General features: G+C 74.8%; 97 protein-coding genes and 3 pseudogenes (2 of these 100 cut by a window edge). 47 read left to right on the top strand and 53 right to left on the bottom strand.

Translation table 11 applies throughout. The annotated features are described in order from the left end of the window. Positions 1 to 407 carry the 3' portion of a TVP38/TMEM64 family protein gene (locus tag ACFFHU_RS18995; RefSeq protein ID WP_377340726.1) on the top strand. 343 nt of this gene lie to the left of the window's left edge, so the window shows 407 of its 750 coding nt (coding positions 344-750); the start codon falls outside the window, past its left edge; its stop codon occupies positions 405 to 407. A 72-nt stretch (positions 408 to 479) separates the two neighbouring features. Here ACFFHU_RS18995 and leuS read toward each other — a convergent pair whose 3' ends face one another. Next, positions 480 to 3320, bottom strand: a complete 2841-nt coding sequence (gene leuS, locus ACFFHU_RS19000) for a leucine--tRNA ligase (RefSeq protein ID WP_377340728.1) — start codon at positions 3318 to 3320, stop codon at positions 480 to 482. A gap of 431 nt (positions 3321 to 3751) precedes the next feature. Between leuS and ACFFHU_RS19005 the strand changes: the two genes are divergently transcribed. The 3 genes from ACFFHU_RS19005 to ACFFHU_RS19015 are packed head-to-tail and all read left to right on the top strand — an operon-like array spanning position 3752 to position 8561. Continuing rightward, positions 3752 to 4810, top strand: a complete 1059-nt coding sequence (locus ACFFHU_RS19005) for an AAA family ATPase (RefSeq protein ID WP_377340730.1) — start codon at positions 3752 to 3754, stop codon at positions 4808 to 4810. 2 nt (positions 4811 to 4812) lie between these two features. Further along, complete coding sequence (locus ACFFHU_RS19010) at positions 4813 to 6111, top strand: DUF58 domain-containing protein (protein ID WP_377341218.1); 1299 nt, start codon at positions 4813 to 4815, stop codon at positions 6109 to 6111. Further along, on the top strand, positions 6108 to 8561 hold the full coding sequence (locus ACFFHU_RS19015; protein ID WP_377340731.1) for a transglutaminase TgpA family protein: 2454 nt from the start codon (positions 6108 to 6110) through the stop codon (positions 8559 to 8561). Before ACFFHU_RS19010 ends, ACFFHU_RS19015 begins: the two co-directional genes overlap by 4 nt. Positions 8562 to 8771: 210 nt before the next feature. Here ACFFHU_RS19015 and ACFFHU_RS19020 read toward each other — a convergent pair whose 3' ends face one another. The 4 genes and pseudogenes from ACFFHU_RS19020 to ACFFHU_RS19035 form a co-directional block, all read right to left on the bottom strand. Then, positions 8772 to 9155: an SCO2097 family morphological protein gene (locus ACFFHU_RS19020; protein WP_377340732.1), complete on the bottom strand. Its 384-nt coding sequence runs from the start codon at positions 9153 to 9155 to the stop codon at positions 8772 to 8774. Between the two features lie 79 nt (positions 9156 to 9234). Beyond that, positions 9235 to 10537: pseudogene (locus ACFFHU_RS19025) on the bottom strand (DNA polymerase IV). Positions 10538 to 10751: 214 nt separating this feature from the next. Further along, a complete protein-coding gene (locus ACFFHU_RS19030) occupies positions 10752 to 11900 on the bottom strand; it encodes an alkaline phosphatase family protein (protein ID WP_377340733.1) in 1149 nt (382 codons plus the stop codon). Continuing rightward, complete coding sequence (locus ACFFHU_RS19035; protein WP_377340736.1) at positions 11897 to 12658, bottom strand: methyltransferase domain-containing protein; 762 nt, start codon at positions 12656 to 12658, stop codon at positions 11897 to 11899. Before ACFFHU_RS19035 ends, ACFFHU_RS19030 begins: the two co-directional genes overlap by 4 nt. A gap of 312 nt (positions 12659 to 12970) precedes the next feature. Here ACFFHU_RS19035 and ACFFHU_RS19040 point away from each other — a divergent pair, with 312 nt between their 5' ends. Next, complete coding sequence (locus ACFFHU_RS19040; protein WP_377340739.1) at positions 12971 to 13696, top strand: sulfite exporter TauE/SafE family protein; 726 nt, start codon at positions 12971 to 12973, stop codon at positions 13694 to 13696. A gap of 34 nt (positions 13697 to 13730) precedes the next feature. On the opposite strand, the gene ACFFHU_RS19045 is transcribed toward ACFFHU_RS19040, so the two are convergent. From ACFFHU_RS19045 to ACFFHU_RS19065, 5 genes are all read right to left on the bottom strand, one after another. Next, positions 13731 to 17312, bottom strand: a complete 3582-nt coding sequence (locus tag ACFFHU_RS19045; protein ID WP_377340741.1) for an error-prone DNA polymerase — start codon at positions 17310 to 17312, stop codon at positions 13731 to 13733. Positions 17313 to 17489: 177 nt separating this feature from the next. Continuing rightward, positions 17490 to 19055 carry a DNA polymerase Y family protein gene (locus ACFFHU_RS19050; RefSeq protein WP_377340744.1) on the bottom strand — a complete coding sequence of 522 codons (1566 nt, stop codon included), beginning with the start codon at positions 19053 to 19055 and terminating at the stop codon, positions 17490 to 17492. Further along, positions 19052 to 19252 (bottom strand): hypothetical protein, encoded by a 201-nt coding sequence (locus ACFFHU_RS19055; protein ID WP_377340746.1) that lies wholly within the window; start codon positions 19250 to 19252, stop codon positions 19052 to 19054. Before ACFFHU_RS19055 ends, ACFFHU_RS19050 begins: the two co-directional genes overlap by 4 nt. Next, positions 19249 to 20115 (bottom strand): DnaE2-dependent mutagenesis accessory factor ImuA', encoded by an 867-nt coding sequence (gene imuA' / locus ACFFHU_RS19060; protein WP_377340748.1) that lies wholly within the window; start codon positions 20113 to 20115, stop codon positions 19249 to 19251. Before imuA' ends, ACFFHU_RS19055 begins: the two co-directional genes overlap by 4 nt. Positions 20116 to 20311: 196 nt before the next feature. Further along, positions 20312 to 20758: an SAV_6107 family HEPN domain-containing protein gene (locus tag ACFFHU_RS19065; protein ID WP_377340750.1), complete on the bottom strand. Its 447-nt coding sequence runs from the start codon at positions 20756 to 20758 to the stop codon at positions 20312 to 20314. A 513-nt stretch (positions 20759 to 21271) separates the two neighbouring features. Between ACFFHU_RS19065 and ACFFHU_RS19070 the strand changes: the two genes are divergently transcribed. From ACFFHU_RS19070 to ACFFHU_RS19110, 9 genes and pseudogenes are all read left to right on the top strand, one after another. Beyond that, a complete protein-coding gene (locus tag ACFFHU_RS19070) occupies positions 21272 to 22669 on the top strand; it encodes a ferredoxin reductase family protein (RefSeq protein ID WP_377340751.1) in 1398 nt (465 codons plus the stop codon). Between the two features lie 124 nt (positions 22670 to 22793). Beyond that, positions 22794 to 23354, top strand: coding sequence for an FMN-binding protein (locus ACFFHU_RS19075; RefSeq protein WP_377340754.1), 561 nt, complete (start codon positions 22794 to 22796; stop codon positions 23352 to 23354). Positions 23355 to 23477: 123 nt separating this feature from the next. Then, on the top strand, positions 23478 to 23966 hold the full coding sequence (locus tag ACFFHU_RS19080) for a YbaK/EbsC family protein (RefSeq protein ID WP_377340755.1): 489 nt from the start codon (positions 23478 to 23480) through the stop codon (positions 23964 to 23966). A gap of 67 nt (positions 23967 to 24033) precedes the next feature. Beyond that, the gene (locus ACFFHU_RS19085; RefSeq protein ID WP_377340756.1) at positions 24034 to 24756 is read left to right on the top strand and encodes a monooxygenase; all 723 of its coding nucleotides are present in this window, start codon (positions 24034 to 24036) and stop codon (positions 24754 to 24756) included. Between the two features lie 37 nt (positions 24757 to 24793). Then, on the top strand, positions 24794 to 25345 hold the full coding sequence (locus tag ACFFHU_RS19090; RefSeq protein ID WP_377340758.1) for a GNAT family N-acetyltransferase: 552 nt from the start codon (positions 24794 to 24796) through the stop codon (positions 25343 to 25345). 80 nt (positions 25346 to 25425) lie between these two features. After that, positions 25426 to 25848: pseudogene (locus ACFFHU_RS19095) on the top strand (carotenoid biosynthesis protein); the annotation flags it as partial. Between the two features lie 126 nt (positions 25849 to 25974). Beyond that, positions 25975 to 26277: pseudogene (locus ACFFHU_RS31760) on the top strand (carotenoid biosynthesis protein); the annotation flags it as partial. 374 nt (positions 26278 to 26651) lie between these two features. Then, positions 26652 to 27779, top strand: a complete 1128-nt coding sequence (locus tag ACFFHU_RS19105) for a glycosyltransferase family 2 protein (RefSeq protein WP_377341220.1) — start codon at positions 26652 to 26654, stop codon at positions 27777 to 27779. A gap of 81 nt (positions 27780 to 27860) precedes the next feature. Continuing rightward, complete coding sequence (locus ACFFHU_RS19110) at positions 27861 to 29342, top strand: phytoene desaturase family protein (protein ID WP_377340761.1); 1482 nt, start codon at positions 27861 to 27863, stop codon at positions 29340 to 29342. 172 nt (positions 29343 to 29514) lie between these two features. Here ACFFHU_RS19110 and ACFFHU_RS19115 read toward each other — a convergent pair whose 3' ends face one another. The 3 genes from ACFFHU_RS19115 to ACFFHU_RS19125 all read right to left on the bottom strand — a co-directional run bounded on the left by ACFFHU_RS19115 (position 29515) and on the right by ACFFHU_RS19125 (position 31630). Next, entirely contained in the window at positions 29515 to 30195 is a 681-nt protein-coding gene (locus tag ACFFHU_RS19115; protein ID WP_377340764.1) for a CDP-alcohol phosphatidyltransferase family protein, read from the bottom strand. 43 nt (positions 30196 to 30238) lie between these two features. Next, complete coding sequence (metF, locus tag ACFFHU_RS19120) at positions 30239 to 31141, bottom strand: methylenetetrahydrofolate reductase [NAD(P)H] (protein ID WP_377340765.1); 903 nt, start codon at positions 31139 to 31141, stop codon at positions 30239 to 30241. A gap of 300 nt (positions 31142 to 31441) precedes the next feature. Beyond that, positions 31442 to 31630 carry a helix-turn-helix transcriptional regulator gene (locus ACFFHU_RS19125; protein ID WP_377340767.1) on the bottom strand — a complete coding sequence of 63 codons (189 nt, stop codon included), beginning with the start codon at positions 31628 to 31630 and terminating at the stop codon, positions 31442 to 31444. A gap of 215 nt (positions 31631 to 31845) precedes the next feature. Here ACFFHU_RS19125 and ACFFHU_RS19130 point away from each other — a divergent pair, with 215 nt between their 5' ends. From ACFFHU_RS19130 to mptB, 3 genes are read left to right on the top strand one after another with little or no spacing between them, the layout of a single operon-like run. Further along, the gene (locus tag ACFFHU_RS19130; protein ID WP_377340769.1) at positions 31846 to 33372 is read left to right on the top strand and encodes an NsdA family TPR-like regulatory protein; all 1527 of its coding nucleotides are present in this window, start codon (positions 31846 to 31848) and stop codon (positions 33370 to 33372) included. Then, the gene (locus ACFFHU_RS19135; protein WP_377340772.1) at positions 33369 to 34451 is read left to right on the top strand and encodes a polyprenyl synthetase family protein; all 1083 of its coding nucleotides are present in this window, start codon (positions 33369 to 33371) and stop codon (positions 34449 to 34451) included. The genes ACFFHU_RS19130 and ACFFHU_RS19135 overlap by 4 nt, the downstream gene beginning before the upstream one ends. 59 nt (positions 34452 to 34510) lie before the next feature. Then, a complete protein-coding gene (mptB, locus tag ACFFHU_RS19140; protein ID WP_377340774.1) occupies positions 34511 to 36787 on the top strand; it encodes a polyprenol phosphomannose-dependent alpha 1,6 mannosyltransferase MptB in 2277 nt (758 codons plus the stop codon). A gap of 571 nt (positions 36788 to 37358) precedes the next feature. Here mptB and ACFFHU_RS19145 read toward each other — a convergent pair. The 4 genes from ACFFHU_RS19145 to ACFFHU_RS19160 form a co-directional block, all read right to left on the bottom strand. Then, positions 37359 to 38591, bottom strand: a complete 1233-nt coding sequence (locus ACFFHU_RS19145) for a GNAT family N-acetyltransferase (RefSeq protein ID WP_377340776.1) — start codon at positions 38589 to 38591, stop codon at positions 37359 to 37361. A gap of 116 nt (positions 38592 to 38707) precedes the next feature. Then, positions 38708 to 39070, bottom strand: a complete 363-nt coding sequence (locus tag ACFFHU_RS19150) for a lycopene cyclase domain-containing protein (protein WP_377340778.1) — start codon at positions 39068 to 39070, stop codon at positions 38708 to 38710. A 7-nt stretch (positions 39071 to 39077) separates the two neighbouring features. Beyond that, complete coding sequence (locus ACFFHU_RS19155; protein WP_377340780.1) at positions 39078 to 39566, bottom strand: lycopene cyclase domain-containing protein; 489 nt, start codon at positions 39564 to 39566, stop codon at positions 39078 to 39080. Positions 39567 to 39579: 13 nt separating this feature from the next. Next, positions 39580 to 39954, bottom strand: a complete 375-nt coding sequence (locus tag ACFFHU_RS19160; RefSeq protein ID WP_377340782.1) for an Rv2175c family DNA-binding protein — start codon at positions 39952 to 39954, stop codon at positions 39580 to 39582. A 171-nt stretch (positions 39955 to 40125) separates the two neighbouring features. Here ACFFHU_RS19160 and pknB point away from each other — a divergent pair, with 171 nt between their 5' ends. The 3 genes from pknB (at position 40126) to ACFFHU_RS19175 (ending at position 44211) form a co-directional block, all read left to right on the top strand. Further along, positions 40126 to 42093: a Stk1 family PASTA domain-containing Ser/Thr kinase gene (gene pknB / locus ACFFHU_RS19165; RefSeq protein WP_377340784.1), complete on the top strand. Its 1968-nt coding sequence runs from the start codon at positions 40126 to 40128 to the stop codon at positions 42091 to 42093. Between the two features lie 122 nt (positions 42094 to 42215). Then, positions 42216 to 43058, top strand: a complete 843-nt coding sequence (locus ACFFHU_RS19170) for a deoxyribonuclease IV (RefSeq protein ID WP_377341221.1) — start codon at positions 42216 to 42218, stop codon at positions 43056 to 43058. Between the two features lie 370 nt (positions 43059 to 43428). Next, a complete protein-coding gene (locus tag ACFFHU_RS19175; RefSeq protein ID WP_377340786.1) occupies positions 43429 to 44211 on the top strand; it encodes a TrmH family RNA methyltransferase in 783 nt (260 codons plus the stop codon). Positions 44212 to 44251: 40 nt separating this feature from the next. Here ACFFHU_RS19175 and ACFFHU_RS19180 read toward each other — a convergent pair whose 3' ends face one another. Next, a complete protein-coding gene (locus tag ACFFHU_RS19180) occupies positions 44252 to 44866 on the bottom strand; it encodes a TetR/AcrR family transcriptional regulator (RefSeq protein WP_377340787.1) in 615 nt (204 codons plus the stop codon). A 59-nt stretch (positions 44867 to 44925) separates the two neighbouring features. Between ACFFHU_RS19180 and ACFFHU_RS19185 the strand changes: the two genes are divergently transcribed. The 3 genes from ACFFHU_RS19185 (at position 44926) to ACFFHU_RS19195 (ending at position 47000) form a co-directional block, all read left to right on the top strand. Continuing rightward, positions 44926 to 45666: an SDR family oxidoreductase gene (locus ACFFHU_RS19185; protein ID WP_377340789.1), complete on the top strand. Its 741-nt coding sequence runs from the start codon at positions 44926 to 44928 to the stop codon at positions 45664 to 45666. A 126-nt stretch (positions 45667 to 45792) separates the two neighbouring features. Then, a complete protein-coding gene (locus ACFFHU_RS19190; RefSeq protein WP_377340791.1) occupies positions 45793 to 46179 on the top strand; it encodes a ClpX C4-type zinc finger protein in 387 nt (128 codons plus the stop codon). 113 nt (positions 46180 to 46292) lie between these two features. Continuing rightward, on the top strand, positions 46293 to 47000 hold the full coding sequence (locus tag ACFFHU_RS19195) for a transporter substrate-binding domain-containing protein (protein WP_377340793.1): 708 nt from the start codon (positions 46293 to 46295) through the stop codon (positions 46998 to 47000). A gap of 185 nt (positions 47001 to 47185) precedes the next feature. Here the strand turns inward: ACFFHU_RS19195 and ACFFHU_RS19200 are convergent, their stop codons facing one another. The 5 genes from ACFFHU_RS19200 to ACFFHU_RS19220 all read right to left on the bottom strand — a co-directional run bounded on the left by ACFFHU_RS19200 (position 47186) and on the right by ACFFHU_RS19220 (position 52703). Continuing rightward, positions 47186 to 48205, bottom strand: a complete 1020-nt coding sequence (locus ACFFHU_RS19200; protein ID WP_377340796.1) for a threonine aldolase family protein — start codon at positions 48203 to 48205, stop codon at positions 47186 to 47188. A 46-nt stretch (positions 48206 to 48251) separates the two neighbouring features. Further along, a complete protein-coding gene (locus tag ACFFHU_RS19205; protein ID WP_377340798.1) occupies positions 48252 to 49658 on the bottom strand; it encodes a class II 3-deoxy-7-phosphoheptulonate synthase in 1407 nt (468 codons plus the stop codon). A 105-nt stretch (positions 49659 to 49763) separates the two neighbouring features. Next, a complete protein-coding gene (locus ACFFHU_RS19210; RefSeq protein ID WP_377340800.1) occupies positions 49764 to 50273 on the bottom strand; it encodes a hypothetical protein in 510 nt (169 codons plus the stop codon). 162 nt (positions 50274 to 50435) lie between these two features. Continuing rightward, a complete protein-coding gene (locus ACFFHU_RS19215) occupies positions 50436 to 52070 on the bottom strand; it encodes a glycosyl hydrolase family 18 protein (RefSeq protein ID WP_377340802.1) in 1635 nt (544 codons plus the stop codon). Between the two features lie 87 nt (positions 52071 to 52157). Continuing rightward, a complete protein-coding gene (locus ACFFHU_RS19220; protein ID WP_377340804.1) occupies positions 52158 to 52703 on the bottom strand; it encodes a flavoprotein in 546 nt (181 codons plus the stop codon). A 155-nt stretch (positions 52704 to 52858) separates the two neighbouring features. Between ACFFHU_RS19220 and ACFFHU_RS19225 the strand changes: the two genes are divergently transcribed. Both ACFFHU_RS19225 and ACFFHU_RS19230 read left to right on the top strand, forming a co-directional pair. Next, positions 52859 to 53752, top strand: a complete 894-nt coding sequence (locus ACFFHU_RS19225) for a DUF4397 domain-containing protein (protein ID WP_377340807.1) — start codon at positions 52859 to 52861, stop codon at positions 53750 to 53752. 452 nt (positions 53753 to 54204) lie between these two features. Further along, positions 54205 to 54834 carry a class F sortase gene (locus ACFFHU_RS19230; RefSeq protein WP_377340808.1) on the top strand — a complete coding sequence of 210 codons (630 nt, stop codon included), beginning with the start codon at positions 54205 to 54207 and terminating at the stop codon, positions 54832 to 54834. Between the two features lie 286 nt (positions 54835 to 55120). Here ACFFHU_RS19230 and proC read toward each other — a convergent pair whose 3' ends face one another. From proC to ACFFHU_RS19250, 4 genes are all read right to left on the bottom strand, one after another. Next, positions 55121 to 55939, bottom strand: a complete 819-nt coding sequence (gene proC, locus ACFFHU_RS19235) for a pyrroline-5-carboxylate reductase (protein ID WP_377340809.1) — start codon at positions 55937 to 55939, stop codon at positions 55121 to 55123. A 306-nt stretch (positions 55940 to 56245) separates the two neighbouring features. Next, positions 56246 to 57274, bottom strand: a complete 1029-nt coding sequence (locus tag ACFFHU_RS19240; protein ID WP_377340812.1) for a 6-phosphofructokinase — start codon at positions 57272 to 57274, stop codon at positions 56246 to 56248. Between the two features lie 313 nt (positions 57275 to 57587). Next, positions 57588 to 58103, bottom strand: a complete 516-nt coding sequence (locus ACFFHU_RS19245) for a pyridoxamine 5'-phosphate oxidase family protein (protein ID WP_377340814.1) — start codon at positions 58101 to 58103, stop codon at positions 57588 to 57590. 63 nt (positions 58104 to 58166) lie between these two features. Beyond that, positions 58167 to 58661, bottom strand: a complete 495-nt coding sequence (locus ACFFHU_RS19250) for a polyadenylate-specific 3'-exoribonuclease AS (protein WP_377341223.1) — start codon at positions 58659 to 58661, stop codon at positions 58167 to 58169. Positions 58662 to 59114: 453 nt separating this feature from the next. Here ACFFHU_RS19250 and ACFFHU_RS19255 point away from each other — a divergent pair, with 453 nt between their 5' ends. Next, positions 59115 to 59807 carry a Crp/Fnr family transcriptional regulator gene (locus tag ACFFHU_RS19255; protein WP_377341224.1) on the top strand — a complete coding sequence of 231 codons (693 nt, stop codon included), beginning with the start codon at positions 59115 to 59117 and terminating at the stop codon, positions 59805 to 59807. 86 nt (positions 59808 to 59893) lie between these two features. Here the strand turns inward: ACFFHU_RS19255 and ACFFHU_RS19260 are convergent, their stop codons facing one another. After that, positions 59894 to 60265: a hypothetical protein gene (locus tag ACFFHU_RS19260; protein WP_377340816.1), complete on the bottom strand. Its 372-nt coding sequence runs from the start codon at positions 60263 to 60265 to the stop codon at positions 59894 to 59896. A gap of 135 nt (positions 60266 to 60400) precedes the next feature. Between ACFFHU_RS19260 and ACFFHU_RS19265 the strand changes: the two genes are divergently transcribed. Continuing rightward, positions 60401 to 64006: an ATP-binding protein gene (locus tag ACFFHU_RS19265; RefSeq protein ID WP_377340818.1), complete on the top strand. Its 3606-nt coding sequence runs from the start codon at positions 60401 to 60403 to the stop codon at positions 64004 to 64006. Positions 64007 to 64184: 178 nt separating this feature from the next. Here ACFFHU_RS19265 and ACFFHU_RS19270 read toward each other — a convergent pair whose 3' ends face one another. Next, positions 64185 to 64937, bottom strand: a complete 753-nt coding sequence (locus ACFFHU_RS19270; RefSeq protein WP_377340820.1) for a lysophospholipid acyltransferase family protein — start codon at positions 64935 to 64937, stop codon at positions 64185 to 64187. Positions 64938 to 65149: 212 nt separating this feature from the next. Here ACFFHU_RS19270 and ACFFHU_RS19275 point away from each other — a divergent pair, with 212 nt between their 5' ends. Together ACFFHU_RS19275 and ACFFHU_RS19280 are read left to right on the top strand one after the other, a co-directional pair. Next, positions 65150 to 65968: a DUF308 domain-containing protein gene (locus ACFFHU_RS19275; protein WP_377340823.1), complete on the top strand. Its 819-nt coding sequence runs from the start codon at positions 65150 to 65152 to the stop codon at positions 65966 to 65968. 136 nt (positions 65969 to 66104) lie between these two features. Beyond that, positions 66105 to 67517, top strand: a complete 1413-nt coding sequence (locus tag ACFFHU_RS19280; protein ID WP_377340825.1) for an alpha,alpha-trehalose-phosphate synthase (UDP-forming) — start codon at positions 66105 to 66107, stop codon at positions 67515 to 67517. A 98-nt stretch (positions 67518 to 67615) separates the two neighbouring features. Here the strand turns inward: ACFFHU_RS19280 and ACFFHU_RS19285 are convergent, their stop codons facing one another. From ACFFHU_RS19285 to ACFFHU_RS19310, 6 genes are all read right to left on the bottom strand, one after another. Beyond that, entirely contained in the window at positions 67616 to 68428 is an 813-nt protein-coding gene (locus ACFFHU_RS19285; protein WP_377340827.1) for an alpha/beta hydrolase, read from the bottom strand. 58 nt (positions 68429 to 68486) lie between these two features. Continuing rightward, positions 68487 to 69872 (bottom strand): flavin-containing monooxygenase, encoded by a 1386-nt coding sequence (locus ACFFHU_RS19290; RefSeq protein WP_377340829.1) that lies wholly within the window; start codon positions 69870 to 69872, stop codon positions 68487 to 68489. Between the two features lie 145 nt (positions 69873 to 70017). Beyond that, on the bottom strand, positions 70018 to 70713 hold the full coding sequence (locus ACFFHU_RS19295) for an endonuclease/exonuclease/phosphatase family protein (RefSeq protein WP_377341225.1): 696 nt from the start codon (positions 70711 to 70713) through the stop codon (positions 70018 to 70020). Between the two features lie 182 nt (positions 70714 to 70895). After that, a complete protein-coding gene (locus ACFFHU_RS19300) occupies positions 70896 to 71852 on the bottom strand; it encodes an ROK family glucokinase (RefSeq protein WP_377340831.1) in 957 nt (318 codons plus the stop codon). Between the two features lie 61 nt (positions 71853 to 71913). Further along, positions 71914 to 72675 (bottom strand): hypothetical protein, encoded by a 762-nt coding sequence (locus ACFFHU_RS19305; protein ID WP_377340833.1) that lies wholly within the window; start codon positions 72673 to 72675, stop codon positions 71914 to 71916. Positions 72676 to 72716: 41 nt separating this feature from the next. Beyond that, positions 72717 to 73172, bottom strand: a complete 456-nt coding sequence (locus ACFFHU_RS19310; protein WP_377340835.1) for an SRPBCC family protein — start codon at positions 73170 to 73172, stop codon at positions 72717 to 72719. Positions 73173 to 73416: 244 nt separating this feature from the next. Here ACFFHU_RS19310 and ACFFHU_RS19315 point away from each other — a divergent pair, with 244 nt between their 5' ends. From ACFFHU_RS19315 to ACFFHU_RS19325, 3 genes are all read left to right on the top strand, one after another. Beyond that, positions 73417 to 75219, top strand: a complete 1803-nt coding sequence (locus ACFFHU_RS19315; RefSeq protein WP_377340836.1) for an AMP-dependent synthetase/ligase — start codon at positions 73417 to 73419, stop codon at positions 75217 to 75219. 77 nt (positions 75220 to 75296) lie between these two features. Then, positions 75297 to 76916, top strand: coding sequence for a GAF domain-containing sensor histidine kinase (locus ACFFHU_RS19320; RefSeq protein ID WP_377341226.1), 1620 nt, complete (start codon positions 75297 to 75299; stop codon positions 76914 to 76916). Positions 76917 to 76924: 8 nt separating this feature from the next. Further along, complete coding sequence (locus ACFFHU_RS19325) at positions 76925 to 77593, top strand: response regulator transcription factor (protein ID WP_091557164.1); 669 nt, start codon at positions 76925 to 76927, stop codon at positions 77591 to 77593. A 113-nt stretch (positions 77594 to 77706) separates the two neighbouring features. Here ACFFHU_RS19325 and ACFFHU_RS19330 read toward each other — a convergent pair whose 3' ends face one another. From ACFFHU_RS19330 to ACFFHU_RS19345, 4 genes are all read right to left on the bottom strand, one after another. Further along, positions 77707 to 78831 carry a glycosyltransferase family 4 protein gene (locus ACFFHU_RS19330; protein WP_377340838.1) on the bottom strand — a complete coding sequence of 375 codons (1125 nt, stop codon included), beginning with the start codon at positions 78829 to 78831 and terminating at the stop codon, positions 77707 to 77709. Beyond that, positions 78828 to 80087 (bottom strand): M48 family metalloprotease, encoded by a 1260-nt coding sequence (locus tag ACFFHU_RS19335; RefSeq protein WP_377340840.1) that lies wholly within the window; start codon positions 80085 to 80087, stop codon positions 78828 to 78830. The genes ACFFHU_RS19330 and ACFFHU_RS19335 overlap by 4 nt, the downstream gene beginning before the upstream one ends. Before the next feature lie 241 nt (positions 80088 to 80328). Continuing rightward, positions 80329 to 80550 (bottom strand): hypothetical protein, encoded by a 222-nt coding sequence (locus ACFFHU_RS19340; protein ID WP_377340842.1) that lies wholly within the window; start codon positions 80548 to 80550, stop codon positions 80329 to 80331. A gap of 299 nt (positions 80551 to 80849) precedes the next feature. After that, positions 80850 to 82412 carry an NYN domain-containing protein gene (locus tag ACFFHU_RS19345; RefSeq protein WP_377340844.1) on the bottom strand — a complete coding sequence of 521 codons (1563 nt, stop codon included), beginning with the start codon at positions 82410 to 82412 and terminating at the stop codon, positions 80850 to 80852. Between the two features lie 147 nt (positions 82413 to 82559). Here ACFFHU_RS19345 and ACFFHU_RS19350 point away from each other — a divergent pair, with 147 nt between their 5' ends. From ACFFHU_RS19350 to ACFFHU_RS19370, 5 genes are all read left to right on the top strand, one after another. Further along, a complete protein-coding gene (locus ACFFHU_RS19350) occupies positions 82560 to 84293 on the top strand; it encodes a DEDD exonuclease domain-containing protein (RefSeq protein ID WP_377341227.1) in 1734 nt (577 codons plus the stop codon). Between the two features lie 129 nt (positions 84294 to 84422). Further along, positions 84423 to 86207 carry a RelA/SpoT family protein gene (locus tag ACFFHU_RS19355; RefSeq protein ID WP_377340846.1) on the top strand — a complete coding sequence of 595 codons (1785 nt, stop codon included), beginning with the start codon at positions 84423 to 84425 and terminating at the stop codon, positions 86205 to 86207. A gap of 43 nt (positions 86208 to 86250) precedes the next feature. Next, positions 86251 to 86781 (top strand): NUDIX hydrolase, encoded by a 531-nt coding sequence (locus ACFFHU_RS19360; RefSeq protein WP_377340848.1) that lies wholly within the window; start codon positions 86251 to 86253, stop codon positions 86779 to 86781. Then, the gene (locus ACFFHU_RS19365) at positions 86778 to 87656 is read left to right on the top strand and encodes a nucleotidyltransferase family protein (protein ID WP_377340850.1); all 879 of its coding nucleotides are present in this window, start codon (positions 86778 to 86780) and stop codon (positions 87654 to 87656) included. Before ACFFHU_RS19360 ends, ACFFHU_RS19365 begins: the two co-directional genes overlap by 4 nt. Before the next feature lie 60 nt (positions 87657 to 87716). Beyond that, a complete protein-coding gene (locus tag ACFFHU_RS19370) occupies positions 87717 to 88004 on the top strand; it encodes an Lrp/AsnC family transcriptional regulator (protein WP_377340851.1) in 288 nt (95 codons plus the stop codon). A gap of 161 nt (positions 88005 to 88165) precedes the next feature. Here ACFFHU_RS19370 and ACFFHU_RS19375 read toward each other — a convergent pair whose 3' ends face one another. The 5 genes from ACFFHU_RS19375 to ctaE form a co-directional block, all read right to left on the bottom strand. Further along, positions 88166 to 88882, bottom strand: coding sequence for a DUF4142 domain-containing protein (locus ACFFHU_RS19375; RefSeq protein WP_377340852.1), 717 nt, complete (start codon positions 88880 to 88882; stop codon positions 88166 to 88168). 311 nt (positions 88883 to 89193) lie between these two features. Next, positions 89194 to 90834 (bottom strand): cytochrome bc1 complex cytochrome b subunit, encoded by a 1641-nt coding sequence (gene qcrB, locus ACFFHU_RS19380; RefSeq protein WP_377340854.1) that lies wholly within the window; start codon positions 90832 to 90834, stop codon positions 89194 to 89196. Next, positions 90831 to 91910, bottom strand: a complete 1080-nt coding sequence (gene qcrA, locus ACFFHU_RS19385; RefSeq protein ID WP_377340856.1) for a cytochrome bc1 complex Rieske iron-sulfur subunit — start codon at positions 91908 to 91910, stop codon at positions 90831 to 90833. Before qcrA ends, qcrB begins: the two co-directional genes overlap by 4 nt. Beyond that, positions 91907 to 92902, bottom strand: coding sequence for a cytochrome bc1 complex diheme cytochrome c subunit (gene qcrC, locus ACFFHU_RS19390; RefSeq protein ID WP_377340857.1), 996 nt, complete (start codon positions 92900 to 92902; stop codon positions 91907 to 91909). Before qcrC ends, qcrA begins: the two co-directional genes overlap by 4 nt. Before the next feature lie 73 nt (positions 92903 to 92975). Continuing rightward, positions 92976 to 93575 carry an aa3-type cytochrome oxidase subunit III gene (gene ctaE / locus ACFFHU_RS19395; RefSeq protein ID WP_377340858.1) on the bottom strand — a complete coding sequence of 200 codons (600 nt, stop codon included), beginning with the start codon at positions 93573 to 93575 and terminating at the stop codon, positions 92976 to 92978. 144 nt (positions 93576 to 93719) lie between these two features. Here ctaE and ACFFHU_RS19400 point away from each other — a divergent pair, with 144 nt between their 5' ends. Beyond that, entirely contained in the window at positions 93720 to 94130 is a 411-nt protein-coding gene (locus ACFFHU_RS19400) for a response regulator (protein ID WP_377340859.1), read from the top strand. Positions 94131 to 94197: 67 nt separating this feature from the next. Continuing rightward, a complete protein-coding gene (gene trpD, locus ACFFHU_RS19405) occupies positions 94198 to 95256 on the top strand; it encodes an anthranilate phosphoribosyltransferase (protein ID WP_377340861.1) in 1059 nt (352 codons plus the stop codon). A 103-nt stretch (positions 95257 to 95359) separates the two neighbouring features. On the opposite strand, the gene ACFFHU_RS19410 is transcribed toward trpD, so the two are convergent. From ACFFHU_RS19410 to ctaC, 3 genes are all read right to left on the bottom strand, one after another. After that, on the bottom strand, positions 95360 to 95626 hold the full coding sequence (locus ACFFHU_RS19410) for a hypothetical protein (protein WP_377340863.1): 267 nt from the start codon (positions 95624 to 95626) through the stop codon (positions 95360 to 95362). Positions 95627 to 95864: 238 nt separating this feature from the next. Then, positions 95865 to 96293 (bottom strand): cytochrome c oxidase subunit 4, encoded by a 429-nt coding sequence (locus ACFFHU_RS19415; RefSeq protein WP_377340866.1) that lies wholly within the window; start codon positions 96291 to 96293, stop codon positions 95865 to 95867. Positions 96294 to 96303: 10 nt separating this feature from the next. Continuing rightward, the gene (gene ctaC / locus ACFFHU_RS19420) at positions 96304 to 97248 is read right to left on the bottom strand and encodes an aa3-type cytochrome oxidase subunit II (protein WP_377340868.1); all 945 of its coding nucleotides are present in this window, start codon (positions 97246 to 97248) and stop codon (positions 96304 to 96306) included. Between the two features lie 188 nt (positions 97249 to 97436). Here ctaC and ACFFHU_RS19425 point away from each other — a divergent pair, with 188 nt between their 5' ends. From ACFFHU_RS19425 to ACFFHU_RS19440, 4 genes are all read left to right on the top strand, one after another. Beyond that, positions 97437 to 98588 (top strand): cysteine desulfurase family protein, encoded by a 1152-nt coding sequence (locus ACFFHU_RS19425; protein WP_377340869.1) that lies wholly within the window; start codon positions 97437 to 97439, stop codon positions 98586 to 98588. Between the two features lie 76 nt (positions 98589 to 98664). Next, positions 98665 to 100239 carry a DHA2 family efflux MFS transporter permease subunit gene (locus ACFFHU_RS19430; protein ID WP_377340870.1) on the top strand — a complete coding sequence of 525 codons (1575 nt, stop codon included), beginning with the start codon at positions 98665 to 98667 and terminating at the stop codon, positions 100237 to 100239. Positions 100240 to 100247: 8 nt separating this feature from the next. After that, positions 100248 to 100844, top strand: coding sequence for an acyl-CoA-like ligand-binding transcription factor (locus tag ACFFHU_RS19435; RefSeq protein ID WP_377340872.1), 597 nt, complete (start codon positions 100248 to 100250; stop codon positions 100842 to 100844). Positions 100845 to 101014: 170 nt separating this feature from the next. Beyond that, entirely contained in the window at positions 101015 to 101227 is a 213-nt protein-coding gene (locus ACFFHU_RS19440; protein ID WP_377341228.1) for a sulfurtransferase TusA family protein, read from the top strand. 105 nt (positions 101228 to 101332) lie between these two features. Here ACFFHU_RS19440 and ACFFHU_RS19445 read toward each other — a convergent pair whose 3' ends face one another. The 3 genes from ACFFHU_RS19445 to ACFFHU_RS19455 form a co-directional block, all read right to left on the bottom strand. Beyond that, a complete protein-coding gene (locus ACFFHU_RS19445; protein ID WP_377340873.1) occupies positions 101333 to 102310 on the bottom strand; it encodes a carbohydrate kinase family protein in 978 nt (325 codons plus the stop codon). Positions 102311 to 102486: 176 nt separating this feature from the next. After that, a complete protein-coding gene (erpA, locus tag ACFFHU_RS19450) occupies positions 102487 to 102855 on the bottom strand; it encodes an iron-sulfur cluster insertion protein ErpA (protein ID WP_377340875.1) in 369 nt (122 codons plus the stop codon). A 263-nt stretch (positions 102856 to 103118) separates the two neighbouring features. Beyond that, positions 103119 to 104267 carry a glycerate kinase family protein gene (locus tag ACFFHU_RS19455; protein ID WP_377340877.1) on the bottom strand — a complete coding sequence of 383 codons (1149 nt, stop codon included), beginning with the start codon at positions 104265 to 104267 and terminating at the stop codon, positions 103119 to 103121. Between the two features lie 68 nt (positions 104268 to 104335). Between ACFFHU_RS19455 and nadA the strand changes: the two genes are divergently transcribed. From nadA to ACFFHU_RS19470, 3 genes are all read left to right on the top strand, one after another. Then, the gene (nadA, locus tag ACFFHU_RS19460) at positions 104336 to 105547 is read left to right on the top strand and encodes a quinolinate synthase NadA (protein ID WP_377340879.1); all 1212 of its coding nucleotides are present in this window, start codon (positions 104336 to 104338) and stop codon (positions 105545 to 105547) included. A gap of 215 nt (positions 105548 to 105762) precedes the next feature. After that, entirely contained in the window at positions 105763 to 107118 is a 1356-nt protein-coding gene (gene murA, locus ACFFHU_RS19465) for a UDP-N-acetylglucosamine 1-carboxyvinyltransferase (protein WP_377340880.1), read from the top strand. 124 nt (positions 107119 to 107242) lie between these two features. After that, entirely contained in the window at positions 107243 to 107836 is a 594-nt protein-coding gene (locus tag ACFFHU_RS19470; protein WP_377340882.1) for a DUF3043 domain-containing protein, read from the top strand. Positions 107837 to 107955: 119 nt separating this feature from the next. Here the strand turns inward: ACFFHU_RS19470 and ACFFHU_RS19475 are convergent, their stop codons facing one another. The 3 genes from ACFFHU_RS19475 to ACFFHU_RS19485 form a co-directional block, all read right to left on the bottom strand. Then, the gene (locus tag ACFFHU_RS19475) at positions 107956 to 108939 is read right to left on the bottom strand and encodes an ABC transporter ATP-binding protein (RefSeq protein ID WP_377340884.1); all 984 of its coding nucleotides are present in this window, start codon (positions 108937 to 108939) and stop codon (positions 107956 to 107958) included. 84 nt (positions 108940 to 109023) lie between these two features. Beyond that, positions 109024 to 109872, bottom strand: a complete 849-nt coding sequence (locus tag ACFFHU_RS19480; RefSeq protein WP_377340886.1) for an ABC transporter permease — start codon at positions 109870 to 109872, stop codon at positions 109024 to 109026. After that, a complete protein-coding gene (locus ACFFHU_RS19485) occupies positions 109865 to 110599 on the bottom strand; it encodes an ABC transporter permease (protein ID WP_377340888.1) in 735 nt (244 codons plus the stop codon). Before ACFFHU_RS19485 ends, ACFFHU_RS19480 begins: the two co-directional genes overlap by 8 nt. Positions 110600 to 110981: 382 nt before the next feature. Here ACFFHU_RS19485 and ACFFHU_RS19490 point away from each other — a divergent pair, with 382 nt between their 5' ends. Next, positions 110982 to 114387: the 5' portion of a WG repeat-containing protein gene (locus tag ACFFHU_RS19490; protein WP_377340890.1), read on the top strand. Its footprint extends 1712 nt past the window's final position; the window shows 3406 of its 5118 coding nt (coding positions 1-3406); it begins with the start codon at positions 110982 to 110984; its stop codon lies beyond the right edge, outside the window.

A 114387-nucleotide genomic window follows, 5' to 3' on the forward strand; every position in this document is an offset into this window, starting at 1 on the left:
TGCTCGCGGCGGCCATCGGCTTCGGGGTCGGCCGCACGCTGGGCCGGGACTTCATCGCCGAGCGGCTGCGCGGCCGGCTGGGCCGGCTGGACGACTGGTTCAGCCGGCAGAGCGTGCTCGGGGTGATCACCGTACGGCTGCTGCCGGTGGGCGGCTTCGGCCTGGTCAGCTACGGCTACGGCACCACCGGGGTGCGGCTCGGGCCGTACCTGGTGGGCAGCGTGCTGGCCTGCGCGCCGTCGGCCTTCGGGTACGCCGCCCTCGGCGCGGCCGTGACCAACCCGGGCCACTTCAACTGGCTGGCCGTGGCCCCGGCCAGCCTCGGGCTGTTCGCCAGCCTCGCCCTCGCCCGCGGCTGGTGGCGGGCCGAACGCCCGAACCGCCCCCAGCGCCCCACCACCCCCTGACGACGGCCCGTCGGCACATCCCCCGCCCACCCCGCCCCGGGGCGGGGCTGGGTGGGTGGGCCGGCGGGCCGGTCAGGCGACGACCGAGACCATCCGGCCCGGCACCACGATGACCTTGCGTGGCTCCTTGCCGGCCAGCGAGCCGCCGACCGCCGCCAGCGCGGCCGACCGGACCTCGTCCTCGGGCGCGTCGGCGGGCACCTCGACCCGGCCACGGACCTTGCCGTTGACCTGCACCGGGTACGTCACCGTGGCCACCGTCAGCAGCGCCGGATCGGCCACCGGGTAGTCCGCGTAGGTCAGCGACCCGGGGTGCCCCAGCCGCTGCCACAGTTCCTCCGCGATGTGCGGGGCGAACGGGGCCAGCATCAGCACCAGCGGCTCGGCCACCTCGCGCGGCGTGGCCGGCAACCGGGTGATCCCGTTGGTCAGCTCGATCAGCTTGGCGATCGCCGTGTTGAACCGGATCCCGGCCATGTCGCCGCGCACCCCGTCGATCGTGCGGTGCAGCAGCCGCCGGGTCTCGTCGTCGGCCGGGTCGTCCGTCACCCGCAGCGCGCCGGTTTGCTCGTCGACCAGGGCCCGCCAGACCCGCTGCAGGAACCGGTGCGAGCCGACCACGGCCCGGGTCTCCCACGGGCGGGCCAGCTCCAGCGGGCCCATCGACATCTCGTACACCCGGAACGTGTCGGCGCCGTACGCCGCGCACATCTCGTCGGGGGTCACCACGTTCTTCAGCGACTTGCCCATCTTGCCGTACTCGCGACGCACCGGGGCGTCGCCCAGGAAGTAGCCGCCGTCCCGCTCGGCCACCTCGGCCGCCTCGACGTAGGAGCCGCGCTCGTCGGTGTACGCGTACGCCTGCACCATGCCCTGGTTGAACAGCCGCCGGAACGGCTCGTACGAGGAGACCTCGCCCAGGTCGTACAGCACCTTGTGCCAGAACCGGGCGTACAGCAGGTGCAGCACGGCGTGCTCGGCGCCGCCGACGTACAGGTCGGTGCCGCCACAGTCGTCGGCGTCCCGCGGGCCCATCCAGTACCGCTCGTTGACCGGGTCGACGAACCGCTGCGCGTTGTGGGGGTCCAGGTAGCGCAGCTCGTACCAGCAGGAGCCGGCCCACTGCGGCATCACGTTGGTCTCCCGGATGTAGGACCGCGGCCCGTCGCCCAGGTCCAGCTCCACCTCCACCCAGTCCTTGCGCCGGGACAGCGGGGTCTCCGGCTCGGAGTCGGCGTCGGCGGGGTCGAAGGTGCGCGGGGCGAAGTCGTCCACCTCCGGCAGCTCGACCGGCAGCATCGACTCGGGCAGCGCGATCGGCAGGCCCGTCTCGTCGTACACGATCGGGAACGGCTCGCCCCAGTACCGCTGCCGGCTGAACAGCCAGTCCCGCAGCCGGTAGGTGACGGCCCGCTCGCCGTGCCCGTTGGCCTCCAGCCAGTCGATGATCCGGGCCTTGGCCTCGGTGACACCCAGGCCGTCCAGCACCAGGCCGCGGTCGGGCGCGGCGCTGTTGATGGCCGGGCCCTCCCCGGTGTACGCCTTGCCCGCGAAGCCGTCGGCCGGCTGCACGGTACGCACGATCGGCAGGTCGAACACCTCGGCGAAGTCCCAGTCCCGCTCGTCCTGCCCGGGCACCGCCATGATGGCCCCGGTGCCATAGCCGGCCAGCACGTAGTCGGCCACGAAGATCGGCATACGGTCGCCGGTGACCGGGTTCGTGGCGTACGCGCCGGTGAAGACCCCGGTCTTCTCCCGGTTCTCCACCTGCCGCTCGACGTCGGTCTTGGCGGCCGCCTCCGCGCGGTACGCCGCCACGGCCTCGGCCGGCGAGTCGTGCCCGCCGGTCCAGGCCGGCCGGGTGCCCGCCGGCCACGCCGAGCGCACCAGCCGGTCCACCAGCCGGTGCTCCGGGGCCAGCACCAGATAGGTGGCGCCGAAGATGGTGTCCGGCCGGGTGGTGAAGACCCGCACCGGCTCCAGCTCGGTCGGGAAGTCGATGTGCGCGCCCACCGAGCGGCCGATCCAGTTCCGCTGCATCAGCTTGATCGGCTCGGGCCAGTCCAGCTTGTCCAGGTCCGCCAGCAGCCGGTCGCCGTACGCGGTGATCCGCATCATCCACTGCTTCAGGTTGCGCTTGAAGACCGGGAAGTTGCCGCGCTCGGACCGCCCGTCGGCGGTCACCTCCTCGTTGGCCAGCACGGTGCCCAGGCCCGGGCACCAGTTCACCGGCGCCTGCGAGACGTACGCCAGCCGGTGGTCGTCGATGATCCGGCGCCGCTCGGCCGACGACAGCTCGCCCCACGGCCGGCCGTCCGGGGTCGGCCGGGCGCCGGCGGCGAACTCGGCGACCAGCTCGTCGATCGGGCGGGCCCGGTCGGCGGACCGGTCGTACCAGGAGTTGAAGATGCGCAGGAAGATCCACTGGGTCCAGCGGTAGAAGTCGGTGTCGATGGTGGCCACCGAGCGCCGCTGGTCGTACCCCATGCCCAGCCGGGCCAGCTGGGCCCGGTACCGGTCGATGTTCGCCTCGGTGGTGGTCCGCGGGTGGGTGCCGGTCTGCACCGCGTACTGCTCGGCCGGCAGGCCGAACGCGTCGAAGCCCATGGTGTGCAGGACGTTCCGGCCGGTCATCCGCTGGTACCGGGCGAAGCAGTCGGTGCCGATGTAGCCCAGCGGGTGGCCCACGTGCAGGCCCGCGCCCGACGGGTACGGGAACATGTCCAGCACGTACAGCTTCTCGGCGCCGGCCCGCGGATGGTCGGGATCGGCCAGCGGGCCGGTCGGGTTGGGCGCGGCGAAGGTCTGCTCCCGCCGCCACCGGTCCTGCCAGCGCAGCTCCAGCTCACCGGCCAGCTGCGCGGTGTACCGGAACGGCGGGATGTCGGCGGTCGGCTCGGCTGCGGACGTCATCGCTCACCTCGGGTCGAACTCGGCGGGGCCGGACGGGTGGGGTCGCGGCGGCGGACCGTCGCGCGGGCACAAAAAAGCCCCTCACAAGGAGGGGTTGCCGTGCTGTCGCTGTCTGACGCGTCAGCACGGCTCGCTAAGGAGCAGGTCGGCCCCGGGCATGGACGCAGTGTAGCGCCTGCGCCGGCCGCGGCGCAGCGGGAGCCGCCGGACCCCACACTGTCGCGGAAAGTCACCGATCGCGTCGGCGAATGCACGGTGGGGTCACCCGAGCGGTCGATCGTTCCCGGGAGGTCGGCGCGGAGCGCGGATAGCGCTAGCCTGAAGCGTGCGGGTAACCGGACATCGGGACCGGAAATCAATCTCCCGCCAACCTTGCCGCCGGTCTCGGCAGTCTTTGTAGCACCGCGGCACAGCGACGAGGAGGAACCCCGGTGAGACAGCAGACCTGGGACGAGTTGGGGGGCGCCCTGCCCGGCGACGAGTTCCGCGCCGCGAGCGATGCCATCGTGGCCAACATCGAGCAGGTCATCGAGGGCAAGACGGCGATCGTCCGGCTGGCGCTGGCCGTGCTGCTCGCCGAGGGACACCTCTTGATCGAGGACGTGCCCGGGGTGGGAAAGACCAAGCTGGCCAAGGCGTTGGCCCGGTCCATCGACTGCTCGGTGCGCCGGATCCAGTTCACCCCGGACCTGCTGCCCAGCGACGTCACCGGGGTCAGCGTCTTCAACCAGGAGACGCACGACTTCGAGTTCAAGCCGGGCGCCGTGTTCGCCAACCTGGTCGTCGGCGACGAGATCAACCGGGCCTCCCCGAAGACCCAGTCGGCGCTGCTGGAGTGCATGGAGGAGCGGCAGGTCACCGTCGACGGCGTGACGTACGAGCTGCAGACGCCGTTCATGGTGATCGCCACCCAGAACCCGATCGAGATGGAGGGGACGTACCCGCTCCCCGAGGCCCAGCGCGACCGGTTCACCGCCCGGATCGCCATGGGCTATCCCGACCCGGGCGCCGAGCTGGCCATGCTGGCCGTGCACGGCGGCGCCGACCCGATGGGCGCGCTGCGGCCGGTGTCCGACGCCGCCGTCGTGCGCCAGCTGATCGCCACGGTCCGGCAGGTGCACGTGGCCGACTCGGTGCAGCAGTACGCCATCGACCTGGTGACCGCCACCCGGGAGTCCCCCGACCTGCGGCTCGGCGCCTCACCCCGGGCGACGCTGCAGCTGCTGCGCACGGCCCGCGCGGTGGCCGCCCTCGACGGCCGCGACTACGTGCTGCCGGACGACCTGCAGGCGCTGGCCGTGCCGGTGCTGGCCCACCGGGTCATCCCGAACGCGGACGCCCAGCTGGCCCGGCGGACCACCGACGCGGTGGTGGCCGACCTGGTCCGGCGGCTCCCGGTGCCGGCCGAGCGCCGGCGCGCGCCCTACGACGGCCAGCCGGGCGGCACGCCCGACGGGCCGGGCCGGTCGCCGTACAGCCGGGGGCGGTGAGGATGCGCGAGGCGCTGCGCGGGCTGACCACGCGGGGCCGGTCGTTCCTCGCGGCGGCCGTCGCCGCGGCGCTGTCCGCGCTCGTCCTCGGCGAGAAGGACCTGCTCCGGGTGGCCGTGCTGCTGGCCGTGCTGCCGCTGCTGGCGGTCTTCTATGTCGGGCGCAGCCGGTACCGGCTGGCCTGCACCCGCTCGCTGGAGCCGCACCGGGTGCAGGCCGGCGCCACCTCCCGGGTGGTGCTGCACCTGCAGAACCTGTCCCGGCTGCCCACCGGGACGCTGCTGCTGGAGGATCGGCTGCCGTACGCGCTCGGCAGCCGGCCGCGGGTGGTGCTGGAACGGCTGGGCGCCCACCAGGGCAGCTCGGTGGCGTACACGGTGCGGGCCGACGTGCGCGGCCGGTACGAGGTGGGCCCGCTGGCGGTGCGGCTCACCGACCCGTTCGGGCTGTGCGAGCTGAGCCGCGCCTTCCCGAGCACCGACCGGCTCACCGTGATCCCGCGGGTGGTGCCCCTGCCGAACGTGCGGGTGGCCGGCGAGTACGCCGGCACCGGCGACAGCCGGGCCCGATCGGTGGCCGTGCACGGCGAGGACGACGCGGCCACCCGGGAATACCGGTACGGCGACGACCTGCGCCGGGTGCACTGGAAATCCACGGCCCGCACCGGCGAGCTGATGGTGCGCCGCGAGGAGCAGCCGTGGGAGAGCCGCGCCACCGTCGTCCTGGACACCCGGGCCGCCGCGCACCGCGGCGAGGGACCCACGGCGAGCTTCGAGTGGGCCGTCTCGGCCGTGGCCAGCATCGCGGTGCACCTGCGCCGGGCCGGCTACAAGATCCGGCTGGTGACCGGCCCGGAGGTCGACCTCGACGCCGCGGACGGGGGCGGCGAGGGCCTGCTGCTCGACCACCTGGCCGAGGTCCGCGTCACGCAGCGGGTCGACCTGGGCCTGCTGGCCGAGCGGGTCCGCCAGCGGACCCGCGGCGGCCTGGTGATCGCGGTGCTGGGCACCTCCACTGCCGCCGAGGCGCAGCTGCTGCGCGGGCTGCGGGACGGCGGCGCCGCCTGCATCGGCTTCCTGGTCGACAGCACCAGCTGGGTCAACCTGGGTGAGCCCGCCCGGGCCGAGGCCGACCAGGCGCACGAGGCGACGGCGCTGAAGCTGCTGGAGGGCGGCTGGAAGGTGATCGGAGTGGAGCACGGCGCGGCCCTGCCGGCGCTGTGGCCGCAGGTGGCCCGGCGCACCCAGGGCTTCGCGCGGCGGGCGGCGATGGCCGAGACGGTGGCCGGAGGAATGCGATGAGGAGTACGCGGTACCTCGGCTTCGTGGCGGCCGCCGCCACGGTGCTGGCGGCGGCGCCGCTGTCCACCATCTTCGACCAGTGGACCTGGCTGATCCAGGTGATCCTCGCGGTGGCCGCCGGGTACGGCGCGGCGACCCTGGCCCGGCACCTGCGGGCGCCGCTGTGGGGTCAGGTGGGCGCCATGCTGCTGGCCCTGCTGCTCGTGCTCACCTGGATGTTCCCCAGCGGCCGGGAATGGCTGGCCGTCATCCCCACCCTCGGCACCTTCGACTACTTCGGTCACCTGATCGTGTCCTCCGGCGCCGACATGCGCGGGTACGGCATCCCGGTGCCGGACACCACCCCCCTGCTGTTCATCACCGTGCTCGGCGTGGCCGGCGTGGCCGTGGTGGTCGACGTGCTCAGCGTCGGCCTGCGCCGGCCGGCCCTGGCCGGCCTGCCGATGCTGGCCATCTACTCGGTGCCGGTCGCCGTCTCGCCGGACAGCGTGCCGGCGCTGCCGTTCGTGGTCGGCACGATCGGCTTCCTGTGGCTGCTGGTGGCCGACAACGTGGACCGGGTACGCCGGTTCGGCCGGCGGTTCACCGGCGACGGCCGGACCGTCGACCTGTGGGAGCCGTCGCCGCTCTCGGCCGCCGGCCGGCGGCTGGCCACGGTGGGGGTGGTGCTGGCCGTGCTCCTGCCGCTCGCCGTGCCGGGCATGACCACCGGCCTGCTCAGCTCGATCCAGACCGACCCGACCGGTGAGGGCAACGGCTCCGGCAACGGCGGGCCGGCCGGCCGGGTGAACCTGTTCGCCGCCCTCAGCGGCCAGCTCAACCAGAGCGAGAGCCGCGAGATGGCCCGGGTCACCACCAGCGAGCAGCGGCCGTTCTACCTGCGCTTCGCGGTGGCCGACGAGGTACGCACCGACGGGTTCCGGGTCCGCTCGCCGCGGGGCAACCCGGTCGGCCGGGGGCTGGCGCAGGTCGACCAGGACAGCACGGCCGGGGTGACCCGGCAGACCGAAGAGGCGACCGTGGAGATCAGCTCCGATTTCCCGATGCCGCCGCTGCTGCCCACGTACACCGATCCGACCCGGGTCAGCGGGCTCGACTCGTCCTGGCTGTACGACCCGGGCCTGCAGGTCATCTATTCCAACCGCAGCCAGGCGCGCGGCAAGAAGTACACCTTCCAGTACGTCCGCTCGACGTACAGCCGGGGGGTGCTCACGGGCGCGCCCAGCCTGGCCAGCGACGACCAGATGCGCCGGTTTACCACCGTGCCCCGGGAGGAGCGGGTGGACTCGCTGGTCCGCCGGCTCACCGCGGGCAAGGGGTCGGACTACGCCAAGGTACGCGCCCTCTACGACTACTTCTCCGCCGAGAACGGGTTCCGCTACACCCTGTCCACCAAGGGCGGCACCAGCGGCAGCGACATCGTGGACTTCCTGACCAACAAGCAGGGCTTCTGCCAGCAGTACGCCGCCGCGCTGGCCTGGATGGTGCGCTCGGCCGGCGTCCCGGCCCGGGTGGCGTTCGGCTTCACCAACGGCACCAGCACGGGCGGCAACTCGTACGTGCTGACCAACAAAAACCTGCACGCCTGGACCGAGGTCTACTTCACCGGCATCGGTTGGGTGCCGTTCGACGCCACCCCGGCCGCCTCGGTGCCCGGATCGGTCCGGTCGGCCTGGGCCCCGGACACCGACACCCCGGACGCGCCCGCGCCGTCGGCCGGCACCGACTCGGCCGACCGGCCCGGCGCGGCCACCGGACCGGGTTCGAACCGGCCGGACACCGACCCGGCCGACGCGCTGCCCGGGGCGGTGCCGGAGACCCAGGCCGCGCAGCCGGGCCAGCCGTGGTGGATCCTGCCGGCCGTGGCGCTGCTGGTGCTGCTGATCGCGCTGCCCGCTGTACGCCGGTTGATGCTGCGGCGGCGCCGGACCCACCGGCTCGCCACCGGGCCGGTGGTGCCCGCCCCGCGGGTCGAGGAGCCCGGCGTCATCCAGGTTGTCACCGACGGCGGCTCCGGGCGGGCCCGCGCGGACGCGCACGCCGTCTGGGACGAGCTGCTGGACACCATGGTCGACTTCCGGGTGCCGGTGAACCCCGCCGAGACCCCCCGGCTGACGGCCGAACGCCTGGCCAGCGACGACCTGTCCGGGCCGGCGGCCGACGCGGCCCGGCTGCTGGGTCGGGCCGAGGAGCTGGCCCGGTACGCCCCCGACCCCAGCCGGGAGGGGCCGCTCGGCCCGGCGCTGCGTTCGGTACGCCGCGGGCTGGCCGCCGGGGCGTCCCGGCGGACCCGGATGACCGCGGTGCTCCTGCCGCCGTCGGTGCTGCTGCGCTGGCGGACGGCCACGATCGAGGGTTACGCCCGGATGGTGAACTCGGCGGACCGCGCCAACGCCGGCCTCCGGCGCTGGAGTCCGCGCCGGCTCATCGGCCAACGCGTGGCCCGCTGACCCGGACCCGGACCCACCCCCCCACCCGGCCGCCCCCACCCGCGCGTGGGCCACCGCCGCGATCTTGCACTTTGGGCCCTCGGATTGCGAAGCCTGTCCGCTTTTGTCGGGGCCAAAAGTGCAAGATCGCGAGGCCGGGCGGGGGTGGGGTGAGGGCGAAAGGGCCGCGACCGGCCGTGCGGTCACGGACGGTCGATCACAGGCGGGTCGTCAGCGATGACCCTCGGGCCGCTGCCGCCACCTGTCCTCCAGCCGGTCGAGCATGGACATCCGCCGGCCGCGGGTCCGCCGGGTCGTGGTGCCGCCAACCACGTGCAGATCGGGCGACTGGGCGCGGCGATGGGACTGCAGCGCGTACGCCGCGGCGGCGAGCATCACCACGAAGCCCGCGACGGCCAGCGGCGTCACCTTGATCACGGCGCCGTAGACCACCACCGCGAGGCCGGCGAGCACCAGGAAGGCGGCGACGAGCAGCCGGCGCCGCCCGCGGAAACGTGGATCGCTGGCACGCACGGCCGAGGCGAATTTGGGGTCCTCGGCAAGCGACCGCTCGATCTGCTCGAACAGCCGCTGCTCGTGCTCCGAGAGCGGCACGGCACTCCTCCCCGGTCACACAGGTCGGCCTGGTCTCAACCGACAGACCGTGACAGCCAGCCGGCTGCTACCCGCCAGTCTACGAGGGGGCTCGCGGGTCGGAAAGCGGGACGAGGCATGGTCCGCGTTGATTTTCAGCGCGGACGCGGATCAACCGGGTCCAACAGGCTGGCCGGACGTACCACGGATCGCCCGAATCGGGCGGCCGCCGCGTCTGCGGCGGCCTCCGCCTCCCGCCAGCCGTGCTCGGGAGCGCCCAGGACCGGCTGCCGCGACGCGGTGGCGGCCGAGGCCAGCCCCTCGATCCGGATCCCGATCAGCCGGATCCGGTCACCGGGACCCAACGCGGTGAACAGGGCCCACGCGGTCTCGAACACCTCCCGGGCCACGTCGGTCGGCACGGGGTGGGTGCGGGACCGGTTGAGCGTGCGGAAGTCGGCGAGCCGTACCTTGATCGACACGGTGCGGCCGACCTGGCCGGCCCGGCGCAGCCGCACGCCGACCTTGTCGGCCAGGGCCAGCAGCGATCTGCGGATCTCGGCCGGATCGGCCACGTCGGTGTCGAAGGTGACCTCGGCGCCGATCGACTTTTCCACCTGCTCGGGGCTCACCCGGCGCGGGTCCCGGCCCCATGCCAGTTCGTGCAGATGGTGCGCGGCGGCCTCGCCGACGGCCGAGCGCAGCAGCCCCGGCCGGGCCTGCGCCAGGTCGCCCACCCGGGCCAATCCGGCCCGGCGCAGCGCCTCGGCGGCCCGTTCCCCCACCCCCCACAGCGCGTCGACGGGCAACGGGTGCAGGAACTCCAGCACCCGGTCGGCGGGCACCACGAGCAGACCGTCCGGCTTGGCCCAGGTGGAACCGAGCTTGGCCACGAACTTCGTCGGGGCCACCCCCACCGAGCAGGTCAGGCCCTCCCGCTCGACGACCCGGGCCCGGATGGCCGCGGCGATCGCCGCGGGCCGGCCCAGCAGCCGCCGGGCGCCCGCCACGTCGAGGAACGCCTCGTCCAGGGAGAGCGGCTCGACCAGCGGCGTGACGTCGCGGAAGATCTCCATGACCGCCCGGGAGGCCGCCGAGTAGGCGTCGAAGTCCGGCGGCAGGAACACCGCCCCGGGGCAGAGCGCCCGGGCCCGCAGCATCGGCATGGCGCTGCGTACGCCGTACGTCCGGGCCTCGTAGCTGGCGGAGCTCACCACGCCGCGCGGCCCGAGACCGCCCACCACCACGGGCCGGCCGCGCAGCTCCGGGCGCCGGCGGACCTCGACCGAGGCGAAGAAGGCGTCCATGTCCACGTGCAGGATCGGGCAGCCCGCGTCGTCGTCTGGGCCGAAGCGCGGGTCGGCGCCGCCGGCGCCCGGCCGGACGGACTGGCTGCGACCCATGAGCGCAGGCTAGCCCCCCGGTCCGACACCCCCGCCGGGCCGGGCCGCCGCGCGGCGGGCGACGGCCCCGGGCCGCGCGGCGACGCCGGTAGGGCGGCGGGCCGCGCGGCGACGGGCCGGGCCGCGGCGACGAGGCCGAGCCGCGGCGACGAGGCCGAGCCGCGCGGCGACAGGGCCACGCGGCGCGGCGACGGGCCGGGCCGCGGCTCGGCTTTCAGCCGCGGGCGGTGAGGAGGGGGATGGCCATCTCGGCCGCGGTGATCGAGCCGTGGTACGCCACCAGGCGGGCCTCGACCGGGTTGACGCTGCGGGTGGCCACCACCGCGTAGGTGTCCCGGCAGACCGCCACCACGTCGCCGATCCGGTCCAGGTGAGCGGCGGGGACCGGCCCGAACCAGCCGGTCGCCACCGCCTCGGCCCGGTCGAGCACCCACGCCGCGTCGCCGAGCAGCTCGGCCCAGGTGGCGCGCACGTCGGGCGCCGCGCCCGGCCGGGCGTACAGATAGCGCACCCGCGGCTCGCCGGCGATGGCCCGCAGGCCGGACCGGAGCCGGTCGTCGGCGTCCAGGTCGATCCGGTGCCCGGTCGGCACGTTGAGCTGCCCGTGGTCGGCCGTGACCAGCAGCGCCGCGTCGGCCGGCAGGCCGGCCACCAGCCGGGCCAGCGCCGCGTCCAGGTCGGCGGCCGCCGCCCGCCAGCTCGCCGAGTCGACGCCGTCCAGGTGTCCGGCGCGGTCCAGGTCCGGGTGGTAGCCGTACACCAGCGCCGGCCCGGGCCCGGCCCGCAGCGCCGCCAGCATCTCGCCGGCCAGCGCGGCCGGGTCGCCGACCCCGACGTACCGGCCGCCGTCGTTGGCCGCCCGGGTCAGCCCGGAGCCGGCGTACTCGGGCCGGCTCACCACGGTCACCGCTACCCCGGCCGCCGCCGCCCGCTGCCAGCAGGTCGACAACGGCTGCCAGGCGTCGGGATCCGGATCGTCCCACCAGTCGACGTGGGTGAGCACCCGGTCCGAGCCCGGTACGGCCACCCGGAACCCCAGCACGCCGTGCGCGCCGGGCGGGGCGCCGGTGCCCAGGCTCACCAGGCTGGTCGGGGTGGTGGAGGGGAAACCGCAGGTCAGCTCCCGCCCGTCCCGGGCCAGCTCGCCCAGGGTGGGCGCGTGCGGCGTCGCCAGCGGAAGCTGGTGCCAGCCGAGCCCGTCCACCAGCAGCACCGCGAGCCGGCGGACGCCGGCGAGCCGCCCGGCCAGGCCCAGCGGGTCGGCCACCCCGGGCACGCCGAGCGTGGCCAGCGCGCCGGGCAGCACGTCGGCCAGGCTCTCGGCGCCGTACCGGGGCGGGAGGACCGCCAGCGGTCCGGTCACGGGGTACGGCGGGCGAAGAGGTGCAGCTGCGCGGCGATGTCCCGGTACGGCGGGAGCGCGGCCACCGCCAGCTCCAGCTCGAGCACCGCCCGCTGGTCCCCGTCGGCCACCGCGGATGGCAGCAGATCGGTGAGCGCGCGCACCCCGTGTACCTCCTCCACCAGCAGACCGGCGGAGTGCAGCAGCGCGGTGGCGCCGTCCGGGTCGTACCGGCGGCGCAGGGTGTCCCGGGGGCCGGCGCGACCCTCCGGATCGGACAGGATCGCCGCGGCGGCGGCCAGCTGCCCGCCGGTGGCCCGGGCCAGCACGGCGGCCGCCCGGCCGGCCACCAGCACGCTGGCCGCGCCGCCCGGCCGCAGGGCCGTGGCCAGCGCCGCAGCCACCGGCGCGGGATCGTCCACCACCTCGAGTACGGCGTGGCAGAGCACCAGGTCGACGCTGGCCGGCTCGACCAGCCCGCCCAGCGCGTCACCGTCGCCCTGCACCGCACGTACCCGGTCGGCCACGCCGGCCTCGGCGGCCCGGCGGGTCAGCGCGGCCAGCGCGTCGGGGCTGGCGTCGACCACGGTCACCCGGTGCCCGGCCTCGGCCAGCGGCACGGCGAACCCGCCCGTGCCGCCGCCCACGTCGAGCACCGCGAGGGCGCGATCGCCCTGCCGGTCGAGTTCCCGGCGCAGCACCGCCCAGATCACGGCCGTCCGGGCGCCGGTGCCGGGTCGGGCCGCGGGCGGACCGGGCCGCGGGTGTGTTCGCTCCACCCGGCCGAGCCTAGGGCACACCGCCCGGTGCCGGGACGGCCCGGCCCGGCGGCCGCCGCCGCCGCTCGATCGGGCGGCGGGCCGCCCCGGCCCCGACTCCCGGGGCCACCCCTCAACCCCACGGCCGCCGCCGCTCCCGACCACGCGGCAGGCGCCTCCCGACCACGCAGCGGGCGGCTCCCGACCACGCAGCGGGCGGCCCCGACCACGCAGCGGGCGGTTCCCGACCACGCGGCGAGCGGTCCGGCTGTGGCCAGCCTCTCGTGGCGGTGGTTTGCCCTGGCCGGCCGTCGTGGGCCAGGCTCGACCGTGATGGCCCTCCTGCTCCCCGTCGCGTTCGGCATCGTGCTGCTCGCCGCGCTGGCCCAGGCGGTCAGCGGGTTCGGCTTCGCGCTGGTCGCCGTGCCGCTGCTCACGATGGCCACCGATCCGCGCACGGCGGTCGTGGTGACCTCGCTGACCGGCATCGGGCTCACCCTCACCGCGGCCACCCGGGAACGCGCGCACGCCCGCTGGTCCACCGCGCTCCCGCTCAGCGCCGCCGCCGTGCTCGGGATGCCGGCCGGGCTGCTGGTGCTGACGGTCGCCCCGGAGCGGCTGCTGACCCTGCTCATCGCGCTGGTCGTGCTGGGCTGCACGGTCCTGGTCTGGCTGCGGGTACGGTTCCGCACCGGCCCGGTCGTGATCGGCGCGGTGGGGATGGTCTCCGGCGTCCTGGCCACCTCGACCGGCGTCAACGGTCCGCCGCTGGTCGCGGCGTTCCAGGCCCTGGGGTACGACCCGCGGACCTTCCGGGCGACGCTGGCCGCCACCTTCGCCGCCAGCGGGGTGATCGGGCTGGCCGGCTTCGTCGTGGCCGGGCAGGTCGACGCGGCCACGCTTCGGCTGTCCGCGGCCGGGCTGCCGGCCGTGGCGCTCGGCTGGTGGCTGGGCAACCGGATCTTCGCTCGGGTGGACCCGGCCGCGTTCCGCCGGATCATCCTGGCCGGCCTGGTGGCCACCTCCGCCGCCACCCTGCTGCGCGCCGCGACCGGCTGACCCGCCGCGGCCGGCGGCGTGAAGCCGACGAGGGTCAGCGGAAGTCGCGGGACGGCGGGCTGACCGGCGCGGTGATCGGGTCGAGCCGGTCGGCGATCAGCGACGTGACCCCCTCGGCCCGCTGCAACCGGCCGCGCACCACGAGCGCCGCGCTGGTCCGGGCGACCCGGCGGTAGTGCTGCCACAGTCCCGGCGAGCAGGTGACATTGAGCATCCCGGTCTCGTCCTCCAGGTTGAGGAAGGTGACTCCGCCGGCCGTGGCCGGCCGTTGCCGGTGGGTCACGATGCCGCCCACCCGGACCCGCCGGCCGGGCTCGATCCGGCCCAGCCGGGCGATCGGCACCGCGCCGAGCTCGTCGAGCCGCCCCCGGACGAACTGGGCCGGGTGGCTCTCCGGGGAGAGCCCGGTGGCCCACACGTCGGCCCGCAGCCGGTCCACCTCGTCCATGCCGGGCAGCGCCGGCGCCCGGGTGCCGCCGGCCGTGCCGGGCAGCGCCGGCGTCCGGATGCCGTCGGCGCCGCCCGACAGCCGGCCCGCGCGGTCCCGGCCCGCTCCCTCCCGGGCGGCCGCGCCGGCCGCCCACAGCGCCTCCCGGCGGGTGAGCCCGAACCCGGCGAACGCGTCGGCGGTGGCCAGCGCCTCCAGCTGGGCCGCCGTCGCGCCCACCCGGCGGGCCAGGTCCGGCAGGTCACGGTACGGGCCGTGCGCCGTCCGCTCCGCGGCGATCCGTCCGGCCAGGTCCTCGCCGAGGGTACGCACGGCGGACAGCCCGAGCCGGACGGCCGGGCCGCCCAGCCCCCACCGGTGCGGCGGGTCGACCGGGACGCCGCCCCACCGGGTGTCCGGGGTGGACTCCAGCACCGCGCCCGCGGCGCTGGCGTTGATGTCCGGTCGGCGCACCTCCACCCCGTGCCGGCGGGCGTCGTCGACCAGGCTCTGCGGCGAGTAGAAGCCCATCGGCTGGGCGTTGAGCAGCGCGGCCAGGAAGGCGGCCGGGTGGTACCGCTTCAGCCAGGCGCTCGCGTAGACGAGGTAGGCGAAGCTCATCGCGTGGCTCTCCGGGAAGCCGTAGCTGGCGAACGCGGACAGCTTGACGTAGACGTCGTCGGCCACCTCGCCGGTGATGCCCCGCTCGGCCATCCCGGCGTACAGGCGGTCGCGGATCCGGGCCATCCGCTCGGTCGAGCGCTTCGCGCCCATGGCCCGGCGCAGCTGGTCGGCCTCGGCCGCGTCGAAGCCGGCCAGGTCGATGGCCAGCTGCATGAGCTGCTCCTGGAACAGCGGCACGCCGAGCGTCTTCTCCAGCGCGTTGCGCATCAGCGGGTGCGGGTACGCCACCGGCTCCTGACCGTTCTTGCGCCGGATGTACGGGTGCACCGAACCGCCCTGGATCGGGCCGGGGCGGATCAGCGCCACCTCCACCACCAGGTCGTAGAACTCCCGGGGCTTCAACCGGGGCAGCGTGGCCATCTGGGCCCGGCTCTCCACCTGGAACACCCCCACCGAGTCCGCCCGGCAGAGCATGTCGTAGACCTCGGGGTCGTCCAGGGTCATGTCGCCCAGGTCGAGGGTGTCACCGATCATGTCGTACGCGTAGTGCAGCGCGGAGAGCATGCCGAGGCCGAGCAGGTCGAATTTGACCAGCCCGGCGCTGGCGCAGTCGTCCTTGTCCCACTGCAGCACCGAGCGGCCGGGCATCCGGCCCCACTCCACCGGGCACACCTCGATCACCGGCCGGTCGCAGATGACCATCCCGCCGGAGTGGATGCCCAGGTGCCGGGGAAAACCGGCGCCGCCCGCCGTGCCGCCGGCCAGCTCGTTCGCGTACGCCACCACCTGCTCGGGGATCTCCTCGACATCGACGGTCGCCACCGAGCCCCAGCGGTCGATCTGCTTGCTCCAGGCGTCCTGCTGGCCGGGCGAGAAGCCGAACGCCTTGGCGATGTCCCGGACCGCGGACCGGGGCCGGTAGGAGATCACGTTCGCCACCTGGGCCGTGTGCTCCCGGCCGTACCGGGCATAGAGGTGCTGGATGACCTCCTCCCGGCGGTCGGACTCGATGTCGACGTCGATGTCCGGCGGCCCGTCCCGCTCCGGCGCGAGGAACCGTTCGAACAGCAGACCGTGCCGGACGGCGTCCACATTGGTGATCCGGAGCGCGTAGCAGACCGCCGAGTTGGCCGCCGAGCCCCGGCCCTGGCAGTAGATGTCGCTGCGCCGGCAGAACGTGACGATGTCGTAGACCACCAGGAAGTAGCCGGGGAAGCCCAGCTCCTCGATCATCCGCAGCTCGTGCTCGAGCTGCTCGTACGCCCTCGGGTGCGCCGCCGGCGGGCCGTACCGTTCCAGCGCGCCGTCCATGGTCAGCCGGCGCAGCCAGCTCATCTCGGTGTGCCCCGGCGGCACGTCGTACGCGGGCAGCTGCGGGGCGACGAGCTGGAGGTCGAAGGCGAGCTCGGCGCCGAACTCGGCGGCCCGGGCCACCGCGCCGGGATATGCGGCGAACCGCTCGGCCATCTCGGCGCCGCCGCGCAGGTGCGCGGTGGCCGCGGCCGGCAGCCAGCCGTCCATCTCGTCGAGGCTGCGCCGGGCCCGGACCGCCGCGAGCGCGCTGGCCAGCCGGCGCCGGGCCGGGTTGGCGTAGTGCGCGTTGGTGGTGGCCACCGTGGGCAGCCCGGCGGCCGCGGCCAGCGCGGCCAACGCGTCGTTGCGGTCGCCGTCGGCCGGGTCGCCGTGATCGGTCAGCTCCACCGCCACCGTCTCGGCGCCGAACAGCGCGGTGAGCCGGTCCAGCTCCCAGGCGGCGGCCTCGACGCCCTCGGTGAGCAGCGCGGCCGGCACGTGCCCCTTGCGGCAGCCGGTGAGCACCAGCACGTGGTCGCGCAGCTCGGCGGCCACCTCCTCCAGGTCGCCGTAGATCGGCCGGCCCTTCTCCCCGCCGCGCAGCTGGGCCCGGGCGATGGTCCGGGCCAGCCGGGCGTACCCGTCCGGGCCGTGGGCCAGCACCAGCAGGTGCTGGCCGAGCGGATCGGGTTCGCCGTTCTGCGGCCCGGGCAGCCCCAACGACAGCTCGGCGCCGAAGATGGTGGGCAGGCGCAGCGCCCGGGCCGCCTCGGCGAACCGGACCACGCCGTAGAACCCGTCGTGGTCGGTGACCGCGAGCGCCGTCAACCCGAGGGCCGCGGCCTCCTCGGCCAGCTCCTCGGGATGGCTGGCGCCGTCCAGGAAGCTGAAGTTGCTGTGCGCGTGCAGCTCCGCGTACGGCACCGCGTCATCCGGCGTGGCCAGCCCGCCGGGGGCGGCGTACGCGTCCCGCTTCCGGCTCCAGGCCGGCGAGTCGCCGCCGTCGCCGTCCACCGCCAGCGGGTCCACCACCCGCAGGTGGCGCCGGCCCCGGTTGCTCCCGAACCAGGCGCCCGTCGGCCCGTCGGGGCCGACCGCGCCGGATCCCGCCGTGTCGGCGCCGGCCGTGCCGGATCCCGCCGTGTCAGGGCCGGCCGCGCCGGATCCCGCCGTTTCAGGGCCGGCCGCGCCGGATCCCGCCGCGCCGGTGCCGCGGCCGGAAAGCAGTCGTTCCAGCTCCGACCAGGGCATGTCCGGGTTGTGGAAGCCCATCAGCCACGGTCCCTAGGGCGCGTGTCAAAGTCCTCGGTCGAGCCGAGGCGGAGTCCAGGCGGCGTCCGGCAAGGCGGAGGTTCGTCCGGATACCGGTGTTGTATCCGGACGGACCGACAACGCCGCCGGGCGTCGTCTGGGCCCGCCGCAGGCCGGCCAGGGGCTTTGACACGCGCCCTAGTCATAGATGGCCTCCACCAGCCACCGGCCGCCGGCCAGCGAGAGCAGCAGCGCGGTCCCGTCGGCCAGGCTGACCTGGAAGCGGGCCCGGCGGCTGGCCTCGGCCGGGGCCCACCACCGCTCGTCGACCGGCCACGGCCCGGCCCACCCGGTGATCGACACGGGCGCGGCCGTGCCCACGACGAGCCGGTCCGGCGCGGCGGTCAGCCGTAGCCGGGCACTCACCCCCACCGGCTCGCCCGTCCCGTCCAGCACGGCGGCGTCCAGCGGGGCGGGCAGCACCACGGCCGGCGCGGGTGGCGGCAGCCGGCCCGGCCACGGCTGCCCGGCGGGCCGGGCCGGCACCCGCTCGTCGCCCCAGGGCACCAGGTTGGCCCGGTCCGCCGGGGACCGGCCGCCGCCGAGTACGGCGGTGACCACCGCCTCGGGGCCGAGGATGCCCTGCACCCGGTGCAGCGCCCGGTGCGCCCGATCGCGCTCCTCACCCGCCTCGCCCCACAGTCCCGGCTGCTGGCCGAGGTGCGCCAGCACCCCGTCCGGGATCAGCCGCAGCCGGATGATCCCCGAGGTGGGGCGCGCGGCCGGGAGCGGGCCGCCGGCGCCGGGCCGCCGGTTGGTGCCGGACAGCCAGCCGTCGAGCTGCCAGCGGACCCGGTCGGCGATCGCCCCGGCGGTCAGTAGGCCGTCGTGCCGCCAGGTCCGGTGCAGTTCCTGGCCGTGCTCGGTGACCGCCTCGATGCCCAGCCGGGTGCAGGCCAGGCCGTACCGGGTGAGCATCTCGTGCAGCCGCTCGGCGAGCGACCGGGCGGCGAAGGCAGCCGCGTCGACCCGGTCCAACGGTTCGTCGTACGTCTCGGTCACCACCAGGTCCGGCGGTGGGCGGCGGACGGCGAGGGGGCGATGGTCCTGCCCCGCGGACAGCCGGTGCGCCAGCGCCGCGTCGAACCCGAACCGGGCCAGCACGTCCCCCGGCGGCAGCGCCGCGAAGTCGCCGAGGGTACGGATGCCGAGCCGGCGCAGCAGGTCGGTGAGGGCCGGCCGGTTGATCGCCTCGACGGGCAGGCCGGCCAGGAACCGCGCCGTCCCGCCGGGCGGGACGACCCGGCCGGACCGGGCGGCCAGCCCGGCCGCGAAGACCCCGTCGGCGATGCCGATCTGGCTCTCCACGGCGCAGGTCTGGGCCACGTGTTCGACGATCCGCTCGGCCGCCGGCTCCTCGCCGCCGAAATATCGGGCCGGGCCGCGGGCGGCCACCGCGCAGGCGCCGGGCCGGATCGCCTCCACCCCGGCCACCACCTCCTCGACGGCGGCGATCACCGGTTCGAACGCCCGGGTGTCCCGGCCGGGGTCGTAGTCGGCCGTCACCAGCGCCGCGCACCGGCTCTGCGCCTCGCGCTTGCGCAGCCCCCGACGGATCCCCTCGGCCCGGGCCGCCGGGGAGCAGGCGATCACGCGGTTGGCGTGCAGCACGGCCACCGGGCCGGCGGCCGGGGTCCCCTCGACGATCTCCAGGGCGATGACCGGCCAGTCGGGGCACCAGAGCAGCAGCGTCCGGACGGTCATGCCGGATCCCCGGGCGCCGCTTCATGGTCGGGCGGACCCGCCCCGTCCGGGGCATCGGCGTCGGCCGGCGCCGGCCGACACGCCCAGGACCAGACCGGCCAGCGACCGCCCGGCTCCGCGCAGGCGGCCATCGTGACCCAGTCGGCGGCCGTGGGAAAGCCCGGCCGGGACGCGTCCCGCTCGTCGGGTGCGGTCACGACGCCGCGCTCACCAGCGTGACCGGGGCCGGCCGCCGGGACCGAGCCGGCGGCGCGTCCGCCGGACCCGGCGTCGGGGGCGGCGTCGGAGTCACGGCCGGATCGGGCGGCGCGGTGCCCGGCCTGGCCGGCGGCGCGCCCGCCGGCCGCCGGATGGTGGCGGTCGACCCGTCGCCGGGCATCCAGACGGTGATCTCCTTGGGCCGGGCGGCGGCCCCCCGCCCGCGGGCCCGGATCGTCACCTCGCGCCGGCGCAGCCGGCCGCGTCCCTGGCCCAGGCCCTCCCAGGCGCCGCGCAGCACCTGGAGGGTGAGATCGGCGCCGTCCCACCGGCCGAACGGAACCAGCACGCTGCCGCGCTGCCGGGCCCGGGCGGCCAGCCGCCCGGTGACCGACGCGCTGACCGACGCCGGCACCGCGGCCACCACCACGTCCACCCCGTCGATCAGGGCGGCCACCACGGTGGCCCACTCCGGACCGGGGTCGGGCACCAGCGCGAGCCGGTCGAGCGCGATGCCGAGGTCGGCGGCCGCCACCACGCCGAGCGTGGGCAGCCCCACCACGGCACACCAGGAGCCGTTCCGGGATGCCTGGGCCAGCAGCGAGAGCAGCAGCGACATCCCGCCGCCGGCCGGCAGCGCGGACTCCACACCACCCCCGGCCGGCCGCCCGAGCGGGGCGCCGCCGGGGACCGGCCGGCCGGTCACGGCCACCGTGCTGCCCCGGCGCAGCCCGCGGCCCGGCAGCAGCCCGGTCAGCTCCGGCAGCACCGGCAACACCCGGTGCCCGCCCGGCGCCGGTTCGCTCGCCGGCCGGACCAACCCGGCCAGTGCGGCGGAACCGACCACCATCCGGCCCGCCATGGCTTCGCTCCCCCCGTTTTGTGTTCCCATCGCGCCCTGGTCGTCCGCCGCCCTGGTCGTCCGGCGTCCTGTCCCGGCGTCCTGTCCCGGCGTCCTGTCCCGGCGTCCTGTCCCGGCGCCGCGACGGCCGCGGCGCCGGCGCCGCGGTGTGGCCCGTGCCGCCGCGGGCGGCTCAGGCCACGGGCCGCCGGGCGGCTCAGGCCACGGCCAACCCGTCGAACGCGGGCTGGTGCGGAACGCCGAGCGCGTCCTCGACGACCGTCACGAACTGCTCCGCCGAACGCAGCAGGTCGTCCGCCTCCCGGGCGGTCACCACCCGAGGGATGCCGGCCTCGGCGGCGGCCCGCTTGCTCGCGCCGGCGGCGAAGTAGGAGGCCCACTCCCCCAGATCGGGGGCCACCACCACGAGCAACGCCCAGGCGCTGGTGACCCGCTGCCGGCGGACCGGCGCCGGCCGGGCACGGGCGGCGAGCACCGCGGCGGCGGCCCGCAGCGCGGCGAGGTGGGCAGCGGCGTACCGCAGGCCGTCGGGTCGGGTCTGGGCGGCCTCGACCAGCCCGCGCCGGGCGATCGCGAGCAACTGGGCCGGGGTGCGATGCGGCAGCATGTGCGCCGGCACGGTCGGCACCGGACTGGTCGGCATGGCCTGGTCTCCTCCGCGTCACCTGATCGTCGCCGCCGGCCGGTCGTCGGTCGGCACGGCGCGCCGCATGGTCGTGAAGCCAGCCGGCGCGCGAGGAAGACGCACCGGTCGATGCTCGCCGGCCGGATGTGGACGCTTCCCCACACCACACCCGGCCGGCCGAGCCGGCGGGCCCGTCGCCCGCCGCCCGGGGGTCGGAGGGCGGCGGACGACGGTCCTGCCTGGTGGGCCGGGCTCGCGACTGCCCGGACCCGTGCGGTCCGCGAAAACCGCACCGGAGAAGACCGTGCCGCGAACACCGCCTCCTCCGTTAGCACGAGCGTACGAGCTGATCGAACACTCGTTCTAACTACTGCTGACAGTACACCGTGCCTCCGACAAAAACGCAACGTCGGCGGAGCGGGTCTGGATGAATCGCTCTCACAGTCGGGTCACAGCTTCGGGCAAGATTCCGCCAACCCCGGCGCAGCACCATCGAGTCATGAGCGATTCGACGACGTACCGGTCGGCCCGATGAGCACCGCCACCCTGGCCCCGCCGCGCGCCGGCCGCCGGCTCCCGGTCACCCCGCGCTGGTGGGCGGACCTGGCCGGCAGCGCCGGGCTGCTGAGCCTGGTCATCGTGACCGCCCTGTGGGTGGCGAACCGAGGACTGCAGGAGCTGACCGGCGGCGCCGGGCCGGGCCTCACCTCGGCGGGCCGGCTCGCCGGACTGCTCGCGGCCGACCTGATGCTGATCCAGGTGGTGCTGATGGCCCGGGTTCCCTGGATCGAGCGCAGCTACGGCCAGGACCGGATCGCCCGCTGGCACCGGCTGGCCGGGTTCACCTCGTTCAACCTGCTGCTCGGGCACGTGCTGCTGATCACCGTGGGGTACGCGACCACCACCCGCACCGGGCTGCTCGCGCAGATCTGGCTGCTGGTCGCGTCGTACCCGGGGATGCTGCTGGCCACGGCGGCGCTGGCGCTGCTGGTCATGGTGGTGGTCACCTCGCTGCGCGCGGCCCGCCGCCGGTTGCGGTACGAGTCCTGGCACCTGCTGCACCTGTACGCGTACCTCGGCACCGCCCTGGCGCTGCCGCACCAGCTCTGGACCGGCGCCGACTTCGTCTCCTCGCCGGCCGCCCGCGCCTACTGGTGGGCCCTCTACATCGGCGCCGCCGGCAGCGTGCTGGTGTTCCGGCTCGGCGTGCCGGCCTGGCGCAGCGCCCGGCACCGGCTGGAGGTCACCGCCGTGGTCGGGGAGGGGCGCGGGGTGACGTCGGTGTACCTGCGCGGCCGGCGCCTGGACCGGCTGCCGGTGCGGGCCGGACAGTTCTTCTGCTGGCGCTTTCTGGACGGCCCCGGCTGGTCCCGGGCGCACCCGTACTCGCTGTCCGCGCCGCCGCACGGCGACCGGCTGCGGATCACGGTCAAGGACCTCGGCGACGGCAGCTCCCGGGTGGCCGGGCTGCGGCCCGGCACGAGGGTGCTGATCGAGGGGCCGTACGGGCGGCTCACCGGCGAGACCTGGCGAGGCGGGCCGGTGACCATGCTGGCCTGCGGGGTGGGGATCACCCCGCTGCTGGCGCTGCTGCACGAGCTGCCGTACGCCCCCGGCGAGGCGGTGCTGGTCTACCGGGCCCGGACCGCGGCCGACCTGGCGTTCCGGGAGGAGATCGAGCGGCTCGCGGCGTACCGCGGGGTGCGGGTGCACTACCTGCTCGGACCCCGCGCCCGCCGGCGGTCCTGGCTGCCCCGCGACGCCGCGCACGTCTCCGACGTCGACGCGCTGCGCTGGATCGCCCCGGACCTCGACCGGCACGACGTCTACGTCTGCGGCCCCGAGGAGTGGACCGCGGCGGCCCGCGACGCGGCGACCGCGGCCGGGGTGCCGGCGCCGCACGTACACCTCGAACGCTTCGCCTGGTAAGACCCGCCGGATCCGACGGACCCGGCGGCACGGTGACACCCGCCGGGCCCGGTGGACCCCGCACGGTAAGACCCGCCGGGTCCGACGGACCCGGCGGCACGACGAACGAGCAGGGAGACTCAGGATGCGACGGATCACCCTCTGGCTGGTCTCGACGGTGGCCGCGCTGGTGCTGCTGTTCAGCTACCGCACCAGCACCATGGGCGTGGGCGGCGGCAGCTCCGCGGTGGCCGCGGCCACCGGCGACACCGCCGGCTCCGCGTCGGGCGACGGATCCGGCGGTACGGGCGACCCGGGCAGCACCGGAAGCGGCACCGGCTCCGGGACCGGTTCCGACGACGGCACGAGCGGATCGTCCGGATCGTCCGGCACGTCTCCGGGCTCGTCCTCGGGCGGCGCCGCGAAGAACGGCAGCTTCGACGGCTCGGTGGCGCAGACCCGGTGGGGGCCGGTGCAGGTGAGCATCACCGTCTCCGGCGGAAAGATCACCGACGTCCGGGCCCTCCAGGTGCCCGACGGCAACTTCCGGGACCAGCAGATCAACGACTACGCCGTGCCGGCGCTGCGCCAGGAGGCGCTGGCCGCGCAGAGCGCGCGGATCCAGGCCATCTCGGGCGCCACGGTCACCAGCGACGGGTACGTCGAGTCGCTGCAGGCCGCCCTCGACGCCGCCCACCGGGGGTAGCCGCCGAAGCAGCCACAGATCTTGGAATTCCGGTGCCCGCGCGAGGCACCGGAATTCCAAGATCTACATCCGTCCGCCCGGCCCGGCGTCCGGGCGGACGGGTGGGACGGGAAAGATGGAGGGATGGAGTCGCATCCGAACGTGCTGGCCGTGCAGGACGCGTTGGCCACGGCGGGCGCCCGGGACGGCGCCGGCCACCCGACCAAGGTCCGTCTGCTGCCCGAGGCGGTGCACACCGCCCAGGCCGCGGCCGATGCGCTGGGCGTCACCGTCGGGCAGATCGCCAACTCGCTGATCTTCGACGCGGACGGGGCGCCGCTGCTGGTGCTCACCAGCGGCGCGCACCGGGTGGACACCGCGGGCCTGGCCGCGCGGATCGGCGTGACCAGCCTCAAGCGGGCCACCCCGGAGTTCGTCCGGGAACACACCGGCCAGCCGATCGGCGGGGTCGCCCCACTCGGCCATCCTGCCCCGGTGCGCACCCTGGTCGACGCCGACCTGGCGCGGTACGACGAGATCTGGGCGGCCGGCGGTGTGCCCCGGGCCGTCTTCCCCACCACGTACGCCGAGCTCGTCCGGATCACCTCGGGCACCCCGGCCGACGTGGCGTGAGCGAGCGCATCGTCCGCCCCGGCGCGGTTGGGCCGCATGGCGGCGCTGCGCGCAGCGAGCAGCCGTCATGACCGGACCGGGCGTACCGGAGCTGGTCACGCTGCACGTGTGGCGGACCCCGCCCGGCGCGCTGCCCCGGGCGCTGCTGCGGATGGCGCTGGACCCGCGCCGGTTGCGGGCCACCCCGGGCGTACGGTTCGGCAAGCTGCTCGGCACCGGGACCGGCACCGGCTTCGGCCCGTCCGACGCCGACCTCACCCGGTGGGCCGCGCTGGCCGTGTGGGACGACCCCGACCGGGCGGCCGGCTTCGACGACACCCCGGTGGGCCGGGCGTGGGCGGCGATCGCCACCGGCGCGGCCCGGCTCGACCTGCGACCGTTGACCAGCCGCGGCCGGTGGTCCGGGGTCGAGCCGTTCGGCGAACCGCCCGGCGGGCGTACCGATGGTCCGGTGCTGGCGTTGACCAGGGCCCGGCTGCGACCGGCCCGCGCCGCCGTCTTCTGGCGGGCCGTGCCGCCGGTGGCGGCGGCGCTGGCCGGCGCGCCCGGCCTGCTGGCCCGGTTCGGCGTCGGCGAGGCGCCGCTCGGCTGGCAGGGCACGGTCAGCGTGTGGCGCAGCTCGGCTGACCTGGTCAACTTCGCGTACCGTCGGCCGGAGCACCGGGCCGCGGTCGATCGTACGCCGGTGGCGCGCTGGTACGCCGAGGAGCTGTTCGCGCGGTTCGCCGTACGGGCGGTCCACGGTGACCGGGCGGTGCTCGGCTGGACGGCGGACGGAGGACAAGGGTGACCCACACCGGGCGGCCAGGGACAAGGAGCGGACGAGGATGAGGCTGGTGCCGTGGCGGCCGGACGATCTGTCCCGGCGGCTGGACGACGTGGTGGCGGTCTACGGCGAGGCGATGGGTTACCGCGCCGAGCTGTTGGAGGCCCGCCGCGGTTACATCGCCACCCACCTGCGGCGCCCCGGATTCCGCGCAGTGGCCACGCTCGGCACGGACGGCCGGCTGGCCGGCTTCGGGTACGGGTACCTCTCCGCGCCCGGCCAGTGGTGGCACGACCAGGTGTTCGGCGCGCTGACCGACGAGCAACGCAAGCTGTGGTTCCCGGACTGCTTCGAGGTGGTGGAGCTGCACGTCCGGCCGGCCGCCCAGGGGCACGGGTTGGGCGCCCGGCAGCTGTCGGGGCTGCTCGGGATGGCCGACGGCGCCACCACCCTGCTGTCCACGCCCGAGGCCGACGAGCGGACCTCCCGGGCCTGGCGGCTGTACCGCCGGTTCGGCTTCGTGGACGTGCTGCGCGACTTCTACTTCCCCGGCGACGACCGCGCCTTCGCGGTGCTCGGCCGGGAGCTCCCGCTGGACCGGCCAGCACGATGACCGGCGGCGCGGTCGACCCGGCGCGGCCGCAAACGCCTCGGCCGGCTGGTTGGTGGCGGGCCGGCAGCCGGCAGCCGGCGGTGGCCCGCCGGTCGGGGGCGGGCCGGCGGCCCGCGGCGGGCCGGCCCGGGCTGCCCTGGTTGCTGCTCGGCGTGCTGATCCTCACCCAGATCTGCTACCCGCTCACCGCCGGCCCGGCCCGGGCCCGGCTGACCGTGGCCACGGTGCTGCTCGGCTACCTGCTGTCCGTGTCGCACGCCCTGCTCAGCCGGGGTCCGCGGGTGGCCGCGGCGCTGGTGCTGGTGACCACCGGAGGCGGGTTCGCCGTCGAGGCGCTCGGCGTGGCCACCGGGGTCCCGTTCGGCCGGTACGACTATCCGGGCGCGCTCGGACCGGAGCTGGCCGGGGTTCCGCTGGTGATCCCACTGGCGTGGACCTGGATGGCCTGGCCCGCCTGGCTGGCCGCCGTCCGGCTGACCCGACCGGCCACGACCACCGCGACAACCACCACCGCCGCGACAACCACCGCCGCGACCGTCGCCGGCAACGCGGACGCCGCCGACCGCCACCGCCACCGCGACCGCGACCGCGACCGCGACCGCGACCGCGACCGCGACCGCGACGAGATCTTGGACCGAAACCGTTCGCAGCCGACGGTTTCGGTCCAAGATTCACGGCAGCGGCCGGCCCGGGCCGCCGCGCGGGTGCTGCTGGCCGGCCTGGGCCTGGCGGCCTGGGACGTCTTCCTCGATCCGCAGATGGTCGCCGAGGGCTACTGGACCTGGTACGACCGCACGCCAGCGCTGCCTGGCGTGCCGGACATCCCGGTCAGCAACTACCTCGGCTGGCTGCTCTTCGCCGTCGCGCTGATGGCCCTGCTCCGCCCCGCCGCCGGCCCGGCGGCGGGCAGCGACCCGGCGGGCAACCACCCGGCCGGCGGCGGTCCGGCGGCCCGGATCGGCCTCGCGGGCGCCGGCGACGCGCCGATGTACGCGCTGTACCTGTGGACCTACTGCTCCAGCGTGCTGGCGCACGCGGTGTTCCTGCGACTGCCCGCCTCGGCGCTGTGGGGAGCGCTGGCCATGGGCGCCGTCGCGGTCCCGCTGGCCGTGCGGCTGCGCCGGGCCCGTCCCGCCGGGGACGCGGCCGCCCGGAACGCGGCCGCCCGGAACGCCGCCGCCGGGAACGCCGCCGCCGGGAACATGGCCGCCCCGAACGCCGCCCCCCGGAACGCGGCCGCCGGGAACGCCGCCGCCGGGGACACGGCCGGGGCCGGACGCGGCGAGGGGCCGGGGTGAGCGGGGGGTTGGCGGTCGCGGTGGCGCTCACGGCCGTGGTGGCCGGGCTCACCGCGCACGCGGCCGTGAACGCGGGCCGCTGGCTGCGCCGCCCGCCGGCCCGGCCGGGCGCGGTGGCCGGGCGGGTCGCCGTGCTGCTGCCGCTGCGCGACGAGGCCGACCGGGTGACGCCGTGCCTGCGCGCCCTGCTGGCCCAGCGGGATGTGCCCGGGCTGGAGATCATCGTGCTCGACGACGGCTCCACCGACGGCACCGCGGACGTCGTTCGCCGGGTGGCCGCCGGCGACCGGCGGCTGCGGCTGGTCACCGGCACGCCACCGCCGGCCGGGTGGCTCGGAAAGCCGTACGCCTGTCATCAGCTGGCCCGGCACGCGGACCCGGCGGCCGGGGTGCTGGTCTTCGTGGACGCGGACGTGGTACTCGCCCCGCACGCGGTGGCCGCCGCGGTGGCCGAGCTGCGCGGCGCGCGGGTGACGCTGCTGTCGCCGTACCCGCGGATCGTGGCGGGCACGGCGGGCGAGCGGCTGGCGCAGCCCTTGCTGCAGTGGTTGTGGCTGACGTTCCTGCCGCTGCGGGCCATGGAACGGTCCCGGCGGCCGTCGCTGGCCGCGGCCGGCGGGCAGTTCCTGGTGCTGGATCGTGCCGGCTATGCCGCGGCCGGCGGGCATGCGGCGGTGCGGGACCGGATCCTGGAGGACGTCGAGCTGGCCCGCGCGGTGAAGCGGTCCGGTGGCCGGATCGCGCTGGCCGACGGGTCCGGACTGGCGTCCTGCCGGATGTACGGCTCGTGGGCGCAGCTGCGGGACGGCTACACCAAGTCGCTGTGGGCGAGCTTCGGCTCGCCGGTGGCCGCCGCGGCGGTGGTGGCGGCGCTGCTGGCGCTGTACACCGTGCCGCCGCTGCTGGCGGTGGCCGCCGCGCTGGCCGGCGCCGGCCGGGTGGCGCTGGTGGCGCTGGCCGGCTACCTGCTCGGGGTGGCCGGCCGGGTGCTGAGCGCCCGGGCCACCGGCGGGCGGTCCTGGCCGGACGCGCTGGCACATCCCGTCTCGGTGGCGCTACTCGGTTGGCTCACGTTCCGGTCGTACCATCTGCGCAGGACCCGCCGGTTGTCCTGGCGCGGCCGACCGGTGCTGTAGGAGCCATAAGGAAGGGCCCCTTCTTATCGTTTTCCGTATAGGAAGGGCCCCCTTTTAACGCACGTGCGGGGGGCGGGAAGCTTGAGCCGGGTGGTGGTGATCGGCGCCGGGGTCGGCGGGCTGGCGACGGCCGCCCGGCTGGCCGCGGCCGGGCACGAGGTGACCGTCTACGAGCGCTCCGACGTGGTCGGCGGCAAGCTCGGCCGGTACGCGCGATCGACGCCGGTCGGCGAGTTCGCCTTCGACACCGGTCCGAGCCTGCTCACCCTGCCGCAGGTGTTCGCCGAGCTGTTCGAGGCCACCGGCGCCAAGCTGGACGAATACCTCGACCTCGTGCCGCTCGACCCGATCGTCCGGCACCGCTTCGCCGACGGCAGCACCCTGGATTCCTGCGCCGACCCGGCGGTGTTCGCCGAGCGGATCGGGACGGCCTTCGGGCCGGCGGCCGCCGACGACTGGCAGCGGCTGTGGCGGCGCGCCGGCCGGGTCTGGGACGCCTCCTGGCGGGACATCCTGCATCGTCGGATCGACTCGCCGCTGTCGCTGGCCCCGCTGGCCTGGCGGCTGGGCGACCTCGCCGCGATCGCCCCCGGCCGGACCCTGCGCGGGCTGGGCCGGCGCTACCTCCGCGACCCGCGGCTGCGTACCCTGCTCGACCGGTACGCCACGTACACCGGCGCCGACCCGCGGCGCGCCCCGGCCGCGCTGGTCGCCATCCCGTACGCCGAGCTAACGTTCGGCGGCTGGTACCTGCGGGGTGGGCTGGGCACCCTCGCCGACGCGCTGCTGTCCCGGTGCCTGGACCTGGGCGTGGTCGTCCAGACCGGCGCCGCGGTGACCGCCATCGACGCCGCGGGCGGCCGGGTTCAGGGGGTACGCCTCGCCGGCGCGGCCGCGCCGGTCCGCGCCGACGTGGTGGTGGCCAACGTGGACGCGCTCACCGTCTACCGCGACCTGCTGCCCAGCCCGGCCCGGCTGGCCCGGCTCGCCGACCGCAGCCTGGGCGGCTTCGTGCTGCTGCTCGGGGTGCGCGGCCCGTCCGGACTGGCGCATCACAACGTGTTCTTCCCGCAGGATTACGACGCCGAATTCGACGCGGTGTTCGGAGCGCCGGGGCGCGGGCGGCCGGCCCGGCCGGCGGCGGACCCGACCGTGTTCGTCACGGTGGCCGACGACCCGCTGGTCCGGCCGGCCGGGCACGAGTCCTGGTTCGTGCTGGTCAACGCGGCCCGGCAGGGCACCTCGACCGGAGCCGTGGACTGGCGCCGGCCGGGGGTGGCGCAGGCGTACGCGGACCGGATCCTGGCGGTGCTCGCCGAGCGCGGGGTGGACGTACGGGACCGGCTGGTCTTTTCCGAGGTCCGCACCCCGGCCGACCTCGCCGGGGCGACCGGCGCGCCGGGCGGCACGATCTACGGTACGGCCGGCGGGCTGCTCCGGCCGCCCAACCGCGGGCCGGCACAGGGGTTGTTCCTGGTCGGCGGCTCGACCCACCCGGGCGGTGGCCTCCCCATGGTCACCCTGTCGGCCCAGATCGTCGCCAACACCATCGGCCCCGCCTGACCCCCCTCCCGCCCTCCCGCGCTCCCGCGCTCCCGCGCTCCCGCGCTCCCGCGTCGATCTTGCACTTTGGGCCTCCCCTTCGCGGTACATGCGCCTTTTGTCGGGGCCAAAAGTGCAAGATCGCGGAGGGGGCGGGGGCCCGGGGTGGGACGGGGTGCGGGAGGGGGCGGTGCTAGAGGAGGGCGCGGCGGACGGCGGCGAGGAGTTGGCTGAGGCCGAACCCGGCCAGCAGGGCCCAGATCGTCGTGGCCACGGTCATCGTGCCGGCCGCCAGGTCGGGCTCGATCAGCCCCGCGGCGCCCGCCGCCAGCAGCCCGACCGCGGCCACCGCCACCCGGCTGGGCCGCTCCCCCACGGTTACCGTGCCGATCTCCCGCATCCCGGCCGAGACCGCCCGGGCCCGGACGTACTCGTGCAGCCAGGAGAGCGCGCCGGCCAGCGCCACCAGCGGACCGGGGGCGCCGACCAGCCAGAACGCCGCCAGCCAGCAGGCCTCACCGAACCGGTCGGCCACCGAGTCGTAGACGTACCCGAGCCGGCTGGCGCGGCCGGTCACCACCGCGACCGCGCCGTCGGCGCTGTCGGCGACCCCGGCGAGCAGCACGAGCACGGCCGCCACCAGCGCACCCGCGGCCGAGCCGGCGGCCGTGACGGGCACCGCCAGGCAGATCACCATCCCGGCCACCGTGACGGCCCCGGGCGACACGCGGAGCCTGCCGAGGACGTACCCCAGCAGGTAGGCCGAGCGGATCCAGCCGCGCACCACCGGCGTCGCGGCCCGCGGGTCGAAGCCGCCGTGCAGCCTCGACCAGGCCGCCGCGTACTCGTCCCAGCTCATCGGTGTGCCCACCACGCCCTAACGGTGCACGGTGGCGAACAGTGGCGGGCAACCGGGGTCAGCCGCGCAGCTGGCGCCAGACCTCGCGGGTGGCCGTGGAACGGTTGAGGGTGATGAAGTGGATGCCGGGAACGCCCTCGTCAAGCAGCCGCCGGCACATCTCGTCGGCCACCTCGATGCCCAGCTGGCGCACCGCGGCGGGGTCGTCGGAGATCCGTTCGAACCGCTCGGCGAGGTGGCGCGGGAACGGCGCCCCGGACAGCTGCTCCGACCGCTCGATCGTGCCCAGCTGGGTCACCGGCATCACCCCGGCCAGGATCGGGGTGTCACAGCCGCCCGTGGCGACCCGGTCGCGCAGCCGCAGGTAGTCGTCGGCGTCGAAGAACATCTGGGTGATCGCGAAGTCCGCGCCGGCCCGGCACTTGCGGATGAAGTTGCGGGTGTCGGTCTCCACGTCGGCCGAGCGGGGATGCTTGTACGGGAAGGCGGCCACGCCGACGCTGAAGTCGCCCGCCTCGCGCACCAGCCGGACCAGGTCCTCGGCGTACAGAACGCCCTCGGGATGTTGCACCCACTCGCCGTTCGGGTTGCCCGGCGGGTCGCCACGGACGGCCAGGATGTTGCGGACCCCGACGGCGGCCAGCCGGCCGATCACGTTGCGCAGCTCGGCGGTCGAGTGGTTGACGGCCGTGAGGTGGGCCATCGGCAGCAGGGTGGTCTCGGTGGCGATCCGCTCGGTGACCGCCACGGTGGTGTCCCGGCTCGAACCGCCGGCGCCGTAGGTCACCGAGACGAAGGACGGGAGCAGCGGCTCGAGCTCGCGGATCGTCTGCCAGAGCGTGCGCTCGCCGTCCGCCGTTTTGGGCGGGAAGAACTCGAACGAGAAGGTCGTCCCACCACTGATCAGCTCGCCGATCGACGGCTGCGACCGGGGGAGGACCGAAGGGAGACCAAGCGCCACGAGCCGACACTACCGCCCGGAGGCCGCCACGCCACCCGCGTCCCACCCTGTGTCGCGGCCCGCTGACGCCGCTCGACCGGTATCCGAGGCCCGCTCGCGGGGGATTCGGAGCGGGCTGGACGGGGCCTCGAGGACGGGCCGACCGGCGCCCCGCCGGCGGCCCGACCGGCGCCTGGCTGGCGGTCCGACCGGCGCCCTGCTGGCGGCCCGACCAGCGCCTCGCTGGCGGCCCAGCGCCCCGCCGGCGGGCCGGCCGGACCTCCCAGGCCGGCTCGGCCAGCCAACGGCTCGCCGGACCGGTCAGCCGCCGGCCAGCTCCGGCCGGTGCTCGCGGATCCACGCTTCGACGTCGGACCGCCGCCACACCTTGCCCATGGCCAGCACCGCGATGGGCTCCGGAAAGTTCCGGTGCGAGGTGATCACGTGGACGCGCTGCTTGGAGATGCCGCCCAGCATCTCCCGGATCTCGTGCGCGCCCACAAGCTCCATGTCAGAAAACGCTAGAGCGTTGACCTGACACCTTGGCCTAGGTCAAGGCTTTGTGGACAGTAACAGGAACAGGTACGCCGAGGGGCTGGCCCCGCCAACGGCGCGGCGGCGAAATGTCGTACCGGGCCGGTAGAAAGAGGGTCCGACGGCGCCGCCACCCCACGCGGTGCCGCCGGACCGGGGTCGGCATCGATCAGCCCAGCCAAGGACCGCCGATGACCGTGCCAGACATGTCCGAACCGACCAACGTCCACCTCGGGCGGCACCCGACGATGACGGAACCCACCGCCGGTCCACCGACCCTGGGTCCGCTGCTGGTCGCCCGGCGCACCGCCCTGGGCTGGAGCCAGCTCGGGCTCGCCGAGCGGCTCTGCGCGGCCGCGGGGCTGCCGACCATCACCCGGCACGAGGTCTCCCGATGGGAACGGGAGCGGCGCGTCCCGGGCGACTTCTGGCTCGGCTGGCTCGCCGCCGTGCTGGACATCCCCGCCGGGGAGCTGGCCGCCGCGGCGGCCGCCAGCCGGGCGACCGGGCACGGCCCGGGGCTCGATCGGGAGCTGGCCGACCTGCGCCGCGCGGTACGCCGGTTCCGCCAGGCCGCGCTCCGGTGGCTCGCCGACCCGCGGGTCGCCCCCGCTCCGACTTCCGCCGCCCCACCCGCGGGGCCGACCGCCGTCGGACCGCCGCGGGCCGGAGCGGCGTACGACTCGGCGGCCGACGCCGGAGTGGCACGGCCCCCATCGGCCGACGCCGGGCTGGCAGCGCTGCGCAGGCTCGATGACCTGGTCGGCGGCGTGGACCTGTTCCGGCTGGGTCAGGAGCGTCTCGGCCCGCTGATCGGGCCGCCGTCGCGGCGCGGCCCGGAGCCCGAGCGGCCGGCCGGTTCCGGCGTCACCCGGCCCGTCGAGCCGACGGAGGCGGCCGCCGCGCCCGGGCCCGAGCTGCGGATCGCGGCCGAGGCGGTCCAGCTCACCGGATGGCTGGCCGCCGACGCCGGGGACCCGGTCGCCGCGCTCGAGGCGTACCGGCGGGCGCTGGGGATGGCGACCGCCGCTCGCGACCGGGCGCTCGCGGCGTACGTCATCAGCTGCGCGAGCCACCTGCTGGCCGGCCTCGGCGACGCGGAGTCGGCGCTGGGGCTGGCCCGGATCGGCCGGGCCGGCCTCGACCCGGCCGCGCCGGCCGGCCTGCGGGCCCTGCTGCTGCACCGCCTCGCGTTCGCGGCCGCGCTGGGCAACCGGCGCGAGCTGGCCGGGGCGGCGCTCGCGGCGGCCGTTCGGGCGGGCGCCGAGCGCGCTCCGGACCGCGAACCGGGCTGGCTCTACTGGCTCGACACCGCGGAGCTGGCCGCCATGACCGGCCGTTGCCTGGCCGCGGCGGGCCGGCCCCGACGGGCCGAGCCGCTGCTCGCGGCGGCGGTTCGGCACAGCACCGGCCCGCGCGGCAGGGCCGTCTACGGCGTCTGGTGGGCCCGGGCCTGGCTGCAACTGGGCGACCTCGAGCGGGCCTGTGCGGCCGCCGACGCCGCGCTGCTGGCCACGATCCGGGCCGGCTCGGCCCGCGCCGTGACCGAGCTGGCCCAGCTGCGGGCGCGGCTGGCGGTCCACCGCGCCGAGCCGCGGGTGCGCCGGCATCTCGACGCCACCCGGACGGTCGGCGCGTGGCTACCCCGGCCGGCACGACCGGCCGCTGCCGGGCCACGACCGCGCGGCGGAAGGGGAACCGATAGCGTCATGGGGTGACATCCGCAGCCTCCGTCCCGCCGGTCGACCGCGCCGGCCTTCGCCAACGGATCGACAAGGCGCTGGCCGCGTTCCTGTCCGACCGGCGCCGGTGGATGGCCGCGGTCGACGACGTGCTGCTGCCGGTGGCCGAGGCGCTCGAGGCGTTCGTGCTGGGCGGCGGCAAGCGGCTGCGGCCGGCCTTCGCCTACTGGGGTTACCGCGGCGCCGGGGGCATCGACTCCGACCAGGTGGTGACCAGCCTCGCGGCGCTGGAGTTCGTCCAGGCCAGCGCGCTGATCCACGACGACCTGATCGACAGTTCGGACACGCGGCGGGGCGAACCGGCCGTGCACCGGCGGTTTGCCGAGCGGCACCGCGCGGCCGCCTGGGCCGGTGACCCGGACGCCTTCGGGGAGGCCGCGGCGATCCTGCTGGGCGACCTGAGCCTGGTCTGGTCGGACGAGCTGCTGCACTCCGGGGGCCTGGACCCGGCCACCGTGGCCCGGGCCCGGCCGGTCTTCGACGAGATGCGCACCGAGGTCACCGTCGGGCAGTACCTCGACATCGTCGCCCAGGTCAGCGGCGACGACTCGGTCGAGCGGGCCAGCAAGGTCGCCCGGTACAAGTCGGCGAAATACACGGTGGAGCGGCCGCTGCTGCTGGGCGCCGCGCTGGCGGGCGCGGCCGAACCGGTCCGGCGGGCCTACTCGGCGTACGGGCTACCGCTGGGTGAGGCGTTCCAACTCCGGGACGACATCCTGGGCGTGTACGGCGACCCCGGCCAGACCGGCAAGCCCGCCGGCGACGACCTGCGGGAGGGCAAGCGCACCTGGCTGGTGGCGACGGCCCTGCGGGCGGCGGATCCGGCCGGCCGCGCGCTGCTGGCGGGCCGGCTGGGTGATCCGAACCTCGACCCGGAGCTCGTGGACCGGCTCCGGGGGGTGATCCGGGACAGCGGTGCGCTGGCCCGCACCGAGGAGCGGATCGCGGACCTGACCGAGACGGCGGTGGCCGCCCTGGCCGGGGCGGAGCTGGACGCGGAGGCCGAGCAGGTCCTGATCGACCTGGCCTACGTGGCCACCCGCCGGACCGACTGAGCCGTCCGGTGGCCGCGGCGGCTGACGTCCCACCCGGTTCCGGCGGAACGGATAATCGGGTGGCCGGCACCGCGCCACGCGAGGCGCTACTGCCCCTCGGCACGGCGCTGCTCGGGTTCCTCGGCGCCGCGCTGCTCGCGGCCGGTGGCTGGGCGGCGGGGGCGCTGCCCGACGCCGCCGACGGCAGCGCCGCGCGCGGCGCCTCGGGCGGCGCCGGGTACTGGCTCGGGCTGAGCGCCTGCGCGATCGGCCTGGTCACGCTGGTGGCGGCCTGGTGGCGGCTGGGCGTGCCAGCGTCCCGGTCCGGCACGCCAGGGCCGCGATCGGGCACGCCAGCGTCCCGGTCCGGCAGGCCAGGGCCGCGACCGGGCGCGCCAAAGCGGCGATCGGGCGCGCCAAAGCCGCGGTCGGGGGCGCCCGGACGACCACCGGTGTCCGTGCGCGGGATGCTGCTCACCGGGGCGCTGTGGGCGCTGCCGCTGCTCGCGGCGCCGCCGCTGGCCAGTCGGGACGTCTACGCGTACGCCTGCCAGGGCTCGCTCTGGCTGGACGGCGCCGACCCGTACACGACCGGGGCGGCCGGCGGGGGGTGCCCGTGGGCCGACGCCGTACCGGCGCTGTGGCGGGACACCCCCACCCCGTACGGACCCCTGGCGGTGGCCCTCGCCGGCCTTGTGGTCGCGGTGGCCCGCGCGGTGGCCGGCACCCCCGATTCCCAGCTGGCGGTGGCGATCGGCCTGTTCCGGTTGCTTGCCCTGGCCGGTGGCCTGCTGCTGGCGTGGGCGTTGCCCCGACTGGCCCGATCCTGCGGCTTCGACGGCCGGGCCGCAGTCTGGCTCGGCCTGCTGTCTCCGGTGCTGGCCGTACACCTGGTCGCCGGCGCGCACAACGACGGGCTGATGGTCGGCCTGCTGGTGGCCGGGCTGGCCCTGGCTGCCGCGACCCCGCCTCTCGGCCTCGGCCCCAGCCCCGACCCCGGTCCCGGTCCCAGCCCCGACCCCGGTCTCATCCCCGTTCCCGGCCCCAGCCCCAGTCCCAACCCCGACCCCGGCCCCGGTACCGGCCCCAGCCCCGATCTCGGTCCCAGCCCTGGCCCCGGTCCCGCTCCAGGTCCCAGCCCCGGTGCCGATCCCGGTCCCAGCCCCAGCCCCGACCCCGGCCCCGGCCCCGGCCCCGGCCCCGGCCCTCGATGCTGGCGGCCGCGGGCCGCCCCGGGCGAACCGCACCGGCGGCCCCAGTCCGCTCCCGAGCGCCGCCACTGGCTGCTGCTGTTCGCCGCGGGTGCGGCCCTGGGCCTCGGCGTGGCGGTCAAGGTCACCGCGATCGTGGGCATCCCGTTCGCGATCCTGCTCGGCGCGGCCCGGCCGACCTCATCGATCATGGGATTCACCGCGCCTTCGGCGCCAGATCCCGCAGCAACGCCCATGATCCACGCGGGCCGAGCGCGCGGAGCGGGCCGGGCGGGCCGAGCGCGCGGAGCGGCCCGGGCGGGCCGAGCGCGCGGAGCGGCCCGGGCGGGCCGAGCGCGCGGAGCGGGCCGGGCGGGCCGGGCGAGCGGAGCGGCCCGGCCGGGCGGAGCGGGCTGGACAGGGCGGCGGGGCGACGGGGCGACGGGACAGATCTTGCGGTCGGCGGTGGCCGTGTTGGGCGGGGCGGTCGTCGCGTTCCTGGGCCTGAGCCTGGCCACCGGGCTCGGCCTGGGCTGGATCGGCGCGTTGTCCGACACCGGGCGGCTGGTGCAGTGGACCTCGCTGCCCACCGGGGTCGGCATGACGGCCGGCTACCTGTTCCGGTTGGCCGGCCGGCCCGGCGCGGTGGACGCCGCCGTCGCGGTGGCGCGCGGGCTCGGGTTGCTCGCGCTGCTCGCGATCGGCGCGGGCGCGCTGCTCCGGGCCACGCGTGCGGTGGCCCGGGGCCCCCGGCCGAAGCCGGTCGCCGGACAGGCCGGCGCCGCCGCGATCCACGGCCCGGATGACAGCACGGCCGCCCGACACGCCCAGGCCGGGGCGGTCCGCCGGACCGTCGTGCTGGCCTGCGGGATGAGCCTCGCCGCGCTGGCCGTGCTGTCCCCGGTGTTCTACCCCTGGTACGCCCTCGCGCCGCTCGCCGTGCTGGCCGCCGGACTGGGCGGACCCACCGGCATCGACCGACCGGACGCCGAGCCGCGCTGGACGCGCCGGCTGGGGATCGCGGCGGCATTGCTGGCCTTCCTGGTGCTGCCGGACGGGCTGGGCCTGGCGGTGCTCACCAAGCTGCCGGGCGCCCTGTTCGACACGCTGGTCGTGCTGGCACTCGGCGCTTGGACGATCCGCCGCGCCCGACACGCCAGGGGGTGACCCCCCGACCTGCCACCCACGACTCCAAACGGAAGCCACTCCGGTCCGGAACCCGGCCCACTCCGCCGGGAAGTCGCTCCGGTCCGGCCCGGAAGCCGGCACACCCTGCCTGGATGCGAGCGCACCCGGGAAGCGAGCGCACCTCGCCGGAAACCGCTCCCGCCGGGAACCCGCACGCTCCGCTGGGAGGCCCCCGCGCTCCGGTCGCTTCGGCGCTCCGCCGGGAAGCCGGACCGCTCCGGCCGGCAAGCTGGCGCTCCGCCGGGAATCCGGACCGCTCCGGCCGGCAAGCTGCTGCCGGACGGGAATCCGGACCGCTCCGGGCGGCAAGCTGCTGCCGGGCGGGAACCGTGGGCTCCGCCGCAACGATCAACGGACTGGGGAGGATTGTTGCCGCCCCAGCGACAACAATCCTCCCCAGTCCGGCAGGCCGAGCGACCGCCGGACCCAAGGACCAACCCACCGGGCCCCAGCCACCAAGCCCATCGACCACCAGGCCGCCGGCCACCAGGCCGCCGGCCACCAGGCCCAGCGACCGCCGGAGCCAGCTACGACCAGGCCGGGTGACGAGCTAGAAGACCTCGATGGAGATCGGCGGTACGGGCCAGCCGAACGCGGTGGCCACGGCCGCGAGACCACCCGGGCGGTGCTCAACCACCCGGCCGGCCGCGGCGAGCGTCCCGAGCGAGGTTCCGCCGAGGTACGCGGCGCCCAATTCGCGTACGTCCATCGTCAGATCGGCGGGCGCGTCGGTGGCCGCGCAGCGGGCCGGCGCGTCCGGACCGGCGGCGGTGAGGCGCCAGCGGCCGGCGTTGGCCGGGATCCGCTGGTCGGTCACCTCCAGCACCGCGTCGACCGGTGCGGCGTACCGGCGGGCAGCCAGCGCGGCCGGCAGGTCGATGAGCCGGATCCACAGCCCGTCCCCGAGCCGGGCGGCGAGCCGGCGAGGGTCGGCGACCAGGTGCGGCAGCGGTTCACCCGGACCTGCCACGCCGTACCGGACCTGCCGGGTGAGGTCCATGGTGAGCAGGAACCGCCACAGTGCGGCGTACCCGTCGAGGGTGGTGGCCAGCAGCTCGATCACGTCCACGATGCCCTCGGCGCCGGCCGGGCCCCAGTTGCCGAACGGCCGCCAGAGCGCGTACCCGACCGGATCGCCGGGCGGGCCGGCCAGCACGGCCTGCAGCTCGGCGGCGGCCTGCCGGTCCGCCGGGTCGTTGACCAGGCGCCGCTCCCACAGCGCCCGGGGCCGGCCGGACAGCCCGGGCTGGCCCTGCCGGGCCCGGTCCAGCACGGCCGCGAACGCCTCTCTGCCCTCCAGCGGCTCGACCTCCCGGATCGGCACCCCGACGCCGGCCGGGCCGGCGAGGGAGACTTCCCGGTTGTCCGCCTCGTAGCGCACCGACCAGGTCGCCGGGCCGTACCCGTACCGGCCGTAGATGGCGCCCTCCGAGGCCCACAGCGCCGCGACCGGCTCGCCCGCCGCGGCCGCCGCGGCGAACTGGGCCTGCATGATCTTGCCGAGCAGGCCGCGCCGCCGGTACGTGGGTGCCACCGCCACCCCGGTCACGTGGGCGGCCTGGACCGTGCCGCCGGGGATGCTCAGCTCCCGGGTCTGGATGGTCCCGGTCGCCACCGGCGCCCCGTCGGCGAAGACGGCGTGGGTGCGGTCCAGTTCGAGCACGGGACGGTCGAGGGCCGCCAGTTCGTCTGTCGGCGTCGTGAAGAAGGCCCGGAACACGAGCCGGTGCACGGCCCGGTACTCGTCCTCGGTGATGGTCCGCGGGCTCAGGTCGTCCGTCATGGATCGTCCCTACCGCACCCACCGGCCCCGGCGCGACCGGAAATTGCTGGAGCAGGGCGCACGGGCGTTAACAAGGGGCCCTTCCTATACCGAAAGCGATAAGAAGGGGCCCTTCCTTACCGCTGGCGGCGGCGCTCGATCAGGCGGAGCAGCGGGCTGCCCTCTCCGGCGGCCGGGCCGCGCTGGACGCCGCGCCGGCCCAGCCAGACCCACACCGACAGGGTGAGCAGCACCAGCGCGAAGCCGAACAGCAGATCCTCCACCGGCGCGTACACCAGCCGCACCCCGATGATCGCGGCCGGGTCGTACCGGACGATGTTCCGGCCGGTGAGGATGCCGTTCGAGAGCAGCTGGAAGAAGAAGACGATCGGGTAGGTGGCCCAGAAGACCCGCCGCCGGACCAGCCGGGTCCGCAGCACGAACAGGTCGATCAGGACGGCGCCGACCACGCCGAGGACGGCCGCCATGGTGTACGTCATGCCGCCCTCACCGCTCCGCGCCCGGCGACCCGGTCCGCGCCGGCCCACCCGCCGCGCCGGTCGACGCCGACCCACCCGCCGCGCCGGTCGATGGCGGCCCACCCGGCGAGCCGGTCGACGCCGGCCGGGCCGGCGAGCCGGGCCGGGCCGGGCCGGCCGGGGGCGCCGGCGGCTCGTCTCCGGCCGGCCAGCGGCGGGCGGCCCGGACCGCCTCGAAGCCGAGGATGGCGCAGACCGGCACCACCACGAAGAAGAGCACCTCGTCCAGCGGCAGGCCGCCGGGCAGGCGTACCCCGGTGATCTGCCCGGGGTCGAAGGTCCAGTGCCCGGCGGCGATGGCTCCCAGGTCCCACAGCGAGAAGACCAGCACCACGGGCAGCACGGTCAGCAGCAGGCGGCGCCAGCGGCGCAGCACGTTCACCCGGAGCACCGGCTCCAGCCAGAACGCGCAGACGGCGCAGCCGGCCAGCACGGCGAGATACCCGAAATGTCCCACGGGCAGCCGGCCGTCAGAAGCCCAGTGCCTGGGCCCGCCGCTTCACCTCGCGGGCCCGGTCCCCGCCCAGGGCGGCCGCCGGCGTGCCGGGCAGCGTCTCGTCGGGCTGGTAGAGCCAGCCGACGATCTCCTCGTCGTCGTACCCGGCGTCGCGCAGCAGGGTGAGGATGCCCGGCAGGTGCTTGAGCACCGTGTGGTTGGCCACCAGTTCGGTCGGCACCCGCCGCACCCCGTCCCGGGGTACGGCGATCAACTGGCCCTCCCGGATCATCCGGTGCACCCGGGTGACGTTCACCTCGAGGCGCTCGGCGACATCCGGCAGGGTCAGCCAGCCCGCCGGTCCGGCCGGGCCGGACCGGTCCGTTGGGGCGGAGATCGGTTCGCTCACCCCTCCACCCTCGCACGCGGCCGGGCGGTGGCGCCAACGGCATCACCCAGGTCGGGGGCCGGCGCCGCCGGCACCCGAGCCGCCCTGGTCACGACGGGGATGCCAATCCGGTACCGACGCCTACGGCATCCTGTTCTGCCCCCGGGCCGGTAAGACATAGACTGCCTGCCGATGGACATTCAGGTCGCCGACACGTTACTGGGCTCGCTGGTCGACGGGCGCTACCGCATCCGCTCCCGGGTGGCCCGCGGGGGCATGGCGACGGTCTACACGGCCACCGACGAGCGGCTCGAGCGCACCGTCGCGCTGAAGATCATTCATTCCGCCGCCGGCACGGGCGCCCACGCGCAGCTCGCGGGGTTCGTCGAGCGGTTCACCGACGAGGCCAAGACCATCGCCCGGCTCACCCACCCGAACGTGGTGGCGGTGTACGACCAGGGCCTGCACCACCGCCTGCCCTACCTGGTCATGGAGTACGTGCGCGGCCGGACGCTGCGCGAGATCCTCGCCGAGCGGCACCGGCTCAACCCGGCCGAGGCGCTGGCGATCTTCGAGCAGATGCTCTCGGCCATCGCCGCGGCGCACCGGGCCGGCCTGGTGCACCGGGACGTGAAGCCGGAGAACGTGCTGGTGGCCGAGGCGCCGAGCGGTGGCACGGCCGACCTGGTCGACAGCGTGGTCAAGGTGGCCGACTTCGGGCTGGCCCGGGCCGTCGAGGCGTCCACCGAGGAGGAGGCCGGCGGCAAGCTGATGGCCACCGTCGCGTACGTGGCCCCCGAGCTGGTCACCGACGGCCGGGCCGACCCGCGCACCGACGTCTACTCGGCGGGCATCGTGCTGTTCGAGATGCTCACCGGACGCGTCCCGTACGAGGGTGACCGGGCCGTGGACATCGCCTGGCAGCACGTCGACCGGGACGTGCCGCCGCCGTCCACCCTGGTGCCCGGCCTGCCGCCGGCGCTGGACGAGCTGGTCCGGCGGGCCACCCGGCGCGACCCCGGCGCCCGGCCGACCGACGCCGGCGCGCTGCTGGCCGAGGTGCAGCAGGTCCGCGAGGATCTGGGCAGCGTCGGCGCGGCCGAGACCGCGGTGCTGCGCCGGATCGACCAGCCGACCATGGCGATGAACGCGGTACGCGACACCGGCCCGGGCTGGTCCCGGTCGCCGGCGCAGCGCTCCGACTGGGCCGCCGGCGGGCGCCGGTCGTTCGGCGAGCCGGCCGGCGGCGTGGCCGGGCTCCGGGCCCGACTGACCGCCCTGGTCACCGACCCGCGGAACCGGACCAGCGTGATCGCCGTGGCCAGCGTCGTGGTGCTGCTGCTGGCCCTCGGCGGCTGGTGGTTCGGCTTCGGCCGGTACACGGTCGCGCCGAAGCTCACCGCGATGTCCAAGACGCAGGCCGAGGACCAGGCCGCCCGGGCCGGCCTCACCGTCCGCTTCGGCACCCCGCGGTACGACGAGAAAGTGCCCCGGGACGTGGTGCTCAGCCAGAGCCCGGACATGAGTTCCCGAATCGTCAAGGGCGGCACGATCACGCTGGTGCTGTCCCGCGGCCCCGAGCGGTACGCCGTACCCGACGTCACCGGGCAGGCGTTCGACGTGGCCCAGGCCGCCCTGGAGGGGCTCAACCTGGTGGTCAAGCGCGGCCCGGACAAGTACAGCGACGACCTGCCGGCGGGGATGGTGAGCGCCCAGGATCCGCCGGTGGACACCCAGGTCAAGCCGGGCGTCACGGTCACCCTGACGGTCAGCAAGGGCAAGGCGCCGCTGTCCGTGCCAGCCCTGGTCGGCAAGAGCATCGGCGACGCCCGGGCCGCGCTCGGGCAGCTCGGCCTGGTGCCGGTGGAGCAGTACGTCGACTCCGACCAGCCCAAGGACCAGGTGCTCGAGCAGAGCCCGAGCGACGGCACCGGGGCGGAGAAGGGCACCGAGGTCAAGCTCAAGGTCAGCAAGGGCCCGGCCGCCGTGGTCGTGCCCCGGGTGATCGACATGCCGTGCCCGCAGGCCCAGCAGACCCTGCAGCAGGCGCAGCTCACCCCGCAGGTGCAGCTGAACCCGAACGGCACCGTACGCAACCAGAACCCGCCGGAGAACTCCCAGGTGCCGCCCGGCACCGCGGTGACGATCCTGTGCCTGTGATCGACGGCGCGGCGCCGGCGACCGGCGGCGCCGCCGGCGAGGCGAGCGGCACGGCAGGCCCCGCGAGCCGCGCGGCCGGCGCCGGCGCCGCAGGCGCGGGCGGCGCGGTTGCGGGCCGGCCGATCGGCTCGCACACCCCGACCGCGGGCGGCCTGGCCCGGGCCGTGCTGCCGTACGTGGACGCGGCCGGCTCGGAGGCCGTGCAGGTGTACGTCGGCAATTCCCGCGGCTGGGCGCTGCCCGACGGGGACCGCGAGCAGGACACGCTGTTCCGGGACGGCTGCGGCGAGCGCAACGTGCCGGTGTACATCCACGCCTCGCTGCTGACGAACCTCGGCTCCCCCACCCCGGCCACCGTGGAACGGTCGGTGGCCACCCTGGCGCACGGGCTGCGCCGCGGCGCGGCCATCGGCGCGACCGGGGTGGTCTTCCACGCGGGCAGCGCTGTCGACGCCGCGCACGCCGACCGGGCCATGGCCCAGCTCCGGGAGGCGCTGCTGCCGCTGCTGGACGCCGCGGCGGCGGCCGGCGGCCCGATGCTGCTGGTGGAGCCGAGCGCGGGCGGCGGCCGGTCGCTGGCCGCCCGGGTCGAGCAGCTCGGTCCGTACCTGGACGCGGTGGACCGGCACCCGTGGCTGGGGGTCTGCTTCGACACCTGCCACGCCTGGGCCGCCGGGCACGACTTGGCCGCCGAGGGCGGGATGACGCGTACCCTCGACGCCCTGGTGGCCGCGGTGGGCCCGGGCCGGCTGCGGCTGGTGCACGCCAACGACTCGAAGGACCTGTGCGGCTCCACCCGGGACCGGCACGAGTCGATCGGCAAGGGCAGCATCGGCGAGCCGGCGTTCGCCGAGCTGATGGCCCACCCGGCCACGGCCGGCCTCCCGGTGCTGGTCGAGACGCCGACCGAGAAGCACCACGGGCACGCGGCCGACATCGCCGCCCTCAAGCGGCTGCGCGGCTGAGCAGCTGAGGAGCGCCATGCGGGCGCCAATCGGTATAGCCGGGTACGTGGTCCCGGTGCCGCGTGACACGGTCGGCCAGCTCCGCAACACGGGGGCGCATCGTCACCGGCATCGAACCCATGCCGCCTGAACGGCGGCACCCGGGCGCCGGCGGCTGAACTCCGCCCCCCGTCCGCTCCAGTCGGAAAAGGAGAGGTGATCGTCGGCCGCCCGTCGTACTCTGCGGCCATGATGCTGGCCATGTACGGCCAGGGCACCCGGTAGACCGCGCGCACACCGGGAGCGCCACTTCGGCGCACACATGCCCTGCGGTAGGTCCGTCCACAGACGACGCGCCTGCCTTCGCCGTACCCTCCAGCCGGAGATCGTCATGGCCGTCGCGTTCGTCAGCGCCCGCGATCCACGCATCAGCCCGTTCCTGGCCCCGCGTACCCCGCCCGGCACCGTTCTCGCCGAGGGCGCGTGGGCCCACCGTCATCTGCTCGATGTCGGCGCCAACATCGAGACGTTCCTGTTCTGTCCCGAACTGCTCGGCGGGCCGGGCAGCCAGCTCGCGCAGGCCGCGAGCCGGCACGCCCGCTCGGCGTACCCGGTGTCGGCCAGGACCTTCGCCCGGGTCAGCCGGCGCACCCGCGGGTCCGGCCTGGCGAGTCTGGTACGCCTGCCGGTCTGGCGGGCCGGCCACGGCGTCATCGGCGGCCGGGCCGTCCACGACGGAACCGTGGTCCTGATCGCCGACGGCATCGAGTACGCCACCAATTTGGGTGCGCTGATCCGCGTCGTCGACGCCAGCGGCGCGCAGGCGCTGCTGTTGACCAACCGCCAGGCCCGGATCGAGCATCCCGACGTGTTCACGGCCAGCCGCGGGACGGTGTTGACCACGCCGCTGATCGACTTCGGAGAGCCGCGGACGGCGGCAGCCTGGCTGGTCCGCGAGGGGTTCGTGGTGCGGCTGGCGCTGCCGGGCGCCTCCCGCGACTTCCGCGACCGACCCCGGGGTGACCGGCCCACCGCCTTCGTCGTGGGCTCGGAGGGCCGCGGCGTGTCGGCGCAGTGGCGGTCGGTGCCGCACGAGGCGGTGTCCATTCCCATGTACGGCCGGGCGGACTCCCTCAACGTGGCCGTCGCCGCGGGGGTGTTGCTGTTCGGGTGACCACGACGAAGCCGGGAAACCGGCGGTCCGCCGCCGCACCTCACGGGCGGGATGCGCGCAGGCCGTCGATGAGGATCGACAGCAGTCGCGGTCCTCGGGCATCGAGTTCGGCGTCGTTGAGCCGAGTCAGCCAGCCGATCAGCACGATGACGTCGCCGGCCTCGGCGTCCGCGCGGATGGTGCCGGCGGAGCGACCGGCGGCCAGCAGCAGCTCCACGGCCTCACCGATCGGCCCGAGGCTGTGGGCGGCGAGGTCACGCCAGGTGGCCGCCTCGACGGCGGCGAACACGTCGCGCTTCACCCGAGCATAGGCGGCCACCCGGTCGAACCAGGCCGCCAGCGCGGTCAGCGGCGGGTGCGCGGCGAGCAGGCTCGGGGCCGCGGTCACCAGGTCGTCCACCTCCCGGCGGTACACCTCGGCGAGCAGCCCTTCTCGGGTGGGGAAATGCCGGTACAGGGTGCCCTGCCCGATCCCGCAGGCCTTCGCCACGGCGTTGAGTTTGAGCTCGCCCGGCTCGCGTACCAGCTCGCGGGCCGCGTGCAGGATCCGCTCGCGGTTGCGCCGGGCGTCGGCCCGCGCCGGCCCGCCGGCCTGGGCGGGCCCGCCGCCGTCCACCGATCCGTTGGCCGACCCTCCAATGGCAGAAGCGGACATGTGTCCGCTAGGCTGGTCAACAGAACCGGACATGTGTCCAGTCTAGCCCGAGGAGCCTTATGACCATCAACGGCAAGGTCGTCGCGATCACCGGCGCCAGCAGCGGGATCGGCGCAGCCACGGCTCGCCACCTCGGCTCGCTCGGCGCGGCTGTCGTCGTCGGCGCGCGTCGCACCGACCGGCTCGACCACCTGGTCACCGAGATCGGGCAGGCCGGTGGCTCGGCGGTCGCCACCCGGGTGGACGTCACGAGTCCCGATGACCTGAAGTCATTGGTCGCCCTCGCCGTCGAGCGCTTCGGCCGGCTGGACGTCCTGGTCGGCAACGCCGGCATCAGCCGGATCGGCCCCATGGCCGACCTGGACATCGAGGGCTGGTCGGCCATGGTCGACGTGAACGTCAAGGGCATCCTGCACGGCATCGCCGCGGCCCTGCCCGTATTCGCCCGGCAGGGCGGCGGCCACCTCGTCACGGTCGTCTCGACCTCCGGGCTGAAGATCGTCCCCACCCAGGCCGTCTACGCCGGGACCAAGAACGCGGTCCGGACCCTGCTGGAGGGCCTTCGCCAGGAGAGCACGGCCGGGGCGCTGCGAACCACGTCGATCTCCCCCGGCTATATCCGCACCGAACTCATCGACAACGCCGCCGACGATCCCGCCGTACGCGAGCAGGCCCAGCGGAACATGGCCGACCTTGGCATCGACGCCACCGCGGTCGCCCGGGCGATCGCCTTCGCGATCGACCAACCCGAAGACGTGGAAATCGGCGACCTGACCATCCGGCCGACCCGCCAGGGGTGAGCAGCGGCGTCACCGCGGCACCCGGGTTGCTCGCATCGGTCCAGGCACTGTGCCGGCAAGCCTGTCAGGCGTACCCTGACATACGTCAGGATGCGCCTGACAGTCCCTGCCGATAGGAGACGACCCGTGACCAGCGAAGCAGCCGCCGGGCCGACGAGCCAGTTGTCCTGTTCCTTCTGCGCCAAGCCCAGCTCGGATGTCGAGAAGGTGATCGCCGGACCCGGCGTCTACATCTGCAACCAGTGCGTCGACCTGTGCAACGACATCATCCGATCCGAGCGGGAGAAGCAGCAGAGCTCGGACCGGCAACTGTCGGCCTGGGAGGAGGGGATGACCGACGAGCAGATCCTCGACCAGCTCCCCCGGGTCGCGGCCACCGGCGCCCAGACCGAGGCGAGCCTCCAGCGGCTGGTCACCATCCTGCGGGCGCGGAAGGTGACCTGGGCGCGCATCGGCACCGCGCTCGGGATCACCCGGCAGTCCGCCTGGGAGCGGTTCTCCGGCGAGGAGTAGGCCGTCCACCGCGCAGGCCGGAGAGCGGCCGGCGTTCGCGGCGCCGGCTGGCGGGGGCCGGCGTTCGCGGCGCCGGCCGGCGCTCGGGCAGACCGACCGGCATGATGTCTCGAATGGACGTCGCCAGCGACCTCGCGCCCACCGGTACGCTCCGCGCCTCGATCAACCTCGGCAATCCCGTCCTCGCGCAGGGCACGCCCGACTCGCCCAGCGGCGTCACCGTGGACATCGCTCGCGAGCTCGCCGCGCGACTGAACCTTCCGGTCGAGCTGCGCTGCTTCCAGGCGGCCCGGGATTCGTTCGCGGCAATGGAGCGGGGCGAGGCCGACATCTGCTTCCTGGCCATCGACCCGGCCCGGGCGGAGAGCGTCGCGTTCACGGCTCCGTACGCCGTCATCGAGGGCGCCTTCGCCGTACCGGAGACGTCACCGCTCCGCGCGGCCGCCGACGTCGATCGACCCGGCGTCCGCATCGGGGTCAAGGCGGGATCGGCCTACGATCTGCACCTGTCCCGCACCCTGGAGCACGCGGAGGTGGTACGCGGCGTCGAGGGGACCACGGTGTTCACCGAGCAGCGGCTCGACGTGGCCGCCGGCATCCGCCAGCCCCTGGCCGACTTCGCCGCCGCCCGGGGCGACCTGCGGCTGCTCGAACCGGCCTTCATGGAAATCCGTCAGGCGGTGGGCACCACCCGATCGCGGCACGGGCGCACCGTCGCCTGGCTGCGCGACGCCGTGGAACAGCTCAAGGCGAGCGGGTTCATCGCCGCTTCCCTGGACCGCGCCGGCCGCCGCGACGTCACCGTCGCGCCGCCGGACTGACGCGAGCGGCGCCCGAGGAGTCGCCGACGCCGGTGGGTCCAGGGTGAGACCCCTGCGCCCCGCCGGTTGATGACCAGGTCACTGCCGTCGATCTGGCCGGCCCAGTCCCCGAGCGTGACGCCGTCCCAGTGCACCTGCCGCTCGCCTTCGGCGCGCGCGTCAGCGGCGCCCGCGGTCGCTGCCGGTCAGCCGCGGAGGATGTCCGTCAGCACCTCGATGGCCCGGTCGATGCCGGCGTCGTCCAGGTCCAGGTGGGTGACCAGGCGGAGCAGCCGCGGGCCCATCGCCGAGACCAGCACGCCGCGCTCCCCGGCCGCCGCGCACACGGCCGGCGCGTCCAGGGCCGCCTTGGTGAGATCGAGGGCCACGATGTTGGTCCGCGCCGGCCGGGCCAGCAGCCCGGTCGGGGCCAGCGCGTCGGCCAACCGGGCCGCCCGCTCGTGATCGACGGCCAGCCGGTCGAGGTGCTCCCGCAGCGCGTACCGGCCGGCGGCCGCCAGCACGCCGGCCTGGCGCATGCCGCCGCCCATCCGCTTACGAATCCACCGGGCCCGGCCGATCCGCTCCGCGCTGCCCACCACCAGCGAGCCCACCGGGGCGCCGAGCCCCTTGGACAGGCACACCGACAGCGTGTCGAACAGCCCGCCGTACTCGCGCAGCGGGACGCCGTCGGCCACGTGCGCGTGCCAGATCCGCGCGCCGTCGCAGTGCAGCGCCACCCCGGCCGCGGCGGTGACCCCGCGCAGCTCGCGCAGCGTGGCCAGCGGAAAGACCCCGCCGCCGGCCCGGTTGTGGGTCTGCTCGATCGCCACGGCCCGGGTGGGCACGCCGTAGCCCTCCGGGCGGATCATCCCGGCCACCACGTCCGGGTCCAGATCCGCGCCCACCGCCGGCCAGGTCCGCGTCGAGATGCCGCCGATCGCCGCGGCGGCGCCGATCTCGTACGTCACGACGTGCGCGTCGGCGTCGCAGAGCAGTTCCTCGCCGGGCGGGACGAGCAGTTGCAGCGCGATCTGGTTGGCCATCGATCCGCTCGGCGTGAACAGCGCCGCCTCGTGGCCGAACAGGTCGGCCACGTCCGCCTCCAGCGCCGCGACCGTGGGGTCCTCGCCGTACACGTCGTCGCCGACCTCGGCCTCGGCCATGGCCGCGCGCATCGCCGCGGTCGGCCGGGTGACCGTGTCGGAGCGCAGGTCAACCGTCATTGCGCACCACTTTCCAGGAGGGGTTGGAGGGCCCGGCGGCGGGGGCTCAGCCGCGCAGCATCTCGGCGACCAGGAAGGCCAGCTCCAGGGACTGCTGCGTGTTGAGCCGGGGGTCGCACGCCGTCTCGTACCGGTCGGGCAGGTCCAGGTCCTCGATGCCCTGCGCGCCGCCCAGGCACTCGGTGACGTCCTCGCCGGTCAGCTCCACGTGCAGCCCGCCCGGGTGGGTCTCCAGGCTCCGGTGCACCTCGAAGTAGCCCAGCACCTCGTCCACGATCCGATCGAAATGCCGGGTCTTGTAGCCGTTGGATGATTCGTGGGTGTTGCCGTGCATCGGGTCGCACTGCCAGACGACCTTGGCGCCGGCGGCCGTGACCTTGGCGACGATCGGCGGCAGCGCGTCGCGGACCCGGTGGTTGCCCATCCGGCTGATCAGCGTGAGCCGACCCGGGATGTTCTCCGGGTTGAGCTTCTCGCACAGCTCGATCGCCTCGTCCGGGCTGGTCGTGGGGCCCAGCTTCACCCCGATCGGGTTGGCGATCCTGGAGATGAAGTCGACGTGCGCGCCGTCGAGCTGCCGGGTCCGCTCCCCGACCCACAGGAAGTGCCCGGACAGCCCGTACGCCCGGCCGTCGGCCACCCGGGTCAGCGCCCGGTCGTACTCGATGGCGAGCGCCTCGTGCGAGCAGTAGAGCGTGACGGTCCGCAGCGCCTCGTCGTCGCTCATCCCGCAGGCGCGCATGAAGGCCAGCGCGCGGTCGATCTCCCGGGCGATCGCCTCGTACCGCTCGCCGGCCGGCGAGTTCTTCACGAAGCCCTTGTTCCAGTCGTGCACGGCGTGCAGGTCGGCCAGCCCGCCGACCAGGTAGGCGCGCAGCATGTTCATGGCCGAGGACGAGTTCGCGTACGCCCGGATCATGCGCTGCGGGTCGGCCACCCGGGCCTCCGGGGTGGCCTCCAGCGAGTTGATCATGTCACCGCGGTACGCCGGCAGGCCGCGCGCGTCGGTCGGCAGCGAGCGCGGCTTGGTGTACTGCCCGGCCACCCGGGCCACCTTGACCACCGGCAGCGAGGCGCCGTACGTGAGCACCACGGCCATCTGCAGCAGGGTGCGGGCGTTGGCCAGCAGGTGGCTCTCGGTGTTGTCGGTGAACGTCTCGGCGCAGTCGCCGCCCTGGAGCAGGAAGGCCCGGCCCTCGCACACCTGGGCCAGCCGGTCACGCAGCAGGTCGACCTCGTAGGGCGCCACCACCGACGGCACGTTCTCGAGGATCTTGCACACGTCGGTCACGGCCGCCGGGTCGGGCCAGGGCGGCGTCTGGGCGCGCGGCAGGCTCCGCCAGCGGTCCAGCCCGAGGGCCTCGTCCTCCGCCGAATCGACGGTCGGGCGGGTGGTACGCAGGCCCGGACTGGCCACGTCCGGGTAGCTCAACTGGTGCCACTCATGGCGCATGACAGAAAGCGTACGGCGACCGGCGCGGCGCGGTGGCACCGAGGGTGACCGTTCCGGGGTGTGGGAGTTCGCAGCTGACGCGGCCGCCCGGACGGCCGCCCGGGATCAGGACGACGGCGTGGGCGCCGCGGACGGGGCCTCGGCGGGGGCGTCGGTGGCGGCCGGCGCCTCCTCGGCGATGCACCAGGCGCCGTCCACCGGCTGGACCGCGAAGCTGAGCGAGCGGTTGAGCGACTGCTTGCCCACCCGCACGCTCACGGCGCTGGTCACCCGCTGCCGGCCGCCCTCGGGGGTGACGCCGGTGACCCGGGCCCCGGTGACGGTGAGGTATTTCGCGAACTCGCCGCCCGGCCCGGTGGCCGAGGCGTCGAAGCTGTCTCGCAGCGGGGCGCAGAGCTGCTCGCGCGCGGTGGCCACGTTCCGGACCTTCAGGGCGTCCAGGTACGCCTGGACCCGCTCCCGCGCCTGCTGGCCGGCGTCCTCGGTGGGCTGCTGACCGATGCCGCCACCGCCGCCGGAGTCGCCACCGCCGCCGAGGCTGCAGGCCGTGAGGCCGAGCGGCGCGAGCAGGAGCACGGCGGCGAGCAGGGCGGGCCGCGGCACGGGACCGGCCATCGGGCGCTCCTTGGCGGCGGGGGCGGCGGGGGTTGGTGCGTCCATCGAGCGGCGAGTGTGCCACACCGGTCCCCGGAACGGCCACCCGCCGGCCGGCGCTTGGCCGTTAGGAAGGGCCCCTTCCTATACAAAAAACGATAAGAAGGGGCCCTTCCTTACACCTCAGCGCAGGCCGCCGGACATTGAGCCGATCAGCTCGCCGCCGGTGGTGTCCCCGGACAGCTCCCAGAAGAACGCGCCGCCCAGGCCCTGACCCTTGGCGTACGACATCTTGCCGCCGATGGTGGTCGGCGTGTCATAGCTCCACCAGTTGTTGCCGCACAGCGCGTAGGCCGTGCCGGCGATCACGTTGGTGGCCGGGCAGGTGTTCTTGAGCACCTTGTAGTCCTCGATGCCCGCCTCGTACGTCCCGGGCGCGGCGCCGGTGGCCGAGCCGCCCGGCGCGGACTGGGTTACCCCGGTCCAGCCCCGGCCGTAGAAGCCGATCCCGAGCAGCAGCTTGCCGGCCGGCACGCCCTTGCTCTTCAGCTTCTGGATGGCCGCGTCGGAATAGAAGCCCTGCTGCGGGATGCCCGGGTACGAGTAGAGCGGCGAGTGCGGGGCCGTGGGACCCTGCGCGTTGAACGCGCCGAAGTAGTCGTACGTCATGGGCGCCAGCCAGTCCAGGTAGGGCGCCGCGCCGGCGTAGTCGGCCGCGTCGATCTTGCCGCCGTTGCTGCCGTCCGCGGTGATGGCCGCGGTGACCAGGGAGTTGGCGCCGAACCGCGACCGCAGCGCGGTGACCACGTTCTTGAACGCGGCCGGCCCGCTGGCGTCGCACTGCAGGCCGCAGGCGTTCGGGTACTCCCAGTCGATGTCGATGCCGTCGAAGACGTCGGCCCAGCGCGGGTCCTTCACCAGCGAGTAACACGAGTCGGCGAACGCGGCCGGGTTCTGCGCGGCCTGGGTGAAGCCGGCCGACCAGGTCCAGCCGCCGAAGGACCAGAGCACCTTGATGTTCGGGTACATCCGCTTCAGCTTGCGCAACTGGTTGAAGTTGCCGCGCAGCGGCTGGTCCCAGGTGTCCGCCACGCCGTCCACGCTGTCGGCCGCGGTGAACGCCTTGTCGTAGTCGGCGTAGCTGTCCCCGATCGCGCACTGGCCGCCGGCGGTGTTGCCGAAGGCGTACAGGATGTGGCTGAGCTTGCTCGCGGAGCCGCTGGTCGCGATGTTCTTGACCTGGTAGTTCCGGGCGTAGACGCCCCAGTCGGTGAAGTAGCCGACCAGCTTGCGGCCGCCCGGCGGCGGCGTGGTGGGCGGCGGACTGGTGGGCGGCTGGGTGGTCGGCGGCGCCGTCGTGGGCGGGGTCGTGCTGGGGGGCGCGCTGGTCGGCGGGTTGGTGGTCGGGGGCGTGCCACCACCGCCGCAGGGCGCGCCGTTGATCGTGCAGTTCAGCGGCGCCCGGTACGGGCCGGTGCCGTTGTATCCCCAACTGAACGTGCCGCCGGGGGCGAGCGGGCCGGCCCAGCTCTTCTTGACGGCCACGTAGTGGCTGCCGCTGCTGGTCACGTCGGCGTCCCAGAAGCTCGAGATGGTGGTGCCGGCGGGCAGGTCGAACTCGATCCGCCAGGTGTCCACGGTCGTCGACGAGCCGTTGCTGACCGTGACCTTGCCCTCGTGCCCGGTGCCCCAGTCGGAGACGCCGGTGAACGTGGCGGTCAGGCTGCCGGCGCCCAGAGCCGCGGTCACCGGCGCGACGGCGAGCAGGACCGCCGCCATGGCTCCGGCCCAGACGGCCCGGCGCGGGGGTCGAAACATCTGCGCCTCCCAATAGTAAGGAAACCTTCCAGTAAGTACGCAGACGCTACGACCGCCGTCACCGGTTCGTCAAGATGTCAAATGTGTCTATGCCGTGGGCGGCGGGCCGAGCGCCGCCACCGCCCGATCCAGCGGGTAGTCCGCCTCGCCCTCGCCCGGCCGGTTGGGCAGGTAGACGTCCGGTCCGTACAGGACGGTGACGCCGGCGGCCCGCAGCTCGGCAACGCTGCGCCGGAACGCCGGATGGGCGGCCAGCGCGGTGTTCAGCGCCGGCGCCACCACGACCGGCACCCCCGCGCCGACCGCCTCGGCCACCAGCGCGAGGGCGAGGTTGTCGGCCGACCCGGCCGCGATCTTGTTCAGCGTGTTGAACGTGGCCGGGCAGACCAGCACGCTATCCGGGTCGGGGATCGCCTTCGGCTGATCCGGCGTCCGGAACTCCGACCGCACCGGCTGACCGGTCAGCGTGGCCACCGCGGCCACGTCCAGGAACCGCAGCCCGTACGGCGTGGCCACCGGCACCACGGCCCAGCCGGCGGCCTGGGCCAGGCCGACCAGTTCGGTGGCGCGGGCGGCGCGCGGGCTGCCGCAGGACACCAGGTGCAGCACCGGGCATCGATCGACGTCAGTCATAACCGGGCACGTTACCGGCCGACCGGACCCCCCAGCGATCGCGGGTCGCCGCCCGGATGTCGAGTCGGAAATCAGTCACCGCCGCGGTGTCGACTTGCGGCGCAGTCCCGCAGACGGGACTGTGGTCCGGGACCCACCAGCACTGGAGGCAGGGCATGACTTCCCCCGCAACCGGAACCCGTCCGCCGCGACGCGCGCTGGCGATGGCCGGCGCCGTCCTGCTCGGCGTCATCCTGTCCGGCGCCGGGCTCGCCCCGGTCGGCGCCGGGCCCGCCCGGGCGGCCGCGCCGATCGGGTACGTGCGCCTGGCGCACCTCTCCCCCGACACCCCCGCCGTGGACGTCTACCTCAGCAAGGCGGCAGAGGGCGCCAAGCCGCAGGTGTTCCGGGCCGTCAGCTACGGGCAGCTGTCGCCGTACCTGCCCACCCCGGCCGGCCGGTACGCGGTGGCCATGCGCAAGGCCGGCGCCCCGGCCAGCCAACCGCCGGTGCTCACCACCGAGGTGGCCGTGACGGCCGGCCAGGCGTACACGGTGGCCGGCGTTGGCCGGTACGCCGACCTGGGCCTGCGGGTCCTCGACGACGACCTGACCGCGCCGCCGGCGGGCCGGGCCAAGGTACGGGTGGTGCAGGCCTCGGTCCGGGCGCCCGTGCTGGACGTCACGGCGCAGCGCGGACCCACCATCGCCACGGGCGTGCGCTTCGCCACCACCACCGACTACGCGGACGTCCGGCCGGGATCCTGGCAACTCCGGCTCGCCCCGCCCGGCGGGCAGCCCACCTCGGCCGACTGCACGCTGGCCAGCGGTGGGGTGTACTCGCTGCTGGTGCTCGATGCCCACGCCGGCGGGCTGCGTACCGAACTGCGGGTGGACGCCCGGGGCGGCGCCGTCGTGCCGACCGGCGGGGTGGCGGCCGGCGCCGGTGGCACGGCGCAGCGCGACCCGTCCCGGCTGCCGCTCGTGCTCGGGGCGGTGGCCCTGGTGACGGCCGTACTGGTGGCGGGCGCTTGGCTGGTGGTCCGGCGGCGGTCCCGCGCCACCTGGTGACCACCGCCGTGCCCGGGAATCCCCGGCCGCCCGCCGCCGACGCAGCCCCCGGCCCGGGCGGCCGGGCCGTCGGCCGGGTCGCCGTGGCCGCCATCCCCGGCCCGGCCGGCGGCTCGGCGGTGGCCCGCGTGGCCGCCACGGCCACGCGGGTCGCCCCCGCCGCAGCGGGCGACCCGGCCGTTCCGGCCCGCGCGACCGAACCCGCCCGCGCCACCGATCCCGTTCGCGGTGCGGTCGATGCCGTTCGCGGTGCGGCCGATCCCGTTCGCGGTGCGGCCGATCCCGTTCGCGGTGCGGCCGATCCCGTTCGCGGTGCGGCCGATCCTGTCGGCGGTGCGGCCGGCGCCGTTCGCGGCTCGCCGGCCGGTGCCGCCGGCCGGGGGCCCGGCATCACCCGTCACCGGCTCCGGTGGCCGAACCCGGGCCGGCTCGCGCCGGCCGCGGCCGTTGGTGTGCTGCTGTCCGCCACCACCGGCGCCGCGCTCGCGTTGACGGCCGGCGCGTCCGGCGGCGGACCCGTCTGGTATCCGGCCTGTGTCCGGGAATGCGGCCCGACCACCGGCGTGGCGGCCGGGCCGGACGCCCCCGCGGCGGTCCCGGGCGTCCCCGCCGGTACGCCGCGGCGGGTCCGGGTCCCCCGGCTGGGCATCGACTCGCCGCTTGCGGTGCTCGGCCTGGACGGGACCGGCGAGCTGATCCCGCCCGACCGGTACGACCAGGCCGGCTGGTACGGCGGCGGCCCGGCACCCGGTGACGTGGGACCGGCCGTCATCGCCGGCCACGTGGATTCGACCGACGGACCCGCGGTGTTCGCCCGGCTCGGCGAGTTGCGCCCGGGCGACCGGATCGAGGTGCAGCGCGGCACCGGAACCGTCGTCTTCCTGGTCAGGTCGGTGGCGCGCTATGCCAAGGACCGTTTCCCCACGGCCGAGGTCTACGGCCCCACCCCGCAGGCCGAACTGCGCCTGATCACCTGCGGCGGCACCTTCGACCGGCGGTCCCGGCACTACCGCGACAACGTCGTGGCGTTCGCCACCGCCGCTCCGCAGCCCGCCTTCCCCGGCGCCGCCGGCCCCGGCTGACACGGCGGGCGCCGGCCGCCCGGACCATGGAATCGCGGCGCTGCCGGTTGGCGGCGTGCGGGACGGCGGCGGCAACTCCTCACGCCGGGACCCGCACGGTTGGGTCGGCGTCGTCTGCCGCTGATCGCGCCCGTCCGCCGGACCGGGCCCCGCCCGGGCGACCAGGCCGGCTGCTACACCCGCACCGACCGGGCGCTGGCCCCGCCGCCCGCCGGGGCTGACCCGGACCGCCGCCGGTCAGTCCGCCCGGGCGGCGAGCTCCCCGGCCCGGCCACCCGTCCGCCGGTCAGTCCGCCTGGGCGGCGAGCTCCCGGGCGCGGTCGCGAGCGGCCTCGAGGGCGGCCAGCAGGGCCGCCCGAACGGCGTGGTTCTCCAGCTCGCGTACGGCCGAAATGGTCGTGCCGGCCGGTGAGGTGACCGCCTCGCGCAGCTTGACCGGGTGTTCGCCGGAATCCCGGAGCATGATCGCCGAGCCGATCGCCGTCTGCACGATGAGGTCGTGCGCGACCTGGCGGGGCAGCCCGAGCAGGATGCCGGCGTCGGTCATGGCCTCGACCAGATAGTAGAAGTAGGCCGGGCCGGAGCCGGACAGCGCGGTGACCGCGTCCTGCTGGGCCTCCGGCACCCGGATGGTCCGGCCGAGCGGGGTGAACATCTCCTCGGTCACGGCGAGGTGCTCGTCCGTGGCGTGCGGTCCGGCCGAGATGGCCGTCATGGCCTCGTCGACCAGCGCCGGCGTGTTGGTCATCACCCGCACCACCGGCGTGCCCTCGGCGAGGCGGCGGGCGAAGAACGCGGTCGGCAGGCCCGCGCAGAGCGACACCACCAGCTTGTCGGCCGGAATCTTGGGCCCGATCTCGGCCAGCAGGCTCGCGGCGTCCTGCGGCTTGACCGCCACGGCCAGCACGTCGGCCTCGGCCACCGCCGTGAGGTTGTCCACCGTCCGTACGCCGTACCGGTCGGCCAGCTCCTGCGCCCGCGCCGGCCGGCGGGCGCTGGCCAGCAGCTTCCCGGCCGGCCAACCCGCCCGCAGCAGCCCGGACAGCACCAGCTCCCCGATCTTGCCGGCCCCGATCACCGCCACCGTGCGCCTACCAGCAGCCACTGCCATCACCCTCCAGTCCCCGCGAAGCTCCGACAAGCCCGCCCGGGGCCCGCCACGCCCCGTCGATAGCTCGACCCGGATCCTTCAGCCCACTGAGGCAGCGACTCCCGGTCGCCGGCCGACCCGGGGTGGCCCCGCCGTGCCCGGCGCAGAGATCAAGTCCGACCTCCCACGCCCGGAGGCAGTGACTTCGGTCGCCCCCGGACGCCCGGGGTGGCCCACCCGTGCCCCGGCGCAGAGATCAAGCCTGACCGCTCGGAGCCGGGGCACGGCGGGCCACCCCAAGCCCAACCTCCGACCGAGACGTCAGCTGCCGAAGAAGACCTCGGCCTCGGTGTACCGCTCCAACGGGACGGTCTTCAGCTCGGCGGTGGCGTCGACCAGCGGCACCCGCACGATCTCGGTGCCCTGCATAGCCACCATCTTGCCCCAGTCGCCGTCGTTCGCGGCGTCGATGGCGTGCAGCCCGAGCCGGGTGGCGAGGACCCGGTCGAAGGCCGTCGGCGTGCCGCCGCGCTGGATGTGCCCCAGCACCACGGTCCGGGCCTCCTTGCCGGTCTTCGCCTCCAGCTGCTCGGCCAGCCACTGGCCGATGCCGCCGAGCCGGACGTGACCGAACGAGTCGAGTTCCTGGTTGTGCAGCACCATCTGCCCGTCCAGCGGCTGGGCGCCCTCGGCCACCACCACGATGGGGGCGTACTGGTGCTGGAACCGCTTCTCGACGTACCCGGCCACCTGGTCGACGTCGAACCGGCGCTCCGGCAGCAGGATGACGTTGGCCCCGCCGGCGAGCCCGGCGTGCAGCGCGATCCACCCGGCGTGCCGGCCCATCACCTCGACCACCAGCGTGCGGTGGTGGCTCTCGGCCGTGGTGTGCAGCCGGTCGATCGCCTCCATCGCGATGTTCACCGCGGTGTCGAAGCCGAAGGTGTAGTCGGTGGCGTTGAGGTCGTTGTCGATCGTCTTGGGCACACCGACCACCCGTACGCCGAGCTCGTGCAGCTTGGTGGCCACCCCCAGGGTGTCCTCGCCGCCGATCGCCACCAGGGCGTCCACGCCCTGCGCGGCGAGGTTCTCCTGGATCCGCTCGACGCCATTCTCGATCTTGAACGGGTTGGTCCGGGAGGAACCGAGGATGGTCCCGCCGCGCGGCAGGATCCCGCGGACCTCGGCGATGCCGAGCGGGCGGCTCAGCCCCTCCAGCGGGCCGCGCCAACCGTCCTGGAAGCCCACGAACTCGTGGCCGTAGTTGGCCACGCCCTTGCGGACCACCGCCCGGATGACCGCGTTCAGGCCGGGACAGTCTCCGCCGCCGGTCAGCACCCCGATGCGCATGAGCTGATTCTCCTTCTGTGGCGAGCTCGATCAGCCCGTCGAGGCCCCAGGGTCGAAGTCGAATCAGACCGCGGCGTCGTTGCCGGCCCGGGGCGGGCCGTCAGTGCGCACTCTATCGGCCGGGCCGGCAGCCGGGCCACCGCACCACCGGCGGGCCGTCAGTGCGCACTCCATCGGCCGGGCCGGCAGCCGGGCCACCGCACCACCGGCGGGCCGTCAGTGCGCACTCCATCGGCCGGGCCGGCAGCCGGGCCACCGCACCACCGGCGGGCCGTCAGCACGCACTCCATCGGCCGGGCCGGCGGGCCACCGGCTACCGGGCGTCGGTGGGGAAGGTGACCTCCTGGTTGTCGCCGGCGGACGGCCGATCACCGGTCAGCGCCGCCTTGGCGAACCCGAGCAGCGTGACGACCTTGCCGTTGGGCGAGTCCCAGTACTCCGCCGAGGTGGCGTGCACGCGCAGCAGGGTCAGGCTCGGCGTCTCCAGCCCGTCCGGGAACCAGGCCTTCATCAGCGGGTTCCAGAGCTGCTCGGCCTTGGCCCGCTCGTACGCCTGCTCGGCGGTCCCGGAGATCGACACCCAGGCGTTGTTCTTCTGGTTGGCGAACGCCACGTTCACCTGCGGGTTGGCCTCGATCTGCCGGACCTTGTCCGAGTCGGCGTCGGCGAAGAACCACAGGTCGCCGTCGAACTCGGCCTCCTGCAGCCCCATCGGCCGGCTCACGTGCCGGCCGTCCGTCGTCATGGTGGTGAGCATGCAGATGCGCGCGTCGCGGATCAGTTCGGTCACCTTGGACCGGGCGTCGGCGTCGGTCTTCTGATCGCTCATCTTTCGCATCCCCTCACGGCTGGCCTCCGCTGCTTCCTGCCCCGGGGAACGGCGGCCAAACCGTCAGCCGCCCATGGCTCGCCAGCGGGCCAGGTTGTGCCGCGCGTCGACCAGGGCGTCGTGCCGCTCGGCGGCGGCGTCCGGCAGCGGCGGCCGGCCCCGGTCGTCCCACCGCTGGCGCAGATCCTTGGTGAGCCGCGGCAGCTCCCGGGGCAGCGCCGGCATCGGGCCCCAGAGCTGCGCGAGCACCACGTGGTCGTACGCCGCGAACCAGGCCCACAACTCGATCCGCTCGGCCGGCCGGTCCCGGACCGGGGCGGTGAGGAAGTCGTACAGGTCGTCCCGGATCCGCTCCCGGGACCGCCAGGCGGGATCCGCCGGCGAGGGCAGCTTGTCCAGCACGTTGCGGCGTACCCAGGGAATGGCCTTGCGGTCGTCGAACTCGGTCGAGACGGCGTAGAACTCGCGACCGTGCTCATCGACGACGCCGATCGACACGAGGTCGATGGTCCGGCCGTCCTCGATGAACTCGCAGTCGTAGAAGTAGCGGTACACCATCGGCATCATCCTGGCGTACCGGGCGGGCGTGCCGGCGGCCGGGGCCGGCGCGGCGGGCACGGGGTGATCTCCCGGCCGTGCCGCGGACCGCGGGCTCGACCCGCGGAGATCGGCGGGACGGCCGAGCCGGTCGGTCGGACGGACCGGGTGCCGGTCCGCCGCGGCCGGCCGGAGGGAGCACCCCCGCCCCCGCTCCGGCCGGCCGCGCCGCCCCGCGACCGATCCGCCCCGCCCCCGTGTGGCCCCCACCCGGTAGCGGATCTGCAGATCATCCTGCCCCTCGACCAGCGGCGGAACTGTCACGGAAACGATTTGAGGGGTGTACAGCACGCGACAGGGCAGTCATGATCTGATGTGTGCCGTTGCCGGGCGGAGACCCGTGTGCCAGCGGCGCGCGTCCGGCTGCCGGAGGTCCGGACGCGGGAGGTGGTCCGCACCAGGGAGGGGTTGGCCGTGGAGGGACGCCTACCGGAGCCGGGTGACGCGCTCGCCGGAGTCGACATGTTCGCCGGCCTGGAGCCGGAGGTACGGCAGCGCGTGATCGCCGCGGCCGTGCCGCGGACGTACCGCAAGGGCCAGCTGCTGTTCGTGGAGAACGACCCGGGCGAGTCGCTGATCGTGCTGCGCCGCGGCGCCGTGGCGGTGTTTCGCACCGCGCCCACCGGCGAACGGGCCATCATGACCGTCATGCGCCCGCCGGACGTGCTCGGTGAGGTCTCCCTGCTGGACGCCTCGACCCGGTCCACCTCGGCCGAGGCGATCGAGGACACCGCGGCGCTGGCGCTGAGCCGGGGCGCGTTCATGGAGCTGGTGCACTCCAACCCGCGGATCCTGGACGCCGTCATGCGGTCGCTCGGCGGCCTGATCCGGCGGCTCACCGAGCAGAACGCGGATCACGTCTTCCTCGACCTGCCCGGCCGGGTGGCCAAGACGCTGGTCCGGCTGGCCGGCGAGAGCCAGGCGCCAATGATCACCATCGAGCTCAACCAGAGCCAGCTCGCGGAGATGGCCGGCGGCTCGCGGCAGAGCGTCAACCAGGCCATCGGCTCGTTCGCCAGCCGTGGCTGGCTGCGCACCGAGGGCCGCCGGATCGTGGTGACGGACGTCGGTGCGCTGCGCCGGCGGGCCGGCATGATCGAGCGCTGACAGCCCGCGGACCCCGCCTCGCTCCGACGCGCGACGCCGGCCAACCATTCCGGTTGACCGGCGTCGTGGCGCGCGTGTCTGGTTGCTCAGTCCCGTGGTGGCGCGGTGGGACCGGGCCCGATCAGGCCTTCCGGCTGACTGCCGTCCTCGGGCGGCACGGTGGGGCCGGGGCCGATGCGGCTCTGGCTCTCGGCGCCGTCCTCGGGCGGCACGGTGGGGCCGGGACCGATCAGGCCCTCGATCTTGCTCTTCGGCGGTGCGGTAGGTCCGGGACCGATCCGCGTCGCGTGGGCGTGCCCGTCCACGGCATCGGCGTCGCCGTCGCGACCGCTGTAGTCCTCAACCACTCCCTGCTCCTCCAGTTCAGCGAGGGTGACCACGTCGATGTCGACGACGTCGCCTGCTTGGTGCACAGCTCCGCTGATGTCGGTCCAGGCCGACGCCAGCCGAACATACATTGTGGCCTCCTCGGGATGAATGAACTTCAACCGAAAGGCTAGCGATCAGCGCAGCGGTACCAAGAGATCGTCAGATTGGCTACACGTCCATTACCGGACCGGACGGCGGGCGGACATACTGGAGCCTCCCTGCGAGTGACGGAGTCTCGAGACAGCGTGACCTGCCCTGACTGTTCACGCGATGCCGGGCCGGACGACCGATTCTGCGCCGGCTGCGGCCGCAACCTAGCTCCGCAGTGCGTCCATTGTGGACGCCAGAGCACCTTCGACGCCCGGTTCTGCACGAACTGCGGCCAGCCGCTGGTCGAGACCGGCACCGCGACCCAGGAGGACCGCCGGCAGGTCAGCGTGCTGTTCATCGACATCGCCGACTTCACCGCGTACGCCGAACGCGCCGACCCCGAGCAGGCCCGCACCCTGCAGCAGGGTTACTTCGCCGCCGTTCGCCGACTGGTCCGTCAGTACGGCGGCGTGGTGGAGAAGTACATCGGCGACGCCGTGATGGCGCTCTTCGGCGCGCCGGTGGCCACCGACAACGACGCGTTGCGCTGCGTACGCGCGGGGTTGGAACTGCAGCGGGCGCTGGCCCGGCAGCCGGCGGCCAACCACCCGCCGCTCGGCTTCCGGGTCGGCATCGCCACAGGTGAGGCGCTGGTGAACCACGCGGCCGCCCGGGACGGCGGCCAGGCCTTCGTCACGGGAGACGTGGTCAACAGCGCTTCCCGCCTGCAATCCCTGGCCCCCACCGGTGGTGTGGTGGTGGACGAGGCCACCTACGCGGCCACGCAGCGGGAGATGGAGTACGCCGAGCAGCCGCCGGTCACCCTGCGCGGCCGATCGGCGGTGACCCGGGTCTGGCTGGCGACCCGGGCCCGTCCCCGCAGCGAGTTGTACACCGCCGAACTGGCCCCCATGGTCGACCGCGACCACGAGCGCGGCCTCCTGGTCAACGCCCTGCACCGCATGGTGCACGAGGGCGTGCCGCAACTGGTGACGGTCTTCGGTCCGGCCGGGGTCGGCAAGAGCCGCCTGCTGCGCGAGCTGGCCCGGCACGCCGCCAGCCTGCCCGGCCGGCGGGTCGGCTGGTGGGTGGGACACTGCCCGCCGTTCGGTGAGAACGTGACGTACGCGGCGCTCGCCGACATCGTCAAGGCCTGGGCCGGGATCCTGGACAGCGACGACGAGGCGACCCGGTCGGCCCGGTTGCGCACCCGGCTGGCGGAGCTTCCCGACGGGCACCGCGGCTCGCTGCCGGACGCCCTGGCCCCGCTGGTGGGAGTCCGGGGCGAACGGCTCGGCCCGGGCGAGACCGAGTCGGCCTGGCGGCGCTTCCTGCTGGCGCTGACCTCGGCCGGGCCCACCGTGCTGGTCTTCGAGGACATGCACTGGGCCGACCAGCCGATGCTGCACTTCGTCGAGCAGTTGGGCGCCGCGGCCCGCGGCCTGCCCCTGCTGATCATCGCCACCGCCCGACCGGAGCTGCGGGAGCGCCAGCCGGCCTGGACCAGCGCGATCAGCGGGGCCATCTCGATCTCGGTGCCGCCGATGCTCGACGCGGACATCGCGGTCCTGTACTCGTTGCTGCTCGGCCAGGCGACCCTGCCGGAGGACGTGCTCGAGCCGCTGGTCGAGTTCGCCGACGGCAACCCGCTCTACGCCCAGGAGTACACCCGGATGCTGGTCGACGGCGGGCTCCTCCGGTCGTCCGGGCCGCTGCTGGACGGCGTGGATCCGCCCCGGATGCCCCGGACGGTGCAGGCCGTGATCGCGAACCGGCTGGACCTGCTCGACGGGGCGGACCGGGCCGTGTTGCAGGCGGCCGCCGTCGTGGGCACCCAGTTCTGGGCCGGCGCGGTGGCCGCGGCCGTCGGCCGGGCCACCGACTGGGTGGAACGCTGCCTCGACCGTCTCCAGCAGCGCGATCTGGTGTACGAGCAGGCCACCTCGGCCATGGCCGATCAGCCCGAGTACCGGTTCCGGCACGTCCTCGTCCGGGACATCTGCTACCAGCGCCTGCCTCGTTCCGAGCGGGTGGCGCGGCACCAGCGCACGGCGGACTGGTTGGAGCGGGTCTCCGACGGGCAGCAGAACGACCTCGCCGAGGTGCTGGCCAACCACCGGTGGGCGGCGCACGAGATCGCCCGGACCGTCGGCATCGACCCGACGCCGTACGCGGCCCCGGCCCGGCAGGCGCTGTTGCGGGCGGCCCGCCGGGCGTACGCGCTGCACGCGCTGGAGGCCGCGGAGACGCTGGTCAAGCGGGCGTCCCGGCTGGACCTGCCCACGGATCTGGGTCTGGAGCTGTTCGCCGCCGAGGTGGCGCTCTACCGCGACAGCGACGCGTTTCTCAGCGGGGACGGGCCCAAGCGACTTGGCGAGCTGGCCGAACGCCTGGCCGGGGCGGGTGACCAGGTCGGGGCGGCCCGGGCCTGGACGCTGCTCGGCACCGCGGCCTGGCGGCGGGCGGATCGCTCGGAGACCCTGGCCTGCCTGCACCGGGCCAACACCCTGTACGCGGACCTGCCGGCCTCCGAGGAGAAGGCGGCGGCGCTGCTCGAGCTGGCCCGGGTGCACATGATCAACGCGGAGACCGAGCCGGCCTGCCGGGCCGCCCAGACGGCGGTGGACCTCGCCAGCCGGCTGGAGCTGTCGGAGGTCGAGGCCAACGCCCGGATCACCCTGGCCACCGCGCGCTACATGGCGGGCGTGCCGGAGGCGTTCGCCGAGCTGGTCGAGATCACCGAACGCTGCCGGGCGCAGGGCCTCACCGGTCGCCGGCGCGCGGTGCAGAACCTCGCCTGGGCGCTGCAGGAGGAGGGCGACCTGGCCGGCTCGAGCCTGCTGGTCAAGGAGCAGGCGTCCATCGACGTCGGCGGCGGGCACAGCCTGGCGATCGGCTTCGCCGAGCGGTTCACCGACGCGTACCACGCCGGCGACTGGGCCACCGCCGTCCGAGCCGCGGCCGAGTTCACCCAGCGGCCGACCGCGGAGTGGGACCTGCACATCGTGGCCGTGTCCGGTTGGATGCGCGCGCTGCGCGCCGAGGCGCCGTCCGGGACGGACGCGCCGTCCGGGGCGGACGCGCCGTCCGGGGCGGACGCGCCGTCCGGTCGACCGGCCGCGGCGAGCGTGGTGACCGGCGCGGCGGCCACGGACCCCGCCGCGGAAGCCCCCCCGACCGCGGCGGGCGCCGGCCGGCGGGCCGAGGACGAGGTCGACCAGGCGGTGGCGGCGGCCCGGCGCAGCGGCTTCCACCGGGTGCTCTGCTCGGCGCTCGCCCAGGCGGCGCTCTGCCGGGCCGTCCAGGGTCGCTCCGAGCAGGCCGCTGCGCTGCTGGCCGAGCTCGAGGCCGACTACCGGCAGACCCGGATGATCCCGTTCATGGAGTGGGTGGCCGCGGCCGGCCACACCGCGGCCGTGGCCGGCCGGGAGGCGGCCGAGCTCGTGCTGCGGATGCTGGACCGTGCCGCGCGGGAGACCCCGTGGGTCCGGGCCGCCCGGCACACCGCCGAGGCCGCGCTGGCCGCCGCCGCGGGTGACCGGGACCGCGCGGCCCGCGGATACGCGGCCGCCGCCCGGCTGTACGCGGACATGCCCGACCGCACCGACCAGGCGCTCGCCACGGCGTTCCTGGTGGCGGCCGGCGGCGACCCGGCCGACGCGACCGCGGTACGCGAGTTCGCGACCCGGAACCAGGCGCCCGGCCTGCTCCGCCTGGCCGCCCTCGACGACCGGGCCTGACCGGCCCCGACCAGCTCGCCCGGCCGCTTCAGCCGGCAACCGGGTGACGGGCCCGACCGGCGCAGCCGGAAACCTGGGTCGCGACCCCACCGGCTCAGTCGGGAACGCCGGTCCGCGGTCCGACCGCCCCCACCGGCTCGCCGACACAGCCGGAACCGGAGGGCCCCGGCCGGCCGGCTCAGACCGGGACCGGGCTCCGCGGGCCGCCCGGGTCGGCCGGCGCGCCGGGGCCGCCCGGTCCGCCGGTCGCGGCCACGGCCGGCCGGTCCTTGACCCGCTGCGCGTAGACGTCCACGTACTCCCGGCCGGAGAGCTCCATCAGCTCGTACATGATCTCGTCGGTGATGGCCCGCTCGACGAACCGGTCGCCCACCATGCCGGCGTACCGGGAGAGGTCGAGCGGGGCGCCGAAGCGGATCCGGACCCGCCCGAGGCGCGGGATGAGCTGACCGGGCGGCTGGATCTCGTCGGAGTTCAGCATGGCCACGGGGATCACCGGCGCCCCGCTTTCCAGCGCGAGGCGGGCCACGCCGGTCTTGCCGCGATAGAGCCGCCCGTCGGGCGAGCGGGTGCCCTCCGGGTAGATCCCGGCCAGCCCGCCCGCACGCAGCACGGCAAGCTGCGTGTCCAGGGCGGCCCGGGCGGCCTTGCCGCCGGACCGGTCCACCGGGATGGTGCCGACCCCGACGAAGAACATCTTGGTGAGCCACCCCTTGAGGCCCCTGCCGAGGAAGTATTCGGCCTTTGCCACGAAGGTGACTTTGCGCTTCACCATCAGCGGCATGAAGATCGAATCCGAGAACGAGAGGTGGTTGCCGGCCAGGATCGCCGGGCCGTCGACGGGGACGTTCTCCCGCCCCTCGACCTGCGGCCGGAAGATCAGCCGGAGCAGCGGGCCGAGGACGACGTACTTCATGAGCCAGTAGAACACCGCTGTCTCCTCGTCAGCCGTACCGTGTCACCGACGTCACCGACAGGCGCGAACCGGACACGGCGCCCGGGTCGAGCCTACGAACCGGGTACGCCGCACCACAACGCACTCCCGCAACAGGCGGGTGCCGTGTCAGGATTCAAGACACGGGGTGCGTGTGCCGCGAAGATCCGTACGTCGGGCACGCACACCGGGCGAGGGAGGGATGTCCGGTGTCAGGGGGTGGGGCCCGGCGGGGCCGACGGGACAACGGGATCGACGCGACCGATTTCGCGGTGGCCGGCGACGTGGACCCACGGGTCGGCGAACACCTGCTGGACGTGCTCGCGGCGGGCGGCATCGCCGCGTACCTCCAGCCCTCGGCCGACCTGAACCCGGTCACCCGGACCACGACCGTGCCCTCCCGGCCGGTGGACCGGCTGTACGTCGATCGCACCCACCTGGCCACCGCCCGGGACTACCTGACCCGGCTGGCCGACGACGGCGGGCCGGTGAGCACCGAGCCCCCCGCCCGGGACCCCGACCCGGACGTGGACGCCGAGTGGACGAGGATCATCGCCGGCTATCACCTCGAGGTGGAGGCCGGCACCCGGCCCTGGCCCGCCGCCGAGGACGTGGCCGCCGACCCGACCGCCCCGCCGGTCGGCGCGGCCGGTCGGCCGCCGGGCGCCGCCCCCCGGCCGTTGACCTCGGCCACCGACATCTCCGGGATCTCGCTGGACGACCGGGACGACGGGTCGCTGCTGGACAGCCTGGACACCTTCGGCGCCGACCTGCCGGACGATCCGGAGGAGGGATACACCCCGCCGCCGCCACCGCCGCTGCCCCGGCTGTCGAAATACACGGTCGTCGGCGTGCTGGCCGTGGTGCTCGGCTTCGCCCTGTTCCTGTTCCCCACCCTGCTCCCGATCGGCCCGGACGTGGTCCAGGTGATCGGGTTCACCGGCATCCTGGCCGGATTCGTCACCCTGGTCTGGCGGCTGCGGCCCGGCGATGACGACACCGACCCGGACGACGGCGCCGTGGTGTGAGCGCCCGCACCGCGATGATCGACGGTCTGTAATATTCGCGCAACGTGGGGTCAGTAGGAATACTGCGAGAAAGGCCGATCCTTCGCCGCCGGCCGTCCGGATTGGACGACCGTCCCACCCCTCGCGAGGTATTCCGATGCGCCCACGATCGCTCGTGGTGGTTGCCAACCGCCTGCCCGTCGACGACAGCCAACCCGACGGCGCCTGTGAATGGCGGCGCAGCCCGGGCGGACTCGTCGGCGCCCTGCATCCGCTGCTGAGGCGGGAACCGGCCACCTGGGTCGGTTGGGCCGGTGGCACCGGTCCGGCGCCGACGCTGCCGGACGTCGACGGGGTGCGCATGGTCGGCGTACCGCTGTCCGAAGAGGACGTACGGGACCACTACGAGGGGTTCGCCAACGCCACGCTGTGGCCCCTCTACCACGACGCCGTCGAGCAGCCGGTGCACCACCGCCGCTGGTGGGAGGCTTACCGGCGGGTCAACCAGCGGTTCGCCGACGTCGTGGCCGAGACCGCCGACCCGGACGCGGTGGTCTGGGTGCAGGACTACCACCTGCAACTCGTGCCGGCGCTGCTCCGGGAACGCCGCCCCGACGTACGCATCGGGTTCTTCCTGCACGTCCCGTTCCCGCCGCCCGAGCTGTTCATGCAGCTGCCGCGGCGCTCCGAGCTGCTGGCCGGCATGCTCGGGGCGGACCTGGTCGGGTTCCAGCGGGCGCAGGCTGCGCACAACTTCGCCCAGCTGGCCACCCGGCTGCTCGACCTGACCGCCAGCGATGAGCAGATCCAGGTGGGCGACCGGACGGTACGGGTGGGTGCCTTCCCCGTCTCGATCGACATGGCCGAGATGGCGACCCTGGCCGACCGGCCCGACGTGCTCACCCGGGCCCGGCGCTGGCGCGGCGACCTCGGCGACCCGCGGCACGTGGTGCTCAGCGTCGACCGGATGGACTACATCAAGGGCATCGAGCAGCGCCTCAAGGCGTACAGCGAACTGCTGGCCGACGGGCGGCTGAAGGTGCACGACACCGCGCTGGTCCAGGTGGCGGTGCCCAGCCGGGAGCGGGTGGCGCAGTACCAGGTGCTGCGCGACCGGGTGGAACGCGAGGTCGGCCGGATCAACGGCGAGTTCGGCCGGGTCGGCGAGCCGGCCGTGCACTACCTGACCCAGCCGTTCGACCGTGCCGGGCTGGCCGCCCTCTACCGGGTGGCCGACGTGCTGGCCGTGACGCCGCTGCGGGACGGCATGAACCTGGTGGCCAAGGAGTACGTGGCGGCCCGGGTGGACGACGGCGGGGCGCTGCTGCTCAGCGAGTTCGCCGGCGCGGCCGCGGAGTTCACCGACGCGTTCCAGGTGAACCCGCACGACCTCGACGGGCTCAAGCGCACGCTGCTGGCCGCGCTCCAGGCCTCCCCCACCGAGCTGCGCCGCCGGATGCGGTCGATGCGCGACCACCTGCGCGAGCACGACATCCGGGCGTGGGCCCGGTCCTACCTCACCGCGCTCGACGAGACCGGCGGGCTGGCCGACCGCCTCACGTCGAGCTGATCCCCAGGCCTGCCGTCAGGGTTTCCGCCGGGGGCCGCCCACGTCGGGATCAAGCCTGACCGCCCGGAGTGGGCGGGCCCGGCGGAAACCCGCCAGGATCAGGCCGTCCCCTCCTTGTCGAGCCAGTCGAGGACGGCCTCAATCGGCTCGTACCAGCCGGCGTCGAGCATCAGGTCGTGACCCATGCCGGGGAACAGCAGCGGAGCCGAGGCGTGCCGGCGGGCCGCCCGGGCCAGCGCGGCCGGCGGGACGATCCGGTCGTCGGGGCTGCCCACCACCAGCACCGGCGGCTCGCCGACCGGCGGCTGCGCGGCCGGTCGGTCGAGCAGCTGCCACTGCGCCCGCCGGCTCGCCCGGCCCATCCGAGCCAGGTACGCGTCGGCCGCCTCGGCCGGCAGCTCCCGGCTGAACCGCTGCCGCCGGTCGAACCGCAGGGCGCCGCCGAACACCGCCGGCAGGGTGCCGCCCGGGTTGCGCCGCAGCGCCGTACCCAGGGTGTCCCAGCCGCCGAGCACCGGCGCGACCAGCACGGCCGCCCGGGCCGGGTAGCGCGCCAGGGCGTGCTCGACCACCAGCGCCCCGGCGCCGTGCCCGACCAGCACGGCCCGGCGCGGCAGGCCGGCCGCCGCCTGGACCACGTCGTGCGCGTACGCCCGCAGGTCCGCGCCGGGCGCCGACCCGCTGCCGCCGTGCCCGCGCAGGCTGACCGCGTACGCGGGGAAACCGCGACCGGCGGCGTGCCCCAGCCAGTTCTCGGCGAAGACCCAGGCCCCGTGCCCGAAGCCCGGCACGAACAGCAGCGGCGGGCGGCCGTCGTCGGTCTGCGGCAGGGCGCTGAGGATCTCGCGCCGCACCGGCGGCACCGGCCGGGCCCAGTCCCGGAACCGCATGATGTCCAGCCGGCCACTCATGCTGACATTCCTTTCGTTCGCGACTGCGGGGCGCGCAAAACCGGCGCACTCCTCGCGCTCACGCTGAGACCTCCAGTTCGTCGAGGGCGCGCTGCAGGGCCCGCATGAGCTCCACGTGGCCGACCTCGAACCAGTGCCGGGTGCTGTCCTTCACCTTCGCCTCGTGCCAGCGGCGGGACGCCTCCGACTCCACCCGGTTGGCAAAGGCCGCGGCCCGCTCCGGCGCCCGCTCGCGCAGCCGGAGGTAGCGGGCGATCACCACGCTCTGCCAGTGGGACAGCGGGAAGATGCCGGAGTCGGGCTGGACCAGGCCGACCACGGCCAGCGTCGGATGCTGGCGCGGGAAGGCGTTCAGGAACAGGGTCGGCCGGCCCGAGCCGTCGTCGCCGAGCACGGCCGGATCGAGGAACTCGAACCGGGGCAGGTACCCGGTGGCCAGCACCACCAGCTCCGGCTCGATCTGCCGGCCGTCGGTCAGCACCACCCGGGCGCCGTCGAAGCGGGCCACCTCGGGCACCGGCTCGATCCCGCCGTGCCCCACGTAGTAGACGAGTTGGCTGTTGGCGATCGGGTGCGTCTCGTACACCTTGTGGTCGGGCTTCGGCAGGCCGAACCGGCTCAGGTCGCCCACCGTGAGCCGGAGCACCTGGTGGAACAGCCACTGGCGCAGCCACAGCGGCAGCCGGAGCCAGTGCGTGGTGTCGTTGACCTGGTCGGCCGGGCGGCCGAGGACGTACTTCGGGGCGTACCAGTAGCCGCGCCGGGTGGAGTGCCAGCACCGGGCCGCCTGCTGGGCCGCCTCGACCGCGATGTCGCAGCCGGTGTTGCCGGCGCCCACCACCAGCACCCGCTTGCCGCGCAGCTGGGCCGGGTCCTTGTACGCGCTGGAGTGGATCACCTTGCCGCGGAAGTCGGCCAGCCCCTCGTACGCCGGCAGCTTGGGCGACCAGTTGTGGCCGTTCGCCACCACCACGGCCGCGTACCGGCTGGTCCGCTCGGCGCCGAAGCCCCCGGTGCTGCGGGTGGTGACGTACCAGCGGTCGCCCTCGGCCGGCTCCACCCGGACCACCTCGGTGCCGAACCAGATGTGCCGGCGCAGGTCGAAGTGGTCGGCGTAGCGCTCGAAGTACGACAGCAGCTGCGCGTGGTGCGGGTAGTCCGGCCAGTCGTCCGGCATCGGGAAGTCCGGGTACTGGGTGAACGGCTTCGAGGAGATGAGGTGGGTGCTCGAGTACACCGGGCTGCGGTCGTGCCGCCAGTTCCAGATGCCGCCGACGCCGGTCTCCCGCTCGTAGCAGTCGACCCCGAAGCCGTACTCGGTGAGGTTCTTGACCGCGGCCAGTCCGCTGGCGCCGGCGCCGATCACGCAGACGGTCTCGCCGCGGTCGTACACCTGGCGGCCGTCCCGCCACGCGGGGCCGGACTGGTCGGTGGAGGAGGACACCGAAATCTCCTTCGCGCTCCGGCGAGAGTGCCGACGTGCCGGAGAATCGTCGTACCTGGCCGCCCCCGTTGTCCAGTCGGCACACGGGAAACGGTTAGCAGGGGACCCTTCCTATACAAAAAGCGATAACAGGGGGCCCTTCCTTTCAGCCGGGCAGCACCAGGTCGGCCAGCACCGGCAGGTGGTCGCTGGCCAGCCGGGTCCGCTCGGTGTCCGGCACCTCGTAGCCGACCACCTCGATCCGCGGATCGACCAGGACCGCGTCCAGCCGGTGCCGGGGACCGGAGCTGGGAAAGGTGAGCCGATCGGCCCGGCCGGTCGCCACGGCCGAGTCGGTCAGACCCTCGGCCACCGTCCGCCACGCCGGGCCGTCCGGGTCCTCGTTGAGGTCCGCGCCGAGGATCAGCGGCAACCGGACGCCGGCCAGCTCGGCCTTGAGCAGCGCGGCCTGCCGGGGCCGCTCGTCCGGGTCGGTGGACAGGTGCGAGCCGGCCACCACGAACCGGGCCGTCCCGGCGCCGTCCGGGCCCGGCCCGACCGAGCATTCCGCGTACGCCGCGCCGCGCAGGTGCCGTCCGGGCGTCAACGGATAGCGCCGGGTCCAGGTGGCGTGCACCCGGACCCGCAGCGAGGTGAGCACCAGGTTGCCCAGCGAGGGCTGGCCGCCCACCGCCACCACCATGCCGAACGCCTCGGCCAGGGCCGCGCAGCCGTGCCGCCAGCGGAACCGGCGGGGCGCCTCCTGCACGATCACCACGTCCGGCGCGGCCTCCCGGACGGTCGCCGCAAGCGCGGCCGCGTCGTCCCGCCGGCCATGCACGTTGTACGACAGCACCCGCAGCCGCGGCGCGGCCGCCGGGCCGCGCGCCGGATCCGGGGTCGCCGTCGACTCCGCCGTAGGGCCGGTCGAGGCCGGACCGGTGACGGCCGGGCCGGTGACAGCCGGGCCGGTGACAGCCGGGCCGGTGACAGCCGGGCCGGTGACGGCCGGGCCGGTCGAGGCCGGGCCGGTCGAGGCCGGGCTCACCGGCGCCGGGCCAGGTCGGCGGCGCCCACCACGCCCGCGTTGTTGCCCAGCTCGGCCGGGTGGATCTCGGCCACCGCGATCCGGCCGCGCTGGGCGAGCGACTCCCGGTAGGACCGGTCGGTGGGGCCGAGCAGCAGCTCGCCCGCGTCCACGACGCCGCCCCCGACGACCAGGATCTGCGGGTCGAGGATCTGCACGAGATCGGCCATCGTCATGCCCAGCCAGCGGCCGAGCTGGGCGAAGGCCTCGGCCGAGACCGGGTCCCCGGCCTGGGCCGCCGAGGTCACCATCCGGCCCGTGATGCCCTCCGGGTCGCCGCCGGCCAGCTCCAGCAGCGCCGTGGCGCGGGCCGGCTCCTGCCGGGCGCCCGCGCGGGCGAACCGGACCAGCGCGCTGCCGCTGGCGTACTGCTCGATGCAGCCCAGCCGGCCACAGCCGCACAGGTGCCCGTCCGGCACCGCGAGGGTGTGCCCCAGCTCGCCGGCGATCCCGTGCGCGCCGCGCAGCAGCTCGCCGCCGAGGACGATCCCGCCGCCCACCCCGGTGCCGATGGTGAACATCACCATCGAGTCGTCGGCCGCCCGGGCCGCGCCATACCGGAACTCCGCCCAGGCGGCCACGTTGGCATCGTTCTCCACGATCACCGGCAGCCCCACGGCCGAGCTCACGTAGTCGCGCAGCGGCTCGTCCCGCCAGGCGATGTTCGGCGCGAACAGCACGGTGGACCGGTCCGCGTCGATCCAGCCGGCCGCGCCGATCCCGACCGCCTCGATCCGGCGACCCGTGACCAGCTCGGTGGCCACCTCCACGATGATGTCCCGGGTCTTGGCCACGTCGTCGGCGGGAGTGTCCCGGCGGACCTCGGCCAGCACCGTGCCGGAGTCGTCGACGACGCCCCCGGCCACCTTCGTGCCACCCACATCGATCCCGATGGTCAGCGTCACCGCCGCCACTCCCCTCTGCCGTGCCGGTACCCGGCGCCGCCACCCGGCCCGCCGGCCCCGGCGGGCGTCCTCACTGCGCCGGTCGGACGTCGTCGTCCGCCGGGTCCGGTTCGGCGGTCGTGGCCGCCGCCCAGACATCCCGCTCCGCCACCGGCTGTGCATCATGCCTGGTCCGCGTCGCCGCCCGCCACACCAGGTCCGGATCTTCGACCGAGCGGGCGCCACCGGCGGCCGGTCCGCTGCCGCGCTGGCCGGGCGCGGCGCCGCCGGGTCGGCCGGATCCGGCCGCCGGGGCAACGCGGGACGGCCCGGCCGGCTGCTCGACCGGCCCGCCCGGCTCGCCGACGGGATCCGCCGGCCGGTCGACGGGGCCGTCCGTCCGGTCGGACCGATCGGTTGCGGGCGGGACGAGGGCCCGTAGCAGGCTCGTCACTCCGGCCGCCAGATCTCCGGCGCCGGTGCTGAGCCGCTCCGCGAACTCGGGGCTCGGGTCGCGGAGCGCCGCTATGGCCCGGCAGAGCGGGCAGACGCAGCACTCGGCGCTCCCGGTGGCAAACCCGCCGCCGCCGGCCGCCGCGCCCGAGCCGGTAGACGTACCGGGGCCGGTAGACGTACCGGAGCCGGCCGCCGCGCCGGAGCCGGCGGACGCGCCGCCGGATCCGCCGGTCGAACCGCCCGGCGCGGGCGCGGAGAACCGGCCCAGCGCACCGATCAGCTGGCCCACCGGGCCCGCCGCCCGCTGGCCGGCGGCGGCCAGCCGGGCCGCGGCCAGGGCCGTGGCCACCAGCCGCTCCGCCTCCTCCCGGGCGCTACCCGGATCCATCTGCGCCATGTCCGATTCTCCTCACCACGACGGGTCCGCGCGGCGAGCCGTCATCGCGCGTCCTCGTCGGCTTCCACCCGCCGCTTGAGCTGCTTCAGCGCGGTATCCATGATCATTTTCTCGGCCTTGCGACGGAACATCCCCAGCGTGGCCACCGCCAGCTCGACGGCCAGCGTGTACGTCACCGTGCACCCGCCGTCGCCGTTGTCCACCAGGTCGTACGACCCGTTCTGCCGACGCTGCATCCGGCTGGGCGCGGCCAGCTGCCACTCGATCCGGGTCAGGTCCTCCGCGTACGAGTAGACCAGTGTGTAGTCGTCGGCCAGCACCCCGGCATCGATCACGAACCGCACCGTGTGGGCGTACCCGTCCTCGTACTCCGTCAGCACCTCGGCCTCGCGGACCGCCTCGGTCCACTCCGGGTACCGCGCGAAGTCGCAGATCACCTCCGCCACCCGGGAACACGGCGCCGAGATCACGATCGACTGGGTGGAGGACTCCGCCATGGCAGGCAGGCTACCCTCTGGGCCGCCTCGGATGTCCGGCCGGCTCGCGGGCCTGCCGCCGGCCGCGCACCGCCCGCGCACCCGTCCCGACGGCCGCGTAACGCCCGCGGCCGGCCGGCTCGGCCGCCGGTCCCCGGGCCCCGTCGGAGGGCTGCGGGCGCGGTACGGGCGCGGACAGGTAGGTTCGACAGGGCCCGGCGGGTCGGCACGACGCCGCCGCGGGCACGAGTACGAGGGAGTTCAGGTGCGTGAGTTCTCGGTCCCCCCGGTCGTCACCATCGGCGACGCGGCCAACCTGACCGACCCGGTCTGGGCCAACGCCTCGGCCGCACCGGACCACGTGCAGTTCGTCCGGCCCGCACCGGACGGTTCGGGCGGCTGGACCGACGTCACCTGCCGGCAGTTCCGGGACGAGGTGGTGGCGGTGGCCCGCGGGCTGGTCGCCGCGGGGATCTCGCCGGGCGACCGGGTCGGGCTGATGAGCCGGACCCGGTACGAGTGGACCCTGCTGGACTACGCGATCTGGGCGGCCGGCGCGGTGACCGTGCCGATCTACGAGACGTCCAGCGCCGAGCAGGTGGCCTGGATCCTGGCCGACTCGGGCGCGGCGGCCTGCTTCGTGGAGACCAACGCGCACGCCCTGCTGCTCGCCGGGATCCGGGACCGGCTGCCCGGGCTGGAGCACCTGTGGCAGATCGACACGGGTGACCTGGACGGGCTGCTGGCCCGCGGCGCCACGGTCGAGGAGGCCGAGATCGACGCGCGGCGCGCCGCCCTCCGCTCGGGCGACCTCGCCACGATCATCTACACCAGCGGCACCACCGGACGGCCCAAGGGCTGCGCCCTGACCCACCGCAACATGTACGCGGACATCGCCAACGCCATCCCGGTGCTGCCCAACCTGTTCCACGAGGGCGCCTCGACGCTGCTGTTCCTGCCGTTGGCGCACGCCTTCGCGCGGCTGATCCAGATCGGCGTGGTGGCCGCCCGGGCCACCATGGCGCACGCGCCGGACACCAGGAGCCTGGCCGAGGACCTGCGCACCTTCGAGCCCACCTTCGTGCTGTCGGTGCCCCGGGTCTTCGAGAAGATCTACAACGCGGCCGCCCAGCGGGCCCAGGCCGAGGGCAAGGGCGGCATCTTCGCCCGCGCCGAGCAGGTGGCCGTGGCCTACAGCCAGGCCCTGGACACGCCCTCGGGGCCGGGCCTGCGGCTGCGGGCGCAGCACCGGGTCTTCGACCGGCTGGTCTACCGCAAGCTGCGGACCGCCCTCGGCGGCCGGTGCCGGGCGGCCATCTCCGGCGGCGCGCCGCTGGGCGCCCGGCTCGGGCACTTCTTCCGCGGGGTGGGCGTGGCCATCCAGGAGGGCTACGGCCTCACCGAGACCTCCCCGGCGGCCGCCGCCAACCTGCCCTCGGCCACCCGGGTCGGCACCGTCGGCCGGCCGCTGCCGGGGGTGACCATCCGGACCGCCGACGACGGCGAGGTGCTGATCAAGGGCGACATCGTCTTCTCCGGCTACTGGAACAACCCGGACGCCACCGCCGAGGCGCTCCGGGACGGCTGGTTCTGCACCGGCGACCTGGGTCAACTGGACGACGACGGCTACCTGACGATCACCGGCCGCAAGAAGGAGATCATCGTCACCGCCGGCGGCAAGAACGTGGCGCCCGCGGTGCTCGAGGACCGGATCCGGGCGCACCCGTTGATCAGCCAGTGCGTCGTGGTCGGCGACCGGCAGCCGTTCATCGCCGCCCTGGTGACCATCGACCCCGACGCCTGGCCGGGCTGGCTGGCCGAGCACGGCCACCCCGCCGGCACCGCCGTTGCCGACCTGCGCGAGGACCCGCAGCTGCGGGCGGAGATCCAGGGCTGCGTGGATGACGCCAACCGGGCCGTCTCCAAGCCGGAGGCCATCAAGCAGTTCCGCATCCTGCCGGCCGACTTCACCGAGGCCAGCGGGGAGCTGACGCCCTCGCTCAAGGTCAAGCGCAACGTGGTGCACAAGACATACGCCGCGGAGATCGCGGCCATCTACGGAAGCTGACTACGATCCGTCAGGTGTCCGCGCCGACAGCCGCCCGCCTCCGCCCGCGCCCCCTCGCGGCGACCGCCCGCATCGTCATGCTCGGTCTGGTCGCGATCCTCACCCTGGTGGCGACGCGCGAGATGGGCCAGCTGGTCTGGGTGGTGCTGCTCGCGGTCGCCGGCATCCCGGCGGTGCTGGCCCCCCGGCACGCGCTGCTCGGACCGCTCGGCCGGTTCGCCGAAGCGGTGATCATCGGGCTGGCCGCCAGCCAGGTGGCGGCCGTGGCCGTCACCGGCGGCGGCTGGGGAGCGTCGGCGATCCTGCCGTACCTCGCGGTGCCGCTCACCGTGACCGCGCTGAGCCGGCGCACCCGCGAGGGCGCCGCCCTGCTCGGGGTCACCGCGGCCGTCCTGCTGGTGGGCGGGGCGCTCACCACGTCCGGCGGGCAGCGGCAGCTGGCCCAGCCCTGGTATCTCGCGGTCTGCGCGCAGTGGCTGATCCTGGCCGCGCTCGGCCTGTACGCGGCCGCCACCTTCCAGCGGGTGGTGCGGGCACGCGGGGCCGCCGAGCCCCAGCCGTACGCCGAGGCCACCCGGCTGCTCACCCAGCTGCGCAGCGTGGCCCGACAGCTTCCGGGCGCCACCCTCGATCCGGGCGGGATCTCCGAGCACCTGGTGGAGGAGTTGCTCACGGTGACCCGGGCCGACCGGGCCGCGGTGCTGTCGGCCAGCGGCGGTGGCCGCCTGGTGGTGCTGGCCCAGCGCGGCGCCGACCGGGTGGACTGGGAGACGACGCTGGACGCCGACTCGGCCATCGCCGACGCCTGGGCCAGCCAGCAGCCGCAGACGGCGCACCGCTCGCAGGCCCGCTCGCATCCCGGCGGGGAGGTGTCGGCGCTGGTCGTACCGCTGGTGGCCGGCGTGCGGACCGTCGGGCTGGTGACGTTGGAGGCCGACGTGGCCAACGCCTACCCGTCGCCGGTGGTGGCCCGGGTACGGGCGCTGACCGACCCGGCCGCGCTGCGGCTGGAGGCCGCCCTGCTGTTCGACGAGGTGCGGTCGCTGGCCACCAACGAGGAACGGCAGCGGCTGGCCCGGGAGATCCACGACGGGGTGGCGCAGGAGCTGGTGATGGTCGGCTACGGCATCGACAACGCGCTGGCCACGGTGCACTCCGACGCCAAGGAGACCGAGGAGTCGCTGCGTACGCTGCGCGGCGAGGTCACCCGGGTGATCACGGAGCTGCGGCTGAGCCTGTTCGAGCTGCGCAGCGAGGTCGACCGGCACGGCGGGCTGGCCGCCGCGATCGCCGAGTACGCCCGGACGGTGGGCGCGTCGGCCGGGCTGCGGGTGCATCTCTCGCTCGACGAGTCGACCGCGCGGCTGCCGGCCGCCACCGAGGCGGAGCTGCTGCGGATCGCACAGGAAGCGGTCACGAACGCCCGAAAGCACGCGAGTGCCGCAAACCTCTGGGTCACCTGCGAGGTGGACCCCCCGTACGCCCGAATTGAAGTGTCGGATGATGGTCAGGGCATCGCTGACCAGCGGCCCGACGGACGGTACGGTCTTGCGATCATGGCAGAGAGGGCGGAACGTATCCGGGGCCGGCTGGAGATCAGTCCGCGCCACCCGAGCGGCACCACCGTCGCAGTGGTGGTCGGAACGTCCCCTCGGCGAGATAACGTGCGCGGTAGCACCGCACCAGAAGGGGAGTAACCCGGAACATGACCACCAGCCCCATGCCGACGACCCGCACCAAGGTCCTGCTCGTCGACGATCACGATCTGATCCGCAAGGGACTGCGGCACGCCTTCGAGCGGGACCGGCAGTTCGAGGTGGTCGGCGAGGCCGCCACCGCCGCGGAGGGGGTTCGGCAGGCGGGGGCGCTGCAACCCGACGTGGTGATCATGGATCTCCGGCTGCCCGACGGCAGCGGGCTGGAGGCCACCCGGGCGCTGCGCAAGTCCAGCGCCACCATGGGAATCGTGGTGCTGACCATGTACGCCGGCGACGACCAGCTGTTCGGCGCCCTGGAGGCCGGCGCCAGCGCGTTCGTGCCCAAGACCGCCCCGGCCGACGAGGTGGTGGCCGCCGCCCGGCACGCGGCCTCGTCGCCCAGCGCGTTCACCGCCGCGGACCTGGCCGAGGCCATGAAGCGCCGGCTCGCCCCGTCCGGGCCGCAGCTGAGCCCGCGCGAGGGCCAGGTGCTCCGGCTGCTGGCCGACGGCATGAGCGTGGCCGGCATCGCCAAGCAGCTGTTCGTGAGCGAGTCGACCGCCAAGACGCACATCTCGAAGCTCTACGAGAAGCTGGGCGCGGCCAACCGGGCGCAGGCGCTCATGACGGCGCTGCGGCTCGGGCTGCTCGAGGCGCCCGACGCCCCCAAGTTCTGACACCCGCCGCGACCCGCGCTTCCGGTCGCCCGCGCCGGCTTCGGCATCAGGTCCGTACCGGGAGCGCGGGATCGCGGTGACCCAGCTGCCCCGGCGGTCAGCCGGGGCGGTGGTCAGCCGGCGAGCAGCTCGGTGAGCCGGGCGGACTGCCGGTCCCAGCGCCACTCCCGGTCCACCCAGGACCGTCCGGCCGCGCCCATCCGGGCCGCCAGCTGCCGGTCAGTGAGCAGACTGACCAGTCGATCAACCAGGGCCGCGCCGTCCCGCCCACCGACCACGTAACCGGTCTCGCCGTCGCGTACCGCGTCCGGCGCGCCGCCGGAGTCACCCGCCACCACCGGCAGCCCGGTGGCGGACGCCTCCAGGTAGACGATGCCGAGTCCCTCCACGTCCAGGCCCCGGTTGCGGGTGCGGCACGGCATCGCGTACACATCGCCGGCCGCGTAGTGCTCGGGCAACTCCGCCCACGGCACCGAACCGGTGAACACCACGTCGCGCTCCACCCCGGTCTCCCGGGCCAGCCGTTCCAGGGTGGACCGGTACGGGCCGCCGCTCACCAGCAGCAGGGCCGCGTCCGGCACCCGACGCCGGACCGCCGGCAGCGCCCGGATCAGCGAGTCCTGACCCTTGCGCGGCACCAGCCGGGAGACGCACACCACCACGGGCCGGCCGGCCAGGCCGTACCGGGCCCGCACCGCGGCGCCGTCGACCCCGGGATGGTAGGCATCGACATCGACCCCCGGCGCGAGCCGGCGCAGTTCGGTCAGCCCGCCCATCACCGGCTCGAGCCGGCGTCGCTGGTAGTCGCCGAGGTATGTCACCACGTCGGCGCCGCGCGCGATCCGGCGCAGCAGGGGCCCGGTGCCGGGCACGGTGGTCCAGCCGGCCTCGTGTCCGTGGGTCAGCGCCACCACCCGGTCCACGCCGGCCCGCCGGCGCAGGCCGGTGGCCAGCAGCCCGAGCGGGGCCGCGGCGCCGAACCAGACGGTGTCGCAGCCGCGGTCCCGGGCCAGTTCGGCGGCCCGCCGGGCCACCCCGGGGGTGGGCAACAGCACCGAGGTCGGTTCGCGGACCACCTCGAACGGCTGCTCCGCGTCGAACGCCTCGGCGCCGCGCCAGGTGGAGGCGTACACCACGACGGAGTCGGCCGGCTGGCCGAGCGCGAGCCGGTGGACGAAGAGCTGGATGCCGCCGTGCCGGGGCGGGAAGTCGTTGGTGACGAGCAGCGTACGGTTCACCGGCCGGACCGCCGCGCGTACGCCCGGGCCGCCGCCATCCGCTCCACCGTGGACGGATGGCTCGCCGAGTAGAGGTACGCCCACCGGGGCGGGTCGGGATCGCTCAGGTTGACCATCGACAGCCGCTGCTGCATGGCCGCGAAGGTGTCCGGGTCGTCGGTCAGGGCCAGCGCGTGCGCGTCCGCCCGGGCCTCCAGCCGCCGGGAGACCAGCGCCTGCACGGGCGCGGCCACCACCCCCGCCACCGCGAGCACGGCGAGCAGCAGCGGCAGGGCCCGCGGCAGCGCGATGCCGGTCACCCCGGCCGCGCGGAGCAGCCCGGCCCACTCCCCCAGCAGATAGATCGCGACCACGGCGAGGGCCGCGGCCAGCGCGCCGAGCAGCGTCCCGGTGAACACGTCCCGGTCCCGGGCGTGCCCGAGTTCGTGGGCCACCACGCTGGTGACCTCCGCCGGCGTCGCCTCCCGGAGCAGGGTGTCGTAGACGACGATCCGCCGCGTCGGCCCGAGGCCCGACACGTAGGCGTTGACCGCCCGGGTGCGCCGGGAGGCGTCGGCCACCAGGACATCCCGCACCGGCACCCCGTCCCGGTCGGCCAGCGCCAGCAGCTCGGTGCGCAGCGGGCTTGCCGGCATCGGGGTGAAGCGGTTGAAGACCGGCTCCACCAGCACCGGCAGGATGAACGACAGCAGCGTCACGAGCAGCGCCGCGCCGGCCGCGCCGAAGGCCCACCACCAGCGCGGGGACAGCCTGGTCACCGCGTAGAAGGCGAACAGGGCCACCGCGCCGATCACGGCCGTCACCGCGTACGACCGCAGCAGGTCGCCGACCCAGCCGCCCCAGCCCTGGGTGGAGATGCCGTACCGGACCACGACCGTGTGCCGCCAGGCCGCGACCGGAAGCGTCACCAGATCGGCCAGAAAGATCACGGCGAGGCCGCCGAGGACCGCCTCGGCGATCCAGTGCTGCCCGAACGGCCGGCCGACCAGGCGCACCAGTCCGGCGCCCAGCGGGGTGAGCCCGAGCAGGAGCGCGACGACGAGGCCGATCGCGGTCGAGGCGTACCCGGCGGGGCGCAGCGCCCCGGCGAAGGCCCGCGCCCGGGCGACCTGGGCGGCCGGCAGCTCGCGCAGCGCGGCCAGCTGGTCGGCGCGCGGCGCCGGCGGCCGGCTCCACGGAACCAGCAGGACCGCCGCGAGCAGGAGGGCCACCGCGAGCCCGATGAGGGTCGCCACCGCCCACGCCCGTGGACTCATCAGCGCAGCTCCTCCCGCCGCCGGTGCGCGTCGGCCCATCCTATGGGCGGCCTCGCCCACCGCGGATCCGGGCGGCGGCTCACGCCACGTGCCGCCGCCTCACGCCACGTGCCGGGGGCGGCTCAGGCCCCGCCCCGGCGGCTCAGGCCACGTGCCGCCGCCTCACGCCACCCCCGGCGGCTCACGCCACGTGCCGCCGCCTCACGCCACGTGCCGGCGGCTCACGCCACGTGCCGGCGGCTCAGGCCACGTGCCGGCGGCGCCCGGACCGCCGGGTCAGCCTGGTCGCGGCGGGTGGCGGGGCGCTCAGCACCTCGACATCAAACCCGGCCCGGGCGAACACCTCGATGGCGCGTTCCTCGGCGGGGGTGAGCTCGGCGTCCGGCACCTCATCCAGGGCGCGCACCAGGCAGCCGGGGCAGCCCCGCTCGCGGGCGACGCAGGTGTCGCAGTCGATGAGCATCGTTTCGCCTCTCCTCGCGTGCGTCGGCAGCCCCGACTGACGACCTGGCCACCGTCCGTGACATAGACGGTATTCCGGGGGTACGACAAACCCGCCACCGCGCTCCACCAGGGACGAACCCCCCACCCCGTCCCCTTTGTCGATCTTGCACTTCGGGCCCGTACGAAACGCCACAGAAGCCGCAAATGCACGGCCACAACTGCAAGATCGACGGAGGCGAGGAGGCGGGCGGGGCGGGCGCGGAAGGGCAGGGCGCGGGAGGGGCAGGGCGGGAGGGGGGCAGGCGAGTGGAGGGGTGGTCAGGAGCGGGCGAGGCGGCGGAGCAGGGTGTCGGCGCTGAGCGGGTACGCGCCGTGCCGGCGTACTCCGTCGGCCACCTCCCGGTCGGAGGAGATCACGACCAGCGGGCGCCCGGCCGGCTCGGCGCGGACCAGCCGGCGAATCAGCTCGTCGGCCGTCTCTCCCTTGCGGGAGAACAGCACCCGGACCCCGCGCGGGGCGGGCGGCAGCCCGTGCACCCGCTCCGCCCCGTCGAACACCACGGTCACCTCGTCCCCGGTCCGGGCGGCCAGCCCACCCAGCCCGGTGATGAGCCGCTTGCGCTGCTGTTCCAGCGACATCTCCCCGAAACCCCGCTTGGTGACGTTGTAACCGTCCACCACCAGGTGCGCCCGGGGCAGCGCCAGCAGCTCGTCCAGCCGGGCCGGGTCGTCGGCGTCCAGCGCCCGCGCCCCGGCCCGGGTCGGCGCCCGGTCGCCGGGCCGGTCCGCGAACTCGTCCGCGACGAAGTCGGCCGGCAGCCGGTCCGCGGGGTCGAGGGCCAGCTCCCGGCGCAGCCCCATGGCCGCCTGGCCGATGGTCTCCAGCAGCAGCCACAGCCGGGCGTCGGCGACCGACCGGGCATCCTTCGCGCTCTGCCGGGCCGCCCCGGCCACGCTCTCGGCCTCGGCCAGCTTCGCCCGCAGCCGGCGCAGCTCGGCGTCGTGATCGGCCGTGGCCCGGTTGGCACGACCCTTCTCGGTGGCCAGCAACTCGCTGAGCCGGCGCTGCTGGGCCTGGGCCTCGCGCAGCGCGCGGGACTGCACCCGGGTCTCCTCGCGCAGCTGGCCCAGCTCCTCGCGGCCCCGGGCCAGCTCGTCACGCAGCTTGTCGGCCTCGACCCGGGCCACCGCGCGGTCGTGCTCGGCCCGTGCGGCGCGCTGTTCGGCCTCCCGCACCTGGGCCGCGATCTGGGCGCTGTCGGCCTCGGCCCGCACCGCCGCGCCGCTGGCTTCGACGAGATCACGCCAGCCCACCGGGCGGATCAGGTAGGCCAGGGCGGCCACCTGCACCGGATCGGCGGCCGCGGGAACCGTGCCGGCCCGCACGGCCGCGCCGAGCTCGCCGGCCTCGCCGAGCACCCGCGACCCGACCCGCTGCCGGAACAGCGGATCGGCCGCGAGCTGGGTGGCGATCGCCGCCCCGCCGAGCCGGGCGCGCCGGTTCGGGGCGAACTTGGCCACCCGCCGCAGCGGCACCGGCATCTCCTCGACCGGCAGGGCGGGCAGGGCCGCGGCGGCCAGGGCGATGACCCGCTGCCGGGCCGATTCGGGCAGCGCCGGCTCCGCTCCCTCCGGGTCGGCGTCGAGGGCGTCCACCGGATCACCCGCCGGGCCGCCGGCGAGGACGCCCGCCGGCTCACCGTCGAGGGCGTCCTCCGGGGCGGCCGTCTCGCCCTGGGGATAGCCGTCCGGCCCCGGTACGAGGGCGTCGGCCGGCTCGGACGCCGCGTCCGCGCCTCCCGCCCACGGGCCCGAACCGCCGGTCGCCCCGGTGGCCGCCGGATCGGCGGGACCGTGCGGGCGGGGCTCGGGGTGCGACATCTGTCAAGTCTCCCACCGCCGTCCAGCTGACCGCCCGCTGAGTCCACCGATGCGGTGAGCTGCGTGGTTCCGGCCCGATCCGACCCCCGCGCGCCGGAAGTGTCGTACGGGGCTTCTAACCTGCCCGCCGTGGCGCAACCGCAATACCTGCAGGGCACCCTCGACGGCCTGCTCGACCCCTCGGCCGGCATCCCCGACGAGCTGCCGCTGCATCAGACCACCTTCGTGGTGCTGGACCTGGAGACCACCGGTGGCGCGCCGGACGGCGGCGGCATCACCGAGGTGGGCGCCGTCAAGGTGCGCGGCGGCGAGGAGCTGGGCGTGCTGGCCACGCTCGTCAACCCGGGCGAGCCCATCCCGCCGTTCATCACCGTGCTGACCGGGATCACCCAGGCCATGCTGCTGCCCGCCCCGCCCATCGAGGAGGTGCTGCCGAGCCTGCTGGAGTTCCTCCGCGACGCGGTGCTGGTGGCGCACAACGCCCCGTACGACGTGGGGTTTCTCAAGGCCGCCTGCGCCCGGCACGGATACGCCTGGCCCAACCCGCGGGTGTTGGACACCGCGGCCCTGGCTCGCCGGGTGCTCACCGCCGACGAGGTGCCCAACCGCAAGCTGGGCACGCTCGCCGCCTACTTCCGGACCCCCCGGCAGCCCAGCCACCGCGCGCTGGCCGACGCCGAGGCCACCGTCGACGTGCTGCACGGGCTGATCGGCCGGCTGGGCGGGCACCGGGTGCACACGATCGGCGAGGCCATCGAGTTCTGCCGGGCGGTGAGCCCGGTGCAGCGCCGCAAGCGGCACCTGGCCGAGGGGCTGCCCCGGGTTCCGGGCGTCTACATCTTCCGGGCCGGTGACGGCCGCCCGCTGTACGTCGGCACCTCCGGCGACATCGCCACCCGGGTGCGCAGCTACTTCACCGCGGCCGAGAAGCGGGCTCGGATGTCCGAGATGCTGGCCGCGGCCGAGCGGGTCGACACGGTCGAGTGCGCGCACGCGCTGGAGGCCGAGGTACGCGAGCTGCGGCTGATCGCCGCGCACGCCCCGCCGTACAACCGGCGGTCGAAGTATCCCCAGCGGGTGGTGTGGCTGAAGCTGACCACCGAGGCCTATCCGCGGCTGTCGATGGTGGCCAAGCTGCCGGCCGGCGACGAGGCTTACCTGGGCCCGTTCACCTCCCGGCGCGCCGCGGAGCTGGCGGCGGCCGCGATGCACGACGCGCTGCCGCTGCGCCAGTGCACCCACCGGCTGTCCACCCGCAGCACGCTGCCGGCCTGCGCGCTGGCCGAGCTGGGCCGGTGCGCGGCGCCGTGCGAGCACCGGATCTCGGTGGCCGACTACGAGCAGCGCGCGGCCGGGGCGTTCCGGCGGGCCACCACCGGCGACCCGGGCGCGGTGGTGGCCGCGCTGCTGGCCCGGATCGAGACGCTCTCGGCCGCCCAGCGGTACGAGGAGGCCGCCGTGGTCCGTGGCCGGCTCGCGGCGGTGCTGCGGGCCACTGTACGGATGCAGCGCCTGCTCGGGCTGGCCCGGATCGCCGAGTTGTCCGCCGCCCGGCGCACCGCGGACGGCGGTTGGGAGCTGGTGGTGGTCCGGCACGGCCGGCTCGCCGGGGCCGCCCTGGCCAGGCCGGGCATGCCGCCCCGGGCCACCCTGAAGCAGGTGTTGGCCACCGCCGAGACGGTCATGCCGGGGTCCGGCCCGATCCCCAACGCCACGGCCGAGGAGTCCGAGCGGATCCTGTCCTGGTTGGAACGACCGGAAACCCGGCTGGTGGAAGCGTCCGACCCGTGGTCCTCCCCGGTCAACGGCGCGGCCCGGTTCCGCGAGCTGTTGACCAGGGCCGAATCGGCCGCCGGCCAACTGTTGTCCGAACGACGATGAGTAACGACCCGATCGGCCGACCCTTGCTCGCTTACTCTGGTAGAGAAGTGCATTCGTGCCCGATTCGTGGCCCGCTGTCGCACCTTCGCGCGAGCGGTGGCGGCATGGCCCGGTGAGGAGGTGTCCCGGGTGGACGTCGACGCCGGTCGCGGCGCCGCTCTCGGCGGTTCCCTCCCCGTGGACTTCCCGCTGGCCCGGCGGCTGCGCACGCTGCTGTCCTGGCCGCCGGCCGACGGCGACCCGGTCACCACCATGGTCCGTACGCACCGGGCCGTGCACTCCGGCGCGGACGCCGCGGCCCTGCGCCGGGCGTACGCGATCGCCGAGAGCATGCACCGGGGGCAGTTCCGCAAGAGCGGGGAGCCGTACATCACCCACCCGCTGGCGGTCGCGCAGATCTGCGCCGAGCTGGGGATGGACACCACCACGCTGGTGGCGGCCCTGCTGCACGACACCGTGGAGGACACCCGCTACACGCTGGACGCGCTGGACGGCGACTTCGGGTCCGAGGTGGCGCTGCTGGTCGACGGGGTGACGAAGTTCGACAAGGAGTTCTACGGCAAGGCCGCCGAGGCCGAGACGATCCGAAAGATGATCATCGCGGCCGGCAAGGACGTCCGGGTTCTGATCATCAAGCTCGCCGACCGGCTGCACAACATGCGGACCCTCGACGCCCGCTCCCCCGCCTCCCGCGCCCGGATCGCCCGGGCCACCGCCGAGGTGCTGGTCCCGCTCTGCGACCGGCTGGGCATCCAGATGCTCAAGCGGGAACTCGACGACGCGGTGCTGATGCACCTGGAGCCCGAGGAGTTCGCCCGGATCCAGGCGCACGTGGCGGCCGGCCAGCCCGCCCGGGAGTCGTACCTGACCCGGGTGGTCCGCGAGGCCCGGGTGGTGCTGCGCCGGGACCGGATCGACGCCGACGTGCAGGCCAGGCCCCGGCACGTCTACTCGATCTGGAAGGACACGGTGGCGGCCGGCCAGCCGACCCCGGTGGACCTGCCCCGCATCTCAATCGTGGTGGACGGGCCGGACAACGAGTGCTACGCGGCGCTGGGCGCGATCCACGGACTGTGGCGGCCGGTCCCGGGCCGGTTCAAGGACTACATCGCCTCGCCCAAGAACAACCTCTACCGCTCCCTGCACACCACGGTCTGCGGCCCGGACGACAGCTCGGTGGAGGTGCTGATCCGCACCCGCGCCATGCACCGGTCCGCGGAGTACGGCGTCGCGGCCGACTTCCGCTACCCGCAACCGGACGCCGGTTCCACACCGAGCGCCGAACAGCTCGACTGGCTGCGCCGGGTGCTCGACTGGGAGCAGGAGACGGCGGACCCCACCCTGTTCCTCCAGTCGCTGCGCTGCGACCTGGCCGAGTCGCAGGTACAGGTCTTCGCCGAGGGCCGGCAGGTGGTGCTGCCGGCCGGCTCGACCCCGGTCGACCTGGCGTACGAGCTGGGCCCGCATCGCGGCGACCACTGCCTGGCCGCCAAGATCAACGGCAGGCTGGCCCCGCTGGGCTCCGAGCTGGGCGAGGGCGACGTGGTGGAGATCTTCACCGAGGGCGACGCGCACGCCGAGCTGGACCTGGCGGTGGCGCCGCCGGGCCCCCGCAAGGAGTGGCTGGGGTTCGTCAAGTCGCCCCAGGCCCAGCTCCAGATCAACCGCTGGTTCGCCCAGCACGAGGAGCCGGGCATCTCCATCGCCGACAAGGTACGCCTGGGCCGGGCGGCGGTCGGGCTGGCGCTGCGCCGGCACAACCGCGGTCTCGCCAGCGACCTGCCGCTGCGCCGGCTGGCCGAGGAACGCGGCTACCCCGACGTGGACACCATGCTCGTCGCGGTCTTCGACCGGACACTCGAGCCGGAGGCCGTGGTGGAGCAGCTCATCGCCCTGGTCGACCACCCGGAATGACCTGGGCGTCCGGACGCCAACCGGCAACCTCTAGCCTGGTACGGTGACCGCCGCTCTCCGCCGCCTCCCCCGGGCCGCGCTCTACCGTGTCTTCTACCGGCTGCCGCTCAAGTTCCGGCACCGGCTGGTGCGGTTGGCCGTGCCCAAGTACATCGTCGGCGCGGTCACCGTGGTGTGGGACGCCGACGCCGCCGAGCCGGGCCGCCTGCTGCTGCTGCGGCAACCGCCCGGGCGGAAGTGGGGGCTGCCGGCCGGCCTGCTGCGCCGGGCCGAGCCGCCGATCGTCGGCGCCGCCCGCGAGCTGGCCGAGGAGAGCGGCGTACACCTGCGGACGGACCAGCTCACACCGGCCGTCCCGAACGCCGTGGTGCACGCCAGGGGCTGGGTCGACATGGTCTTCACGGCGCGCGTCCCGGCGTCCGGCGTCCAGCTGGCCGTGGACGGCGCGGAGGTGTACGAGGCGGCCTGGCATCCGGTGGACGACCTGCCCGTGCTCACCACGAACACCGCCCGGCTGCTCGGCATGTACGGGGTGGGCCCGGAGGCGCCGGCCAACCGCCGGTCCGGCGCGTGACCGGCGCCCCCTCCGGACCCGGCGGGGACCGCGCGGCCGGGGTCTGCGCGGTCGTGCTGGCCGCGGGCGAGGGGCGGCGACTGCGTCCGCTCACCGAGCAGGTGCCAAAGGCGCTCTGCCCGGTCGGCAACGTTCCGCTGCTGGACCGGGCGCTGGCCCGGGTGGCCGGGCTCGGCCTCGCCGGCCCGGCCACGGTGGCCGTCAACGCCTGCTACCTGGGCGAGCGGGTGGTGCGGCACGTCGGCGACCGGGCCACGCTGTCGGTGGAGCCGGACGGCCCGCTGGGCACCGCCGGCGGGCTGGCGCGGCTGCGGGACTGGATCGCCGGCCGGGGCGTGCTGGTGGGCAACGCCGACGGGTACCTCGCCGACCCGGACCGGCCGCCCGGGCCGGACATCGCCGCCCTGCTGACCGGCTGGGACGGCCACACCGTACGGCTGCTGGGGGTGCCCGCCTCGGGCCCGGAACCCGCGGAGTTCAGCGGCCACCGGTTCGCCGGCTTCTCACTGATCCCCGCCCGGTATCTGGACCGGCTGTCGGGCGCGGAACCGAATCTGGTCCGGGCCGTCTGGCGGCCCGCCGAGGCGGCCGGCGACCTCGAGATCGTGCCGTTCGCCGGCACGTACCTGGACACCGGCACGCCCGCCGACTACCTGGCGGCCAACCTGCACGCCGCGGGCGGCCGCAACCTGATCGATCCCACCGCGACGGTGACCGGCAGCTGCGACCGGACGGTGGTGGGCGCCGGCGCGACCGTCCGCGGCACGACCGTGCGGGCGGTGGTCTGGCCGGGCGAGGTGGTCGGGCCGGACGAGCGACTCACCGACGCCGTCCGGTTCGGCCGCGGCCGGACGCTGCCCGCCGGCACGATCTAGGGTCTGTGGCAAAGTCGACGGTACGGGTCTTCGACGCGGTCCCAGGAAAGGAGCCCACCGGTGATCACTGCGATCGTTCTGATCGACTGCGCCACCGACTCGATCCCCGAGGTGGCGGAGGCGCTGGCCGAGCTGCCGGGGGTGAGCGAGGTCTACTCGGTCGCCGGCAACACCGATCTGATCGCCATCGTGCGGGTTCGGGAGTTCGACCAGGTGGCCGAGGTGATCGCCGGGCGGATCTCCAAGGTGCCGGGCGTGACGAACACCGAGTCGCACATCGCGTTCCGGGCGTACTCGCAGCATGATCTGGAGGAGGCGTTCGCGATCGGCCTCGCCGGCACGGACTGATCCCCCGTGCGACACCGCACCCGCGCCGCCCGGGCCCGCCGGCTGGGCGCGCACCCTGGCCCGCCGGCTCGGCGCGCTCCCGGGCCCGCCGGCTCGGCGCGCCGCCGGGCCCGCCGGCTCTGCGCCGGCGGGCCCGTTGGGTTGTTGCGGTCGTGCCCCGGTCAGGTGGTGGCCGGGGTCGGCTCCTCGGTCGGGGCCTCGGTCGTGCCGCCGTTGCCCGGCGACTCGGTGGTGCCGCCGGTCCCCGGCGAGGCGCTGCCGCTCGGGCTCGCGCTACCGGAGCTGGTGCCCGGGCTCGGCGTGCCGGACGCGCCCGGCACCGCGATGCCGAGGCTCTGAGCCAGCGCCTGGAGCGACTCCAGGTGTGCCTGGAGCACCGGCAGCGCCTGCTGGGCGAGCTGCTTCACCGCCGCGTCGGAACCCTGGTTGATCTCGGTCTCGGTGGCCTGGATGGCCTTCTGATGGCCGGCCAGCTCGGCCGTCACCCAGGCGTTGTCGAAGGCCGAGCCGTTCAGCCCCTGCAGCTGGTTGAGCACGGCCTGCTGGTCGTTGCTCGGCGCGTTCGGCAGCGTCACCCCGGCCTGCGAGGCGGTGCTCTGCACGGCTTGGTCGAGCTGGGTGTGGTCGGTGACGAACTGCGTCGCCAGATCCTTGACCTGCTGGTTCGACGCCTTCTGCTGCGCCACGTTGCCGCCCGAGATCTCCGCCAGGTTGACCTGGTGGATGGTCTGCAGGTACTGCGTGTCCTGCTGCGCCGGCGATGCGCTCCCGGACGGCGCCGCCGTGCCCTGCGCCGCGGTGGCCTCGGCCGCGGCGGCCGGCACGAGGCCGATGACCGCCAGACCGGCGATCACGGCCAGCCGTTTCACCCCCAACATGGTGTTCCCCCCTTGGTCGTTGGACCGCACGGGTACCCCCTTGCGGCGACCGCACGCCGGGGATCCCGGGGCGAATGTTTGTGCCGCTCAGGGGGCATGAGGGTGATCCGGGCGGGTAGCCAACGCGTCCGGGGCGGCGGCCGACGTCCGGCATCGCAGCGCTCGCGATCGCAGCGCTCCCGGGCCGCGGGCGTTAACAGGGGGCCCTTCCTCTACCAAAAGCGATAATAAGGGGCCCTTCCTTTCAGGCCCGGAAATGCGGCGCGGCGCCCGCCGGGGTCCGGCGGGCGCCGCGGTACGGCGGTGCGGGTTTAGTTGTTGCCGCGCTGGCGGCTTCCCAGCTCGGCCCGTTCCGGCCGGTCCGCCACGGGCGGGTGGCCCGGCGAGACGGGCGCCTCGGCCGGCTCCTCGACCGGCTTGAAGAAGCCGCGGATGGCCGGACCCAGCGCGCCGAGCCGGTTCATCTTCTTCGGCACCACCCAGCCGGCGTACGGCAGCTCGTGGTGGCCGTCGTGGCCGTCTCCGTGGGCCGCCTCGGCCAGCGGCTGGTGGACCTCGTAGAACCGGCCGTCCGGCTGCCGCCGGATGATGCCGGTCTCCACGCCGTGCGACAGCACCTCCCGGTCGTGCTGCTGGAGGCCCAGGCAGAGCCGGTAGACCACGTAGTACGCCAGCGGCGGCACGATGAGCAGGCCGATCCGGCCCGCCCAGGTCATCGCGTTCAGGCTGATCTGGAACTTGTCCGCGATCACGTCGTTGCCGCCGGAAATCGTCAGCACGATGTAGAACGCCACGGCCATGGCGCCCAGCGCGGTCCGGCCCGGATTGTCCCGGGGGCGTTCGAGCAGGTTGTGGATCCGGTAGTCCTTGGTCCGCCGTGCCTCGATGAACGGGTAGAACAGCGGCAACATGGTCAGGATGCCCGGCAGCACCACGGTCGGCCAGAAGATCGGCGGAATGACGTAGTGGTGCCCGAGTGGGATGTTGATCTCCCAGGCCGGCATGAGCCGCGTCGAACCGTCGAGGAACATGACGTACCAGTCGGGCTGGCTGGCCGCCGAGACGACCGCCGGCTCGTACGGCCCGAACAGCCAGATCGGGTTGATCTGGAACAGACCGCCCATCAGGGCGATGACCCCGAAGACGATCATGAAGAACCCGCCCTGCTTGATCGCGTAGCGCGGGAACATCCGCTCACCCACGACGTTGTCGTTGGTCCGGCCGGGGCCGGGCCACTGGGTGTGCTTCTGCTTGAAGATCAGGCCGAGGTGCACGCTGATGAGCGCCACCAGCAGGCCCGGGATCAGCAGCACGTGCGCGATGAAGAAGCGGCTGATGATGATCGTGCCCGGGAACTCGCCACCGAAGATCGACGAGCTGACCCAGGTGCCGATCACCGGGATGGACAGGATGATCGCCGAGGCGATCCGCAGGCCGGTGCCGGACAGCGCGTCGTCCGGCAGCGAGTAGCCGGTGAAGCCGGCCAGGAAGCCGATCCAGAACAGCAGGACGCCGATCACCCAGTTGGCCTCGCGCGGCTTGCGGAAGGCGCCGGTGAAGAAGACCCGCAGCATGTGCACGACGATCGAGGCCATGAACAGCAGCGCGGCCCAGTGGTGCATCTGCCGCATGATCAGGCCGCCGCGGACGTCGAACGAGAGGTTCAGGCTCGACGCGTACGCGGACGACATGGTCGTGCCCTGCAGCGGCCGGTAGCTGCCGTTGTAGACCACCTCGGTCATCGCCGGCTCGAAGAAGAACGTCAGGTAGACGCCCGTGAGCAGCAGCACGATGAACGAGAAGAGCGCGATCTCACCCAGCAGGAACGACCAGTGATCCGGGAAGACCTTGTTGAGCAGCGCGCGCAGTGGGGTGGCGACCTGGAAACGGTCGTCGAGGCCCTCGGCGGTCTTGGCCGGGACCGCCCTTACGTCCATCTTCCGGCGTTTCATGGCCGCTCCCAGAAGTCCGGTCCGACCGTCTCGGTGTAGTCCGACTTTGCCACGAAGAAGCCTTCAGCGTCCACGTCGAGCGGCAGCTGGGGCAGCGGGCGGTTGGCCGGCCCGAAGACGGGTGTGGCGTTGTCGATGATCAGGAACTGCGATTGGTGGCACGGGCAGAGCAGGCGGTTGGTCTGCTGCTCGTACAGGCTGGCGGGGCAGCCGGCGTGGGTGCAGATCTTCGAGTACGCGATGTAGTTGCCGTACATGTAGTCCTGCTTGCCCTTGCGCTGGTTCGCGGTCCGGGCCGTCTGCGCGGCGTCCTCGCGCAGGTGGATCAGCAGCGTCGGCGAGTCGCCGTACTCGTTGCTGTGCCCGCCCGGAATGCCGGGGAACACCGTCATCTGGCCGCCGGCGCTGACGTCCTCGGGCCGGATCGGCGTGCCGTCCTCGCGGGTCAGCCGGATCAGGTTGCCGTCCCGGGGCGCCCACCCGGTGGTGAACATCTGGTTGTTCTTGTGCGGGTTCTGGATGAGCCCACCGATCAGCGGGGCCGCGGCCACCGCGCCGACCGGGGCCAGCCCGGCCAGCGCCGCCAGGCCGAGCAGCGGCCGCCGGCGTACGCCGATCTCGTCGGCCATGTACAGCATGGTCTGCCCGGCGATCCGGCGGTCGTCGTCGCTCGACGGCCCGGTGTGCCGGTCCTGGATCGAGATTTCCTTGGGCAGCAGCTTCTTGCCCCAGGCCAGCACGCCGAACCCGATCAGCAGCAGGGCCAGCCCGAGGGTGAGGCCGAGCAGCGGGGTGTAGAGCCGCGAGGCGTCCTTGTCGAACCGCCAGGGCCACCAGATGTAGACCACCAGGAAGGCCGTCGCCAGCAGCCCCACCAGCAGGAACATCCCGGCCAGCGTGCGGGTCAGCCGGCGCTCCTGCTTGGTGCCGGGCACCGGGAACGGCGGCTCGTAGTGGACGATCTCGATGTCGTCCCGCCGGGCGCCCTCCTGGACGACCTGGAACCGGGACACCGCCGGGTCCTGGACGTCGATTCCGTCCCGGCCCTCGTGCTGCTGCTTCACCTCGTTGCTCACGACTTCCCCGCAATCCACAGCGCGGCGAACACCAGGGCCACGATCCCGACCAGGAAGATGGCCAGGCCCTCGGTCACCGGTCCGTACCGGCCGAGGTTGAAGCCGCCCTGGTCGGTGTGCTGGTTCTTCAGCGTCTCCTGGACGTACGCGATCAGGTCGGCCTTCTGGTCCGGCCGCAACTGGTTGTCGCCGAAGACCGGCATGTTCTGCGGGCCGGTCAGCATGGCCGCGTAGATCTGCCGGTCGGTGGCCGGGTGCAGGCTCGGGGCGAACTTGCCCGACGAGAGCGCCCCGCCGCCGCCGCCGAACGCGTGGCAGGAGGAGCAGTTGATCCGGAACAGCCGGCCGCCCTCGGCCACGTCGGCGTTCGCCGTGACGTTCCCGCCCGGCACCTGCGGCCCGCCGCCGAGCTCCTGGATGTACTGGCCGAGCTGCCGGACCTGATCGTCGTTGTAGATCGGGGGCTTGCGCTGCGCCTGGGCCTCCTGGCGACCCATCGGCATCCGGCCGGTGCCCACCTGGAACTCCACCGCCGCGGAGCCCACGCCCACCAGGCTCGGACCGCGGCCCTCGACGCCCTGCGCGTTCGAGCCGTGACAGGAAACGCAGCTCACGTCGTACAGCGCCTTGCCGTCGGCCGCGGCGCCGCTGAGCTGGCTGGCGTCCTCGGCGCTGGCCTGCAGGCCGGGGGCGAACACGGAGTACGCCCCGCCGGCCAGGGTGAGGGCGGCGAGCAGCCGTACGGCGGCGCCCAGCCGCCGCCGGCCCTTGCCGGGGCGCAGCCGGCGCCGGGGTGTGGCGGAGGCGAGCACCGGCTCAGCTTCCCCGCCGGGCCGCAGCCGGCGCCGGGGTGTGGCGGAGGCGAGCACCGGCTCAGCTTCCCGGCCCCGGGGCACGGACGGCCCGCGACGCAACCGCGCGAGCGGGCCGCGCGACCCGCCGCGGCCCGAGCGGCCGACGCCGGCTCGCGCGTCGGGGGTGTCAGAAGTCATGGCCTGAGTCCTTAACGGTTTTTTCGACCTGTTGGTCAGACGGGGCGTGGGCGCGAAACGTGACACGCCAAGATCACTGAAGCCAGTAGATCATGCCGTACAGCGCGATCCACACCACGTCGACGAAGTGCCAGTAGTACGAGACGACGATCGCCGAGGTGGCCTGGGCGGGGGTGAACCGGCCCATGGTGGTGCGGATCATGAAGATGATGAAGGCGATGAGGCCGCCGGTGACGTGCAGGCCGTGGAACCCGGTGGTCAGGTAGAACATCGAGCCGTAGCCGTCGCCGTTGATCTTGATGCCCTCGTGGACCAGGTTGCGGTACTCGTTGGCCTGGCCGAGCACGAAGATCAGGCCCATCACGAAGGTCACCGCGAACCAGCGTCGCAGCGCGAAGACGTCACCCTTCTCCGCCGCGAACACGCCGAGCTGGCAGGTCACCGAGGACGCCACCAGGATCACCGTGAAGACGGTGGCGTACGGGACCTTGAGTACCTCGGTGTGGGTGGCCCACTGGTCCGGCGCCGCCGCCCGGATGGAGAAGTACATCGCGAACAGCGCCGCGAAGAACATCAACTCGCTGGAGAGCCAGACGATCGTCCCGACGCTCACCATGTTGGGACGCGTCAGTGAGTGGATCCGGCTCTTGTCAATCGCTGGGGCCGCAGTCACGCGGTCATTATTGCCCCTGATCCACGCCGCCCACCGTCGGGGTGCCCAACTTCGTGCCGAACACCCTCCCCCCGGGGGCACGGGAACGCCGGGGGGCCGACCGGTACGATCAATCGGCAGCTACGACGTGGGAGCCAGCGACCGATGAGCGATCGTCTTTACACCGTCCTGCTCTACAGCGACGACCAGGCCGTCCGGGACCGGATGCGGCTCGCCGTGGGCACCCGGCCCGCCCCCGACCTCGCCGTCGAGTTCGTCGAGGCGAGCGACTACGACGAGTGCGTGCGGCTGGTCGACGAGTACGAGATCGACCTGATGCTGCTCGACGGCGAGGCCAACCCCGGCGGCGGGCTCGGCATCGCCCGGCAGATCAAGGACGACCGCGCCGACGCCCCGCCGACCTGCGTGGTCATCGCCCGCGCGGCCGACCGCTGGCTCGCCGCATACGCCCGGGTCGACGCCACCCTCGTACACCCGCTGGACCCGGTGGCCACCGGGCAGACCGTCGCCGGCCTGCTGCGCGAGCGCGCGGCGGGCGCCGCGCCGGTCCGCTAGCGGGGACAGTCCGGCCCGGGCCGGCGCGCCGGCCCGGCAATCCCTTCGTCGGATCGGGAGGCCCGTCGTGGGCGATCGGACCTGGCCCAACCTGCTGGCGGCGCTGCTGGCCGGGGAGAACCTCTGCACCGCCGACACGGCCTGGGCGATGAACGAGATCATGACCGGGTCGGCCACCCCCGTGCAGATGGCCGGCTTCGCCGTGGCCCTGCGGGCCAAGGGCGAAACCCCGGCCGAGGTGCTGGGCCTGGCCCAGGCGCAGCTCGGCCAGGCGCTGCTGGTGGACCTCCCCGATCCGGTACGCGCCGAAGCGGTGGACGTGGTCGGCACCGGCGGTGACCGTCAGCACACCGTGAACATCTCCACGATGACCGCCATCGTGCTGGCCGGCGCCGGGATACCGGTGGTGAAGCACGGCAACCGCGCGGCCTCCTCGCTCTGCGGCACCGCCGACCTGCTCGAACACCTGGGCATCCCGCTGGACCTCGGTCCGGAGGGGGTGCGGCGGTGCGTCGCGGAGGCCGGCATCGGGTTCTGCTTCGCCGCCCGGTTCCACCCGGGGATGCGGCACGCCTCGGTCACCCGGCGCGAGCTGGGGGTGCCGAGCTTCTTCAACTTCCTCGGGCCGCTGACCAACCCGGGCCGACCCCGATCGGGCGCGGTCGGCTGCTTCGACGCCCGGATGGCCGGCGTGCTGGCCGCGGTGTTCGCCGAGCGCGGCGACTCGGTGCTGGTGATGCGCGGCGAGGACGGACTGGACGAGTTCACCACCACCGGTCCCACCCGACTCTGGCTGGCCCGCGACGGGGCCGTCACGGAGACGCTGCTGGACGCGACCGACCTGGGGGTGCCGCGCAGCTCCCCGGGCGACCTGCGGGGCGGTGACGTCCACTTCAACGCCGAGGCGGCCCGGCGGCTGCTGGCCGGTGAGCCGGGACCGGTCCGGGACGCCGTGCTGGTCAACAGCGCGGCCGCGCTCGCGGCGGTCGGCGGACTGGACGGCGACCTGGCCGAGACCATGCGGGCCGGCCTCGACCGGGCGGCCGCGGCGATCGATTCCGGCGCGGCCGCCGCGGCGCTGGCCCGCTGGATCGAGGTGGCGCACGCCGCCCGCCTGGACGGCTGACCCCCGCCCCAACCCCGCCGGATGGCTCATTCGGGCCCGCGGCCCGGCCGTCGCGGGCTCATGGCGCGGCCGGAACGGGGTCGCGGCCCGGCCACCGAGGGGCTCAGGCCGCGACGCGACCACCGGCCGGTACGGTCCGTCGGATCGGCCGGCGGGCGCCACGGCCGGCGGCCGTGCCGCGCCGTCCGGACCGGTACGCCGAGGACCCGGCCTCCACCAGCACCAGCGGCGTCGGGCCGATCAGCATGACGGTGCCACAGCCCACGCAGGCCAGCTCGGGGCAGTCGCCGCCGTGCCCGTCCTCGCAGGGCGGCGCCTCGAAGAGCATGAGCTCCGCGCAGATGTCGCAGGGCAACTCTCGGGTCGACATGATGGCTCCTCCTGGACTGCCGCGAAAACTACCTCCTTGTAGTTTCCACACCCCACCGACAAAATCGGCCCCGCCCCGGGCCCGGCCCGAAATCGGCTGCTAGATCTTGGAACTTTGGTGCCTCTGCAGGGGCAGCAAAATTCCAGGTCTGCGGGTCTCGCGGAACGCGCCGGCGGGTTGGACAGGGCGAGGGCCGGTGACCCGGGTACGGGTCACCGGCCCTGGGCCGTACGAAGACTCAGTGCTCGGCGGTGCGCCGGGTGCCGGTGTAGTACTCGAAGATGAGGCCGCAGGCCGCGAAGATGACGGCCACCAGCCCGGCGCCGATCAGCCAGGCCTGCCAGAACACCAGGCCGAGGCCGGCCACCGTGGCGGCCAGGGCCAGGCCGAACGGCCAGTAGCTGCCGGGGCTGAAGAAGCCCACCTCGCCCGCGCCGTCCGAGATCTCGGCGTCCGCCCGGTCCTCGGGGCGCGGCTCGATGCGCCGGGCGACGAACCAGAAGAAGCCACCGAGCATCGAGGTCAGCAGGAACGACAGCAGCAGCGCCACCGAGCCCACCCACTCGACGTGACCACCCGACTGACCTGCCGTCCAGGCTGCGTACAGGCCGGTCGCGACCAGCAGGAACGCCGCGACAACGCTGAAGATGCGCCACTCGGTCTTCATCGTCAGTACCTCAGTTTCCCGCGCCCGCGGCGGCGGCCTGGTTGAAGTTGCTGCTGTTCCGCTTGGTGTCGAACGGGTGGGTGGTCTTCGCGTACGGCTGCTCGCCGATCTCGACCAGCGCCTCCTGGGTCGACTTGCCCGCCTTCTTGGCCGCCATGAACCGGTCGTACTTGTCCGGCGTGACGGCCCGCAGCTCGAAGTTCATCATCGAGTGGTACGTGCCGCACAGCTCGGCGCAGCGGCCCACGTACGCGCCCTCGGACTCGATGCCCTCGACCTCGAAGACGTTCCGGATCGGGCCGGGGAAGACGTCCCGCTTGAACAGCAGCTCGGGCACCCAGAACGAGTGGATCACGTCCCGGCTGGTCTCCTCGAACCGGATCGGCTCGCCGGTCGGCAGCACGAGGATCGGGATGACGTCGGAGGTGCCCAGCGTGGAGGCCACGGTCTTGGCCTCGGGGCCCTGGCCGTCGCGGTAGTTGAACTGCCAGTTCCACTTGAACGCCACGACCTCGACCGTGACGGCCGGATTGCGGTTCAGCTTGTCGACGTTCGTCTGCACGATGGCCGTGTAGTAGAACAGCACGCACACGATGAGGATCGGCGCGATCGTGTAGAGGAACTCCATCGGCATGTTGTATCGGGTCTGCGCGGGCAGCTCGTCGCCGCGCTTCCGGTAGCGGATCACGCACCAGAAGATCAGGCCCCAGACGAAGAAGCCGACCACCAGGGCCGCGATGACGGACCCGATCCACAGGTCGTACATGCGGTTTGACTGCGGGGTGAGGCCGTGCTGCGGCCACCCGAAGCCGTCGAACGTCTGGCCGATGTTGCACCCGCTCAGCAGGGTCAGCAGCAGCGCGGACCCGAGACCCAGTCCGGCGAGCCGGCGCGCGCCTCCCGCGCGAGCGCGCCTACCGGCCGAGGGCCGTCCGTTCGAATCCCAAGCGTGCACCTGGTCCTGCCTCCCTAACGCACCGCCCGCACAGCTGGCATACCGGCGGCAAAGGCCTCACCGACGGTCGCAGATTACTCGACCTTCACAGGATGACCGGCTCGGGGGTGCGGTGTCCGGCCGACGGGGAGATCTTGCCATCCCGGGTGGCGATACCGTTTCCGGATGCTCCTGGAACAGACATCGCGATGAGCCGCGAGCCCGTTTATCTGGACGCCGCCACCGCCGTACCGCTGCATCCGGTGGCCCGGCAGGCGCTGCTTGCGGCCCTCGCGGACGGCTGGGCCGACCCCGCGCGGCTGTACGCGGCGGGCCGGCGGGCCGCGCAGCTGCTCGACGCCGCGCGCGCCGCGACGGCCGAGGTGCTGCGGGTACGCCCCGACGAGCTCTCGTTCACCGCCGGCGGCACCCCGGCCGCGCACGCCGCCGTGCTGGGCGGGTTGGCCGGGCGCCGGCGCGCCGGCGCGGTCCTGGTGCACTCGGCGATCGAGCACTCGGCGGTGCTGCACGCCGCGCAACGGCACGAGGCGGCCGGCGGGACGGCGGCGCCCGTGCCGGTGGACCGTCTCGGCCGGCTCGACCTGGCGGCCTGGGCCGCGGCGGTGTCCGGCCCGGGGGTGGCGCTGGCCGCCCTCATCGGGGCCAGCCACGAGGTGGGCACGGTCCAGCCGGTGCCCGAGGCGGCCGCGGCGTGCGCGGCCGCCGGGGTCCCGCTGTACGTGGACGCGGCCCAGCTGATCGGCCGGATGCCCGTTCCGGACGGCTGGTCGGTGCTCACCGGGAGCGCCCGGAAGTGGGGCGGCCCGCCCGGGGTGGGGGTGCTGGTGGTCCGCAAGGGCACCCGGTGGGAGTCGCCGTACCCGGCCGACGAGCGGGAGTTCGGGCGTACCCCCGGAGTGCCGGACCTGCCCGCGGTGGTGGCGGCGGCCGCGGCCCTGCGCGCGGTGGCGGCCGACGCGGTGGCGGCGGCCGCGCGGATGTCCGCCCTGGTGGACCGGATCCGGGCGGCCGTGCCGGCCACCGTCGCGGACGTCGAGGTGGTCGGCGACCCGGTCCGCCGGCTCCCCCACCTGGTGACGTTCTCCTGCCTGTACGTCGACGGCGAGGCGCTGCTGCACGCGCTGGACCGGCGCGGCTTCGCGGTCTCCTCGGGCTCCTCGTGCACCTCCTCGACGCTCACCCCGTCGCACGTGCTGGCCGCGATGGGCGTGCTGACCCAGGGCAACGTCCGGGTCTCGCTGCATCCGGGCAGCACCGAGGCGGAGGTCGAACGGTTCCTGGCCGAGCTGCCGGTCGTGGTGGCCGAGCTGCGCGCCGAGGCGGGGGTCACCGATCTCTGATCCCTTATTGACAGTAGCTATCACTTTGGCATCTACTTTCAAATAAGGAGTCTATGCCAAGGGGGTAGCTGCCGTCATGAATGCTTCCGGATCGCGCCGGTGGTGGGGGCTGGCCGCCCTCGCGCTCAGCGCCCTGGTGGTGGGGCTGGACATCACGGTGCTCAACGTGGCGCTGCCCACCCTCGCCACCGCGCTGCGCGCCGACACCGGCGACCTGCAATGGATCGCCAACTCGTACAACCTGGCCCTGGCCGCGGCGCTGCTGCCCGCCGGCCTGCTGGGCGACCGGTTCGGGCGCCGGCGGTTGCTGCTCGGCGCCCTCGTGGTGTTCGCCGCGGCCTCGGTGGCCTGCGCGTACGCCGGGTCGGTGGGCTGGCTGATCGCCGCCCGCGGCCTGCTCGGGCTGGCCGCCGCGGCCGTGCTCCCGCTGTGCATGTCGCTGCTGCCGACGCTGTTCGGCCCGCAGGAGCGCACCCGCGCGCTGGCCGTCTGGGTCACCGCGAACGGCATCGGCATCCCGCTGGGCCCGATCGTCGGCGGTTGGCTGCTGGACAACTTCTGGTGGGGCTCGGTCTTTCTGATCAACGTGCCGGTGATCGCCGCGGCCCTGGTGGCCGGCGCGCTGCTGCTGCCCGAGTCGCGCGCGGCCGACGCGCCGCGGCTGGACCTGGCCGGCGTCGCGCTCTCCAGCGCCGGCCTGGTGGCCGTCACGTACGGCGCCATCACGGCCGGCGGGCACGGCCTGCGGGACGCCTCGGCGCTGGCCGCCCTGGCCGGCGGCGTCCTGCTGCTCGCCGCCTTCGTGGCCTGGCAGCGCCGGGCCGGCCGCGCCGGCCGGACCCCGCTGGTCGACCTCGCGCTGTTCCGGTCCCGCGCCTTCACCTGGTCGGTGCTGCTGGTCACGGTGGTCACCTTCGCGATGTTCGGCGCGCTCTTCACGCTTCCGCAGTACTTCCAGGCGGTCCGGCACGCCGACGCGCTGGGCGCCGGGCTGCGCCTGCTCCCGGTGGTCGGCGGTCTCATCGTCGGGGCGAGGCTGGCCGGTCGGCTGGCGCCCCGGACGGGGCCGCGGGCCCCGGTCTGCGCCGGCCTCGCGGTGCTGGCCGTCGGGATGGCCGCCGGCACCACCACCGGGCTCGCGACCGGGTACGCGATGGTGGCCGGCTGGCTCGCGGTCACCGGCGTCGGCATGGGCCTGGTGCTCTCCGGCGGCATGGACGCCGCGCTCGGCTCGCTGCCGCCGGAGCGTAGCGGCGCCGGCTCGGCCCTCATCCAGGCGCTGCGCCAGGTCGGCGGCACGCTCGGGGTGGCCCTGCTGGGCAGCGTGCTGAACACCGCCTACCGGGATCACCTCGCGCTGCCCGGGGCGCCCGGACCGGTCGTCGCGGCGGTCCGGGAGAGCGCGCCGGCCGGCGTCCTGGTCGCCAGCCGGCTCGGCGACCCGGCGCTGCTGATCGCCGTACGCTCGGCCTTCGTCTCCGGGATGACGGCCACGCTGTGGGTGTGCGCGGCGGTGGCGCTGGCCGGCGCCGCCCTCGCGGCGCTGTTCCTGCCCGGCCGCGCCCCGCGCCGGCCGGAACCGGCGCCACCGGCGGTCCGGGTTGGCTCCGGCACGGCACAGGCAGGACAATTGCCCGGCAGCGGGGGGTAACAGCGGACGTGAGGGAGGCTGGGCGCACGGTGCCGGGGCTACGCGAACGGAACAAGGCCAGGACCCGCGCGGAGATCCGCCGCCAGGCGTTCCGCCTCTTCACCGAGCAGGGGTACGCGGCCACCACCGTGGACCAGATCGCGGCCGCGGCCGAGGTGTCGCCGAGCACGTTCTTCCGGTACTTCCCCACCAAGGAGGACGTGGTCCTCTACGACGACCTCGACCCGCTGATCATCGCGTCCTTCCGGGCGCAGCCGGCGGAGCTGACCCCGCTGCAGGCGACCCGCGCCGCGTTCCGGGACAGCCTGACCAGGCTGGCCAGCGACGAGCTGGCGGACGAGGAGGAACGGCAACGCCTGATCCAGGCCGTGCCGGAGCTGCGGGCCCGCAGCGTGGACGCCCTGGTCCAGGCGGTACGGCTGCTCGCCGGCCTGGTCGCCGAGCGGATCGGCCGGCCGGCCGACGACCTGGAGGTGCTGGCGTTCGCCGGCGCCGTGACGGGGCTCGGGATGGCCACCATGTTCGACCCGGAGCGCAACCTCGAACAGCGGTGGCGGCGGATGGACGAGGCGCTCGGCATGCTGGAAGCGGGGCTGCCGCTGTGACCGGCGAGCAATCGGCCCGGGACGGCGCCGCCGGCTCGGCCCGTGCCGGCGGCTCGGCCGACACCGCCGACTCGGCCGACACCGCCGACTCGGCCGGCACCTCCGACACCGGCGGCTCGGCCGGCACCGGCGGCTCGGCCGGCACCGGCGGCTCGGCCGGCACCGAGACCATCGACTGCCTCGGTCAGCGCTGCCCGCTGCCGGTGATCGCCATGGCCCGGCGCATCCCGGCGGTGCCGGTCGGCAGCGTGGTCCGGGTGCTGGCCGACGACCCGGCCGCGGCCATCGACATCCCGGCCTGGTGCCGGATGCGCGGCCAGGAGTACCTGGGCAAGGTGGAAACCGGCGCCGGCACCGGATACGAGGTCCGGCGCCGGCACTGAGCCGGACCACGGGCGGCGGCGCCGGACCACGGGCGGCGCCGGACCACGGGCGGCGGCGCCGGCACTGAGCCGGACCACCGGCGGCGCCGGACCACCGGCGGTGACCTACTGGCCCAGGTGGACCCGCACCTCGTCGCCGGCCGCGTCGCCGTACGACTCGGCCATCCGCTTGGCGAAGACGTCCGGCCGGACCTCGTACTCCTGGCCGCCGAAGGACTCCAGCACGAGGGTGGCCATCAGGCAGCCGACCTGGGCCGACCGCTCCAGCCCGAGCCCCCAGGAGAGGCCGGCCAGGAAGCCGGCCCGGAACCCGTCGCCCACGCCCGTCGGGTCGAACGCCTTCATCTCGCGCGCCACCGGGACCCGGATCGGAGCGAAGTCCCGGCCCTCGATCTCCACGCCGTCCTTGGCCAGCGTGGTGATCCGGATCTTGACCTTTTCCAGCAGCTGGGCGTCGGTCAGGCCGGTCTTGTTCTGCAGCAGCGACTTCTCGTACTCGTTGGTCATCAGGTAGTCCGCGCCGTCGATCAGGGCGGCCAGCTCGGGACCGTCCATCCGGGCCAGCTGCTGGGACGGGTCGGCCGCGAAGGCGTACCCGCGCTGCCGGCACTCCGCCGACTGCCGGAGCATGGCCTCGGGGTCGCTGGCGCTGATCAGCACCAGGTCCAGGCCGCCAACCCGGGCGGCCACCGGCGCCAGTTCGATGTTGCGGGACTCGCTCATGGCGCCCGCGTAGAACGACGCGATCTGGTTCATGTCGGTGTCGGTGGTGCAGACGAACCGGGAGGTGTGGGCGATCTCGCTCACGTGCACCGAGTCGCAGTCGACGCCGTGCCGCTCCAGCCACGAGCGGTAGTCGGCGAAGTCGGCGCCCACCGCCCCGAGCAGCACCGGCCGCAGGCCGAGCTGGGCCAGGCCGAAGCAGATGTTGGCCGCCACTCCGCCACGCCGCAGCACCAGGTCGTCAACGAGGAAGGACAGCGACACCTTGTGCAGCTGGTCCGCGATGAGCTGGTCGGTGAACCGGCCGGGAAAGCTCATCAGATGATCGGTGGCGATCGATCCGGAAACGGCGATCTTCATGGGCAGCCCTCGGTGTCGACAACGGGGAGCGCGCGAGCGCCGGGACAGCCTACCGGTACGGCCCTCGCAGCGCCCTCGAACGGCCAGGTCAGGCCCACCGTGTCGGAAATAACGCAAACGGGGTCAGCCCGGCGTACCGGTGCTGACCCCGCTCGCGGCGTCGGTGTCGGGTCGACTCAGTGGAACGAGTCGCCGCAGGCGCAGGAGTTCTGCGCGTTCGGGTTGTCGATCGTGAAGCCCTGGGCGTCGATCCGGTCGGCGAAGTCGATCGTGGCGCCCGCGAGGTAGGGGGCGCTCATCCGGTCGACGACGACCTCGACGCCGCCGAAGTCGCTCACGACGTCACCGTCGAGCGAGCGCTCGTCGAAGAACAGCTGGTAACGCAGGCCCGAGCAACCGCCCGGCTGCACGGCGACCCGCAGCCGCAGGTCGTCGCGGCCCTCCTGCTCGATCAGGGCCTTGACCTTCTGCGCTGCGATGTCGGTCAGGACGATGCTGGTCGGGGCCTGGGCCTCGGTCGACTCGGTCTGCGCTGGCGTGGTCACGTGGAACTCTCCCCTGCGACGGTGTGGATATCCGTACTGGCCAACGCTATCCGTCCGGCCGGCCATTCCCCAATCTCGTACGTTTCCGATTGTAGGCCCGCGCCGGGCCGCGCACCCCGGTGACGACCGCCACGGCCGACTCGCGGCCGGCTCGCGGGCGCCGCCGGGCCGGCTCGCGGGCGCCGCCGGGCCGGCGCCCAGGCGTTAGGAAGGGCCCCTTCCTATACAAAAAGCGATAACAGGGGGCCCTTCCTTTCAGAGGGTCAGCGGCTCCACTGGGCGGCGAGGCGGGCGGCCAGGGCGCGCAGGCCGGCGGCCGGCTCGGCCATGGCCCGGTCCAGTCCTCCGTGCTCCTCGCCGCCGAAGTGCTCGACCAGGCTGTGCGCCTCGGTGACCCCGGCCGCCGCGGCCTCCCGGCGGCCCGCGCTCACCCGGCCGGCGAGCACCACGCAGGGCACCCCGCGGTCCCGGGCCGCCCCGGCCACCCCGGCCACCACCTTCCCGCGCAGCGACTGGTGGTCGAAGGAGCCCTCCCCGGTGATCACCAGATCGGCCCGGTCCAGGGCCGAGGTCAGGTCCAGCGCCCGGCCGACCAGCTCGATCCCGGACTCGCACCGGCCGCCGAGGGCCAGGACGGCCGCGCCGAGCCCGCCGGCGGCCCCAGCGCCGGGCAGCGCGGCCAGCCCGGACGGGCAGCCGGGCAGGTCCCGCTCGAGCACCCCGGCGAAGCGCTCGAGCGCCGAATCCAGCAGCAGGACGTCGGACCGGGAGGCGCCCTTCTGCGGCCCGAAGACGTTGGACGCGCCGTGCAGGCCGGTCAGCGGGCTGTCCACGTCGGTGGCCGCGACCAGGTCCACGCCGCGCAGCCGGGGCGCGCCGGTGAGTCCGGCCACCGCTGCCAGCGCCGCGCCCCCGTACGGCAGCGGGGCGCCGGTCCCGTCCACGGGCACCACGCCGAGCGCGGTCAGCATCCCGGCGCCGGCGTCGTTGGTGGCCGAGCCGCCCAGCCCGATCACCAGCCGCCGCGCGCCGGCCTCGACCGCCGTGACGATCAACACACCGAGCCCGTACGAGGTGGTGGCCTTCGGGTCCCGCTCGGCCTCGGTGAGCAGGTGCAGCCCGCAGGCCTGGGCGCTCTCCAGGTACGCCGTGGGCGGGCCGCCGTCGGCGTCGGTCAGCAGGATCTCCCCGGGCACCGGCCGGCCGAGCGGGTCGACCGTGGCCACCGGGGCGCGCCGGCCGGCCAGGGCCGTGCCGAGCACCTCGACGAAGCCGGGGCCGCCGTCGGCCAGCGGCCGGGGGTCCAGCCGGTCGGCCGGCGCGGTCTCCCGCCACCCGGCCGCGATCGCGGCGGCCACCTCGGGCGCCGACAGCGTTCCGGCGAACTTGTCCGGACAGATCAGTACCCGCATGGCCGGATAGTGTGGCAGCCCACACCGGCAGGCCGGGCGGCCGGTCCGCGCTATGGGACCATGAATACGTGACGTCGACCTGGGTTGAGCCTGAGAACACGCCCCTCGCCCTGCTGCTGCTCGGCCAGGGCAGCGACCCGGCCGCCGAGCGCGGCGTGGAGTGTCCCGGCGAGCTGCCGCCGCCGAGCGCTCCCGATCTGGTGGCCCGGGCGGCCGCCGCCAAGGCCGCGCTGGGCGACCGGGTGTTCGTGCTGGGCCACCACTACCAGCGCGACGAGGTGATCCAGTTCGCCGACGTGACGGGCGACTCCTTCAAGCTGGCCCGCGAGGCGGCGGCGCGGCCGGGCGCGGAATACATCGTCTTCTGCGGCGTGCACTTCATGGCCGAGAGCGCGGACATCCTCACCAGCGACGCTCAGCGGGTGATCCTGCCCGACCTGGCGGCCGGCTGCTCGATGGCCGACATGGCGGCGCTGTCCCAGGTCGAGGCGGCCTGGGAGGTGCTGGCCGACGCCGGGGTGGCCGGCTCGACCGTCCCGGTGACGTACATGAACTCCTCCGCCGACATCAAGGGGTTCGTCGGCCGCCACGGCGGCGTGGTCTGCACCTCGTCGAACGCCCGCCGCGCCCTGGACTGGGCCTTTGATCGGGGCCAGCGGGTGCTGTTCCTGCCCGACCAGCACCTGGGCCGCAACACCGCGGTGCTGGAGATGGGCCTGGACGCCGACGACTGCGTGCTCTACGACCCGCACAAGCCGGGCGGCGGCCTGACCGAGAAGCAGCTGCGCGAGGCCAAGATGATCCTCTGGCGCGGCCACTGCTCGGTGCACGGCCGGTTCACGCTGGACAGCGTCGAGGAGGTCCGGCGGCGGGTGCCCGGGGTGACCGTGCTGGTCCACCCCGAGTGCCGCTACGAGGTGGTCACGGCCGCCGACCAGGTCGGCTCCACCGAATACATCATCAAGGCCATCGAGGCCGCGCCGGCCGGCTCGGCCTGGGCGATCGGCACCGAGCTCAATCTGGTACGCCGGCTGGCCAAGGCACACCCGGACAAGGAGATCATGTTCCTGGACCGGTCGGTCTGCTACTGCTCCACCATGAACCGGATCGACCTGCCGCACCTGGTCTGGGCGCTGGAGGAGCTGGTGGCCGGCCGGGTGGTGAACCAGATCACCGTCGACCCGGACACCGCCCGGCACGCGCGGGCGGCCCTCGACCAGATGCTCGCGCTGCCCGGCGCCGAGCGGCCGGTGAGCACCGCCCGCAATGACTGGGTGTGACGAAGGCGGAACGGTTCGCGACCGACTCACCCCAATTGATCGCCGAAAGACCGGTGTGACCGAGTCCTTATCGTGACCGAGGGCTATGCTCCCTCAGGCAACAGCGAGCCGGCCGGGTCTACCCTGCCCCTGCGGGGCCCGACCACCGGCCCGAACATCCCGCCCGCTCCCGGCGAACACTCACTCGCTCACCACCCGACGCGCTGGAGGTTGCGTTGACCGACGACGTACTTGTCGTACACGGAGGCACCCCGCTGGAGGGCACGATCCGGGTCCGCGGCGCCAAGAACCTGGTCTCCAAGGCCATGGTGGCCGCCCTGCTCGGTGACCAGCCGAGCCGACTGTACGACGTACCGCGCATCCGGGACGTCGAGGTGGTGCGGGGGCTGCTCGGCCTGCACGGCGTCAAGGTCACCGACGGCGACGAGGACGGCGAGCTGGTCCTCGACCCGGCCAACGTGGAGGGCGCGTCGACCGACGAGATCAACGTGCACGCCGGGTCGAGCCGGATCCCGATCCTGCTCTGCGGGCCGCTGCTGCACCGGCTCGGGCACGCGTTCATCCCCGACCTGGGCGGCTGCCACATCGGGCCGCGGCCGATCGACTTCCACATCGAGGCGCTGCGGCAGTTCGGCGCCGTGGTGGACAAGCAGCCGGAGGGGATGCACCTGACCGCCCCGTCCGGTCTGCACGGGACGAAGTTCGCCCTGCCGTACCCGAGCGTCGGCGCCACCGAGCAGGTGCTGCTCACCGCCGTGCTGGCGGAGGGCGTGACCGAGCTGCGCAACGCGGCGGTCGAGCCGGAGATCATCGACCTGATCTGCGTGCTGCAGAAGATGGGCGCGATCATCAAGGTGCACACCGACCGGGTCATCGAGATCCAGGGCGTGCCCCGGCTGGGCGGCTACTCGCACCGGCCCATCCCGGACCGGATCGAGGCGGCCAGCTGGGCCGCGGCCGCGCTGGCCACCCGGGGGCACGTCGAGGTGCTCGGCGCGCAGCAGGCCGACATGATGACCTTCCTGAACGTCTTCCGCTCGGTGGGCGGCTCGTACGAGGTGACCGACAGCCGGCCGCCGCGCAACGGCTCCGCCGGCCAGGAGGGCGGGATCCGGTTCTGGCACCCGGGCACCGAGCTGAGCGCCACGGCGCTGGAGACCGACGTCCACCCCGGGTTCATGACCGACTGGCAGCAGCCGCTGGTGGTGGCGCTGACACAGGCCCGCGGCCTGTCGATCGTGCACGAGACGGTGTACGAGCAGCGACTCGGCTACACCGACGCGCTGAACAAGATGGGCGCCAACATCCAGGTCTACCGGGACTGCCTGGGCGGCACCCCGTGCCGGTTCGGGCGCCGCAACTTCAAGCACTCGGCGGTGATCGCCGGGCCGAGCAAGCTGCATGCCGCCGATCTGGTCATCCCCGACCTGCGGGCCGGGTTCAGCCACCTGATCGCCGCGCTGGCCGCCGAGGGCACCTCCCGGGTGTACGGCGTCGACCTGATCAACCGCGGCTACGAGGACTTCGAGGCCAAGCTCGCCAACCTTGGCGCGCACGTCGAACGCCCCTAGCGCACCGGAACGGCCCCGGCGCACGGGACGTCCCCGGCGCCGGACCCGGCCCCGGCGATCCGGACGTGGCGACCGCCCGCACCGCGGTGTGCGGGCGGCGCCGCGGGTTGGCTACGCTTTCCGGGTGCCCGCCCTGTTCCGTCGCAAGCCCACCGACCTCGTCGAGGAATCCGTCGCCGAGTCGGACGAGTCCGCGTCCGCGTCCGCCCGCCGGGGCTACACCCCGGCCAAGGGCCGCGAGACCCCCAAGCGGCCGGGCGCCAACCCGCGCCGGCCGGCCAACTCCGCGCCGCTGAGCAAGGAGGAGGCGCGGGAGCGCCGCCGGGCGGCCCGGGCCGAGGCCACGGCCGAGTTCCGCCGCGAGGGCGGCCCCCGGGACCGGAGCCCTGAGCGGGCGCTGGCCCGCGACGTGGTCGACTCCCGGCGCACCGTGGGCACCTGGTTCTTCGGCGGCGCGCTGATCGTGCTGATCGGCTCGGGACCGACCATGCCGCGGATCATCCAGCTCGCCTCGAACGTGGTGTGGGTGCTGCTGGCCCTCGGCGTGGTGGTCGACTCGATCCTGATCACCCGAAAGATCCGCACGCTGGTGCGCGAGCGGTTCCCCAAGAGCCAGGAGCGGATGGGCTCGCTCTACTTCTACGCGATCATGCGGTCCATCGCGTTCCGCCGGATGCGTACCCCCACGCCGCGGGTCAAGGTCGGCGACCCCATCTGACCGGCCGCCGGTCCGGCGCCGGACTCCGGTCCGCCGCCGGGCTCCGGTCAGCCGCCGGACTCCGGTCAGCCGCCGGACTCCGGTCAGCCGCCGGACTCCGGTCAGCCGCCGGGCTCCGGTCAGCCGCCGACCGGGGCGCCGTCCGGCGCCCGGTAGAGCGCCGCCACCACGTCCTCGATGTCCGGTTCCACGATCGCGATGTCGCGCAGCGTGCCCAGGCCGGCCAGCCGGCGCAGCAGGTCACCGGCGGTCGCTGACTCCAGCGAGTACACGATCCGCCGGCCGTCGGCCTCGGTCTGCAGCACCGGCGCGCCGGGCACCTCGGGCGGCTCGGCCAGCGGTTCGTCCAGGTCCACCACCACGGTCCGGCGTGACCCGTACCGGGCGTGCAACTGCTCGATCGTCCCGTCGTGCACCACCCGACCGTGGTCGATGACCACGAGCCGCCGGCAGAGCCGCTGGATGTCGGCCAGGTCGTGGGTGGTGAGCACCAGCGTGGTGTCCCCGACCCTGCCGAGTTCGGAGAGGAACTCCCGGACGGCCTGCTTGCTCACCACGTCGAGGCCGATCGTCGGCTCGTCCAGAAACAGCACCTCGGGCCCGTGCAGCAGCGCGGCCGTCAGCTCGCCACGCATCCGCTGGCCGAGGGAGAGCTGCCGCACCGGGGTGTCCAGGAAGGCGTCGAGGTCGAGCAGGTCGCGGCAGCGCCGCAGCCGGGCCGCGTGCTCGCCCGGCGGCACCCGGTAGACGTGCCGCAGCAGGTCGAACGAGTCCCGCAGTGGCAGGTCCCACCACAGCTGCGAGCGTTGCCCGAAGACCACCCCGATCCGCAGGCTCAACCGGGTGCGCTGGTCCACCGGCACCAACCCGCACACCCGCACGTCGCCCGAGCTGGGCGTGAGCACCCCGGTGAGCATCTTCAGCGTGGTCGACTTGCCGGCGCCGTTCGGTCCGATGTAGCCGATCATCTCGCCGCGCTCCACCGTGAGGTCGACGCCGGCCACCGCGTTCACCGTGCGCCGCTCCCGGCGCAGCCGGCCGGCGCGTACCCGGATGTCGAAGTCCTTGCGCAGCGCACGCGTCCTGATCACCGTCTCGCTCATGACGGCTCCTCGCTGCGCTCGGACCCGCCATGAGGCTCCACCGCACAGAACCTAATGATTCGCTCGCTCCGCTCGCTCATGACCTCACGACCCCGTACTCCGGTAGTGCCTGATGCCGGTCCGCCAGGCGGCGGCCGCGGCCGCGACGGCCGGCGTCGCGACGCCCGGCGCGGCCCAGCCCACCCAGGGCGGCAGGCCGAGCGGATCGGCCCGGCCGAGCAACGCCAGCGCCGGGTAGTAGGCCACGAAGGCAAACCCCAGCCCGTACGCGAAGACGGCCCGGAACCAGCCGCTGTAGACGGTGGCCGGGTAGGCGGTGAAGTCCCGACCACCGTAGGTGAACGCGTTGCCGACCTCGCCGGAGTCGATCCACCAGAACGCCACCGAGGCGGACGCCACGAAGATCGAGCCGAAGAAGCCCGCGGCGCCCAGCGGCGCCAGCACCGCGAGCAGCACCCGGGCCGGCGTCCAGGCGATTCGGGCGGCGCCGAGCGAGACGAGCAGCACCGCGAGGCCGAAGAGCACCCGGGACAGCTTCCGCAGCGGCAGGTCCATCAGCAGCAGCTGCGGCAGCGCCCGGAGCGGCCGCACCAGCACGGCGTCCAGCAGGCCGGAGCGGACGTACCCGCGTACCCGCTCGACGTTGCCGACCGCGAGGTCGGCCGCGGCGAACGCGCACGACGAGATGCCCACCATCACCATGGCCTCGCGCAGCGTGAACCCGCCCAGGCCGCCCGTGACGCCGAACAGCACCAGCACGGTGGCCACGTCGAAGACCGTGGCGCCGACGTTGCCGACCAGGTCGACCACGAAGGAGGTCCGGTACGAGGCCTGCGAGCGGCCCTGCGCGCGCAGCAGGGCCAGGTAGCCGGTCAGCGCCCCGCCGACAATGTCGCGCCCGGCCGGGCTCGTGGACGTCCGCCCCTCAGCCACCCTGCACCACCAGCCGCCGCTCGGCCCGGCGCTGCACGGCCCGGCAGGCCAGCAGGATGAGCACGGCCCAGCCCAGCTGCACGGCGAGCAGACCGGCCTGGGTGGGCAGCGGGTCGCGCTCGACCAGCACGTCCAGCGGCGCCTGGAACAGGCTGGGCAGCGGCGTGAGCAGCCACCAGGCGACCACCACCGGCTCCGGCAGGAACCGCAGCGGGAAATAGAGCCCGGCGCCCACGCCGGACAGCAGCGTCCAGACGATCATCGAGCCGCGGATGTCGTTGAGCCAGTAGGCCGTGGCGTTCACCAGGTAACGGCAGCCGAAGCTGATGACCACGGCCAGCGCGGTCGAGAGCACGAACAGTGGCGGAGTGGTCCAGCGGTGCGGCAGGTACACGTGGAAGAAGATCGGCCCGATCAGCACCGGCGGCAGGAACCGGGTCAACACCGCGTAGCCGGCCCGACCCAGGTCGGTGGCCAGATAGCTGGCCACCGGGGGCACCGGGCGGAGCAGATCACTGACCACGTCGCCGGTGCGGATCCGGTCCGCCAGCTCGGTCCAGCCCCACAACATGACCACCGTGAGCAGGCCCTGACCGGCCCAGACGAAGGTGGCCAACTGGGTCCGGTCGTACCCGCCGGGATGTCCGGTGCGGCTGGCCGCGGCGACGGCCAGGAAGATGTAGCAGTGCAGGAATCCGAACACCGTGTTGGTGAAGGCGCCGGCCACCGAAGCCTGCCGGTAGGTGGCATACCGCCGGAAGCCGGCCCGGACGATGGCGCAGAATGTCCGAAAGCGTGCACTAGGCTGAATCGGAAGTGCGGGCCGCGCGCTGGCGTTCACGGAGGCCACGCCGTTACCCTCCTTCCGCGACCAGGCTGTCGCAAACCGGGTGACTATAGCCCGGTACGGACAGCGACCCAGCTGAATTACCGACGAGGTGGAACCCCGTGAGCGAGCGACGCGAGCCGGCGTACCGGCCGCGCCACACGCCCCACGACGAGCGAACCTTCGGGCGCGACGTCGCCGCCCACCATGCCGGGGTTGGTGGCGTGAGCGCGAGGAGCTGGCCGGGTTTGCCAGCCCCGCAGTCGCGAACAGAGGTGGCGGCATGAGCGGGGGCGACCGGTGGCGCGACGCCCGGGAACCCTGGATGGTCGAGCCCACCTCGGAATGGCAGCCCGAGTTCCCCGGGCAGCGTTATCCCGGCGACGTCGGCCTGCGGTTCCCGGCCGGCGAACCCCGCCGGAGCACCGCGACCGGGCGCGCCGAGGTACGGCCGCCGGGCGGGGCTCCCGAGCCGGAGCGCCGGGCCGGGTCCGGGGCCGCGGACCGCTCCACACAGCGCGGCCGCCCCGGCTCGTGGATCCACGAGATCCGCGCCCAGAGCCTCGACCACGCCGGCGCCGGCGGCCGGGACTCCGACCGGTGGGCCGAGGACCGCCGGCCGGCCAGGCCGGGCGGCGGCGACGGACGGGGCCGCCGGCCGGCCGACCGGGCCGGCCAGCGACCGCCGGGGCGGGAGGTGCGGGCCGCCGCGGACGGCCCGCGGGACCCGTGGCAGTCCGAGCGGCCGAGCCCGTGGCGGACCGGCCGGGACGGTGGCTGGGAGGACGACGGCCGGGTCGGCTGGGCCGGCGCCGAGCCGGGGATCGGCGATCCGGACTACGGACGAACCGATCCGCTCTACCAGGCGGAAGCGGAGAACTACCCCGATCCGGTGACCCCGTACCGCGGCGACCGGCGGCCCGGGCGAGATCCGTGGCACGACCCCATCGACCACCCGCGGTCCCCCGCCCCGACCTCCGGTCACCCGGTCTCGGGCGAGCCGGACGCCTGGCCCGCTCCCCCGGTCAGCGGCGGCGGCCGACCCGCGGACCGGACCGCGCCGCCGGTCAGCGGGGGCGGGCGGCCCGCGGACCGGCCCCGACCGCCGGTCAGCGGCGGGGGTCGCAGGTACGACCCACCGGCGGCGGCCCGCGAGCAGCGCCGGCCGCACGATCCGGTCTCGGGCTCGCCGTACGGGCCCGGGCCGCGACGCGACGCCGACCCGCGCGGCGTGCCGGCCGCCCGCTCCGGCCCGGGACCCCAGCGCCGGGACGATCCGCGACACCGCGACGATCCCCCGTACCGGGACGACCAGCGGCACCGGGACGACCAGCGGCACCGGGACGACCGCCGGCACCGAGACGAGCCCACGCACCGCGGCGACGACCGGTACCGCGACGAGCCCACGCACCGCGATGACGGCCGGTACCGCGACGAGCCCACGCACCGCGGCGACGACCGGTACCGCGACGAGCCCACGCACCGCGATGACGACCGGTACGGCGACGAGCACCGGCACCGCGACGAATTCCGGCGCCGGGACGAATACCGGCGCCGGGACGACGAGCGATACCGGGATGACGAACGGCACCGCGACGACGAACGGTACCGGGACGATCGTCGGTACCGGGAGGATCGCCTCGACCACGCCCGACCGGTCGGGGCCGAAGCCGGGCCGGCGAATGGCCGCGGCCGCTCGGCCGTGCCGGTCAGCCCCGCCACCCCCCGCTCGGCGCCGCCGTACCGACCGGCCGACCAGCCGCCACACCGACCGGCCGACCAGCCGGCGGTCCGGCCGGCCGACCAGCCGCCGGTCCGGCCGGTGGGCCCGGATGATCGGCAACCCGTGCGTCCCGTCGAGCCGGCGGCCGAGGGTCCCGGCCGGCACGGCGGCCGACCACCGCTGCGGGCCGTACCCCCGCTCGAGCCGGACCCCGGCGGTCCCGGCCGGCACGCCGAAGAGCCCGCCCACCGCGGGGATCCGGCGGCGTTCCGGCCGTCGCGGCCCGGGGACCATCCCGATGAGCGCCCCCCGTTACGCCCGGTCGAGCCGGCCGCCGGCCCCGACGAGCGGGACGAGCGACCGGCGCCCCGCTCCGGGGAGCCGGCCGCGCACCGGCCGCCGCTGCGGGTCGTACCGCCGATCGAGCCCACCTCCGGCGGCCCGGCGCGGCCGGACGAACCGGCGGCGCACGACGCGGACCGGGCCGCGCGGCCGCGGCCGGTGCCGCCGCCCGACGGCGTGCTGCCACCGCCGGCCGCCGTACGGGCCGACCGGCTGCCGCCGCCGACGCCGGTGCCGAGCACCCCGCTGCCGCCGCCCACGGTCGTGCCCAGCACCCCGTTGCCGCCGCCGAACCCGGTGTCGACGAACCCGGTGTCGACGAACCCGCCGCCCGCGGCGGCCGGACCGGCACCGACCTCGCCGGCCCCCGCGGCACCGGCGGACGCGCCCGCGGCCCAGCACCGCACCCCGGACCGCCGCACCCCGGACCGCCGCATCGCGGACGAGCCGCCGGTCGATGCGGCACGGTCGCCCGCGCCCGACCTTCGGGCGCCGATCGACGAGCGGCGGACCACTCCACCGCCGGTCCGGCCCGACCGGCCGCTCCGGGCCGTCCCGTCCGCCCGGGACGACCGGCCACCCGCGCCGCCGCCGGACGACCGGCCACCCGCGCCGCCGCGGGACGACCGGCCACCCGCGCCGCCGCGGGACGATCAGCCACCCGCGCCGCCGCGGGACGACCGCCGGCCCGCGTCGGCGGCCCACGCGGCCGAGCCCATACCCGTCCGCGACGGCCAGCGAACCGAGACGCCCCGCGAGGACCACCGACCCGCACCGGCGGCTCGCGCCACCCCGCCCGCGCCGTCCATCCGGGACGCCGTGCACACGGCTTCCGGACGCGACACGGAGCCGGCCGACCCGGTGCCCGGACCGCGGCTGGGCCGGCCGATCCCCTTCACGCCGCCCCCGCCGAGCGACGACATCCGGCCGCCGCGCCCGGCGGAGCCGGCCACGGCCGACGACTGGTTCCGGCCGGCCGGCAAGGCCCAACCGGCCACGGACGGGCGGCCCGACGCCGAGGACCGAACCCCAACGCCCCCGCACGCCGAGGACCCGACCCCGATGGCACCGCGCACCGAGGCCCGGACCGGTACGGCATCCTCGGCGCCGGCGCCCACCGCGCCGTCCGCGCCGTCCGGGCCGGACCGGGCGTCGGCGGACCAGCGGGGAGCGGACCAACCGCCGGCCGCCAGCCCGGCGACGACGACAGCGGCGGCTGGGACGGCACCCGCGGCGGCGAAGCCGGGCCCGGCGGGGGCGGGCTACCGGGTCGCCGGCCCGATGTCCTCGACGTCAGCCGGCAGCTCCGCGTCACCGGCGGCGGACCCCGACGCGGCCGGACCGCCGCCGGCCGGACCGCAAACGGACGGACCAGCGCCGGACCAGCGGCCGGACGCGGACCGGGGGCGCAGCGCCGCCGAGCGGGAAGCGCCCGGAACGGTCGTGGCCGACCCGAGGACGGCCGAGCCAAGGACGGCCGAGCCGAGGACGGCCGACCCGAGGACGGCCAAGCCAAGGACGGCCGACGCGGCCGTACCGGGCACTCCCGCGCCGCCCGTCGAGCCGGGCACGCCCGCAACCACCCCGGCCGGGGCGCCGGAACCCGAGGCCGACCGCAGCGGCG

The organism is Plantactinospora siamensis (assembly GCF_042434095.1).
Taxonomy (GTDB): domain Bacteria; phylum Actinomycetota; class Actinomycetes; order Mycobacteriales; family Micromonosporaceae; genus KBS50.

Excerpts from the sequence above, each read along its gene's own strand:
- ACFFHU_RS19215 (WP_377340802.1), bottom strand. The coding sequence starts at position 52,070 with ATGTTTCGACCCCCGCGCCGGGCCGTCTGGGCCGGAGCCATGGCGGCG.
- ACFFHU_RS19400 (WP_377340859.1), top strand. The coding sequence starts at position 93,720 with ATGAGCGATCGTCTTTACACCGTCCTGCTCTACAGCGACGACCAGGCC.
- imuA' (WP_377340748.1), bottom strand. The coding sequence starts at position 20,115 with ATGGCGGGCCGGATGGTGGTCGGTTCCGCCGCACTGGCCGGGTTGGTC.
- ACFFHU_RS19305 (WP_377340833.1), bottom strand. The coding sequence starts at position 72,675 with ATGGCGCAGATGGATCCGGGTAGCGCCCGGGAGGAGGCGGAGCGGCTG.
- ACFFHU_RS19345 (WP_377340844.1), bottom strand. The coding sequence starts at position 82,412 with ATGTCGCACCCCGAGCCCCGCCCGCACGGTCCCGCCGATCCGGCGGCC.
- ACFFHU_RS19375 (WP_377340852.1), bottom strand. The coding sequence starts at position 88,882 with ATGTTGGGGGTGAAACGGCTGGCCGTGATCGCCGGTCTGGCGGTCATC.
- leuS (WP_377340728.1), bottom strand. The coding sequence starts at position 3,320 with ATGACGTCCGCAGCCGAGCCGACCGCCGACATCCCGCCGTTCCGGTAC.
- ACFFHU_RS19240 (WP_377340812.1), bottom strand. The coding sequence starts at position 57,274 with ATGCGCATCGGGGTGCTGACCGGCGGCGGAGACTGTCCCGGCCTGAAC.
- ACFFHU_RS19285 (WP_377340827.1), bottom strand. The coding sequence starts at position 68,428 with ATGAGTGGCCGGCTGGACATCATGCGGTTCCGGGACTGGGCCCGGCCG.
- ACFFHU_RS19225 (WP_377340807.1), top strand. The coding sequence starts at position 52,859 with ATGACTTCCCCCGCAACCGGAACCCGTCCGCCGCGACGCGCGCTGGCG.
- ACFFHU_RS19080 (WP_377340755.1), top strand. The coding sequence starts at position 23,478 with ATGGAGTCGCATCCGAACGTGCTGGCCGTGCAGGACGCGTTGGCCACG.
- ACFFHU_RS19130 (WP_377340769.1), top strand. The coding sequence starts at position 31,846 with ATGACCGTGCCAGACATGTCCGAACCGACCAACGTCCACCTCGGGCGG.
- pknB (WP_377340784.1), top strand. The coding sequence starts at position 40,126 with ATGGACATTCAGGTCGCCGACACGTTACTGGGCTCGCTGGTCGACGGG.
- ACFFHU_RS19410 (WP_377340863.1), bottom strand. The coding sequence starts at position 95,626 with ATGTCGACCCGAGAGTTGCCCTGCGACATCTGCGCGGAGCTCATGCTC.
- ACFFHU_RS19145 (WP_377340776.1), bottom strand. The coding sequence starts at position 38,591 with ATGACGGACGACCTGAGCCCGCGGACCATCACCGAGGACGAGTACCGG.
- ACFFHU_RS19280 (WP_377340825.1), top strand. The coding sequence starts at position 66,105 with ATGCGCCCACGATCGCTCGTGGTGGTTGCCAACCGCCTGCCCGTCGAC.
- ACFFHU_RS19150 (WP_377340778.1), bottom strand. The coding sequence starts at position 39,070 with ATGACGTACACCATGGCGGCCGTCCTCGGCGTGGTCGGCGCCGTCCTG.
- ACFFHU_RS19180 (WP_377340787.1), bottom strand. The coding sequence starts at position 44,866 with ATGTCCGCTTCTGCCATTGGAGGGTCGGCCAACGGATCGGTGGACGGC.
- ACFFHU_RS19445 (WP_377340873.1), bottom strand. The coding sequence starts at position 102,310 with ATGAAGATCGCCGTTTCCGGATCGATCGCCACCGATCATCTGATGAGC.
- ACFFHU_RS19325 (WP_091557164.1), top strand. The coding sequence starts at position 76,925 with ATGACCACCAGCCCCATGCCGACGACCCGCACCAAGGTCCTGCTCGTC.
- ACFFHU_RS19045 (WP_377340741.1), bottom strand. The coding sequence starts at position 17,312 with ATGGGCTTCCACAACCCGGACATGCCCTGGTCGGAGCTGGAACGACTG.
- ACFFHU_RS19205 (WP_377340798.1), bottom strand. The coding sequence starts at position 49,658 with ATGCGCCATGAGTGGCACCAGTTGAGCTACCCGGACGTGGCCAGTCCG.
- ACFFHU_RS19195 (WP_377340793.1), top strand. The coding sequence starts at position 46,293 with ATGGACGTCGCCAGCGACCTCGCGCCCACCGGTACGCTCCGCGCCTCG.
- ACFFHU_RS19220 (WP_377340804.1), bottom strand. The coding sequence starts at position 52,703 with ATGACTGACGTCGATCGATGCCCGGTGCTGCACCTGGTGTCCTGCGGC.
- ACFFHU_RS19335 (WP_377340840.1), bottom strand. The coding sequence starts at position 80,087 with ATGAGTCCACGGGCGTGGGCGGTGGCGACCCTCATCGGGCTCGCGGTG.
- ACFFHU_RS19430 (WP_377340870.1), top strand. The coding sequence starts at position 98,665 with ATGAATGCTTCCGGATCGCGCCGGTGGTGGGGGCTGGCCGCCCTCGCG.
- ACFFHU_RS19040 (WP_377340739.1), top strand. The coding sequence starts at position 12,971 with ATGGCCCTCCTGCTCCCCGTCGCGTTCGGCATCGTGCTGCTCGCCGCG.
- qcrC (WP_377340857.1), bottom strand. The coding sequence starts at position 92,902 with ATGACTTCTGACACCCCCGACGCGCGAGCCGGCGTCGGCCGCTCGGGC.
- ACFFHU_RS19090 (WP_377340758.1), top strand. The coding sequence starts at position 24,794 with ATGAGGCTGGTGCCGTGGCGGCCGGACGATCTGTCCCGGCGGCTGGAC.
- ACFFHU_RS19050 (WP_377340744.1), bottom strand. The coding sequence starts at position 19,055 with ATGACCGTCCGGACGCTGCTGCTCTGGTGCCCCGACTGGCCGGTCATC.
- ACFFHU_RS19175 (WP_377340786.1), top strand. The coding sequence starts at position 43,429 with ATGGCCGTCGCGTTCGTCAGCGCCCGCGATCCACGCATCAGCCCGTTC.
- ACFFHU_RS19415 (WP_377340866.1), bottom strand. The coding sequence starts at position 96,293 with ATGAAGACCGAGTGGCGCATCTTCAGCGTTGTCGCGGCGTTCCTGCTG.
- ACFFHU_RS19245 (WP_377340814.1), bottom strand. The coding sequence starts at position 58,103 with ATGAGCGATCAGAAGACCGACGCCGACGCCCGGTCCAAGGTGACCGAA.
- ACFFHU_RS19475 (WP_377340884.1), bottom strand. The coding sequence starts at position 108,939 with ATGAGCGAGACGGTGATCAGGACGCGTGCGCTGCGCAAGGACTTCGAC.
- ACFFHU_RS19260 (WP_377340816.1), bottom strand. The coding sequence starts at position 60,265 with ATGTATGTTCGGCTGGCGTCGGCCTGGACCGACATCAGCGGAGCTGTG.
- ACFFHU_RS19070 (WP_377340751.1), top strand. The coding sequence starts at position 21,272 with ATGAGCACCGCCACCCTGGCCCCGCCGCGCGCCGGCCGCCGGCTCCCG.
- ACFFHU_RS19425 (WP_377340869.1), top strand. The coding sequence starts at position 97,437 with ATGAGCCGCGAGCCCGTTTATCTGGACGCCGCCACCGCCGTACCGCTG.
- ACFFHU_RS19310 (WP_377340835.1), bottom strand. The coding sequence starts at position 73,172 with ATGGCGGAGTCCTCCACCCAGTCGATCGTGATCTCGGCGCCGTGTTCC.
- ACFFHU_RS19075 (WP_377340754.1), top strand. The coding sequence starts at position 22,794 with ATGCGACGGATCACCCTCTGGCTGGTCTCGACGGTGGCCGCGCTGGTG.
- ACFFHU_RS19210 (WP_377340800.1), bottom strand. The coding sequence starts at position 50,273 with ATGGCCGGTCCCGTGCCGCGGCCCGCCCTGCTCGCCGCCGTGCTCCTG.
- ACFFHU_RS19125 (WP_377340767.1), bottom strand. The coding sequence starts at position 31,630 with ATGGAGCTTGTGGGCGCGCACGAGATCCGGGAGATGCTGGGCGGCATC.
- ACFFHU_RS19340 (WP_377340842.1), bottom strand. The coding sequence starts at position 80,550 with ATGCTCATCGACTGCGACACCTGCGTCGCCCGCGAGCGGGGCTGCCCC.
- ACFFHU_RS19185 (WP_377340789.1), top strand. The coding sequence starts at position 44,926 with ATGACCATCAACGGCAAGGTCGTCGCGATCACCGGCGCCAGCAGCGGG.
- ACFFHU_RS19015 (WP_377340731.1), top strand. The coding sequence starts at position 6,108 with ATGAGGAGTACGCGGTACCTCGGCTTCGTGGCGGCCGCCGCCACGGTG.
- qcrB (WP_377340854.1), bottom strand. The coding sequence starts at position 90,834 with ATGAAACGCCGGAAGATGGACGTAAGGGCGGTCCCGGCCAAGACCGCC.
- ACFFHU_RS19065 (WP_377340750.1), bottom strand. The coding sequence starts at position 20,758 with ATGCCGACCAGTCCGGTGCCGACCGTGCCGGCGCACATGCTGCCGCAT.
- ACFFHU_RS19250 (WP_377341223.1), bottom strand. The coding sequence starts at position 58,661 with ATGGTGTACCGCTACTTCTACGACTGCGAGTTCATCGAGGACGGCCGG.
- ACFFHU_RS19320 (WP_377341226.1), top strand. The coding sequence starts at position 75,297 with ATGCTCGGTCTGGTCGCGATCCTCACCCTGGTGGCGACGCGCGAGATG.
- ACFFHU_RS19085 (WP_377340756.1), top strand. The coding sequence starts at position 24,034 with ATGACCGGACCGGGCGTACCGGAGCTGGTCACGCTGCACGTGTGGCGG.
- ACFFHU_RS19010 (WP_377341218.1), top strand. The coding sequence starts at position 4,813 with ATGCGCGAGGCGCTGCGCGGGCTGACCACGCGGGGCCGGTCGTTCCTC.
- ACFFHU_RS19455 (WP_377340877.1), bottom strand. The coding sequence starts at position 104,267 with ATGCGGGTACTGATCTGTCCGGACAAGTTCGCCGGAACGCTGTCGGCG.
- ACFFHU_RS19200 (WP_377340796.1), bottom strand. The coding sequence starts at position 48,205 with ATGACGGTTGACCTGCGCTCCGACACGGTCACCCGGCCGACCGCGGCG.